The 113,706-nt window shown below is 65.7% G+C and carries 105 protein-coding genes (2 of these 105 cut by a window edge); 65 read left to right on the top strand and 40 right to left on the bottom strand.

The window, feature by feature from the left end:
- Positions 1-270: the end of a hypothetical protein gene (locus CFE50_RS09285; protein WP_286732918.1), read on the top strand. 849 nt of this gene lie to the left of the window's left edge; 270 of the gene's 1,119 nt are visible here — the last part of the coding sequence; the start codon falls outside the window, past its left edge; the stop codon is at positions 268-270.
- 244 nt (positions 271-514) lie between these two features.
- On the opposite strand, the gene CFE50_RS09280 is transcribed toward CFE50_RS09285, so the two are convergent.
- The 10 genes from CFE50_RS09280 to CFE50_RS09235 all read right to left on the bottom strand — a co-directional run bounded on the left by CFE50_RS09280 (position 515) and on the right by CFE50_RS09235 (position 12,929).
- Positions 515-934: a GNAT family acetyltransferase gene (locus tag CFE50_RS09280; protein ID WP_286732917.1), complete on the bottom strand. Its 420-nt coding sequence runs from the start codon at positions 932-934 to the stop codon at positions 515-517.
- 229 nt (positions 935-1,163) lie between these two features.
- Entirely contained in the window at positions 1,164-2,189 is a 1,026-nt protein-coding gene (locus CFE50_RS09275) for a peptide ABC transporter ATP-binding protein (protein ID WP_037007201.1), read from the bottom strand.
- A complete protein-coding gene (locus tag CFE50_RS09270; RefSeq protein ID WP_007159551.1) occupies positions 2,176-3,207 on the bottom strand; it encodes an ABC transporter ATP-binding protein in 1,032 nt (343 codons plus the stop codon). The genes CFE50_RS09275 and CFE50_RS09270 overlap by 14 nt, the downstream gene beginning before the upstream one ends.
- Positions 3,204-4,115: an ABC transporter permease subunit gene (locus tag CFE50_RS09265; RefSeq protein WP_027602553.1), complete on the bottom strand. Its 912-nt coding sequence runs from the start codon at positions 4,113-4,115 to the stop codon at positions 3,204-3,206. Before CFE50_RS09265 ends, CFE50_RS09270 begins: the two co-directional genes overlap by 4 nt.
- Positions 4,116-4,137: 22 nt before the next feature.
- Positions 4,138-5,148: an ABC transporter permease subunit gene (locus tag CFE50_RS09260; RefSeq protein WP_007159549.1), complete on the bottom strand. Its 1,011-nt coding sequence runs from the start codon at positions 5,146-5,148 to the stop codon at positions 4,138-4,140.
- A 360-nt stretch (positions 5,149-5,508) separates the two neighbouring features.
- Positions 5,509-6,927 carry an OprD family outer membrane porin gene (locus CFE50_RS09255; protein ID WP_286732913.1) on the bottom strand — a complete coding sequence of 473 codons (1,419 nt, stop codon included), beginning with the start codon at positions 6,925-6,927 and terminating at the stop codon, positions 5,509-5,511.
- A gap of 145 nt (positions 6,928-7,072) precedes the next feature.
- The gene (locus tag CFE50_RS09250; protein WP_286732911.1) at positions 7,073-8,665 is read right to left on the bottom strand and encodes an ABC transporter substrate-binding protein; all 1,593 of its coding nucleotides are present in this window, start codon (positions 8,663-8,665) and stop codon (positions 7,073-7,075) included.
- A gap of 42 nt (positions 8,666-8,707) precedes the next feature.
- Positions 8,708-10,306 (bottom strand): ABC transporter substrate-binding protein, encoded by a 1,599-nt coding sequence (locus CFE50_RS09245; protein ID WP_286732909.1) that lies wholly within the window; start codon positions 10,304-10,306, stop codon positions 8,708-8,710.
- Between the two features lie 70 nt (positions 10,307-10,376).
- Positions 10,377-11,975 carry an ABC transporter substrate-binding protein gene (locus CFE50_RS09240; protein ID WP_007159545.1) on the bottom strand — a complete coding sequence of 533 codons (1,599 nt, stop codon included), beginning with the start codon at positions 11,973-11,975 and terminating at the stop codon, positions 10,377-10,379.
- Between the two features lie 246 nt (positions 11,976-12,221).
- On the bottom strand, positions 12,222-12,929 hold the full coding sequence (locus CFE50_RS09235) for an SIMPL domain-containing protein (RefSeq protein ID WP_115945905.1): 708 nt from the start codon (positions 12,927-12,929) through the stop codon (positions 12,222-12,224).
- Positions 12,930-13,106: 177 nt separating this feature from the next.
- Between CFE50_RS09235 and CFE50_RS09230 the strand changes: the two genes are divergently transcribed.
- From CFE50_RS09230 to CFE50_RS09205, 6 genes are all read left to right on the top strand, one after another.
- Entirely contained in the window at positions 13,107-14,366 is a 1,260-nt protein-coding gene (locus CFE50_RS09230) for an ATP-binding protein (RefSeq protein ID WP_027602557.1), read from the top strand.
- Between the two features lie 16 nt (positions 14,367-14,382).
- Positions 14,383-14,943 (top strand): response regulator transcription factor, encoded by a 561-nt coding sequence (locus CFE50_RS09225; RefSeq protein WP_007159542.1) that lies wholly within the window; start codon positions 14,383-14,385, stop codon positions 14,941-14,943.
- 124 nt (positions 14,944-15,067) lie between these two features.
- Positions 15,068-16,801: an ABC transporter ATP-binding protein/permease gene (locus tag CFE50_RS09220; RefSeq protein WP_286732905.1), complete on the top strand. Its 1,734-nt coding sequence runs from the start codon at positions 15,068-15,070 to the stop codon at positions 16,799-16,801.
- Positions 16,802-16,884: 83 nt separating this feature from the next.
- Positions 16,885-17,637: a FadR/GntR family transcriptional regulator gene (locus tag CFE50_RS09215; RefSeq protein WP_027597104.1), complete on the top strand. Its 753-nt coding sequence runs from the start codon at positions 16,885-16,887 to the stop codon at positions 17,635-17,637.
- Positions 17,638-17,770: 133 nt separating this feature from the next.
- Positions 17,771-18,682 (top strand): 5-dehydro-4-deoxyglucarate dehydratase, encoded by a 912-nt coding sequence (gene kdgD / locus CFE50_RS09210; protein ID WP_241810153.1) that lies wholly within the window; start codon positions 17,771-17,773, stop codon positions 18,680-18,682.
- A gap of 223 nt (positions 18,683-18,905) precedes the next feature.
- Positions 18,906-19,925 carry an alginate lyase family protein gene (locus tag CFE50_RS09205; RefSeq protein WP_241810152.1) on the top strand — a complete coding sequence of 340 codons (1,020 nt, stop codon included), beginning with the start codon at positions 18,906-18,908 and terminating at the stop codon, positions 19,923-19,925.
- 8 nt (positions 19,926-19,933) lie between these two features.
- Here the strand turns inward: CFE50_RS09205 and CFE50_RS09200 are convergent, their stop codons facing one another.
- From CFE50_RS09200 to gatC, 4 genes are all read right to left on the bottom strand, one after another.
- Positions 19,934-20,332, bottom strand: a complete 399-nt coding sequence (locus tag CFE50_RS09200) for a septal ring lytic transglycosylase RlpA family protein (protein ID WP_007159537.1) — start codon at positions 20,330-20,332, stop codon at positions 19,934-19,936.
- A gap of 89 nt (positions 20,333-20,421) precedes the next feature.
- On the bottom strand, positions 20,422-21,870 hold the full coding sequence (gatB, locus tag CFE50_RS09195; RefSeq protein WP_042136092.1) for an Asp-tRNA(Asn)/Glu-tRNA(Gln) amidotransferase subunit GatB: 1,449 nt from the start codon (positions 21,868-21,870) through the stop codon (positions 20,422-20,424).
- Between the two features lie 14 nt (positions 21,871-21,884).
- Entirely contained in the window at positions 21,885-23,336 is a 1,452-nt protein-coding gene (gatA, locus tag CFE50_RS09190; RefSeq protein ID WP_286732900.1) for an Asp-tRNA(Asn)/Glu-tRNA(Gln) amidotransferase subunit GatA, read from the bottom strand.
- Between the two features lie 8 nt (positions 23,337-23,344).
- Positions 23,345-23,632, bottom strand: a complete 288-nt coding sequence (gene gatC, locus CFE50_RS09185; RefSeq protein WP_286732898.1) for an Asp-tRNA(Asn)/Glu-tRNA(Gln) amidotransferase subunit GatC — start codon at positions 23,630-23,632, stop codon at positions 23,345-23,347.
- A gap of 232 nt (positions 23,633-23,864) precedes the next feature.
- Between gatC and mreB the strand changes: the two genes are divergently transcribed.
- From mreB to tldD, 8 genes are all read left to right on the top strand, one after another.
- Entirely contained in the window at positions 23,865-24,902 is a 1,038-nt protein-coding gene (gene mreB / locus CFE50_RS09180; RefSeq protein ID WP_058790891.1) for a rod shape-determining protein MreB, read from the top strand.
- Positions 24,903-24,989: 87 nt separating this feature from the next.
- Entirely contained in the window at positions 24,990-26,198 is a 1,209-nt protein-coding gene (gene mreC / locus CFE50_RS09175; RefSeq protein WP_286733347.1) for a rod shape-determining protein MreC, read from the top strand.
- Entirely contained in the window at positions 26,198-26,686 is a 489-nt protein-coding gene (gene mreD, locus CFE50_RS09170) for a rod shape-determining protein MreD (RefSeq protein ID WP_286732897.1), read from the top strand. The genes mreC and mreD overlap by 1 nt, the downstream gene beginning before the upstream one ends.
- Positions 26,687-26,891: 205 nt before the next feature.
- A complete protein-coding gene (locus CFE50_RS09165) occupies positions 26,892-27,500 on the top strand; it encodes a Maf family protein (protein WP_286732894.1) in 609 nt (202 codons plus the stop codon).
- Positions 27,501-27,555: 55 nt separating this feature from the next.
- Positions 27,556-29,010 (top strand): ribonuclease G, encoded by a 1,455-nt coding sequence (gene rng, locus CFE50_RS09160; RefSeq protein WP_007159529.1) that lies wholly within the window; start codon positions 27,556-27,558, stop codon positions 29,008-29,010.
- A 12-nt stretch (positions 29,011-29,022) separates the two neighbouring features.
- The gene (locus CFE50_RS09155; protein WP_286732892.1) at positions 29,023-32,859 is read left to right on the top strand and encodes a YhdP family protein; all 3,837 of its coding nucleotides are present in this window, start codon (positions 29,023-29,025) and stop codon (positions 32,857-32,859) included.
- Positions 32,860-32,917: 58 nt separating this feature from the next.
- Entirely contained in the window at positions 32,918-33,757 is an 840-nt protein-coding gene (locus tag CFE50_RS09150) for a carbon-nitrogen hydrolase family protein (protein ID WP_145249542.1), read from the top strand.
- A gap of 111 nt (positions 33,758-33,868) precedes the next feature.
- Positions 33,869-35,314, top strand: a complete 1,446-nt coding sequence (gene tldD, locus CFE50_RS09145; protein WP_145249540.1) for a metalloprotease TldD — start codon at positions 33,869-33,871, stop codon at positions 35,312-35,314.
- 35 nt (positions 35,315-35,349) lie between these two features.
- On the opposite strand, the gene yjgA is transcribed toward tldD, so the two are convergent.
- Positions 35,350-35,874 (bottom strand): ribosome biogenesis factor YjgA, encoded by a 525-nt coding sequence (yjgA, locus tag CFE50_RS09140; protein WP_007159525.1) that lies wholly within the window; start codon positions 35,872-35,874, stop codon positions 35,350-35,352.
- A 92-nt stretch (positions 35,875-35,966) separates the two neighbouring features.
- On the opposite strand from yjgA, the gene pmbA reads away from it, so the two are divergent.
- Positions 35,967-37,316, top strand: coding sequence for a metalloprotease PmbA (gene pmbA / locus CFE50_RS09135; RefSeq protein WP_027597095.1), 1,350 nt, complete (start codon positions 35,967-35,969; stop codon positions 37,314-37,316).
- Between the two features lie 223 nt (positions 37,317-37,539).
- Positions 37,540-38,154, top strand: a complete 615-nt coding sequence (locus CFE50_RS09130) for a superoxide dismutase (RefSeq protein WP_007159523.1) — start codon at positions 37,540-37,542, stop codon at positions 38,152-38,154.
- Between the two features lie 72 nt (positions 38,155-38,226).
- On the opposite strand, the gene CFE50_RS09125 is transcribed toward CFE50_RS09130, so the two are convergent.
- The 9 genes from CFE50_RS09125 to CFE50_RS09085 form a co-directional block, all read right to left on the bottom strand.
- Positions 38,227-38,499 carry an HPr family phosphocarrier protein gene (locus CFE50_RS09125; RefSeq protein WP_007159522.1) on the bottom strand — a complete coding sequence of 91 codons (273 nt, stop codon included), beginning with the start codon at positions 38,497-38,499 and terminating at the stop codon, positions 38,227-38,229.
- A 31-nt stretch (positions 38,500-38,530) separates the two neighbouring features.
- Positions 38,531-39,385 (bottom strand): RNase adapter RapZ, encoded by an 855-nt coding sequence (rapZ, locus tag CFE50_RS09120; RefSeq protein ID WP_278439448.1) that lies wholly within the window; start codon positions 39,383-39,385, stop codon positions 38,531-38,533.
- A gap of 1 nt (position 39,386) precedes the next feature.
- Positions 39,387-39,851 (bottom strand): PTS IIA-like nitrogen regulatory protein PtsN, encoded by a 465-nt coding sequence (gene ptsN / locus CFE50_RS09115; protein WP_007159520.1) that lies wholly within the window; start codon positions 39,849-39,851, stop codon positions 39,387-39,389.
- A gap of 18 nt (positions 39,852-39,869) precedes the next feature.
- Complete coding sequence (gene hpf, locus CFE50_RS09110) at positions 39,870-40,178, bottom strand: ribosome hibernation-promoting factor, HPF/YfiA family (RefSeq protein ID WP_007159519.1); 309 nt, start codon at positions 40,176-40,178, stop codon at positions 39,870-39,872.
- Between the two features lie 89 nt (positions 40,179-40,267).
- Positions 40,268-41,767 carry an RNA polymerase factor sigma-54 gene (locus CFE50_RS09105; RefSeq protein WP_286732885.1) on the bottom strand — a complete coding sequence of 500 codons (1,500 nt, stop codon included), beginning with the start codon at positions 41,765-41,767 and terminating at the stop codon, positions 40,268-40,270.
- A 102-nt stretch (positions 41,768-41,869) separates the two neighbouring features.
- Positions 41,870-42,598, bottom strand: coding sequence for an LPS export ABC transporter ATP-binding protein (gene lptB / locus CFE50_RS09100; protein ID WP_027597094.1), 729 nt, complete (start codon positions 42,596-42,598; stop codon positions 41,870-41,872).
- Positions 42,595-43,137 carry a lipopolysaccharide transport periplasmic protein LptA gene (gene lptA / locus CFE50_RS09095; RefSeq protein ID WP_007159516.1) on the bottom strand — a complete coding sequence of 181 codons (543 nt, stop codon included), beginning with the start codon at positions 43,135-43,137 and terminating at the stop codon, positions 42,595-42,597. The genes lptB and lptA overlap by 4 nt, the downstream gene beginning before the upstream one ends.
- The gene (gene lptC / locus CFE50_RS09090) at positions 43,124-43,696 is read right to left on the bottom strand and encodes an LPS export ABC transporter periplasmic protein LptC (protein ID WP_007159515.1); all 573 of its coding nucleotides are present in this window, start codon (positions 43,694-43,696) and stop codon (positions 43,124-43,126) included. The genes lptA and lptC overlap by 14 nt, the downstream gene beginning before the upstream one ends.
- A gap of 84 nt (positions 43,697-43,780) precedes the next feature.
- Positions 43,781-44,755, bottom strand: a complete 975-nt coding sequence (locus tag CFE50_RS09085) for a KpsF/GutQ family sugar-phosphate isomerase (RefSeq protein WP_007159514.1) — start codon at positions 44,753-44,755, stop codon at positions 43,781-43,783.
- A gap of 204 nt (positions 44,756-44,959) precedes the next feature.
- On the opposite strand from CFE50_RS09085, the gene CFE50_RS09080 reads away from it, so the two are divergent.
- The 10 genes from CFE50_RS09080 to hisC all read left to right on the top strand — a co-directional run bounded on the left by CFE50_RS09080 (position 44,960) and on the right by hisC (position 52,777).
- On the top strand, positions 44,960-45,769 hold the full coding sequence (locus tag CFE50_RS09080) for an ATP-binding cassette domain-containing protein (protein WP_027597091.1): 810 nt from the start codon (positions 44,960-44,962) through the stop codon (positions 45,767-45,769).
- On the top strand, positions 45,769-46,563 hold the full coding sequence (gene mlaE, locus CFE50_RS09075; protein WP_278439453.1) for a lipid asymmetry maintenance ABC transporter permease subunit MlaE: 795 nt from the start codon (positions 45,769-45,771) through the stop codon (positions 46,561-46,563). Before CFE50_RS09080 ends, mlaE begins: the two co-directional genes overlap by 1 nt.
- Complete coding sequence (gene mlaD / locus CFE50_RS09070) at positions 46,563-47,039, top strand: outer membrane lipid asymmetry maintenance protein MlaD (RefSeq protein ID WP_007159511.1); 477 nt, start codon at positions 46,563-46,565, stop codon at positions 47,037-47,039. Before mlaE ends, mlaD begins: the two co-directional genes overlap by 1 nt.
- Positions 47,040-47,053: 14 nt before the next feature.
- Complete coding sequence (locus tag CFE50_RS09065) at positions 47,054-47,704, top strand: MlaC/ttg2D family ABC transporter substrate-binding protein (RefSeq protein ID WP_286732878.1); 651 nt, start codon at positions 47,054-47,056, stop codon at positions 47,702-47,704.
- Positions 47,701-48,015, top strand: coding sequence for an STAS domain-containing protein (locus CFE50_RS09060; protein ID WP_007159509.1), 315 nt, complete (start codon positions 47,701-47,703; stop codon positions 48,013-48,015). Before CFE50_RS09065 ends, CFE50_RS09060 begins: the two co-directional genes overlap by 4 nt.
- Before the next feature lie 73 nt (positions 48,016-48,088).
- Positions 48,089-48,328, top strand: coding sequence for a BolA family protein (locus tag CFE50_RS09055; protein ID WP_007159508.1), 240 nt, complete (start codon positions 48,089-48,091; stop codon positions 48,326-48,328).
- A 22-nt stretch (positions 48,329-48,350) separates the two neighbouring features.
- Entirely contained in the window at positions 48,351-49,616 is a 1,266-nt protein-coding gene (murA, locus tag CFE50_RS09050) for a UDP-N-acetylglucosamine 1-carboxyvinyltransferase (protein ID WP_007159507.1), read from the top strand.
- A 9-nt stretch (positions 49,617-49,625) separates the two neighbouring features.
- Positions 49,626-50,258: an ATP phosphoribosyltransferase gene (hisG, locus tag CFE50_RS09045; RefSeq protein ID WP_007159506.1), complete on the top strand. Its 633-nt coding sequence runs from the start codon at positions 49,626-49,628 to the stop codon at positions 50,256-50,258.
- A 147-nt stretch (positions 50,259-50,405) separates the two neighbouring features.
- Positions 50,406-51,725 carry a histidinol dehydrogenase gene (gene hisD / locus CFE50_RS09040; RefSeq protein WP_241809578.1) on the top strand — a complete coding sequence of 440 codons (1,320 nt, stop codon included), beginning with the start codon at positions 50,406-50,408 and terminating at the stop codon, positions 51,723-51,725.
- Positions 51,722-52,777, top strand: coding sequence for a histidinol-phosphate transaminase (gene hisC, locus CFE50_RS09035; RefSeq protein ID WP_278439459.1), 1,056 nt, complete (start codon positions 51,722-51,724; stop codon positions 52,775-52,777). The genes hisD and hisC overlap by 4 nt, the downstream gene beginning before the upstream one ends.
- A gap of 156 nt (positions 52,778-52,933) precedes the next feature.
- Here the strand turns inward: hisC and CFE50_RS09030 are convergent, their stop codons facing one another.
- A complete protein-coding gene (locus CFE50_RS09030) occupies positions 52,934-54,055 on the bottom strand; it encodes a S1C family serine protease (protein ID WP_173150465.1) in 1,122 nt (373 codons plus the stop codon).
- A gap of 115 nt (positions 54,056-54,170) precedes the next feature.
- Here CFE50_RS09030 and CFE50_RS09025 point away from each other — a divergent pair, with 115 nt between their 5' ends.
- The 3 genes from CFE50_RS09025 to cysN all read left to right on the top strand — a co-directional run bounded on the left by CFE50_RS09025 (position 54,171) and on the right by cysN (position 57,909).
- The gene (locus CFE50_RS09025; RefSeq protein WP_286732868.1) at positions 54,171-54,926 is read left to right on the top strand and encodes a Nif3-like dinuclear metal center hexameric protein; all 756 of its coding nucleotides are present in this window, start codon (positions 54,171-54,173) and stop codon (positions 54,924-54,926) included.
- A 165-nt stretch (positions 54,927-55,091) separates the two neighbouring features.
- Positions 55,092-56,009 (top strand): sulfate adenylyltransferase subunit CysD, encoded by a 918-nt coding sequence (cysD, locus tag CFE50_RS09020; protein ID WP_007159501.1) that lies wholly within the window; start codon positions 55,092-55,094, stop codon positions 56,007-56,009.
- A 1-nt stretch (position 56,010) separates the two neighbouring features.
- Positions 56,011-57,909, top strand: coding sequence for a sulfate adenylyltransferase subunit CysN (gene cysN, locus CFE50_RS09015; protein ID WP_241809588.1), 1,899 nt, complete (start codon positions 56,011-56,013; stop codon positions 57,907-57,909).
- 51 nt (positions 57,910-57,960) lie between these two features.
- Here the strand turns inward: cysN and CFE50_RS09010 are convergent, their stop codons facing one another.
- A complete protein-coding gene (locus CFE50_RS09010) occupies positions 57,961-58,275 on the bottom strand; it encodes a hypothetical protein (protein WP_241809589.1) in 315 nt (104 codons plus the stop codon).
- A 211-nt stretch (positions 58,276-58,486) separates the two neighbouring features.
- On the opposite strand from CFE50_RS09010, the gene CFE50_RS09005 reads away from it, so the two are divergent.
- Positions 58,487-60,121 (top strand): Na+/H+ antiporter, encoded by a 1,635-nt coding sequence (locus tag CFE50_RS09005; RefSeq protein WP_286732865.1) that lies wholly within the window; start codon positions 58,487-58,489, stop codon positions 60,119-60,121.
- Here CFE50_RS09005 and dapC read toward each other — a convergent pair.
- Genes dapC through map form a run of 3 tightly spaced genes read right to left on the bottom strand, consistent with a single transcriptional unit; the run spans position 60,118 to position 64,843 of the window.
- Positions 60,118-61,311: a succinyldiaminopimelate transaminase gene (dapC, locus tag CFE50_RS09000; RefSeq protein ID WP_074583790.1), complete on the bottom strand. Its 1,194-nt coding sequence runs from the start codon at positions 61,309-61,311 to the stop codon at positions 60,118-60,120. The genes CFE50_RS09005 and dapC overlap by 4 nt on opposite strands.
- Positions 61,312-61,350: 39 nt before the next feature.
- Positions 61,351-64,050, bottom strand: coding sequence for a [protein-PII] uridylyltransferase (locus tag CFE50_RS08995; protein ID WP_286732862.1), 2,700 nt, complete (start codon positions 64,048-64,050; stop codon positions 61,351-61,353).
- 10 nt (positions 64,051-64,060) lie between these two features.
- Complete coding sequence (gene map, locus CFE50_RS08990; protein WP_007159495.1) at positions 64,061-64,843, bottom strand: type I methionyl aminopeptidase; 783 nt, start codon at positions 64,841-64,843, stop codon at positions 64,061-64,063.
- Between the two features lie 286 nt (positions 64,844-65,129).
- Between map and rpsB the strand changes: the two genes are divergently transcribed.
- The 23 genes from rpsB to ispD all read left to right on the top strand — a co-directional run bounded on the left by rpsB (position 65,130) and on the right by ispD (position 90,931).
- The gene (rpsB, locus tag CFE50_RS08985; RefSeq protein ID WP_007159494.1) at positions 65,130-65,867 is read left to right on the top strand and encodes a 30S ribosomal protein S2; all 738 of its coding nucleotides are present in this window, start codon (positions 65,130-65,132) and stop codon (positions 65,865-65,867) included.
- A 131-nt stretch (positions 65,868-65,998) separates the two neighbouring features.
- Positions 65,999-66,868 carry a translation elongation factor Ts gene (tsf, locus tag CFE50_RS08980; RefSeq protein WP_286732858.1) on the top strand — a complete coding sequence of 290 codons (870 nt, stop codon included), beginning with the start codon at positions 65,999-66,001 and terminating at the stop codon, positions 66,866-66,868.
- Positions 66,869-67,060: 192 nt separating this feature from the next.
- On the top strand, positions 67,061-67,804 hold the full coding sequence (gene pyrH / locus CFE50_RS08975) for a UMP kinase (RefSeq protein ID WP_007159492.1): 744 nt from the start codon (positions 67,061-67,063) through the stop codon (positions 67,802-67,804).
- Complete coding sequence (frr, locus tag CFE50_RS08970) at positions 67,801-68,358, top strand: ribosome recycling factor (RefSeq protein WP_286732855.1); 558 nt, start codon at positions 67,801-67,803, stop codon at positions 68,356-68,358. Before pyrH ends, frr begins: the two co-directional genes overlap by 4 nt.
- A gap of 18 nt (positions 68,359-68,376) precedes the next feature.
- Positions 68,377-69,126: a polyprenyl diphosphate synthase gene (gene uppS, locus CFE50_RS08965; protein ID WP_027602572.1), complete on the top strand. Its 750-nt coding sequence runs from the start codon at positions 68,377-68,379 to the stop codon at positions 69,124-69,126.
- Positions 69,126-69,941, top strand: coding sequence for a phosphatidate cytidylyltransferase (locus CFE50_RS08960; RefSeq protein ID WP_007159489.1), 816 nt, complete (start codon positions 69,126-69,128; stop codon positions 69,939-69,941). The genes uppS and CFE50_RS08960 overlap by 1 nt, the downstream gene beginning before the upstream one ends.
- Positions 69,938-71,119 carry a 1-deoxy-D-xylulose-5-phosphate reductoisomerase gene (gene ispC, locus CFE50_RS08955; RefSeq protein WP_286732850.1) on the top strand — a complete coding sequence of 394 codons (1,182 nt, stop codon included), beginning with the start codon at positions 69,938-69,940 and terminating at the stop codon, positions 71,117-71,119. Before CFE50_RS08960 ends, ispC begins: the two co-directional genes overlap by 4 nt.
- Before the next feature lie 66 nt (positions 71,120-71,185).
- A complete protein-coding gene (gene rseP / locus CFE50_RS08950; protein ID WP_286732848.1) occupies positions 71,186-72,538 on the top strand; it encodes a sigma E protease regulator RseP in 1,353 nt (450 codons plus the stop codon).
- A 73-nt stretch (positions 72,539-72,611) separates the two neighbouring features.
- A complete protein-coding gene (bamA, locus tag CFE50_RS08945; RefSeq protein ID WP_241808707.1) occupies positions 72,612-74,981 on the top strand; it encodes an outer membrane protein assembly factor BamA in 2,370 nt (789 codons plus the stop codon).
- A gap of 38 nt (positions 74,982-75,019) precedes the next feature.
- Positions 75,020-75,523, top strand: a complete 504-nt coding sequence (locus CFE50_RS08940) for an OmpH/Skp family outer membrane protein (RefSeq protein WP_007159485.1) — start codon at positions 75,020-75,022, stop codon at positions 75,521-75,523.
- Positions 75,523-76,596, top strand: a complete 1,074-nt coding sequence (lpxD, locus tag CFE50_RS08935) for a UDP-3-O-(3-hydroxymyristoyl)glucosamine N-acyltransferase (protein ID WP_042136064.1) — start codon at positions 75,523-75,525, stop codon at positions 76,594-76,596. Before CFE50_RS08940 ends, lpxD begins: the two co-directional genes overlap by 1 nt.
- A gap of 45 nt (positions 76,597-76,641) precedes the next feature.
- Positions 76,642-77,082, top strand: a complete 441-nt coding sequence (gene fabZ / locus CFE50_RS08930; RefSeq protein WP_007159483.1) for a 3-hydroxyacyl-ACP dehydratase FabZ — start codon at positions 76,642-76,644, stop codon at positions 77,080-77,082.
- Positions 77,079-77,855, top strand: coding sequence for an acyl-ACP--UDP-N-acetylglucosamine O-acyltransferase (gene lpxA, locus CFE50_RS08925; protein WP_007159482.1), 777 nt, complete (start codon positions 77,079-77,081; stop codon positions 77,853-77,855). Before fabZ ends, lpxA begins: the two co-directional genes overlap by 4 nt.
- A 16-nt stretch (positions 77,856-77,871) precedes the next feature.
- The gene (gene lpxB, locus CFE50_RS08920) at positions 77,872-78,999 is read left to right on the top strand and encodes a lipid-A-disaccharide synthase (RefSeq protein ID WP_286733345.1); all 1,128 of its coding nucleotides are present in this window, start codon (positions 77,872-77,874) and stop codon (positions 78,997-78,999) included.
- Positions 78,999-79,634 carry a ribonuclease HII gene (rnhB, locus tag CFE50_RS08915; RefSeq protein ID WP_286732844.1) on the top strand — a complete coding sequence of 212 codons (636 nt, stop codon included), beginning with the start codon at positions 78,999-79,001 and terminating at the stop codon, positions 79,632-79,634. Before lpxB ends, rnhB begins: the two co-directional genes overlap by 1 nt.
- Positions 79,635-79,710: 76 nt before the next feature.
- Positions 79,711-83,232: a DNA polymerase III subunit alpha gene (gene dnaE / locus CFE50_RS08910; protein WP_286732842.1), complete on the top strand. Its 3,522-nt coding sequence runs from the start codon at positions 79,711-79,713 to the stop codon at positions 83,230-83,232.
- A 140-nt stretch (positions 83,233-83,372) separates the two neighbouring features.
- A complete protein-coding gene (locus CFE50_RS08905; RefSeq protein ID WP_017639042.1) occupies positions 83,373-84,323 on the top strand; it encodes an acetyl-CoA carboxylase carboxyltransferase subunit alpha in 951 nt (316 codons plus the stop codon).
- Between the two features lie 10 nt (positions 84,324-84,333).
- Positions 84,334-85,650 carry a tRNA lysidine(34) synthetase TilS gene (gene tilS, locus CFE50_RS08900; protein WP_286732839.1) on the top strand — a complete coding sequence of 439 codons (1,317 nt, stop codon included), beginning with the start codon at positions 84,334-84,336 and terminating at the stop codon, positions 85,648-85,650.
- A gap of 142 nt (positions 85,651-85,792) precedes the next feature.
- Positions 85,793-87,421: a CTP synthase gene (pyrG, locus tag CFE50_RS08895; protein WP_007159476.1), complete on the top strand. Its 1,629-nt coding sequence runs from the start codon at positions 85,793-85,795 to the stop codon at positions 87,419-87,421.
- A 2-nt stretch (positions 87,422-87,423) separates the two neighbouring features.
- The gene (kdsA, locus tag CFE50_RS08890; RefSeq protein WP_017639039.1) at positions 87,424-88,272 is read left to right on the top strand and encodes a 3-deoxy-8-phosphooctulonate synthase; all 849 of its coding nucleotides are present in this window, start codon (positions 87,424-87,426) and stop codon (positions 88,270-88,272) included.
- A gap of 223 nt (positions 88,273-88,495) precedes the next feature.
- A complete protein-coding gene (gene eno, locus CFE50_RS08885) occupies positions 88,496-89,785 on the top strand; it encodes a phosphopyruvate hydratase (protein ID WP_007159474.1) in 1,290 nt (429 codons plus the stop codon).
- A gap of 166 nt (positions 89,786-89,951) precedes the next feature.
- The gene (locus CFE50_RS08880; RefSeq protein WP_007159473.1) at positions 89,952-90,230 is read left to right on the top strand and encodes a septum formation initiator family protein; all 279 of its coding nucleotides are present in this window, start codon (positions 89,952-89,954) and stop codon (positions 90,228-90,230) included.
- A complete protein-coding gene (gene ispD / locus CFE50_RS08875; RefSeq protein WP_241808712.1) occupies positions 90,230-90,931 on the top strand; it encodes a 2-C-methyl-D-erythritol 4-phosphate cytidylyltransferase in 702 nt (233 codons plus the stop codon). The genes CFE50_RS08880 and ispD overlap by 1 nt, the downstream gene beginning before the upstream one ends.
- Before the next feature lie 48 nt (positions 90,932-90,979).
- On the opposite strand, the gene CFE50_RS08870 is transcribed toward ispD, so the two are convergent.
- A complete protein-coding gene (locus CFE50_RS08870; RefSeq protein WP_502694690.1) occupies positions 90,980-91,882 on the bottom strand; it encodes a LysR substrate-binding domain-containing protein in 903 nt (300 codons plus the stop codon).
- Positions 91,883-91,986: 104 nt separating this feature from the next.
- On the opposite strand from CFE50_RS08870, the gene CFE50_RS08865 reads away from it, so the two are divergent.
- The 8 genes from CFE50_RS08865 (at position 91,987) to rpoS (ending at position 99,276) form a co-directional block, all read left to right on the top strand.
- The gene (locus CFE50_RS08865; protein WP_241808713.1) at positions 91,987-93,099 is read left to right on the top strand and encodes an S-(hydroxymethyl)glutathione dehydrogenase/class III alcohol dehydrogenase; all 1,113 of its coding nucleotides are present in this window, start codon (positions 91,987-91,989) and stop codon (positions 93,097-93,099) included.
- A 182-nt stretch (positions 93,100-93,281) separates the two neighbouring features.
- The gene (gene fghA / locus CFE50_RS08860) at positions 93,282-94,136 is read left to right on the top strand and encodes an S-formylglutathione hydrolase (protein WP_286732825.1); all 855 of its coding nucleotides are present in this window, start codon (positions 93,282-93,284) and stop codon (positions 94,134-94,136) included.
- Positions 94,137-94,202: 66 nt separating this feature from the next.
- On the top strand, positions 94,203-94,676 hold the full coding sequence (gene ispF / locus CFE50_RS08855; RefSeq protein ID WP_286732823.1) for a 2-C-methyl-D-erythritol 2,4-cyclodiphosphate synthase: 474 nt from the start codon (positions 94,203-94,205) through the stop codon (positions 94,674-94,676).
- Complete coding sequence (gene truD / locus CFE50_RS08850) at positions 94,673-95,731, top strand: tRNA pseudouridine(13) synthase TruD (RefSeq protein WP_241808716.1); 1,059 nt, start codon at positions 94,673-94,675, stop codon at positions 95,729-95,731. Before ispF ends, truD begins: the two co-directional genes overlap by 4 nt.
- The gene (gene surE, locus CFE50_RS08845; protein ID WP_150338284.1) at positions 95,719-96,474 is read left to right on the top strand and encodes a 5'/3'-nucleotidase SurE; all 756 of its coding nucleotides are present in this window, start codon (positions 95,719-95,721) and stop codon (positions 96,472-96,474) included. The genes truD and surE overlap by 13 nt, the downstream gene beginning before the upstream one ends.
- A gap of 38 nt (positions 96,475-96,512) precedes the next feature.
- The gene (locus CFE50_RS08840; protein WP_007159462.1) at positions 96,513-97,151 is read left to right on the top strand and encodes a protein-L-isoaspartate(D-aspartate) O-methyltransferase; all 639 of its coding nucleotides are present in this window, start codon (positions 96,513-96,515) and stop codon (positions 97,149-97,151) included.
- Positions 97,152-97,327: 176 nt separating this feature from the next.
- Entirely contained in the window at positions 97,328-98,173 is an 846-nt protein-coding gene (locus CFE50_RS08835) for a peptidoglycan DD-metalloendopeptidase family protein (protein ID WP_007159461.1), read from the top strand.
- A gap of 110 nt (positions 98,174-98,283) precedes the next feature.
- A complete protein-coding gene (rpoS, locus tag CFE50_RS08830) occupies positions 98,284-99,276 on the top strand; it encodes an RNA polymerase sigma factor RpoS (RefSeq protein ID WP_007159460.1) in 993 nt (330 codons plus the stop codon).
- 407 nt (positions 99,277-99,683) lie between these two features.
- Here rpoS and fdxA read toward each other — a convergent pair whose 3' ends face one another.
- From fdxA to CFE50_RS08785, 9 genes are all read right to left on the bottom strand, one after another.
- Entirely contained in the window at positions 99,684-100,007 is a 324-nt protein-coding gene (fdxA, locus tag CFE50_RS08825) for a ferredoxin FdxA (protein ID WP_007159459.1), read from the bottom strand.
- A 68-nt stretch (positions 100,008-100,075) separates the two neighbouring features.
- Complete coding sequence (mutS, locus tag CFE50_RS08820; protein ID WP_286732812.1) at positions 100,076-102,652, bottom strand: DNA mismatch repair protein MutS; 2,577 nt, start codon at positions 102,650-102,652, stop codon at positions 100,076-100,078.
- A 92-nt stretch (positions 102,653-102,744) separates the two neighbouring features.
- Entirely contained in the window at positions 102,745-104,694 is a 1,950-nt protein-coding gene (locus CFE50_RS08815) for an ATP-binding protein (protein ID WP_286732810.1), read from the bottom strand.
- A gap of 64 nt (positions 104,695-104,758) precedes the next feature.
- A complete protein-coding gene (locus CFE50_RS08810; RefSeq protein WP_007159388.1) occupies positions 104,759-104,965 on the bottom strand; it encodes a hypothetical protein in 207 nt (68 codons plus the stop codon).
- A 53-nt stretch (positions 104,966-105,018) separates the two neighbouring features.
- On the bottom strand, positions 105,019-106,002 hold the full coding sequence (locus tag CFE50_RS08805) for an NAD(P)-dependent oxidoreductase (RefSeq protein WP_286732807.1): 984 nt from the start codon (positions 106,000-106,002) through the stop codon (positions 105,019-105,021).
- Positions 106,003-106,016: 14 nt separating this feature from the next.
- Entirely contained in the window at positions 106,017-107,300 is a 1,284-nt protein-coding gene (locus CFE50_RS08800; protein WP_042136037.1) for an MFS transporter, read from the bottom strand.
- Between the two features lie 37 nt (positions 107,301-107,337).
- Positions 107,338-108,267, bottom strand: a complete 930-nt coding sequence (locus CFE50_RS08795) for a sugar kinase (RefSeq protein ID WP_286732804.1) — start codon at positions 108,265-108,267, stop codon at positions 107,338-107,340.
- Positions 108,260-109,042, bottom strand: a complete 783-nt coding sequence (locus CFE50_RS08790) for a sugar phosphate isomerase/epimerase family protein (protein ID WP_286732801.1) — start codon at positions 109,040-109,042, stop codon at positions 108,260-108,262. The genes CFE50_RS08795 and CFE50_RS08790 overlap by 8 nt, the downstream gene beginning before the upstream one ends.
- 57 nt (positions 109,043-109,099) lie before the next feature.
- Entirely contained in the window at positions 109,100-110,137 is a 1,038-nt protein-coding gene (locus tag CFE50_RS08785; protein WP_286732798.1) for a substrate-binding domain-containing protein, read from the bottom strand.
- A gap of 163 nt (positions 110,138-110,300) precedes the next feature.
- On the opposite strand from CFE50_RS08785, the gene CFE50_RS08780 reads away from it, so the two are divergent.
- The 3 genes from CFE50_RS08780 to recX all read left to right on the top strand — a co-directional run bounded on the left by CFE50_RS08780 (position 110,301) and on the right by recX (position 112,449).
- Positions 110,301-110,801 carry a CinA family protein gene (locus CFE50_RS08780; protein ID WP_286732796.1) on the top strand — a complete coding sequence of 167 codons (501 nt, stop codon included), beginning with the start codon at positions 110,301-110,303 and terminating at the stop codon, positions 110,799-110,801.
- An 86-nt stretch (positions 110,802-110,887) separates the two neighbouring features.
- A complete protein-coding gene (recA, locus tag CFE50_RS08775; protein ID WP_007159381.1) occupies positions 110,888-111,931 on the top strand; it encodes a recombinase RecA in 1,044 nt (347 codons plus the stop codon).
- Between the two features lie 65 nt (positions 111,932-111,996).
- Positions 111,997-112,449 (top strand): recombination regulator RecX, encoded by a 453-nt coding sequence (gene recX, locus CFE50_RS08770; RefSeq protein ID WP_007159380.1) that lies wholly within the window; start codon positions 111,997-111,999, stop codon positions 112,447-112,449.
- Positions 112,450-112,945: 496 nt separating this feature from the next.
- On the opposite strand, the gene CFE50_RS08765 is transcribed toward recX, so the two are convergent.
- Positions 112,946-113,706: the 3' portion of an LOG family protein gene (locus CFE50_RS08765; protein WP_241808725.1), read on the bottom strand. The gene runs 319 nt beyond the window's last position; 761 of the gene's 1,080 nt are visible here — the last part of the coding sequence; its start codon lies off the right edge, out of view; the stop codon is at positions 112,946-112,948.

Raw genomic sequence — 113,706 nt, 5'->3', positions numbered from 1 at the left:
CGGGAACAGACCCTGGCACCCTGGGTGATCGGGCTGTTCACCCGCCTGTATCCAGAGCTGATGCAGGCGCCGGCCGATGGCGACGGCTGCGATTATCGCAGCGCCGACGTCTGGCAATTCGCGCCCTGGTACCTGACGCCCAAGGGCCTCTACCTCGGCCCGACCTTCTTCCGCGCCGCCCGCAACTGCGACGAACCCGGCGGCACCCTGGTGCCCTACGCCGAGGTCCGCAAGCATCCGGGGCCCTTGGTGGACCTGCTGCCACGCTAGGTCGCATGTGGGTACCGGGTAATGTTGGGCTTCGACGATAGAGCCGTCTCAACCCAACCTACAAGACCAGTCGTAGCGCGGCGAATTGCATGGCGTTTTCACCGGGAAGGAAGGTCCCGCGTGGGTAAGGCTGCGCCGTTACCCACCCTACTGTCAGCTGTCAGTCCGTAGCGTGGAAAACCGCGAAGCGTTTTCCACTGGGCATTGAGTATCGGCAGCGGACAGGGTTTCGCCTCCTTCGACTCTAGTCGTCGGCGATCAGCCGTTTGCCCAGGGTGACGACCTCGGCCTCCACATAACCCAAGGCCGCATAGAAACCGAGGATCGCCGCGTTGTCCCGGCGCACCATCAGCTGCAGCTTGGGGCAGCCGCGCTCGGTGAGCAGCTGTTCGGCGGTCGCCACTAGCCGCCGGGCATGGCCGCGGCGCTGGTGGGCGGGGGCCACCGCCAGGTAGTAGAGCCAGCCGCGATGGCCATCGGTGCCGACCATGGCACTGGCCATCAACGTACCGTCCACCTCGCCCACCAGGAACAGCTCCGGTTGCTCAGCCAGCTTGCGCTCGATGTCACGGTGGGGATCGTTCCAGGGGCGGGTCAGGCCACAGGTCTGCCAGAGGCTGACCACGGCCTCGGTGTCGGCGGGCTGGAAGGGGCGGATGTGCATGGGAAGTCCGGCAGCGGGATGAAGCCCGAAGATAACAGGTGCATTCGAGGATGCTGCTGGCTTGAACGGCTCCATCGCGGCCATGGCGGTGCGCCGTAGCGACCGCTCCTACGGGCTCTGATCACCATGTAGGAGCGGCCCATGGCCGCGATAAGAGAGTTGCTGCTACGTACCAGCGTCAGTGAGTAGGTTGGATTGATCGCCAGCGAAGCCCAACGGCCCCGGTGGCCTAGAGAAAATTCTCCGCGTAGTGGCAGGCCACCTGGCGGGCTTCCACGTTGCGCAGCGCCGGGACCTCGGTCTTGCACTTTTCCGTCGCATAGGGGCAGCGACGGTGGAAAACGCAACCGGGTGGCGGATCCAGCGGATTGGGCAGTTCGCCCTGGATGCGGATGCGCGGCTTGCTCGGGTCCGGGTGCAGACTCGGGGTGGCCGACAGCAGCATCTGGGTATAGGGATGCAGGGGCCGCTCGAACAGCAGGTCGCGACTGGTCTTTTCGACGATGCAGCCCAGGTACATCACCATCACCTCGTCGGCGATGTGGCGCACCACCGAGAGGTTGTGGGAGATGAACACATAGGCGGTCCGGTACTGCTGCTGCAGATCCATGAACAGGTTGAGCACCTGCGCCTGGATGGACACGTCCAGCGCCGAGGTCGGCTCGTCCGCCACCAGCACCTTGGGCTGCAGCATCATGGCGCGGGCCACGGCGATGCGCTGGCGCTGGCCGCCGGAGAACATGTGCGGATAGCGCTGGTAGTGCTCCGGCCGCAAGCCCACCTGCTGCATCATCGCCTGCACCTTCTCGCGCCTTTCGGTGCGCGACAGGCTGGTGTTGATCTGCAGCGGCTCGGCCAGCTGGTCGCCGATCTTGCGCCGCGGATTGAGCGAGGCGTAGGGATTCTGGAACACCATCTGCACCTCGCGGCGCAGTTCCTTACGGCGGGCGGCGTCGGCCTGGGCCACGTCCTGGCCGCCGATGACCAGGCTGCCGGCGGTGGGCTGCTCGATCAGGGTCAGGGCGCGGGCCAGGGTGGACTTGCCACAGCCCGACTCACCCACCACGGCCAGGGTGCGCCCGGCCTGGAGGTCGAAGGAGACGCCGTTGAGCGCCTTGACCGTGGCGCTGTCCTTGAACAGCCCGCGGGAGATTTGATAGTGCTGGGTCAGGCCCTTGGCTTCGAGCACGAGGTGCTCGGGCGCCTGCTCCGGGGTGGTGGAGCGGGCGAGGACGGTGGCTTCAGACGGCGCCATGGCGATCCTCCGGCAACTGGCTGGGACGTTGATGTTCGGGCAGCACCTCGGGGGCTTCGCCCGGGGCGACGTTGCGCGGGAAGAAGCAGCGCACCGCACCGCGGTCATAGGGCTCCAGCGCCGGGCGCTCCTGGCAGCGCGGCTGCACATAGGGGCAGCGCGGACTGAGCAGGCAGCCGGCTGGCCGGTCATAGCGACCGGGCACGATGCCGGGCAGGGTGTGCAGGCGATCCGTCTGGCTGTGCTCGGGGATGGCCGCCAGCAGGGCTTCGGTATAGGGATGGGCGGGGGCATCGAACAGCGTCGGCACCACGCCTTTCTCCACCGCTTGGCCGGCGTACATCACCACCACGCGCTGGGCGGTCTCGGCCACCACGGCGAGGTCGTGGGTGATGAGGATCAGACCCATGCCCTCGTCCCGCTGCAGATTGACCAAGAGCTCCATGATCTGCGCCTGGATCGTCACGTCCAGGGCGGTGGTGGGTTCGTCGGCAATCAGCAGGCGCGGCTCGGCGGCGATGGCCATGGCGATGGCGACGCGCTGGCTCATGCCCCCGGACAGCTGGTGCGGATAGGCGCCGAGACGACTGGCCGCGGCCGGGATCTCGACCTTTTCCAGCAGCTCCAGGGCGCGCTGGCGAGCGGCGCGACCCTTGAGACCCAGGTGCTGGCGGATCACCTCTTCCAGCTGGAAGCCCACGGTGTAGCTGGGGTTGAGCGCCGTCATTGGGTCCTGGAAAACCATCGACAGCTCCTTGCCGATCAGGTGCCGCCGGCGGCGGCCCTTGAGGCTGAGCAGGTCCTGACCGTCGAAGGCCAGGCGGTCGGCGGTGATGCGCCCGGGGTGATCGATCAGACCCATCACGGCCATCATGGTCACCGACTTGCCGGAGCCGGATTCGCCGACGATGGCGACGATCTCGCCCTGATCCACCGTGAGATCGAGGCCTTCCACCACCGGCGGGGCGTCGGCGCCGCCGAAGCGCACCGAGAGGTTCTGGATTTCGAGGAGGCTCATGACTGCACCTTCAGACGCGGATCGAGGGCATCGCGCAGGCCGTCGCCCATCAGGTTGATGGCCAGCACGGTGAAGAGGATGGCGAGACCCGGCAGGGTCACCACCCACCAGGCGCGCTCGATGTAGTCGCGGGCCGAGGCCAGCATGGTGCCCCACTCGGGAGTGGGCGGCTGCACGCCGAGGCCGAGGAAGCCCAGGGCGGCGGCATCGAGGATCGCCGAGGAAAAGCTCAGGGTCGCCTGGACGATCAGCGGCGCCATGCAGTTGGGCAGCACGCTGACGAACATCAGCCGCAGGGTGCCGGCGCCGGCCAGCCGCGAGGCGGTGACGTAGTCGCGGTGCAGTTCGCCCATCACCGCGGCGCGGGTCAGGCGCACATAGGACGGCAGCGAGACGATGGCGATGGCCACCACGGTGTTGATCAGGCCTGGGCCGAGGATGGCGACGATGGCCACGGCCAGCAGCAGCGAGGGCAGCGCCAGCATGATGTCCATCAGGCGCATGATCACCGGACCGGCGCGATTGGGCGAGAAGCCGGCGACCAGGCCGAGCAGGATGCCGGGGATCAGCGAGAAGACCACCGAGGCCAGGCCGATCAGCAGCGACAGCCGGGCGCCGTGGATCAGTCGGCTGAGCAGGTCACGCCCCAACTCGTCGGTGCCCAGCGGGAACTGGCTGTTGCCACCGTCCAGCCACAGTGGCGGCGTGAGCATGAAGTCGCGGAACTGCTCGCTGGGCGCATGGGGGGCGACCCAGGGCGCGAAGAGCGCGCAGAACACCACGATGACCATGAAGATCAGCCCGCCGAGGGCGCCCTTGTTGCGGGCGAAGGCGTGCCAGAACTCCTTGAAGGGGGAGGGGTAGAGGGCGCTCGGGTCTTGAGCGGCCGGGGTGTTTACCGTTGTCATAGGCTCTGTCCGTATGGGCGCATCAACGCTGGTGGCGGATGCGCGGATTGACCAGGCCGTAGAGGATGTCCACGACGAAATTGACCAGGATGACCAGGGTGGCGATCAGCAGGATGCCGTTCTGCACCACCGGGTAGTCCCGGGCGCCGATGGCCTCGATCAGCCACTTGCCGATGCCGGGCCAGGAAAAGATGGTCTCGGTGAGCACCGCGCCGGAGAGCAGGCTGCCGACCTGTAGGCCGAGTACGGTCAGCACCGGGATCAGGGCGTTGCGCAGGGCGTGGACGAAGACCACCCGCTTGGGCGACAGGCCCTTGGCGCGGGCGGTGCGCACATAGTCCTCGCGCAGCACCTCGAGCATGGCCGAGCGGGTCATGCGCGCGATCACCGCCAGCGGAATGGTGCCCACCACGATGGCCGGCAGGATCAGGTGCTTGAGGGCATCGACGAAGGCGCCGGGCTCGTCGGAGAGCAGGGTGTCGATGAGCATGAAGCCGGTGCGCGGCGGGATGTCGTAGAGCAGGTCCAGACGGCCGGAGACCGGGGTCCAGCCGAGCTGCACCGAGAACAGCATGATCAGCAGCAGGCCCCACCAGAAGATCGGCATGGAGTAGCCGGTCAGGGCCACGCCCATCACCCCGTGGTCCACCGTGGAGCCGCGCCTGAGGGCGGCGATGATGCCGGCCAGCACGCCGAACACCGTGGCGAACAGCATGGCCGCCACCGAGAGTTCCAGGGTGGCCGGGAACAGGGTCAGGAATTCGTCCCAGACCCCGACGCGGCTGCGCAGGGATTCGCCGAGGTTGCCTTGGGCGAGATTGCCGATGTAGTCGAAATACTGCTGGTACAGGGGCTTGTCGAGGCCCAGGCGGTGCATGGCTTCGGCGTGCATCTGCGGATCGACGCGGCGTTCGCCCATCATGACTTCCACCGGATCGCCGGGGATGAGGCGGATCAGGGCGAAGGTCAGCAGGGTGACGCCAAAGAACGTCGGTATCAGCAGCCCGAAGCGACGGGCGATGAAGGCGAGCATCGGAGGGGGTATCTCCTCTTGAGGCTGATCAAGACGGCGCGAGTACGTGCCCGGCCGCGTTTTTAAGTGAAAGCCCGCTCAAAAGCCCGCAGGCTTTTGATCTGACTCTCAGACCTTGTGGGTCCGGATTCATCCCTGCGCGGACCGTCCTGGTCCGCGACGAACGAGGACTGCCAGAGGCAGGCTGGTTCGGTCCTACGAATAGGTTCGAAGAGCGCTCTGGGCCAGCGCTCCAAACCCGGCAGACTACCACGTTGCCACGGCCGTCGATATCCTCGACATGGCCAGGGCTTCGCCGGTGTTCGCGACGCGATCCCGGCGAGATGCCGGGCGCTGCACGAAATCCGCCGGGTTTCGTCATCACAGCAGGTTGAACGGCAGGGTGGAGACCAGCCGCAGCTCCTTGACGTTGCCGTCGACCTGGTTCTGGCTGGCGCGGTGATCGGTCAGCAGCAGGCGGAAGCGACTGTCCTTGAGCGTGCCCTGCTGCACCTTGTAGGTGGTGACCAGGCCGATCTCGTGGTGCTTCTCGCCATCCTGCTGCAGGACCTCGGCATAGTTGGCGTACTTGCCGGCGCCGGCGTCGTAGTGGGTGCCGTCGATGTCCCAACCCTTGGCGTACCAGACGCCGGTGCTCAGGCCAGGCACGCCGAAGTAGCTCCAGTCGGTCTCGTAGCGGATCTGCAGCGACTTCTCGTTGGGACCGTTGTAGTCCGAGACCAGGGAGTTGGCCAGGTAGATGGCCGCGGTCTCGTGGGCGTAGTCGAAGTACTCGTTGCCGTCGATCTGCTGGTAGGCCAGGGTCAGGCTGTGGGCCTGGTGGCTGCCGGTGAACGCCAGACTCCAGGCGGTGTTGTCGATGTCGCCGGCCTTGGCGCTGCCGGCGTCGACGGTGCGATAGGCGTTGGCCACCGCCTTCCAGGCAAAGGTGTCGAGCGAGCCGCCGGCCTGGGTCACGCTCAGGAAGTACTGGTTCCAGACGTCTTCGAAGTTGGCGCCATAGACGCTGACTTCCCAGCCCTGGGGCAGCTTGTAGTTGCCACCGAGAAAGCTCAGGCGGTCGGCGGTGACCTCGCGGGTGCCGTACTCGGTGGTCCACTTCTCGTCGCCGGCACCGGTCCGCGGGCTGACCCGGGTGAAGCTGCCGCCCTGCAGCGAGAGGTTGTCCCATTCGTCGCTGGTCAGGGCGAAGCCGTCGAAACCGGAGGGGAAGGGCCGGTTGTCGTTGTAGCTGATCACCGGGGTGTCGAGCATGAAACGGCCGATCTTGAGTTCGGTGTTGGAGACGCGGAAGCGCGCATCGGCGATGCCCAGCTTGGACCACTCGGCATGGCCCTCGCCCTCGGCGTTGGCCAGGGTGCGGTTGCCGCCGCCACCGATCTGGCCCTTGCCCCGCTCCAGGTTGGTGGCCTGATAGCCGGCCACGTCGATGCCGAAGCCCACCGGGCCCTGGGTGTAGCCGGAGCTGTACTTGAGCGCCGTGGCCTGGACCCAGGTATTGCGCGAGTGGGTGCGCACCCGGGTGCCGTTCTTGGTGTAGCTGAAGATCGGATCGGAGCTGGTCTCGCGGGCAAAGAAGTTACGCGTGGTCAGGGTCAGGCTGTCGTCGGCGAGGAAGCCCTTGGCGCCTTCCTGGCCCTTCACCGGCTTCTGCACGTTGGGCAGGGTCTGGACCTCGTTGGCGTAGCTGGGATCTTCCGGCGCCGGGGACTGGGCGTGGGCGGTCAGGGCCAGGGTGAGTAGCGAGAGGGCGAGGCCTCCACGGTGGACGTTGGTCATCGGCTGTGCTCCAAAGCGGTCGTTTTTCTGTTTTTCTGGGCGTTTCCGGCACGACCGAACCCGTCGCGCCGAAACACGGCGCGAGGCGGGAAAGGTCGAGGGGGCGGGCCGCCCGGGCCCGGTCGCTTACGGCATCAGGTGCCGATCAGTCGAGGGTCACCGTGGAGAAGTCGTAGACCCCCAGCGGACTCTGTACATAGCCCTGCACCTTGGGTTGCAGGACGTCGGTGAACAGCGGATGCGCCAGCGGAATCCAGGGCATCTGCTGGTGGAAGATTTGCTGGGCCTGCTCGTAGAGCGCGGTACGCTGGGCCGGGTCGTTGATGCGCTTGGCCTTTTCGATGGCGTCGTTGAAGGCCTTGTCGCACCAGAAAGCGCGGTTTTCGCCGCTTTCCGCCGCTGAGCAACTCAGGTTGTTGGTGAGGAAGTTGTCCGGGTCCCCGTTGTCGCCGGTCCAGCTCATCATCAGCAGGTCGTGCTCGCCGGCCTTGGTTCGTTTTTGGAACTCGCCCCATTCGAACTGGGTGATCTCGGCCTTGATGCCGATCTTGGCCAGGTCGCCCTGGATCAGCTGGGCCACCAGCGCCGGACTGCCGCCCGGGCCGCTGCCGGTGCTGATGTAGTACTTGAGGGTGAAGCCATCGGGATAGCCGGCTTCCTTGAGCAGCGCCTTGGCCTTTTCCACGTCATGGGGCCAGGGCTTGATGTCCTTGGCGTAGCCCAGCAGCGAAGAGGGATAGGGATTGATCGCCGCCTTGGCGCCGCCTTCGCCGAACACCGTCTTCAGGTAGTTCTGCTGATCGAAGGCCATGGCGATGGCCTGGCGCACCCGCACGTCGCTCAACGCCTTGTGCTTGGAATTCAGCGCCAGGAAGGAAGTGGTCTGGCTTTCCACCTGGGCCAGCTTGAGGCTCTTGTCCTGCTTGAGCATCGGCACGTCCTGCGGCTTGACCGTCAGGCCGATCTGGCACTCGTTGTTGCGTACCCGCTGGATGCGCACATTGGGATCCAGGGTCACTGCCAGCACCAGGCCGTCCATCTGCGGCTTCTTGCCGAAGTAGTCCGGGTTGACCTTGTAGCGGGTGTTGGAATCCTTGGCATAACGCTGGAAGACGAAGGGACCAGTGCCGATGGGCTTCTGGTTGATGTCGTCGGTCTTCTTGCTGGCCAGCAGGCTGTCGGCGTATTCCTTGGACAGGATCGAGCCGAAGGCCATGGCCAGGTCGGCCAGGAAGGGCGCCTCGGGTTGGTTGAGGGTGAAGCGCACGTGGCTGTCGTCCACCTTGTCGATGGACTTGATCAGGGTGCCCATCTCCATGGCGGCGGCATAGGGATAGCCGCTGGGAGAGAGGTTGTACCAGGGATTGTTCTTGTCGAGCATGCGCTCGAAGCTGAACACCACGTCGTCGGCGTTGAAGTCGCGCGTGGGCTTGAAGTAGTCGGTGGTGTGGAATTTCACCCCCTGGCGCAGGGCGAAGGTGTACTGCAGGCCATCCGGGGAGACCTCCCAGCTTTCCGCCAGGCCCGGCTCCAGCTCGGCGGTGCCCTGCTTGAATTCCACCAGGCGGTTGTACAGCGGGGTGGCCGAGGCGTTGAAGGTATAGCCGGAGGTGTAGCGACCCGGATCGAAGCCTTCCGGATTGGCCTCGGTGCAGACCACCAGGGGGCGTGCCAGGGCGGCATTGGCCGTCAGGCAGAGGAGGGCGGCGAGAGACAGCGAGAATAGCGGTTTGGACACGGAAGGCTCCTCGTGAAGGCCCGCGAGGCGGGCCGGACAGGGTCAGCGGTCTAGGCTTACGCCATAGAAACCGGTGACGCCGAAGGGGTTGATCTTGAAGCCCTGCACTTCTTTGCGCATGGGCTGGGACACCACCGAGTGGGCCACGGGGCTCACCGGCATCTGCTGGCGAATGAGCTGTTGCGCCTGCTCGTAGAGACGGGTGCGTTCGGCGCGATCGTTGCTGGTCTTGGCCTGCTGGATGAGGGCGTCGTAGCTCTTGTCGCACCAGCGTGCATAGTTGCTGCCGCCGATGGCGCTGCAGCCATAGAGCACGCCCAGCCAGTTGTCGGGATCGCCGTTGTCGCCGGTCCAGCCATAGGTCAGTACATCGTGTTCGCCGGCCTTGGCGCGCTTGATGTACTCACCCCATTCGTAGCTGACGATCTTGGCCTTGATGCCGACCTTGGCCCAATCCTGCTGGATCATCTGCGCCGACTGGCGGGCGTTGGGGTTGGAGGCGCGCTGCACCGTCATGGCCCAGAGCGCGACCTCGGTGCCGTCCTTGATCCCCGCCTGCTTGAGCAGCGCGCGGGCCTTGGTCGGGTCATAGGGCGCGCCCTTGATATTCTTGTCGTAGGACCACTGATTCGGCGGGATCACGTTCTGCGCGACCTGGCCGGCGCCCTGGAACACGGTGTCGACGATGGCCTGCTTGTTGATGGCCATGTCCAGGGCACGCCGCACCTCGGGCTTGTCCAGCGGCGGATGCTGGACGTTGTAGGCGAGGAAGCCGACATTGAAGCCCGGCTGCTGCAGCACCTTGAGCTGCGGATCCTGTTTCATCTCCACCAGGTCCGCCGGACGCGCATAGCCGCTCACCTGGCATTCGTTGGCCTTGAGCTTCTGCAGGCGGGTGGCGGCGTCGGGGGTGATGGCGAAGATCAGGTTGTCGAGCTTGACGTCCTCGGGCTTCCAGTAGTCCGGATTGCCCTTGAAGCGGATCACCGCATCCTTCTGGTAGCGGCTGAAGACGAAGGGGCCGGTGCCGATGGGCTGCTGGTTGAGCAGCTCGGGCTTGCCCGCCTTGAGCAATTGCGCGGCGTACTCCGCCGACTGGATGGATGCGAAGCTCATGGCCAGGTCGGCGGCAAAGGCGGCGTCGACCTTGTTCAGGGTGAAGACCACGGTGTGGTCGTCGACCTTGGCCACCTTGGCGATGTTCTGGTCCAGCCCCATGTCGGTGAAGTAGGGGAATTCCGTGGGATAGGCCTTACGGAACGGCTGCTCCTTGTCGAGCATGCGCTGGAAGGTGAAGACCACGTCGTCGGCGTTGAAGTCGCGCGTGGGCTTGAAGTAGTCGGTGGTATGGAATTTCACGCCCTGGCGCAGCTGGAAGGTATAGGTCTTGCCATCCGCGCTCACGTCCCATCGGGTCGCCAAGCCCGGCTCGAGGGTAGTGCCGCCACGCTGGAACTGCACCAGGCGGTTGAAGACCGTTTCGGCCGAGGCATCGAATTCGGTGCCCGAGGTGTATTGCGCCGGATCGAAACCAGCCGGGCTGGCTTCCGAGCAATAGACGAGATTGCTCGCCGCCTGGGCGAGCGGAGCACAGGCGAGCAGGCTCGCCGCCAGCAACGAGTAGGCGTAGGGAAGGCGCATGGGTCTCACTCCATCAGTCAAATGAACGGCCAGGGCCGGGAGTCTAGCTCCCGACCCTGGCCAAGAGGCTTCACTTGCTGACGCTGACGCCGTAGAACTCGTTCAACCCGAAGGGGCTGATCTTGTAGTCCTGGACTTCCTTGCGCATCGGCATGTAGACCGTGGAATGCGCGATGGGCGTCATGGGTACCTGCTGCTTGAGCACCTGCTGGGCCTGTTCGTAGAGCTTGGTGCGCTCGCCCTGGTCGGTCACGCGCTTGGCCTTGACCACCAGGTCCTCGAACGGCTGGTAGCACCAGCGGGAGAAGTTGTTGCCACCGATGGCCTTGCAGCCGAAGAGGGTCGCCAGCCAGTTGTCCGGGTCGCCGTTGTCGCCGCTCCAGCCGATCAGCATGATGTCCTGCTCGCCGCTCTTGGAGCGCTTGATGTACTCGCCCCATTCGTAGCTGACGATCTTGGTCTTGACGCCGATCTTGGCCCAGTCCTGCTGCAGCATCTCTGCCATCAGGCGCGCATTGGGGTTGTAGGGACGCTGCACCGGCATGGCCCAGAGGGTGAGCTCGGTGCCTTCCTTGAAGCCGGCTTCCTTGAGCAGGGCCTTGGCCTTTTCCGGATCGTAGGGCGCGTCCTTGATGGACTTGTCATAGGACCACTGGGTCGGCGGCATGCTGTTGACGGCTACCTGGCCAGCGCCCTGGTAGACGGCGTTGATGATGGCTTCCTTGTTGACCGCCATGTCCATCGCCTGGCGTACCTTGAGCTTGGCCAGCTCGCCGTGCTCGACGTTGTAGGAGATGTAGCCCAGGTTGAAGCCCGGCTGCGACGGCAGCTTGAGATTCGGGTCCTTCTTCAGCCCGTCCAGATCCGCCGGACGCGGATAGACGGTGATCTGGCACTCGCCGGCCTTGAGCTTCTGCATCCGCACCGAAGGATCGGTGTTGATGGAGAAGATCAGGTTGTCCACCTTGGGTCCATCGACCTTGTCCCAGTAGTCCGGGTTGGCCTTGTAACGGATCACCGCATCCTTCTGGTAGCGGCTGAAGACGAAGGGGCCGGTGCCGATCGGCTTCTGGTTGATCTCGGCTGCCTTGCCGGCCTTGAGCAGCTTGTCGGCGTACTCGGCCGACTGGATCGACGGGAAGGGCATCGCCAGATTCTGCAGGAAGGCGGCGTCCACTTCGTTGAGGGTCATGCGCACCGTGTAGTCGTCGACCTTTTCCACCTTGGCGATGTTCTGGTCGAGGCCCATGTCGGTGAAATAGGGGAATTCGGTGGGGTAGGCCTTACGGAACGGATTGTTCTTGTCCAGCATGCGCTGGAAGGTGAACAGGACGTCATCGGCATTGAATTCGCGGGTCGGCTTGAAGTAGTCCGTGGTGTGGAATTTCACGCCCTTGCGCAGGTGGAAGGTATAGACCTTGCCGTCTTCGCTGATGTCCCAGCTTTCCGCCAGACCCGGCTTGACCTGGGTACCGCCGCGCTCGAACTGGGTCAGCTTGTTGAAGATGGTTTCCGCCGACGCATCGAAGTCGGTGCCGGTGGTGTATTGCGCCGGATCGAAGCCGGCCGGGCTGCCTTCGGAGCAGAACACCAGGTTGGTCGCCTGGGCCAGAGGTGCGCCGGCCAGCAGACCGGAAGCGAAGAGGGCAGCGAGTACGTTCTTGTGCATGGAGACCTCATGTCGGGGACGGCGCAACACGATGTGGCGTTGCGAAACAGAATGCCGATGTCTTGTGGACAGATGAGCCCACATGCACAGCTTATGCCCATGTCCATAGCTCAGGCGAGCTATTGACCCGAAGAGACTCAAACACAAAACAGATGTCGCAAAGATGTAAGACAAGGTGTCGCGGCAGGAAGTCGGTGCGCACCAAAAGTGCGCACCGAAACAGCGTTGTTACTTTTCTGCACTAGATCAGGGCATCTGTACTTCGATGGTACCGCCCGCGGTCACTTCGACGGTGGTGGTGCCGGGGGCGACATCCGGAGTCACGGCATCGCTGGCGGCCTTCATCGCCGACATGCGCAGCATCGGCAGCGGCTGGGGTACACCGCTGGTGCCCAGGTCCAGGTTGACGATGCGATAGCCCGAGCCACCCAGGGCTTCGGTGGCCAGCTGGGCGCGCGCCTTGAAGGCGGCCACGGCGTCCTTGAACAGGGCATCCTCCTGCTGCTTGCGGGTGCCATCGGCGATGGTGAATTGCAGGTTGCCCATCTTCAGGCTGCCCAGCAGCTCGCCGGTCAGCTTGGACAGGGCGGCGAAGTCGGCGCTTTCCAGGCGCAGTTCACCGCGCTCGCGCCAGGCGTTGATGGCGCGGCCCTGGTCTTCATAGACCGGATAGGTGTTGCGATTGCCCAGGGAAACGTCCACCCCCTTGACCTTGCGCGCCTGCTCCAGCGCGGCGTTGAGGGTCTTGGTGGTGTCGCTGGCCAGGGCTGCCGGATCCTGGCCCTGGCTTTCGGTGTAGAGCATGACCTGCATGCGGTCGCGCGGGACCTCGCGGCTGACCTCGGCCCTCAGGCTGATCTGGTTGTAGCGCGGCTCGTCGGCCTGGACGCCGGTGGCGAGCAGGGTACTGAACAGCGCGGCGCCCAGTACGAGCGGGCGTAGGGGAAAGGTCATGGTGTTCTCCTGATTGGCAGTTCGAAAGCGGTGTGACCGTGGGCCTGGCGGATGGTGCGTCGCTTTGCCGCGTCGGCGGCTGCGGGCGGGTACCCATCGCTATAATGCCAAGTCTGCTCTGACCGGCAGGCCCCGCGGGGCTGCCGTCTCGATCGTTTCTTGCGCCTGGAACCTCGCATGTTCTCCTTGCCTGTTCAATGGTTGTCCGCCAATCGCCAGAATCTTGGGCGCCTGGTCATCATCCGCGTGCTGGTGCTGGCCGCGCAGGCCGGCTCGGTGGGCATCGCCCGGCTGTCGGGCATCGTCCAGCTGCCCTGGACGGCCCTGGCCATCACCCTGGGCGTCTCGGCCGTGCTCTGCCTGTTCGCCGCCCTGCGGCTGACCCGCCCCTGGCCGGTCACCGAGCAGGAATACGCCGCCCACCTGGGCTGCGACCTGGCCATCCACAGTGCCCTGCTGTATTTCGCCGGCGGTCCGACCAACCCCTTCGCCTCCTATTACCTGGTGCCCCTGACCATCGCCGCGGCCACGCTGCCCTGGCTCTATACCCTAGTCCTGGCGGCCCTGACCCTGGCGGTCTTCTCGCTGATGCTGCTGTCCTACGAGCCGCTGCACCTGCTGGTGGCCAACGATGGCGCGGTGCTCAGCTACGGCATGTGGCTGAGCTTTGCCCTCTCCGCCGCGGTCATCACCCTGTTCGTCGCGCGCATGGCCACCGCCCTGCGCGAGCAGGAGAGCCTGCAGGCCCAGCGCCGCGAGCAGGCCATGCGCGATCAGCAACTGCTGGCCGTGGCCACCCAGGCCGCCGGCGCGGCCCACGAGTTGAGCACGCCGCTGTCCACCATGAGCGTGCTGCTCAAGGAGCTGCAGCAGGAGCACGCCGGTCAGCCGACCCTGAGCGAGGACTTGGCGCTGTTGCAGGCCCAGGTCGGCCAGTGCAAGCAGACCCTGCAGCAACTGGTGCGCGCGGCCGAAGCGGACCGTCGCCAGACGGTGCAGGAGCAGACCGCCGTGGAGTGGCTGGAGGCGACCATGGATCGCTGGCACCTGATGCGACCGGAAGCCACCTACAGCTTCGAGGTGGTCAGTCTGGGCACGCCACCGCGCCTGACGCCGCCGGTCGAACTTACCCAGGCACTGCTGAATCTACTCAACAATGCCGCCGATGCCTGCCCGGAGAACCTGGCCATCCGTCTGCACTGGGATGCGCGCGAGCTGTGCCTGTCGATCCGCGATCACGGTGCCGGCGTACCCCTGGCCATCGCCGAACAGCTCGGCAAGCCCTTCTTCACCACCAAGGGCAAGGGCTTCGGGCTGGGCCTGTTTCTCAGCCAGGCCAGCGTCACCCGCGCCGGCGGCACGGTGAAGCTCTACAATCACGAAGAAGGCGGCACCCTGACCGAATTGCGCCTGCCGCGGCACTACGCCCTGGCTTGAATGCCTGGAGAATTCTATGACTGACGACCTCAACAGCGGTTTCGACGACCAGCCCCACATCCTGCTGGTCGACGACGATCCCACCTTTACCCGGGTGATGGCCCGCGCCATGGATCGCCGCGGCCTGCGCGTGTCCATCGCCGACAGCGCCGAGGAAGGCCTGCAACTGGCCAAGGAAGACCTGCCGGACTACGCCGTGCTCGACCTCAAGATGGAAGGGGACTCGGGGCTGGTGCTGCTGCCCCAGTTGCTGGAGCTGCACCCGGAGATGCGCGTGGTGATCCTCACCGGCTATTCCAGCATCGCCACCGCGGTGGAGGCCATCAAGCGCGGCGCCACCAACTACCTGTGCAAGCCGGCGGATGCCGACGACGTGCTGGCCGGCCTGCTCGCCCAGCACGCCGATCTCGACACCCTGGTGCCGGACAATCCCATGTCGGTGGATCGCCTGCAGTGGGAGCACATCCAGCGGGTGCTGTCCGAGCACGAAGGCAACATCTCGGCGACCGCGCGGGCGCTGGGCATGCACCGCCGTACCCTGCAGCGCAAGCTGCAGAAGCGCCCGGTGCGCCGCTGAAGGCTGGCATCGCCCACGATCTCGGTGGGCGACAAACTGTTACATTGTTTCAGTCAGAATTCGTTCAGGCTTTCCGGCATAGGCTGTGCAGGCGTCTCGTTGAGCAGTCCTTTAGAGTCCGAGCATGTCCGAATCCGCCGTACCCGTGCCCTCCGTCTACGGGGCTTCCCGTGGGCATTTCCTGGCCCGCGTCTGGGCCCTGATCACTCCCTACTGGCGCAGTGAAGAGAAAGGCAAGGCCTGGCTCCTGCTGTCCGTGGTCATCGCCCTGTCGCTGGCCGGGGTTGGCCTGTCGGTGGCCCTGAACACCTGGTATCGCTACTTCTACGACGCCCTGCAGAATCGCGATCTGGCCGCCTTCATCCGGCTGATGCTGTACTTCTGCGGGCTGGCCGCCACCGCCATCCTGCTGGCCGTGTACCGGCTGTACCTCACTCAGGCGCTGACCATCAACTGGCGGCGCTGGCTGACCGAAAAGCATTTCGGCCTCTGGCTGTCCGACCGCAACTACTACCAGCTGGAACGCGAAGGCGGCGCCGACAACCCCGACCAGCGCCTCACCGAAGACATCCGCGACTTCGCCGAAACCACCCTGAGCCTCGGGCTGGGCTTCATCCGCACCGTGGTCAGCCTGGTGTCCTTCAGCGTCATCCTGTTCGGCATCTCCGGCGACATCACCCTGTTCGGCATCACCATCCCGGCCTACATGTTCTGGGCCGCCCTGATCTACGCCACCGTCGGCACCTGGCTGACCCACCTGATCGGCCGTCGGCTGATCGGTCTCTACAACCAGCAGCAACGCTATGAAGCCGACCTGCGCTTCGGCCTGATCCGCGTCCGCGAGAAGGCCGAGAGCGTGGCGCTGTTCCGCGGTGAGGCCAACGAGCACCGCCGGCTGCTGGATCGCTTCGGCTATGTCTGGGGCAACTACCACCTGGTGATGAACTACACCAAGCGGCTGACCTTCTTCACCGCCGGCTACAGCCAGATCGCCATCATCGCCGGCTTCGTCCTAGCGGCGCCGCGCTATTTCTCCGGCAAGATCCAGCTGGGCGATCTGATGCAGATCAATTCGGCCTTTGGCAATGTCCAGGAAAGTCTCAGCTGGTTCGTCGACGCCTACGTCAGCCTGGCCGGCTGGCGCGCCGTGTCCGATCGTCTGCTGACCTTTCGCGAGACCATGGCCGAGTTCAGCCAGGAGACCGACATCCTGGTGCCCCATGCCAGTAGCAGCGATCTGGTCCTGGAAGGTCTTTCCCTGGGTGCCGCCGGCCGGTTGCTGCTGCATCCCACCGATCTGCGCATCGCCCGTGGCGAACACCTGCTGATCGAAGGCGCCTCGGGCAGCGGCAAGAGCACCCTGCTGCGGGCCCTGGCCGGACTCTGGCGGCAAGGGCAGGGCGTGATCGGCGTGCCGCCGGGTCGTCAGCTGTTCCTGCCGCAGCAACCCTATCTGCCCATCGGCACCCTGCGCGAAGCCCTGGCCTATCCGCAACCGGCGGATGCCTATTCCAACGAGCGGCTGGCCGAGGTGCTGCAGCAGTGCCGTCTCGATCACCTGCGCGAGCATCTGGATGAAGCCCGTCACTGGGAACGCACCCTGTCGCCCGGCGAGCAGCAGCGGGTAGCCCTGGCGCGGGCGCTGCTCTATGCCCCCGACTGGCTGTTTCTCGACGAAGCCAGCTCGGCGCTCAGCGAAGCGGACGAGCGCGCACTTTATGAGCGTCTGCTGGCGGAAAATCCGGGTCTCACCCTGGTCAGCGTCGGCCATCGTCCGAGCCTGCGCGCCTACCACCGCCGCCACCTGCTGCTGGAGGGTCAAGAGCTGCGTCCTAGAGCGGTTGGAGAGGGTCGCTGATATGGACTAAGCGGTCTAAATCGGGCGTTTTGGAGAAGGGGGGTGCTATGATTCCAGAGTCCTTCCAATCGGTACGAGAATCCATGTCAGCAGCTACCGTATCCCGCCCCCGAAAAAGACCCCGCAGCCTGGCAGAAGAGGTCGTCGGAGTGCTTATTCAGCAGATCGGCGACGGCCAATTCCAGCCCGGCGACAAGCTCCCCACCGAGTCGGCCATCATGCAGGCCCAGGGCGTGAGTCGCACCGTGGTGCGCGAGGCCATTTCCCGGCTGCAGGCCGGGGGTTACGTGGAAACGCGCCACGGCATCGGCACCTTCGTGCTGGAGCGGCGCCCCGAGTCGCCATTGCCGATCGATCCGGCCACCATCACCACCCTCAAGGACGTCCTGGCGATGCTCGAATTGCGCATCAGCCTGGAAGTCGAGGCCGCCGGCCTGGCCGCCCAGCGCCGCTCGGCCGAGCAACTGCAGGCCATGTGGGCGCTGCTGGAAGCCATGCGCACCGGCGTCGAGCAGCCCGATCGCGCGGTGAGCGCGGATCTAGAGTTGCATCTGCTGATCGCCAGTTCCACCGGCAATCGCTACTTCAGCGACATCATGAGCTACCTGGGCACGGTGCTGATTCCGCGCACCCGGCTCAATTCCGCCTATCTCGCCCACGACGACCAGCAGCTCTATCAGAAGCGGCTGGATGCCGAGCACGAAGCCATCGTCCAGGCCATCGAAGACGGCAACCTCGAGGCGGCTCGTTCGGCCATGCGCCTGCACCTGAGCAACAGCCGCGAGCGGCTCAGACGCGCCCATGAAGAAATGGAACGCCAGGCGGAAGAGGTCTGAAGCAGGGCTTTGACGCCGCGATAGGCATTTTTCTGGTTGGGGCTTGCCCCTTCCATAAAGGAGGTTGTACGATGACTTACAACGGGTAGCGGAGCTGCCGCGCCCCAGTCCAACCTATGCCGAGGCACTCAAGATGACTCCACAAGAACTCAAACACGTCCTCTCTTCCGGTCTGCTGTCCTTTCCTCTGACCGACTTCGATGCCAACGGCGACTTCCGCCCCGACACCTACGCCAAGCGCCTGGAGTGGCTGGCCCCCTACGGTGCGACCGCACTGTTCGCCGCTGGCGGCACCGGTGAATTCTTCTCGCTGGAAGCCAGCGAATACAGCGGCATCATCAAGACCGCGGTGGACACCTGCCAGGGCAGCGTGCCGATCCTCGCCGGGGTCGGTGGCTCTACCCGCCAGGCCATCGCCTATGCACAGGAAGCCGAGCGGTTGGGCGCCAAGGGTCTGCTGCTGCTGCCGCACTACCTGACCGAAGCCAGCCAGGACGGCGTGGCCGCCCATGTCGAAGCCGTCTGCAAGTCGGTCAAGATCGGCGTGGTGGTCTACAACCGCAACGTCTGCCGCCTGCAGCCCCATCACCTGGAGCAACTGGCCGAGCGCTGCCCGAACCTGATCGGCTACAAGGACGGCCTGGGTGACATCGAACTCATGGTCGCCATCCGCCGCCGCCTGGGCGATCGCTTCAGCTACCTGGGTGGCCTGCCCACCGCGGAAGTCTATGCCGCCGCCTACAAGGCGCTGGGCGTGCCGGTCTATTCCTCGGCCGTGTTCAATTTCATCCCCAAGACCGCCGTGCAGTTCTACGAAGCCATCGCCCGTGACGATCACCAGGCGGTCGGCAAGCTGATCGACGACTTCTTCCTGCCGTATCTGGAAATCCGCAACCGTTGCGCCGGCTACGCCGTCAGCATCGTCAAGGCGGGCGCCCGCATCGCCGGCTACGACGCCGGTCCCGTACGCACCCCGCTGACCGATCTCAAGCAGGACGAGTACGAACAGCTCGCCGCCCTGATGGACAAGCTCGGTCCCCAGTAAGATCCGCTGTTCGAGAGGGGCTCCGGCGCCTCTCCCGCCGTTGCACAACCCGCGGCCAGTCGCCTGGTCGCGGGCTTTTTTTTGCCGGTTTTCCGGGCGGCTGGCAGGACGCCAGCGCCAGAGGGCTACCCTGGGCGGCTGACTTAAGGCGTTGCTAAGGCGCGGGTGCCAGGCTGGGGGGATACCAGCCCAGTCCTGCCACCGCTAGCCAGGGATTCCCGCCATGAGCGCTGCCTTGCTGTATCTCGCCCTGGCCGCAGCGCCCGGGCATTCGGCCTGCCTGGCCGCGACGCCACCCTCGGCCGCGGCGCTGGCACAGGCGGTCAGCCGGCCTCCGGCGCCAGAGCCCCAGGCGCTGCCGGTGATCCATACCGCAGGGACCTTGCCGCACACCGGCATCCACGATCAATCCGCCGCGGCGGTGCGCGATTTCGGTTACATGCTCGATCTGGCGCTGGCTTGGCGGGACAGTCGCGATGCCGCGGCCCTGGCACGGCTGGCGCGCTATCTCGATGCCTGGCTGCCAGGGTATCGGCCTAGCTTCCAGCCCATCGACGAAACCAACCTGGGCGGTCTCATCCTCGCCTATCGGCTGACCGCCGCGGACCTGCCCCAGGCCACGGCCCAGCGCACCCGCGCGTTCATCGAGACCCTGGCCGAGGGCTATCTGCAGCAGATGGAGGCGCATCGTGGAAATGCCCGTGGCGTCTGGAGCAACAACTGGCAGAGTCACAGGATCAAGCTGGCGACCCTGGCGGCGGGTGCCCTGGACGACCCGGCGCTGTTCGCCCGGGCGCGGGCGGCCTTCGTGGCGCAGCTGTCGGTCAATCTCAAGCCCGATGGCGAGGTGCTGGACTTCGGCGAGCGCGATGCCCTGCACTATGTGGTCTACGACCTCGAACCCCTGGTGCTGGCGGCGGCGGTGGCCCAGGGGCGCGGCGAGGACTGGCTGCACTTGCGGGGCGCTGAAGGCCAGACCCTGGCCAGGGCACTCGACTGGCTGCTGCCCTATGCGCAAGGCCAGCGCAGCCACGAGGAATTCCGCAAGACGACGGTACATTTCGATGTGCAGCGCGCCGCGGCCGGTCTGCCCGGCTATGCGGGGCGCTGGGATCCGCGGAACGCCAGAAACCTGTACTGGTCGGCCAGTCTGCTCGATCCGCGCTATGCCTCCATCGCCCGACAGCTCGCCACGGCGCCGCCACGGCTGCTATGGGCCTTTGCCCCGGCCTGTCAGGGCTAGCGCCCGTATCAGTCGAGGCTGCGGATGCTGACCCGGGAGGTCCCGTCGGCCACCATGTCGAGACGATCGGCCGCACTGCGCGACAGGTCGATCAGCCGGCGGCGGACCGTTGGCCCTCGATCGTTGATGCGCACCACCACGCTGCGACCATTGGCCAGGTTGGTGACCTGGACCCGGGTGCCGAAGGGCAGGGTGCGATGGGCCGCGGTCAGGGCCCCGGGATCGTATTTCTCGCCGCTGGCGGTGCGGCGCCCGGCGTGCCACTTGGAGTAGAAGGACGCCATGCCGGTGTCCTGATAGTCATGGGCAGCACTGGAGGACAGCGTGGGCGGGAAGCTTTCCTGACTGGCGCAACCAGCGAACAGCAGGACCAGCGACAGCAGTCCGGCACGGTGGATCCTATGCATCTCGATGCCTCCTGGCAAAACGACCGGCAGCAGCTTAAGGGGTCGGAGCGGGACTGTCAGCCCCGCTCCGTTACCCCGTGCGACCGCCGTCAGCCTTCCAGTTTCTGCTTGAGCAGCTGGTTGACCTGGCCGGGGTTGGCCTTGCCCTTGGAGGCCTTCATGGCCTGGCCGACGAAGAAGCCGAACATCTTGCCGCGCTTGGCTTCGTCGCTGGCGCGGTATTGCTCGACCTGGGCGGCGTTGGCCGCCAGGACCTCGTCCAGCATGGCCTCGATGGCGCCGCTGTCGGTAACCTGCTTGAGGCCCTTGGCTTCGATGATGGCGTCGGCGCTCGCGCCTTCGCCGGCGGCCAGCGCCTCGAACACCATCTTGGCGATCTTGCCGGAGATGGTGTCGTCCTTGATGCGCAGAATCAGGCCGCCCAGCTGGGCCGCGCTCACCGGCGCCTGGGCGATGTCCAGGTCCTGCTTGTTGAGCAGGCTCGACAATTCGCCCATCACCCAGTTGGCGGCCAGCTTGGCGTCGCCGCTCACCCGCTGGACTTCCTCGAAGTAGTCGGCCAGTTCGCGGCTGGCGGACAGCACGCTGGCGTCGTAGACCGACAGCCCGTACTCGCTCTGGAAGCGATCGCGCTTCTCGGTCGGCAACTCGGGCAGCTGACTGCGCACCTCGGCCAGGAAGGCCGGCTCGATCACCACCGGCAGGAGGTCGGGGCAGGGGAAGTAACGATAGTCGTTGGCTTCTTCCTTGCTCCGCATGGAGCGGGTCTCGTCCTTGTTGGGATCGTACAGGCGGGTTTCCTGCACCACGGTGCCGCCGTCCTCGATCAATTCGATCTGGCGCTGGACCTCGTGGTTGATGGCCTTCTCGATGAAGCGGAAGGAGTTGACGTTCTTGATCTCGGCGCGGGTGCCGAAGGCTTCCTGGCCCTTGGGGCGTACCGAGACGTTGCAGTCGCAACGCAGCGAACCCTCGGCCATGTTGCCGTCGCAGATACCCAGGTAGCGCACCAGGGCATGGATGGCCTTCACATAGGCCACGGCTTCCTTGGCGCTGCGGATGTCCGGCTCGGAGACGATCTCCAGCAGCGGCGTGCCGGCGCGGTTCAGGTCGATGCCGCTCATGCCGTGGAAGTCTTCGTGCAGGCTCTTGCCAGCGTCTTCTTCCAGGTGCGCGCGGGTGATGCCGATGCGCTTGACGGTGCCGTCTTCCAGGGTGATGTCCAGGTGGCCCTTGCCGACGATGGGATGATCCATCTGGCTGGTCTGGTAGCCCTTGGGCAGGTCCGGATAGAAGTAGTTCTTGCGCGCGAAGACGTTGCGTTCGGCGATCTCGGCGTCGATGGCCAGGCCGAACTTGCAGGCCATGCGCACGGCCTCGGCGTTGAGCACCGGCAGGGTGCCGGGCATGCCCAGGTCGACCAGGCTGGCGTGGGCATTGGGCTCGGCGCCAAAGCTGGTGGCGCTGCCGGAGAAAATCTTCGATTGGGTGCTGAGCTGAGCGTGGATCTCAAGCCCGATCACGGTTTCCCATTGCATGTCTCTATCCTTCCTCAGAAGCCGCTCGGCGCCTGGCGATGCCAGTCGCTGACCTGCTGGTACTGGTGGGCGACGTTGAGTAGCCGGCCTTCCTGGAAATAGTTGCCGAGCAGCTGCACGCCCACCGGCAGGCCATCGACGAAGCCGGCCGGCATCGACAGGCCGGGGATGCCGGCGAGGTTGGCGGCGATGGTGTAGAGGTCTTCGAGATAGGCGGAGACCGGGTCGTTGCTCTTCTCGCCGAGTTTCCAGGCCAGGTTCGGCGTGGTCGGGCCGAGAATGACGTCGACCTCGGCGAAGGCCGCGACGAAGTCGTTCTTGATCAGCCGGCGGATGCGCTGGGCCTTGAGGTAGTAGGCGTCGTAGTAGCCGGCCGACAGGGCATAGGTGCCGACCATGATGCGGCGCTTCACTTCCGCACCGAAGCCTTCGCCACGGGATCTCTTGTAGAGATCTTCCAGGTTGACCGGATTCTCGCAGCGATAGCCGAAGCGCACGCCGTCGAAGCGCGACAGGTTGGAGCTGGCTTCGGCCGGGGCGATGACGTAATAGGCCGGAATCGCGTGCTGCAGGGTGGGCAGCGAGATGTCCTTGACGGTGGCACCGAGCTTTTTCAGCTCCTCGACCACGGCCAGCACCTTGTCACCAATGCGGGCATCCAGGCCGGCGCCGAAGTATTCCCGCGGCAGGCCGATGCGCAGGCCGCTCAGCGGCTGCTCCAGGGCGGCGCGATAGTCGTCCACCGGCTGATCGACGCTGGTGGAGTCCTTGGGGTCGAAACCGGCCATGGCCTGCAGCAGCAGGGCGCAATCCTCGGCGGTACGCGCCAGGGGACCGCCCTGGTCGAGGCTGGAGGCGTAGGCGATCATGCCCCAGCGCGAGACGCGGCCGTAGGTGGGCTTGATGCCGGTGAGGTTGGTCAGGGCCGCCGGCTGGCGGATCGAGCCGCCGGTGTCGGTGCCGGTGGCGGCCGGCAGCAGGCGCGCGGCCACGGCCGCGGCGGAACCGCCGGAGGAACCGCCCGGGACCCGGGTGAGGTCCCAGGGATTCTTGACCGGGCCGTAGTGGCTGGACTCGTTGGCCGAACCCATGGCGAATTCGTCCATGTTCAGCTTGCCCAGGGAGACGGTACCGGCCGCCGCCAGGCGCTCCACCACGGTGGCGTCATAGGGCGCCTTGAAGCCGGTGAGGATCTTCGAGCCGCAGCTGGTGAGCACCCCCTGGGTGCAGAACAGATCCTTGTGGGCGAGGGGCGCACCGAGCAGGGGGCCATTCTCGCCAGCGGCGCGTCGGGCGTCGGCGGCCCGCGCCTGGGCCAGGGCCGCGTCGGCGGTCACGGTGATGAAGCTGTTGAGCTGGGGGTCGAGCTGCTCGATCCGCTGCAGCAGGCCGCGGGTCAGTTCCTCGGCGGAAAAATCCTTGGCGGCCAGGGCGGCGGCGATTTCGGTCAGGGTCAGCTGATGCATGTCGTGTCTCACTCGATCACCTTGGGGACCAGGTACAGGCCGGCTTCCACGGCCGGAGCGATGGCCTGGTAGGCCTCGCGCCGGTCGCCTTCGGTGGCCTGGTCGGGGCGCAGACGCTGGGTGGCGTCCAGCGGGTGGGCGAGGGGATCGATACCCGTGGTGTCCACGGCCTGCATCTGGTCGACGAGGCCGAGGATGTCGTTGAGGGTGGCGGTGGTAGCGGCGAGATCCGCTTCATCGAGACCCAGACGGGCCAGGTGAGCGATCTTTTCGACGTCGGTGCGTTCGAGCGCCATCGGCTTCTCCAAGCAGGAAGGCGGCGTGACCCGGTCGGTGGCCGCGTATGCTGGAGACGGGCTGGGCGGGTCGGGCGCCGCGTTGAACAGGGGCTTAACGGCCCGGAAAAGCTCTCAATCTAGCATATCGGCGCCTTGCCCTAAATCCCTGCGATTGATAGAGTCTGCCGCACTTTTTTACCCGCACGTTTGTCCTGTCGCGTGCCTGCTTGTCACCGCCTAGGGTCACCTCATGTTCAAGAAATTGCGTGGCATGTTCTCCAGCGATCTGTCGATCGACCTGGGAACCGCCAACACCCTTATTTATGTCCGCGAGCGTGGCATCGTGCTCAACGAGCCGTCGGTCGTCGCCATCCGTACCCACGGCAACCAGAAGAGCGTCGTCGCCGTCGGTACCGACGCCAAGCGCATGCTCGGCCGGACGCCGGGCAACATCTCCGCCATCCGCCCGATGAAGGACGGCGTCATCGCCGACTTCAGCGTCTGCGAAAAGATGTTGCAATACTTCATCAACAAGGTGCACGAGAACAGCTTCCTGCAGCCCAGTCCGCGGGTGCTGATCTGCGTGCCCTGCAAGTCGACCCAGGTCGAGCGTCGCGCCATTCGCGAATCCGCGCTGGGCGCCGGTGCCCGTGAGGTGTTCCTGATCGAGGAGCCCATGGCCGCGGCCATCGGCGCCGGTCTGCCGGTCGAGGAAGCCCATGGCTCCATGGTCGTCGACATCGGTGGCGGCACCACCGAGATCGCCCTGATCTCGCTGAATGGCGTGGTCTATGCCGAATCCGTCCGCGTCGGCGGCGATCGCTTCGACGAAGCCATCGTCACCTATGTGCGCCGCAACTACGGCAGCCTGATCGGCGAATCCACCGCCGAGCGCATCAAGCAGGAAATCGGCACCGCCTACCCGGGCGGCGAGGTCCGCGAGATCGACGTCCGTGGCCGCAACCTGGCCGAAGGCGTACCGCGCAGCTTCACCCTCAATTCCAACGAGGTGCTCGAAGCCATGCAGGAATCCCTGGCGACCATCGTCCAGGCGGTCAAGAGCTGCCTGGAGCAGTCGCCGCCGGAGCTGGCCTCCGACATCGCCGAGCGCGGCTTGGTGCTGACCGGTGGCGGCGCCCTGCTGCGCGACCTGGACAAGCTGCTGGCGTTGGAAACCGGGCTGCCGGTGATCGTCGCCGAAGACCCGCTGACCTGCGTGGCCCGTGGCGGCGGCAAGGCGCTGGACATGATGGATCGCCACGCCATGGACCTGCTGTCCACCGAATAAGGCAGTTCCAGGCTACAGGCCCCGCTCCGGCTGCCCCTGGCGGCCGGAGCGCCGGGCGCGTTCTGCGAGGAACTCACCATCAAGCCGATTTTCAGCAAAAGCCCGGCGCTGGGCATTCGTCTGCTGATCCTGGCCGCCCTTTCGGTGGGTGTCATGGTCACCGACGCGCGCTTCGACTACCTGAAACCGGTACGCAGCGAACTGGCGCTGGTCCTCTCGCCCCTCTATGAGGTGGCGGGCTTTCCCCTGCGCGCCTGGGAAGGCGTCAGCGATCAGTTTTCCAGCCGCACCGAGCTGATGGCGGAAAACGAGCGACTCAAGGCCGAGCAGCTGCTGCTGCAGCGCCGTCTGCAGAAACTCGCCGCCCTCACCGAACAGAACGTGCGCCTGCGCGAGCTGCTCAACTCCGCCGCCCTGGTGGACGACAAGGTGCTGGTCGGCGAACTGATCGGCGTCGACCCCAATCCCTATACCCATCGCATCATCATCGATAAGGGCGCGAAGGATGGCGTCTTCGTCGGCCAGCCGGTGCTCGACGCCAGCGGCCTGATGGGGCAGGTGGTGGAGGTGATGCCCTATTCGGCGCGGGTGCTGCTGCTCACCGACGTGACCCACAGCATTCCGGTGCAGGTCAACCGCAACGGCCTGCGCGCCATCGCCGTGGGCACCGGCAATCCCGAGCGCCTGGAATTGCGCTATGTGGCCGACACCGCCGACATCAAGGAAGGCGACCTGCTGGTGAGTTCCGGCCTGGGCCAGCGCTTCCCGGCCGGCTACCCGGTGGCCACCGTCTCCAAGGTGATCCACGACTCGGGGCAACCCTTCGCCGTGGTGCGCGCCATTCCCACCGCCAAGCTCAATCGCAGTCGCTACATGCTGCTGGTGTTCAGCGACACCCGCACGCCCGAACAGCGCGCCAATGACGCCGCCGAGGCCCAGGAAGCCGCCGATCGGCACGCGGCCCAGCGCCCGGCTGCCCCGGCGAATCCGCCGCCGGCCGGCGCCTCGGCCGCGCAGCCGGCGGCCGCCAATGCCACCCCGGCGCCCGCGGCCAACAGTGGCAGTCGCAGCGCGACTCCGGCCAAGCCACCGGCGGGGCAGGGCGGTGGTTCGGCTCATCCCGCCACGCCGACCAAGCCGCCCGCCAACGGCAGCGCGGCGCACCCGGCGACGCCGGCCAGGCCGGCGGCCCAGGGCGCGACCGCCACGCCCGCTCAGCCGGCGCCAGGCGCTAGCCAGTCGCAGCGCCGGCTCCAGCAACCCGCGCCGGAACTGCCCGACGAGGGTGATCGTTGATGGCGCTGCGCATCGGCTACAACGGGTGGGTGATCTGGCTCACCCTGTTGGTCGGGTTGCTGCTGTCCGTGGTGCCCATGCCCGAGTTCATGGAGATCGGTCGGCCGCTGTGGCTGGCCATGCTGCTGACCTTCTGGACCCTGACCCTGCCGCACCGCGTCGGCCTGCTCACCGCCTGGGTGATGGGCATCGCCGAAGACGTGCTCTACGGCAGTCTGCTCGGCCAGACCGCCCTGGTGCTGAGCCTGGTGGTCTTTCTTGTGCGTTCCCTGGCGCAGCGGCTGCGGGCCTTTCCCATCTGGCAGCAGAGCTTCGTGCTGCTGGTGGTCTATGGCATTGCCCAGCTGCTGGCGCTGTGGCTCAACGCCCTGGCCGGCAGCCGGCCGCCGACCCTGGTGTTTCTCACGCCCTCGCTGGTCAGCGCGCTGCTCTGGCCCTGGATCTATCTGCTGCTCCGCGGGCTGCGCCTCAGATTCGGCGTCAACTAAGGCTTGTCTGAAAAGTCGCTGAGCGAAGGTCAGGCAAGGCAAAAATCAGCGAGGAAGCGGAGTTTACGAAGGGTAAATGAGCATTCCGAGTTGATTTTTAACGCCGCATGACCGAGCGCAGGCACTTTTCAGACAAAGCCTAAGCTGGTTTCACCTGCAACAGGCTGGCATTCTCCCGTCATCCCCTGTCGTCTGGTTGTTGTCGATGCCTCAGCTCTACCTTGCCTCCGCTTCGCCCCGCCGCGCCGAGCTGCTCGAACAGATCGGCGTGGGCTTCCAGAAGGTCGCCGCAACCGTGGACGAAACCCCGCATCCGGGGGAAGCCGCAGACGCCTATGTCGAACGCCTGGCGCGGGCCAAGGCGGCCATGGGCTGGCAGGTGCTGGCCGGTGCCTCCAGTGGCTGCATGCTGGGCGCCGACACCTGCGTGGTGCTCGATGACCGGCTGCTCGGCAAGCCCCGGGATCGCGCCGACGCCCTGGCCATGCTCGCGGCGCTCAGCGGGCGCCGGCATCGGGTGGTGACCGGCGTCGCCGTTGCCGATGGCGAGCGCTGCCTGAGTCGCGTGGTGTCCGCCGAGGTGGAATTCCGCCCCCTGGCGCCCGGCGAGGCCGAGCGCTACTGGGACACCGGCGAGCCGGCCGACAAGGCCGGCAGCTACGCCATCCAGGGCGCCGGCGCGGTCTTCGTGCGTGGCCTGCACGGCAGCTACAGCGCCGTCGTAGGGCTGCCGCTGTGCGAGACCGCGGAACTGCTGAGCGCTTTCGCCATCCCTTGTTGGCGGTCTGTCGGACGGCCGACCGCCCAGTCCTGAGGCGCCCGGCGCCTCGGCCTCCCTTCCGCCCTTCCACGTCGTCCAAGAGTCCTCCATGAGCGAAGAGATCCTCATCAACATCACTCCCATGGAGTCCCGTGTCGCCGTCGTGGAAAACGGTGTGCTGCAGGAGGTGCACGTCGAGCGTACCCTCAGGCGCGGCATCGTCGGCAACATCTATCGCGGGCGGGTGGTGCGGGTGCTGCCGGGCATGCAGGCGGCCTTCGTCGACATCGGCCTGGCCCGCGCGGCCTTCATCCATGCCGCCGAGATCTCCCAGCGCGAAGGCGCGGCGGTGGAAAGCATCAACGCCCTGGTGCGCGAAGGCCAGACCCTGGTGGTGCAGGTCACCAAGGACCCCATAGGCACCAAGGGCGCCCGCCTCACCACCCATCTGTCGATCCCTTCGCGCTACCTGGTCTATATGCCGCGCACCTCCCACGTCGGCATCTCGCTGAAGATCGAGGACGAAGCCGAGCGTGAACGACTCAAGGCGATCATGGCGCGCTGCGTGGAGAGCGAGGGCATCGAGCACGAGGGCGGCTTCATCCTGCGCACCGCCGCGGAGGCGGCGCGCGAAGAAGACATCCTCGCCGACATCCGCTACCTGCGGCGGCTCTGGCAGCAGATCTCCGGCAACCTCCAGGGACCCACGCCGGTGCCCATCTACGAAGACCTGACCCTGGCCCTGCGCGCCCTGCGCGATCTGGTCGGGCCGCGCACGGAAAAGATCCGCGTCGACAGCCGCGAGAATTTCCAGCGCATCGGCCAGTTCGTCGAAGAGCTGATGCCCGAGGTGGCGGCGCGGCTGGAACACTACCCGGGGGAGCGGCCGATCTTCGACCTCTATGGCGTGGAAGACGAGATCCAGAAGGCCCTGGAACGCAAGGTGCTGCTCAAGTCCGGGGGCTATCTGGTGATCGATCCCACCGAGGCGATGACCACCATCGACGTCAACACCGGCGCCTTCGTCGGCCATCGCAATCTGGAAGAGACCATCTTCAAGACCAATCTGGAGGCGGCCACCGCCATCGCCCGCCAGCTGCGGCTGCGCAATCTCGGCGGCATCATCATCATCGACTTCATCGACATGGAAGACGAAGAGCACCAGCGCCAGGTGATCCGCACCCTGGAAAAGCAGCTCGAACGCGACCATGCCAAGACCAACATCATCGGCATCACCGAACTGGGCCTGCTGCAGATGACTCGCAAGCGCACCCGCGAGAGCCTGTCCCAGGTGCTCTGCGAGCCCTGCGCCAATTGCCAGGGTCGCGGCATCCTGCGCACCGCCGAGACCATCTGCTACGAGATCTTCCGCGAGATCCTGCGCGAGGCGCGGGCCTACCAGGCCAATTCCTATCTGGTGCTGGCCAACCAGAAAGTGGTGGATCGACTGCTGGACGAGGAGTCGGGCAACGTCGCCGACCTCGAAGCCTTCATCGGCCGCACCGTCAAATTCCAGGTGGAGACCATGTATTCCCAGGAGCAGTACGATGTCGTGCTGCTCTAGGTCCGCGTCTTGATGGCCCTGCTCAAACGCGGCGCGCTGGGTCTGGCGCTGCTGGCGCTCGTCCTGGTGACGCTCTACCTGGGCCTGGGTCGGCTGCTCATGCCCTGGGTCGGCGAATACCGTAGCGAGGTCGAGGCACGCGCCGCGGCGGCGCTCGGCGAACCGGTGCGCCTGGGCCGCCTCGAAGGGCGCTGGGCCCGCTGGAATCCAGTGCTGATCCTGCGCGACCTGTCCCTGGGCCGCGGCGAAGGCACGGTGCAGCTGGATCATCTCCAGGTGGTGCCGGATGTCTTCGGCAGCCTCTGGCATCGCCAGCTGCGACTCAAGTCCGTGCAGGTCGATGGCGTCCATCTGGTCCTGCAGGAAGACGCCCAGGGGCACTGGCAACTGCGCGGCCTGCCGCCCCGGGCACCGGAGGCCAAGGCCTTCGATCCGGGTCCGCTGCTCGATGGCCTGGCACGTCTGGGCCATGCCAGTCTGCTGGACAGCCAGCTCAGCCTGATTCCCCAGCAAGGTTCACCCGTGACCCTGAGGTATGCCGAAGCCAGTCTGTCCCGGCAGCTCGGCGGCGCCCTGGAACTGGCGACCCGATTTCGGCTGCCCGATGGCGGCGCGGTCGCGGCGCACTTCACTGCCGTGCCGCGTCCCGAGGACTGGCGCGCCAGCACCCTCGAAGGCTATCTCAGCCTGCCCGCCAGCGACTGGTCCCGCTGGGTGCCGGCGGCCCTGACCCGGCAGTGGCAACTGCGGCGTGCCCAGGCGGAAGGCGAACTCTGGTTCGCCTGGAGCGAAGGGCGGTTGCAGCGTTCCCACCTGCGGCTGAAGGCGGATGACCTGACGCTCGCCTATGCTGACCATCCTCCGGTGCGCCTGCAGGCCCTGACCCTGGACGCCGACCAGCAGGCCGGCGCCGCCAGCCAGTACAACGGGGCTCTGGCGCTCAAGGCCCAGCTCGACGGCAAGCCGCTGGAGGCCCGCTATGGCCTGGGCTATGACAGCGCCGCCCAGCACCTGCAGGTCCGTGGCGACCAGCTGGATCTCCGGCAGGCCGCCCGGCTGGCGCGGGATCTGGCGCCCCTGCCGGCGCCGGTCGCCCAGGCGCTCCAGGCCCTGGCGCCCCATGGCCAGCTGCGCAACCTCAACGCCGACGTCTATCCGCAGAAGCCGCTGCGCGAGCGCCTTTCCTATGCGGCCAACCTGGAGCGGGTGGGCTTCGCCGCCTACCACGGCGCCCCGGCCGCCGAGGGCGTCAGCGGCAGCCTGAGCGGCAGCCTGGGCGGCGGCGAGCTGCGCCTGGACACCACCGATTTCATGCTGCACCTGAGCGATATCTTTCCCGAACCCTGGCGCTATCGCACCGCCAAGGCGCGGCTGACCTGGAGTCTCGACGACCAGCGTTTCACCCTGGGCAGTGCCCTGATGCAGGTCACCGGGCCGGAAGGCGCCGCCAGTGGCGACATGCATATCCAGCTTGGCCTGCATCCGGAGGTGGACAGCTACATGGACCTGCGCGTCGGCCTCAAGGATGGCGACGCCAGCTACACCCGCAAGTACCTGCCAACCAAACTGCCGGCCACGGATTTCAGTCCGGAGCTGGCCCAGTGGCTGACCACCGCCATCGTCGGCGGCCGCATCGACGAGGGGATCTATCAGTACCAGGGCTCGCTGCGCCACGGCTCCCCGGCGCATTCGCGCACCATGAGTCTGTTCTTCCGGGTGCACGACGCCCAACTGGCCTATCAGCCCGGCTGGCCCGCCCTGCGCGAGGCCCGTGGCGATGTCTTCATCGAAAGCGACGGGGTCAAGGTGCAGGTTCCCGAAGGACGCATCCTCGACACCCGGGTCCGGGACGTCGAGGCGCGCATCCCGCTGCTGCACGATGGCAGCGCACCGCACCTGCGGCTCAGCGCGCGACTCGACAGCAGCGTGCGCGATGGCCTGAAGATCCTCCAGGACACGCCGCTGCCGACCGCCAAGGTGTTCGCCGGCTGGAAGGGCGAGGGTGCGCTCGCCAACAGCAGCCTGAATCTGGACATCCCCCTGGCCAAGGGGCAGCCACCGGTGGTGGTGGTCGAGCTGACACCGGACAAAGCGCGTCTGGAACTGGCCGATCCCCAGCTGACCCTCACCGACCTGCGCGGCAGCTTTCGCTACGACACCCGCAGCGGCCTCAGCGCCCCCGACATCCAGGCGCGGGTCTTCGACCAGCCCATCCGCGGTCAGGCCCTGGCCGAAGGCAAGCCCGACGATCCGCGCACCCGGCTGGTGGTGGATGGTCGCGTCGACGTCGACCAGCTGGCACGCTGGCTGGGCAGCGAAGGCCGACCCATCCCAGCGCGTGGCCTGCTCGGCTATCGCCTGGGCCTGACCCTGGCCGAGCACAGCGAATTGGCAGTCACCTCGGATCTGCGCGGCGTCACCGTCGACCTGCCGGCACCCTTCGGCAAGAAGGCCGACGAGTCGCGCGAAGGCTTCTTCAGCCTGGCCCTCAACGACGGTGAACGGCGGGTGGAGGCGACCTACAAGGGCCTCGCCGATGCCGTGCTGATGCTCGACCCCAAGGCCATCGCCAAGGGCCGCGGCGAGATCGTACTGGGCGGCGGCACCGCCAATCTGCCCACGGCCGCCGGCTACGACCTGCGCGGCCAACTGGCGGAATTCGACCTGGCGGCCTGGCAGGACGTCTATCAGCGCTATGGCAAGGCCAGTGGCGGTGGTAGTGGTGGCGCAGGGCAGGGCGGTGGCAATACCCTGGACATCTCCAGCCTCGGGCGGGGCGATCTCAGCTTCGGGCGCTTCCTGGCGTTCGGTCAGCAGATCGACAACCTGCGCCTCACCTATGAACCCCAGGGCAATGCCTGGCAACTCGGCCTGGCCAGTCAGACCATCGCCGGCCAGGTACGCATTCCGCGCCAGACCGGCCAGCCGATCGACATCAACCTGCAGCACCTGCGCATTCCCCAGACGCCGGCGGATCCCTCGGTGGAAAGCGCTGCGCCACGTCCCGATCCCCTGGCCGACGTCGATCCGCGCGCCCTGCCGGCGCTGAATCTGGCCATCGACCGTCTGGAGCTGGGCGGCAGGCTGGTCGGCGCCCAGCGCCTGCAGCTCAGGCCCTCGCCGTCAGGCGCCAATTTCAACGCCCTGGATCTCGACCTGCGCGGCCTCAAGGTGCAGGGCGCCCTGCGCTGGGAAGGGGCGCCGGGGGCGACCCACAGCTACTACCAGGGGCGTCTCGCGGGCGGCAACATCGCCGATATCCTGCTGGGCTGGAATTTCGCCTCCAGCGTCACCAGTCGCGATTTCCGCCTGGATGCCCGGGTCGACTGGCCCGGCTCGCCGGCCTATGTCGCCCTGGCCCGCCTCAATGGCAGCCTCGATGCCCGCTTCAACGACGGCCAGCTGCGCCAGGTGGAGGGCACGGCCTCGGCGCTGCGCATCTTCGGCCTGCTCAACTTCGAATCCATCCGCCGCCGCCTGCGACTGGATTTCTCCGATCTGTTCGGCAAGGGCCTGAGCTACGACAGCATCACCGGCGTGCTCGATGCCCAGCAGGGCGCCTTCCGCACCCGCAAGCCCATCAGCCTCAGCGGGCCGGGTGCCGAGATGAGTCTGCAGGGCCTGCTGGACATGGCCAGCAACCGCGTCGACGCCAATCTCAAGGTCGGCTTGCCGGTCAGCAACTCCCTGCCGCTGGCCGCGCTGATCGCGGGGGCCCCGGCCATCGGTGGCGCGCTGTTTATCGTCGATCGGCTGATCGGTGATCGCATCACCCGCATGGCCAGCATCAACTATCACATCGAAGGCCCCTGGCAGAATCCGACCATGACCACGGGCAAGCGCGATTGAGCATTGCCCTGCGACCGCCCCGCTGCTTAGGATGGACGCTCCCTTCTGGAGTGCCTGCATGTCCATAGCCATCCTGCAGATGGTCAGCGGCCCCGCGGTGACGGCCAATCTGCGCGCCGCCGAGCGCCTGCTCGAACGCGCTGCCGGGGCGGGCGCGCGCCTGGCGGTGCTGCCGGAAAACTTCGTCGCCATCGGCCATCCGGCGCCCGCCGAGCTGGCGCGGGCCGAGGCGCTCGGTCAGGGCGAGATCCTGCCCTGGCTGTCCAGCCGGGCGCGCGAGCTGGGGCTCTGGGTGCTCGCCGGGACCCTGCCGCTGCTGCCCGACGGCGCCACCGAGGGCAAGCCCTGCGCCTGTTCGCTGCTGTATGACGACCAGGGCCGCCGCGTCGCCCGCTACGACAAGCTGCACCTCTTCGATGCCGACGTCAGCGACAGCCAGGGCAGCTATCGCGAATCCGACCACTATGCCGCCGGCGAGACCCTCACGGTGGTGGACACCCCGGTCGGCCGCCTGGGCCTGAGCGTCTGCTACGACCTGCGCTTTCCCGAACTCTACGGCGCCCTGCGCGCCGCCGGGGCGGAGCTGATCAGCGCGCCCTCGGCCTTTACCGTGCCCACCGGCCAGGCCCACTGGGAGCTGCTGCTGCGCGCCCGGGCGGTGGAGACTCAGAGTTATCTGCTGGGCGCCGCCCAGGGCGGGGTCCATGCCAATGGCCGCAGCACCTGGGGGCACGCCATGGCAGTGGATCCCTGGGGCGAGGTGCTCGCCGTCCAGGCCAGCGGCGAGGCGGTGCTGCTCATCGAGCGCGATGCCGAGCGCCAGGCGGCGTTGCGTCAGCGGATGCCGGTGACCCGGCACCGCCGCTTCCTGCCGGCGCGCCTGGCCGAACGGCAATGACCACCATTGGTCTTTTGCATCAGGGCACCGAGACTTCCGCGAGTAGGCTAGAGGCCAGGTCGCGACCCTTTCATCGTTCCGACGCCCACTGTGGCGTCGTCTGGAGTTTCCATGAGTGATTACTTGAATAGCGTCGGCTCGGCCCTGCTGGGTCCCGGCGGACTCGCGGTGGACGATCTGCAACCCGTGCTGCAGCGTCTGGCCGGTCCCGGCATCGACGCCGCCGACCTGTATTTCCAGAGCATCGTCTCCGAATCCTGGCTGCTGGAAGACGGCATCGTCAAGGAAGGCGGCTTCCACCTCGACCAGGGCGTTGGCGTGCGCGCACTGTCCGGCGAGAAGACCGGCTTCGCCTATAGCAACGCCATCACCGGCGAGGCCCTGGATCTGGCAGCCCAGGCCGCGCGGTCCATTTCCCGCAGCGGCGCCGAGGGTCAGGTCCAGGCGTTTCGCGCGGTGGAGCCGGCGCAGCGTCTCTATGGCCAGGACAATCCGCTGGACGTGCTGGATCGCGCCACCAAGGTCGCCTTCCTGAAGCAGCTGGACGAGGCGACCCGCGCCCTGGATCCGCGCATCCAGCAGGTCACCATCAGCCTGGCCGGGGTTTGGGAGCGCACCCTGGTGGCCGCGGTCGACGGCACCCTGGCCGCCGATGTGCGCCCGCTGGTGCGCCTGGGCGTCAGCGTCATCGTCGAGCAGAACGGCCGCCGCGAGCGCGGCAACAGCGGTGGCGGCGGTCGCTGCGACTACCGCTATTTCCAGCGTAACGACCGTGCCCTGGGCTACGCCCGCGAAGCGGTGCGCCAGGCGCTGGTCAATCTCGAAGCCACCGCGGCGCCGGCGGGCACCCTGCCGGTGGTGCTGGGCGCCGGCTGGTCCGGCGTGCTGCTGCACGAGGCGGTCGGTCATGGCCTGGAAGGCGACTTCAACCGCAAGGGCAGCTCCAACTACAGCGGCCAGCTCGGCCGCCAGGTGGCGTCCTCGCTGTGCACCATCGTCGACGATGGCACCCTGCCGGATCGCCGCGGCTCCCTGTCCATCGACGACGAGGGCACGCCCAGCGGCTACAACGTGCTGATCGAGAACGGCATCCTCAAGGGCTACATGCAGGACAAGCTCAACGCCCGGCTGATGGGCGTGGCGCCCACCGGCAATGGCCGGCGCGAATCCTATGCCCATCTGCCGATGCCGCGCATGACCAACACCTACATGCTGGCCGGCCAGAGCGATCCGGCCGAGATCATCGCCTCGGTGGAGAAGGGCATCTATTGCGCCAGCCTGGGTGGCGGTCAGGTGGACATCACCAGCGGCAAGTTCGTCTTCACCACCAACGAGGCCTACCTCATCGAGAACGGCAAGCTCGGTCGCCCGGTGAAGGGCGCCACCCTGATCGGCAACGGTCCCGAGGTCATGAACCGGGTGTCCATGGTTGGCAACGACCTGGCCCTGGATGCGGGGGTAGGGACCTGTGGCAAGGACGGCCAGTCACTGCCGGTGGGCGTAGGTCAGCCGACGCTGAAGATCGATGCCATCACCGTGGGCGGCACCGGCGCCTGATGCGGGCGCCGGCCGTGGCCATCGCGGACGGAAACCTAGCGCAGACCGCGCTGGGTTTCGTCGAGGGTGCGGATGTACTTGAAGACCTTGCGCGCCGCCGCCGGCGGCTTGTTGTGCGCCGCTTCGTGCTGGGCATGCCGCACCAGGCCGCGCAGGTGCTGGCGGTCGGTTTCCGGATAGAGCGCCACGAAGGCTTCCAGCGCCTGGTCGCCCTCGGCGATCAGGCGGTCGCGCCAGCGCTCCAGGGCGTGAAAGCGCTCGTTGTACTGCCGCGTCGAGGTGTCCATCTGGTCGACCAGCACCAGGATGGCTTCCAGGTCCTGGTCGCGCATCAGCTTGCCGAGGTACTGGACATGCCTTTTGCGCGCGATGTGCGTCTTGTGCTTGGGCGCCTCGGCCAGGGCCTTGCGCAGCGGATCGGTCAGCGGCAGGCGGTCCAGCTGCTCGGCCGGCAGCCCGGCCAGGCGTTCGCCCAGATCCTGCAGCGCATGCAGCTCGCGCTTGACCTGTGTCTTGCTCTTTTCGCCCAGCGGCGCGTCGTCGTCGTAAGAATCAACCATGAACTATGGGGTCCAGCTAAGAATGGGCGCCATCATAACGAGTTGCCGCACGGTTGTCCGGCCTGGCCGGCGCCGTCCGTAAGGAGAACGTCATGAATCGCAACGCCGCCGTGGGTCCCGCTGCGCTCCCCGAATTGCGCGAACAGGTCGAGGCCATCCTGGCCGAGGCCCGGCGCCAGGGCGCCAGTGCCGGTGAAGTGGCCGTCTCGGTCGACCAGGGCCTGTCCACCTCGGTCCGCAAGGGCGAGGTGGAAACTGTCGAATTCAATCGCGACCAGGGCTTCGGCATCACCCTCTATGCCGGTCAGCGCAAGGGCTCGGCCAGTACCTCCGCTACCGGTCCCGAGGCGATCCGCGAAACCGTGGCCGCGGCCCTGGCCATCGCCAAGCACACCTCCGAGGATCCCTGCGCGGGCCTGGCCGACGCCGAACTGATGGCGCGCGGCGAACTGCCCGACCTCGACCTCTATCATCCCTGGGACATCACCCCCGAGCAGGCCATCGAGCAGGCGCTGGCCTGCGAAGCCGCGGCCTACGCCGCCGACAGCCGCATCGGCAATGCCGACGGCACCACCCTCAACACCCACCAGAGCTGCCGGGTATACGGCAACAGCCACGGCTTCGTCGGCGGCTATGCCAGCACCCGGCACAGCCTGAGCTGCGTGATGATCGCCGGCAGCGGCGAGGCCATGCAGCGCGACTACTACTACGACGTCAATCGGATCGGCCACGAGCTGATGAGCGCCGAGGAGATCGGTCGCCGCGCCGCCGAACGCGCCGTGAGTCGCCTGGGAGCCAGGCCGGTGCCCACCGCCAAGGTCCCGGTGCTGTTTTCGCCGGAAATGGCCGCCGGCCTGTTCGGCACCTTTCTCGCCGCCATTTCCGGCGGCAACCTCTATCGCAAGTCGTCCTTCCTCGAAGGCGCCCTGGGCCAGCAGGTGTTTCCCGACTGGCTGACCCTGGACGAGCGGCCGCACCTGCCGCGCGCCCTGGGCAGTGCCGCCTTCGACGGCGAAGGCCTGGCCACCTACGCCAAGCCCTTCGTCGAGAACGGCCAGCTGGTGTCCTATGTGCTCGGCAGCTATTCCGCGCGCAAGCTGGGCCTGCAGAGCACCGCCAATGCCGGCGGCGTGCACAACCTGCACGTCAGCCATGGCACGGCCGATCAGGCCGAGCTAATCCGGCAGATGGGCACAGGCTTCCTGGTCACGGAAATGATGGGGCAGGGCACCAACCTGGTCACCGGCGACTATTCCCGGGGTGCCGGCGGCTTCTGGATCGAGAATGGCGAGATCCAGTTTCCGGTCCAGGAGGTCACCATCGCCGGGCGATTGGGCGACATGTTCCGCCAGATCCTGGCGGTGGGCAGCGACGTGGAACGCCGCGGCAGTCTGCGCACCGGTTCGGTCCTGATCGATGGCATGACCCTGGCGGGCAGCTAGAAGGGCGGTAGGAGCCGTCGCGATGAGGAAAATCCTGTCGAACGGGAGACAGCCCACCCCGTTACTCGTTAGTATCCTAGCAATGCACTAGGACATAGCCGTGCGGTCGAATCCGCTGACCGGACGGCCAAGGCTTCAGACGGTGCGCCGTGGCGCACCAGCCGTACACCCCATCGCCCAAGGGCGGTGGGTCCATACCAAAGCCACCATGGAGACAATCCGCATGCCGCATACTCTGCCTCAGCTGCCCTACGCCTACGACGCGCTGGAACCGCACGTCGATGCCCAGACCATGGAAATCCACCATACCAAGCACCACCAGACCTACATCAACAACCTGAACGCGGCGCTGGAAGGCACCGAGTTCGCCAACCTGTCGGCCGAAGACGTGGTTCGCCAGCTGGACAAGCTGCCCCAGGACAAGCGCGGCGCCGTGCAGAACAACGGTGGCGGCCATGCCAACCACAGCCTGTTCTGGACCGTGATGGCTCCCAACGCCGGCGGCAAGCCCGAAGGCGCCCTGGCCGAAGCCATCGAGTCCCAGCTGGGCGGCTTCGACGCCTTCAAGGAAGCCTTCACCAAGGCTGCCCTGACCCGCTTCGGCAGCGGCTGGGCCTGGCTGAGCGTCACCCCCGAGAAGAAGCTGGTGGTCGAGAGCACCGGCAACCAGGACAGCCCGCTGATGACCGGCAACACCCCGATCCTCGGCCTGGACGTCTGGGAGCACGCCTACTATTTGCGCTACCAGAACCGTCGTCCCGAGTACATCGGCGCCTTCTTCAACGTCATCAACTGGCCGGAAGTGTCCCGTCGCTACGAAGCGGCGCTGAACGCCTGAGTCGACGCCCAATGAAAAAGCCGCCCTCGGGCGGCTTTTTTTATCGGGGCTGCGACTGGCGCAGAGGGCCTGTCACTCACCCTCGTCGAAGTAGTTATTGATCAGCTCGACCAGGGCGCGCATGGCCTCGTCGCTCTGCTCACCCTCGGTTTCCAGCTGCAGGACCGTGCCCTTGCCGGCGGCCAGCATCATGACCGCCATGATGCTCTTGCCATCGACCGGCGATTCGCCACTACGGCCGACGCGGACGCTGGCGGGATAGCGGCCGGCCACGCCGACGAATTTGGCCGCCGCACGGGCGTGCAGGCCCAGCTTGTTGATGATGGTGATCTGTTGGGCAGGCATTGAGTCTGTCCTTGTCGAAACAAAACGGGCGTCAGAGATCGCGGTGACGGATCTGGACGTTCTTGAGCAGGTTCTTGAGTTCGCGACCCAGGCGATCGGCCAGATAGACCGAGCGGTGATGACCACCGGTACAGCCAATGGCCACGGTCACATAGGACCTGTTGTTGGCGGCAAAACGCGGCAACCACTTCACTAGGTAATCGCGGATGTCATTGTACAGGGTCTCTACCTCGGGCTGTTGCTCGAGATATTCCCGCACCGGGGCATCCAGTCCGGAAAAGTCGCGCAGGTCCGGTTTCCAGTAGGGATTGGGCAGAAAGCGCACGTCGAACACCATGTCGGCGTCCACCGGCAGGCCCCGCTTGAAGCCGAAGGACTCCACCAGATAGGCGGTGCCGGGCTCGGGGGCGTTCAGCAGGCGCAACTTGAGGATGTCGCGCAGCTGGTAGAGATTCAGGTGGGTGGTGTCGATCTTCAGATCGGAGAGGTCGGCGATGGGCGACAGCAGCACCTGCTCGTCGTGAATGGCCTCGGCCAGGGATCTTTCCTGGTTGGACAGCGGATGCCGGCGACGCGTCTCGGAAAAGCGCTTGAGCAGCGTCTGGTCATCGGCGTCCAGGTAGAGGATGTCGCAGCGGATGTTGCGGCTGCGCACCTGTTCGAGCAATTCGGGAAAGCGTTGCAACTGGCTGGGCAGGTTGCGTGCATCGATGGACAGGGCGACCTTGGGCTGCGGGCGCTCCATGTCGGTCAGGGCATGCTGGGCCAGATCGGGCAGCAGACTGGCCGGCAGGTTGTCGATGCAATAGAAGCCATTGTCCTCAAGCACGTTGAGCGCCGTACTCTTGCCCGACCCGGAACGTCCGCTCACGATGATGAGGTGCATGTCAGTGTCCGCTCTGGGCCTCGACGACGATCTGATAGAGCGCCTGGCTGTCCTTGGCCTTGCGCAACCGCTCGCGGATGTCGGCGCGATCCAGGATGCCGGCGATCTGGCGCAACAGGGTGAGGTGCTGTTCGGTGGCGGCTTCCGGGACCAGCAGGACGAACACCAGGTCTACCGGCGCGCCGTCGAGGGAGTCGAAGTCCACTGGTTGCTGCAGGTGGAAGAGCACGCACAGCGGTTGCTGCAGACCCGCCAGGCGGCAGTGGGGAATGGCGATGCCATTGCCGAAACCGGTGGAGCCCAGACGCTCGCGCGCCATCAGGCATTCGTGGATGTGCGCGGCGTCGTGGCCGGGCAGTTCCTGCGCGGCCAGTTCGGCGATGCGTTCCAGTACAGCGGCTTTGCTGCCGCCCGGCGCACCCGTCTGGGTGCGGCCGGGGGTCAGGATGTTTTCGAGTCTGATCATAAAGCGGCGATCGAAACCTCAGCGGACGCCGACGCCCTGCTGGCGTTCGATCGATTTTTCCTTGTGTTTAATCAGTTGGCGGTCGAGCTTGTCGGCCAGGAGATCGATGGCGGCATACATGTCGTCGTGCTCGGCATTGGCGACCACTGCGGCGCCGGCGACGTGCAGGGTGGCTTCTGCTTTCTGCTTGAGCTTGTCCACTTCCAGAATCACCTGGACGTTGGTAATACGGTCGAAGTGCCGTTCGAGGCGGGCGAGTTTCTCGCCGATGTAGTCACGCAGGGCTTCTGTCACTTCAAGCTGATGGCCACTGATGTTGACTTGCATACCGCTTCTCCTTATTGCCGGGCTACGATCGGCGAAGCTGCTCGCCGACATGACAAGGGTCGATCGAGGCACGGTCACATCAGGACGCGTCAGATGAGACGCTTGCGTTCGCTGGACGGAGCGATACCCAGGGATTCCCGATACTTAGCCACCGTGCGACGAGCGACTTGTATACCTTGCGATTCCAGTAAACCAGCGATCTTGCTGTCACTCAACGGCTTTTTCGCGTTTTCCGCCGCCACCAATTTCTTGATGATCGCGCGGATCGCGGTGGAGGAACATTCGCCCCCCTCGGCGGTGCTGACGTGGCTGGAGAAGAAGTACTTGAGTTCGTAGATGCCACGCGGGGTGTGCATGAACTTCTGGGTGGTCACCCGGGAGATGGTCGATTCGTGCATGCCCACCGCCTCGGCGATGTCGTGCAGGACCAGCGGCTTCATGGCCTCCTCACCGTATTCGAGAAAGCCCCGCTGGTGCTCGACGATCTGGGTCGCCACCTTCATCAGGGTCTCGTTGCGGCTCTGCAGGCTCTTGATGAACCAGCGCGCTTCCTGCAGCTGGTTGCGCATGTAGGTGTTGTCGGCGCTGCTGTCGGCGCGCTTGACGAAGCCGGCGTACTGGGGATTCACCCGCAGGCGCGGTACGGCTTCCTGGTTGAGTTCCACCAGCCAGCGCTCGTTGTGCTTGCGCACGATGACGTCCGGCACCACGTATTCGGCCTCGCCGGACTCGATCTGCGAGCCGGGCCGTGGGTGCAGGGTCTGGATCAGCTCGATGATCGGCTTGAGTTCGTCTTCCTTGATCTTCATGCGGCGCATCAGCTGCGCATAGTCGCGACTGCCGAGCAGATCCAGGTAGTCACCGACCAGGCGCTTGGCCTCGCCGAGCAGGGGGAGGTTAGCCGGCAGCTGGGCCAGCTGGATCAGCAGGCACTCGCGCAGATTGCGCGCGGCGACGCCGGCCGGTTCGAATTGCTGGACGCGGCGGAGCACCACCTCGACTTCGTCGAGATCGACTTCCAGCTCGGGATCGAGAGAGGCGTGGATGTCTTCCAGGCTTTCCTGCAGATAGCCATCGGTGTCGATGCCGTCGATGATCGCCAGGGCGATCAGGCGGTCGAGATCCGACATCGGCGCCAGGTTGAGCTGCCAGAGCAGGTGGGTCTGCAGGCTCTCGCCGGCCGAGGTGCGGGTGGTGAAATCCCACTCGTCGTCGTCGTTGCTGGGCAGGCTGCTGGCGCTGGTCTGGTAGATGTCTTCCCAGGCGGTATCCACCGGCAGCTCGCTGTCGCTGGGGATGCGCTCGCTCCACTCGGATTCGTCGGCCATCTCATTGGTGGCGACCGAGGTTTCCTTGAAATTGATTTCGGTGCCGCCGGGGTTCGCCAGCTCGTCGCCTTCAGCCGAGGCGTCGCTCTGGTCGAAGTCTTCACCTTCTTCCTGGCGTTCCAGCATCGGATTGGATTCCAGGGCTTCCTGGATCTCCTGCTGCAGGTCGAGCGTCGAGAGTTGGAGCAGACGTATGGCTTGTTGCAGCTGCGGCGTCATCGTCAGCTGCTGGCCCATCTTGAGGACTAGCGATGGTTTCATGGCTGCGGAAATACACCTTGTCTACCGACGCGAACAGCGCCACCGAACCTCGCGAACCCTGCGAGCGTTAGCAAATTATATGCCTTGTTTCCCCGGGTTTGCCTAGAGGCGGAATTCGTGGCCCAGATAGACTTCCTTCACCAGCTCATTGGCGAGGACTTCCTCGGCGGTACCCTCGGCGATGAGCTGGCCATCGTTGACGATATAGGCCGTTTCGCAGATGGTCAGGGTTTCCCGGACATTGTGGTCGGTGATGAGGACACCGATGCCCTTGGCCTTGAGGTGACGAATGATCTGCTTGATGTCGCCCACCGAGATGGGGTCCACGCCGGCGAAGGGTTCGTCCAGCAGGATGAACTTGGGCGCGGTGGCCAGGGCGCGGGCGATCTCGACACGGCGCCGCTCGCCACCCGACAGGCTCATGCCGCGGTTGTCGCGGATGTGGGTGATGTGGAATTCCTGCAGCAGGCTCTCCAGCTCACGGAGCCGGCCGGCCTTGTCCAGGTCCTTGCGGGTTTCCAGGATGCCGAGAATGTTGTCGGCCACGGTCAGCTTGCGAAAGATCGAGGCTTCCTGGGGCAGGTAGCCGATCCCGGCACGGGCACGGCCATGCATGGGCAGGGCGGTGACGTCCTGGTCGTCGATCAGCACGCGACCCTGATCGGCCTTGACCAGGCCGACGATCATGTAGAAGCAGGTGGTCTTGCCGGCGCCGTTCGGACCGAGCAGGCCGACGATCTGCCCGCTGTCGATGCTGACGCTGACGTCGCGAACGACCTGACGACCCTTGTAGCTCTTGGCCAGATGCTGGGCTTTGAGCGTAACCGTCATTGTCCCTGCCCCGACTGCTGCTGATCCTTCGGCTGGATGACCATGTCAATCCGCGGCCGCGGCGTGGTGACCTTGCTGCCGTTGGCGCGCCCGGCATTGACGATCTGGCGCTGGGTGTCGTAGACGATCTTCTCGCCTTCGAAGGTGTTGCCCTGTTGGACCACCTTGGCCTGGTCGATCAGGATGATGCGATTTTCCTGGGCGAAATACTGGATCGTCAGACCATAGGCCTTGACGATGTCCTTGTCCGCCGAGGGCTTCTGCTCGTAGTAGGCCGGTTTGCCCACTGCGGTGGCGACCTTGATGTTGCCCTGGTTGTCCTGGGTGAGGGTCACCGTGTTGCCGGTGATCTTCATGCTGCCCTGGGTGATGACCACGTCTCCGCGGTACACGGCCACGCCCTGCTTGTCATCGAGCTCGGCGCTGTCGGCCTGCACGCGGATCGGCTGGGTGCGATCGGTCGGCAGGGCCCAAGCCGCGGCACTGCCAAAGGTGGCGCCGAGGGTGAACAGGAAGGGGAGGGTTTTAACGAACCTCATGCTGGCCTCTTACGTTGGACAGCAGGAGCATTCTGCCGTCTTCTAAATACGCTTTCATGCCATTGGCCGTGGTCACCCCATTGGCGGCCTCGATTCTAACGGCTTGCTCGGTTTGCGCATATTGTTTGTCAGGAAAGACGGTCATGCGGGTGGTGGTCAACACCACCGGGCGGCCTTTCTCATCGGTACGCTCGACGCGCACGTCATCGATCAGCTCCGCCTGACTGCCACCGGGGGCGACCTCGGCGCGGGCACTGCGAATGTGCCAGGGATAGTCGGTACCGCGAAAGGCCAGCATGTCGGGGCGGGTCACCAGGGTGACGTCGGTCGCCTTGACGTGTTCGCTGCGCTCGGCCTTGAGTTCGTACTGGATCTTGCCGTCCAGGCGATACTGAATCGTCCGGGTATTGAGGGCATAGCCGTCGATGGCGCTGTCTTGCGGGGTCGACGAGGCCGGGGCATCGACGAAGCGCTGCGGCAGGATGTTCCAGTAGCCGATCGCGATGAGCGCGGCGGCGATCAGGACCAACAGCACGGGGCGGCGCAAGCTGCGAAACATGAGGGTACCTGTGGTGAGCCGCACCAGGGGGCGGCGGGTTGAACACGAGATGTCGGCGCATTTGGTCGAGCAGTATAACCCGGCCTACAGCACCCCGGCGCGTAGCAGGTCACCCATGTTGAGGGCGCCGATCGGGCGGCGCTCGTCATCGATCACCACCAGGGCGTTGATCTTGTGCTCCTCCATGATCTTCAGCGCCTCGGCGGCGAGCATCTGCGCCCTGGCGGTTCGACCACCGCGGGTCATCACGGTTGCGATCGCCGTGGTGCGCACGTCGATGCCGCGATCCAGGGCGCGACGCAGATCGCCGTCGGTGAAGATGCCGGCGAGACGGCCATCGGCGGCCAGCACGCTGGTCATGCCCAGGCCCTTGCGCGACATCTCCAGCAGGGCGTCGGACACCAGGGTGTCCTCGCCGACCTGCGGCAGATCGGCGCCGGCATGCATGACGTTTTCCACCTTGAGCAGCAGGCGCCGGCCCAGGGCGCCACCCGGGTGGGAAAAGGCGAAATCCTCGGCGGTGAAGCCGCGCGCCTCGAGCAGCGCGATAGCCAGGGCATCCCCCAGCACCAGGGCGACGGTGGTGGAGGAGGTGGGCGCCAGATTGAGCGGGCAGGCCTCGGTGGCGACGCTGGTGTCCAGGTTGACGTCCGCGGCCTTGGCCAGGGGCGAGGCGGGATTGCCGGCAAAGCTGATCAGCGGGACGCCCAGGCGCTTGATCAGCGGCAGCAGGGTCAGGATCTCGCTGGAGGTGCCCGATTGGGAGATGGCGATGATGACGTCATCGCGGGTGATCATGCCCATGTCGCCATGGCTGGCTTCCGCCGGGTGCACGAAGAAGGCCGGGCTGCCGGTGCTGGCCAGGGTCGCGGCGATCTTGTTGCCGACATGCCCGGATTTGCCCATGCCCAGGACCACGATGCGCCCGCGGCAGGCCAGCAGTCGGCGACAGGCGGCGGCGAAGCTGTCGTCGATGCGTTCGCCCAGGGCGGCCACTGCCGCTCGCTCTACATCTATGGTGCGCTTGGCGGAGGCGATGAAATCTATTGAGTCGGACATGGGTCAGAAGGCAGGTGACGGGACAATCGGAAATTATATGCGCAAAGCCGCGACACTCAGCAACGCCGCCCGTGGCTCAGGAGTCTCATTGGCAACGAATGCTATAGTGCCGCCCTTTTGCCGGGGCCGCCGAACGCGAGTGTCGCGTGCCCTGAAGCGGCGGAGCGGCGTCTCCCTGCACAGAGTTGAACCTTAGGAGTCTTGATGACCGTCGATAGCCCGTACGCCGTGGAGCTGAAGGGCGTTTCCTTCAAGCGCGGCACGCGTCTGATCTACGACCGGGTCGATATCCGCATCCCGCGGGGCAAGGTCACCGGGATCATGGGACCGTCCGGCAGTGGCAAGACCACCCTGTTGCGCCTCATCGCCGCCCAGTTGCGACCGAGCAGTGGCGAGATCTGGGTCAATGGCGCCAACCTGCCGCAGCTGTCCCGTGGCGAGCTGTTCGAGATGCGCCGGCAGATGGGCGTGCTGTTCCAGAGTGGCGCGCTGTTCACCGATCTCGATGTCTTCGAGAACGTGGCCTTTCCCTTGCGCGTGCACACCAAGCTGCCCGAGGAGATGATCCGCGACATCGTCCTGCTCAAGTTGCAGGCGGTGGGACTGCGCGGCGCCATCGAACTTATGCCGGACGAACTGTCGGGTGGCATGAAGCGCCGGGTCGCCCTGGCGCGGGCCATCGCCCTGGATCCGCAGATCCTCATGTACGACGAGCCCTTCGTCGGCCAGGACCCCATCGCCATGGGCGTGCTGGTGCGCCTCATCCGCCTGCTCAACCAGGCGCTGGGACTGACCAGCATCGTGGTCTCCCACGACCTGGCCGAAACCGCCAGCATCGCCGACTACCTCTATGTGGTGGGCGATACCAAGGTGCTGGGGCAGGGCACGCCGAAGGAATTGCGCGAATCGCCGGATCCGCGGGTTCGCCAGTTCATGCAGGGCATCCCCGATGGCCCGGTACCCTTCCACTTCGCCGCGCCGGATCTGCGCGATGCCTTGCTGGGGAAACACTGATGCGTAAGGTCTCCGCCATAGAGCGGATTCGTCGACTGGGCCGCGCCGGGCTGGACGTCGTGGCGGCCATCGGCCGCTCGGTCATCGTCCTGCTGCTGGCGGTGTTCGGTCGCGGTGGCGTGGGCAGCGGCCTGCAGCTGCTGGGCAAGCAACTCTATTCGGTAGGGGTGATGTCGCTGCCGATCATCGTGGTGTCGGGCTTCTTCATCGGCATGGTGATCGCCCTGCAGGGCTACAACATCCTGGTCAAGTACGGCTCCGAGCAGGCGGTGGGGCAGATGGTCGCCCTGACCCTGCTGCGTGAACTCGGCCCGGTGGTGACGGCCCTGCTGTTCGCCGGCCGGGCAGGCTCCGCCCTGACCGCCGAGATCGGCAACATGAAATCCACCGAGCAGCTGTCCAGTCTGGAAATGATCGGTGTGGACCCGCTCAAGTACATCGTCGCGCCGCGTTTCTGGGCCGGCTTCATTTCCATGCCGCTGCTGGCCGCCATGTTCAACGTGGTGGGCATCTGGGGCGCGGCCATGGTCGCCATCGACTGGCTCGGCGTCTATGACGGTTCCTTCTGGGCCACCATGCAGAACAGCGTGATGCTCAGCGACGTGCTCAACGGTGTGATCAAGAGCCTGGTGTTCGCCTTCGTGGTGACCTGGGTCGCCGTCTTCCAGGGGTATGACTGCGAGCCCACCTCCGAAGGCATCGGCCGCGCCACCACCCGTACCGTCGTCTATGCGTCGCTTGCCGTGCTCGGCCTCGACTTCATTCTTACCGCCCTGATGTTTGGAGATCTCTGATGCAAACCCGCACCCAGGAAATCGGTGTCGGACTCTTCCTGCTGGCCGGCGTGCTCGCACTGCTGCTGCTGGCGCTGCGGGTAAGCGGTCTGACGATGAGCGACCATCACGATACCTACAAGGTCTACGCCTATTTCGACAACATCGCCGGTCTCACCGTGAGATCGCGGGTGACCATGTCGGGCGTGACCATCGGCAAGGTCACCGCCATCGATCTCGACCGCAACAGCTACCGTGGCCGGGTCACCATGCAGATCGACAAGCAGGTGGACAACCTGCCGACCGACTCCATCGCCTCGATCCTGACCGCCGGCCTGCTCGGCGAAAAGTACATCGGCATCAGCGTGGGCGGTGACGAGCAGGTGCTCAAGGAAGGCTCGACCATTCGAGATACACAATCCTCGCTGGTTCTCGAAGACCTGATCGGCAAATTCCTGCTCAATTCGGTCAATAAAGACTCTTCCGCCAATAAATGATGAGAGGCTTTTCCATGCTCAAGCTACTTCGTCACGGAGTGATCGCGATCCTGGCCCTGCTGCCTCTGGTGTCCCAGGCGGCGCCCTCGGCCCACGACGTGATCCAGCAGACCACCACCACCCTGCTCAGCGACCTCGAGACCAATCGCGACCGGTATCGCAGCAGCCCAGAAGCCTTCTACGAATCGCTCAACAACATCCTCGGCCCGGTGGTGGATGCCGAAGGCATCTCGCGCAGCATCATGACCGTGCGCTACAGCCGCAGCGCCTCGCCCGAGCAGATGGCGCGCTTCCAGGAAAACTTCAAGCGCAGCCTGATGCAGTTCTATGGCAATGCGCTGCTGGAGTACAACAACCAGGGGATCCGGGTGCTGCCCGAAGGGCCGTCCGACGGTCCCGATCGCACCAGCGTGGGCATGGAGGTCAAGGGCAACAACGGCGCCGTGTACCCGGTGCAGTACAGCATGGTCAAGCAGGGCAACGAGTGGAAGGTGCGCAACGTCATCATCAATGGCCTGAACCTCGGCAAGCTGTTCCGTGACCAGTTCGCCCAGGCGATGCAGGAAAACGGCAACGACCTGGACAAGACCATCAACAACTGGGCGGGCACCGTGGCCAAGGCCAAGGATTCTCCCGAGGCCCAGAAGGCCAAGGTCGGTTCGTGAGTCGCGCCGCCATCACCGGCGAAGGCGCCCGACTGCAACTGTCGGGCGTGCTCGATCACGCCAACGTGCCCACCCTGCGCGAGCAGGGCAGGGCGCTGATCGGCCAGGGCAGTGGTCCGCTGGTGCTCGATTGCGCCGGTGTCGAACGCTCCAACAGCGCCGGCCTCGCGCTGTTGCTGGCCTGGCTGCGCGATGCCCAGGCCGCGGGGCGCCCGCTGACCATCGCCAGCCTGCCTTCCGAGTTGCGGCAGATCGCCGACGTCTCGGATGCCCTCGCCCTGCTGCCCCTGGCGGAAGACGCGCACGGGTAGCGGTCATCGCAGTCGCCGTACAGCCGGTTTTTTTGTATGATCGCCGGCTGTACTAGATTGCCGAGGTGCCGCCATGCAGGCCCAAGAAGTCAAAAGCCTCCTGGAGGCAAAACTGGCCGATACCCAGGTCGAAGTGGAAGGCGAGGGCTGCAACTTCCAGCTCTACCTGATCAGCGACGAGCTCCAGGCACTCAGCCCGGTCAAGCGTCAGCAGCAGGTCTACTCCCATCTCCAGCCGCAGATCGCCGATGGCAGCATCCATGCTGTCACCATGAAATTCTTCACCCGTGCTGCCTGGGCCGAACGCGCCTGATTCGCAGCGCCGAGAACTCGCTATGGACAAACTGATCATTACCGGCGGCAACAGCCTGAACGGTGAAATTCGCATTTCCGGGGCCAAGAACTCCGCCCTGCCGATCCTGGCCGCGACCCTGCTCGCCGACACCCCGGTGACCATCGCCAACCTGCCGCACCTGCACGACATCACCACCATGATCGAGCTGTTCGGCCGCATGGGCGTCCAGCCGGTGATCGGTGAAAAGCTCAATGTCGAGGTCGATGCCTCCAGCATCAAGACCCTGGTCGCGCCCTATGAGCTGGTCAAGACCATGCGCGCCTCGATCCTGGTGCTGGGTCCAATGGTCGCCCGCTTCGGCGAGGCGGAAGTCGCCCTGCCCGGTGGTTGCGCCATCGGTTCGCGGCCGGTCGATCTGCACCTGCGTGGCCTGGAAGCCATGGGTGCCAAGATCACCGTCGAAGGCGGCTACATCAAGGCCAAGGCGCCGGCCGGCGGCCTGCGCGGCGCCCACTACTATTTCGACACCGTCAGCGTGACCGGTACCGAGAACGTGCTGATGGCCGCCACCCTGGCCAAGGGCCGCAGCGTCATCCAGAACGCCGCTCGCGAGCCCGAGGTCGTCGACCTGGCCAACTGCCTGATCGCCATGGGTGCCAACATCCAGGGCGCCGGTACCGACACCATCACCGTGGAAGGCGTCGAGCGCCTGGGTGGCGCTACCTATTCGGTGTTGCCGGACCGCATCGAGACCGGCAGCTACCTGGTCGCCGCCGCCGCCACCCGCGGTCGCGTCAAGCTCAAGGACACCGATCCGACCATCCTCGAGGCCGTGCTGGCCAAGCTGGAAGAGGCCGGTGCCCACATCGCCACCGGCAGCAACTGGATCGAGCTGGACATGAAGGGCAATCGCCCCCGCGCGGTCAACATCCGCACGGCGCCTTACCCGGCGTTCCCCACCGACATGCAGGCCCAGTTCATCTCCATGAACGCCGTCGCCGAAGGCACCGGTACCGTGGTCGAGACCATCTTCGAGAACCGCTTCATGCACGTTCACGAGATGGTGCGCATGGGCGCCAACATCGCCATCGAAGGCAATGCCGCCATCGTCACCGGCGTGCCCAGCCTCAAGGCCGCCCCGGTCATGGCGACCGACCTGCGCGCCTCGGCGAGCCTGGTCATCGCCGCCCTGGTGGCCGAAGGCGATACCCTGATCGATCGCATCTACCACATCGACCGCGGCTACGAATGCATCGAGGAGAAATTCCAGCTGCTCGGCGCCAAGATCCGTCGCACGCCCAAGTAAGGACCTCCGATGCTGACCATCGCCCTGTCCAAGGGCCGTATCCTCGACGACACCCTGCCGCTGCTGGCGGCGGCGGGGATCGCTCCGACCGAGAATCCGGACAAGAGCCGCAAGCTCATCATCCCGACCACCCAGGACGATGTGCGGCTGCTCATCGTCCGCGCCACCGATGTGCCCACCTATGTGGAGCATGGCGCCGCGGACCTGGGCGTGGCCGGCAAGGACGTGCTGATGGAATACGGCGGCGATGGCCTCTATGAGCCGCTGGACCTGCGCATCGCCCGCTGCAAACTGATGACCGCGGGCGCCGTGGGCGCTCCGGCGCCGCGTGGCCGGCTGCGGGTGGCGACCAAGTTCGTCAATGTCGCCAAGCGCTACTATGCCGAGCAGGGTCGTCAGGTCGACATCATCAAGCTGTACGGCTCCATGGAGCTGGCACCGCTCGTGGGCCTGGCCGACAAGATCATCGACGTGGTCGACACCGGCAATACCCTCAAGGCCAACGGGCTCGAACCCCAGGAGCTGATCGCCCATATCAGCTCGCGCTTGATCGTCAACAAGGCCTCGATGAAGATGCAGCATGGCCGCATTCAGGCCCTCATCGAGACCCTGAGACACGCCGTCGAGGCGCGCGGCGCCTAAGTTCTGGCTGGCATGCCGAATGCCGGCCAGGACTGCTTCCATCCCTCCAGCTTCGCCTATCCGTGCCATAGCCAAATTGTCGGGCGCCCACACGGAGCCGGCTGTTACTCTCGGGCGCCCCTTTCGCTCTCCTGAAGAGGATCCGCCATGACCGCTCCGCTCGCCATCCGCCGACTCGCCGCCGCCGCTCCGGATTTCGCCGAGCATCTGGATCATCTGCTGAGCTGGGAAGGGGTGTCGGATGCCGACATCAACCAGCGGGTCCTGGCGATCATCGCCGACGTGCGCCACCAGGGCGACGCCGCGCTGCTCGAATACACCCGGCGCTTCGATGCCGTCGAGGCGACCGCCATGAGCGATCTCATCCTGCCGCGCGCGCGTCTGGAAGAAGCCCTGACCCGCATCACGCCGGAGCAGCGCACCGCGCTGGAAGCCGCTGCCGAGCGCGTTCGTCGTTATCACGAAAAGCAGCGCCAGGATTCCTGGCAGTACCAGGAGGCCGACGGCACCGTGCTCGGCCAGCAGGTCACTCCGCTGGATCGTGCCGGGCTCTATGTGCCGGGGGGCAAGGCCTCCTATCCCTCCTCGGTGCTGATGAACGCCATTCCGGCCAAGGTCGCCGGCGTAAAGGAAGTGGTCATGGTGGTGCCCACGCCCCGTGGCGAGGTCAACGAACTGGTGCTGGCCGCCGCAGCCCTGGCCGGTGTCGATCGCGTCTTCACCATCGGTGGCGCCCAGGCCGTGGCCGCCCTGGCCTATGGCACCGAAAGCGTACCCCCGGTGGACAAGATCGTCGGCCCTGGCAACATCTATGTCGCCACCGCCAAGCGCCACGTGTTCGGCAAAGTCGGCATCGACATGATCGCCGGCCCGTCGGAGATCCTGGTGGTCTGCGACGGCCAGACCGATCCCGACTGGATCGCCATGGACCTGTTCTCCCAGGCCGAGCACGATGAGGACGCCCAGGCCATCCTGGTCAGTCCGGACGCCGCCTTCCTCGACGCCGTGGCGGCCAGCATCGCCCGTCTGCTGCCGGAGATGGAGCGCGCCGAGATCATCCGCGCCTCCCTGGAAGGCCGTGGCGCCCTGATCCAGGTCGCCGACATGGCCCAGGCCATCGAGGTGGCCAACCGTATCGCCCCCGAACACCTGGAATTGTCGGTCGCCGAACCCGAGCAATGGCTGCCCAGCATCCGCCACGCCGGCGCCATCTTCATGGGTCGCTACACCGCCGAGGCCCTGGGCGACTACTGCGCCGGTCCCAATCATGTGCTGCCGACCTCGGGCACCGCGCGCTTCTCCTCGCCGCTGGGCGTGTACGACTTCCAGAAGCGTTCCTCGATCATCCACTGCTCGGCCACGGGCGCTTCCGCGCTGGGTCGGGTCGCCTCGGTGCTGGCGCGTGGCGAGTCCCTGACCGCCCACGCCCGCAGTGCCGAATACCGTATTCAGGAGGAGCAGGCATGAGCGAACTCTGGAGTCCCTTCGTCAAGAACCTGGTGCCCTATGTGCCGGGTGAGCAACCCAAACTGACCAACCTGGTCAAGCTCAACACCAACGAGAATCCCTACGGTCCGTCGCCGCGGGCGCTGGACGCCATTCGCGCCGCGGCCACCGACGACCTGCGCCTCTACCCCGACCCCAACGGTCAGGCGCTGAAGGATGCCGTCGCCCGCTACTACGGCCTTCAGAGCGACCAGGTGTTTGTCGGCAACGGCTCGGACGAGGTGCTGGCGCACATCTTCCTGGGTCTGTTCGGCCATGGCCGCCCAATCCTGTTTCCGGACATCAGCTACAGCTTCTATCCGGTCTATTGCGGCCTCTACGACATCGCCTTCGAGACGCCGGCGCTGGACGAGGATTTCCAGATCGTCCCCGAGGACTATCTGCGCCCCAATGGCGGGATCATCTTCCCCAACCCCAATGCGCCGACCGGCAGCGCCCTGGCGCTGGACGCCATCGAGCGCATCGTCGCCGGCAATCCGACCTCGGTGGTGGTGGTGGACGAGGCCTATGTCGACTTCGGGGCCGAGTCCGCGGTCGCCCTGATCGAGCGCCATCCCAACCTGGTGGTGACCCAGACGCTGTCCAAGTCCCGTTCCCTGGCCGGTCTGCGGGTAGGGCTGGCCTTGGGACAGGCGCCGCTGATGGAAGCCCTGGAGCGGATCAAGAACAGCTTCAACTCCTATCCGCTGGATCGCCTGGCCCTGGCCGGCGCGACCGCGGCCTTCGAGGATCGCGCCTATTTCGACGAGACCTGCCGGCAGGTGATCGAGAGTCGCGAAGCGCTGGTGGGCCAGTTGCTGGAGCGTGGCTTCGAGGTCCTGCCCTCGGCCGCCAACTTCATCTTCGCCCGGCATGTGCAGAAGGGCGGCGCGGCGCTGGCCGCGGGCTTGCGCGAGCACGGCGTCATCGTGCGCCACTTCAGCCGCCCCGAACGCATCGCCGACTTCCTGCGCATCACCATCGGCACGCCGGCGCAGAATCAGGCGCTGATCACGGCCCTCGACACCCTCTGAACCTCGTTCGCGGCTAGGCTCTGTTCGAAAGGTCGCCGAGCGATGGTCAGGCGAGGCGAAAAGCGCTGAGGAAGCGGAGTTTACGAGTGGTAAATTAGCATTCCGAAGCGCTTTTCAACGAAGCATCACCGAGCGTAGGCACTTTACGTACAGAGCCTAGCGCGCCTTCTCCATCAGGGGGCGCATCCCGACGGTAACCTTGACCTGCACGGTCTTGTCCTGGCGCAGCACCTCGATGGGGATGCTGTCGCCAGGTTGCTTGCGGGCGATCTGGTTCATCGCCAGCCGGCCGTCCCTGATCGGTTGGCCAGCCAGCTTGACCAGCACGTCGCCCGCGCGCAGACCGCCCTTGTGCGCCGGTCCATCGGGATCGATGTCCGTTACCACGATGCCCTGGTCGACCTTGAGGCCATAGGTCTTGACCAGCTCCGGGGTGATCACCTCCACCGCCACGCCCAGCCAGCCACGGATGACCTGGCCGTGCTGGATGATCGAGCGCATGACCTCCATGGCCAGCTTGATCGGGATGGCGAAGCCGATGCCCTGGGAGCCGCCGGAAAGGATGGCGGTGTTGATGCCGATCAGATTGCCGCTGGCATCCACCAGCGCGCCGCCGGAATTGCCCAGGTTGATCGCCGCATCGGTCTGGATGAAGTCCTCGTAGGTATTGAGACCCAGCTGGTTGCGACCGGTGGCGCTGATGATGCCCATGGTCACCGTCTGGCCGACGCCAAAGGGGTTGCCGATGGCCAGCACCACGTCGCCGATGCGGATGGCGCTCGAATCGCCTACCGAGATGGCCGGCAGATTGGGCAGGTCGATCTTGAGCACGGCCAGATCGGTGGCGGGATCGCTGCCGATCAGCTTGGCCAGGGTCTGGCGGCCGTCGGCCAGCGCCACGACGATGGACTCGGCGTCCAGGGTCACGTGATTGTTGGTCAGCAGATAGCCGTCATGGCTCATCAGCACGGCGGAACCCAGGCTGAGTTCTTCCACCGGCTTGGTCGCGCCCTTGCGGTCGCTGGCCGTATCTCCGGCCTTGCCCGGCTTGGCCGCCTTGGTCGAGCGCAGCGACACCACCGCAGGCGCGGCGCGACTGGCCGCGTCGGCGTAGGAAACCGGTCCTTCCTGGCGCGAACTGGCGGGCGCCTGGGCGGCCTCGAACAGCGGTGGCTGGGCGGGCAGGCCGAGCCACTGGGGATAGCGCTGCATGATCAGGGCTGCAACGAGCAGACCGCACAGCACGGGCCAGCCGAGATAACGCAAAGCCTTGTACATCGATCACATCCTTGAATTTGTCCACCCGGGGTGCGCCGGATAAGCTGGCGGCCATTATAAGGAGCGGCGCCAGCCGAAGACACGCTGGCGCCGCCAACGAGGAGGTAAGCCGCACGTGACCCTGTCCCTTGAGCAACTGGTAGAGACCGCCGACCGCTACCTGGAATCGGCCCGGATCCAGGATTATTGCCCCAACGGCCTGCAGGTCCAGGGCCGTGAGCAGGTGCGCCTGCTAGTCAGTGGCGTCACGGCTTCCCAGCAGCTGCTGGACGCCGCCGTCGCCGCCGGTGCCGATGCCATCCTGGTGCACCATGGCTATTTCTGGAAGAACGAGGATGCCCGCCTCATCGGCATGAAGCACCGGCGGATCAAGACGCTGCTGAGTCATGACATCAGCCTGCTGGCCTACCACCTGCCCCTGGATGTCCATCCCGAGGTGGGCAACAACGTCCAGCTGGGGCGCCGCCTGGGGCTGCAGGATATCCGGCCGCTGCCAGGGGATGCCAAGGGACTGATCTGGCAGGGGGAGTTGCCGCAGGCGCAATCCGCCGCGGACTTCGGTCGCCAGGTGGCGGACGTGCTGCAGCGCGAGCCGCTGGTGGTCGACGGCAGGCGGGCGATCCGGCGCCTGGCCTGGTGCACCGGTGGCGCCCAGGGCTATATCGACCAGGCCATCGCCGCCGGGGTGGATGCCTACCTGACCGGCGAGGTGTCCGAGCAGACGGTGCACAGCGCTCGCGAGAACGGCGTGAGTTTCTTCGCCGCCGGCCACCATGCCACCGAGCGCTATGGGGTGCAGGCACTGGGCGACCATCTGGCCGCGCAGTTGGGGATCCAGCACCTCTTCATCGACTGCGGCAATCCCGCCTGAGCGTCATAAGCATAGAACTTCTGGTTCTAAATAGCCTGGCGGGCCATAACTGTTGCCTATGGTAAGGTTGAGGTTCGTCCACGGCCCGCTCTGTCCGGTGTGTCCAGTCGACTGAATGCCGCAACGGACATCTCCTAGGCCACCTTTCTGCAATCGTGAGTAGCCATGCTCGACAAACAGACGCACCTCAAACAGCTTGAGGCGGAAAGCATCCACATCATCCGTGAAGTGGCCGCCGAGTTCGACAATCCGGTCATGCTGTATTCAATCGGCAAGGATTCGGCCGTGATGCTGCACCTGGCCCGCAAGGCCTTCTTTCCCGGCAAGCTGCCGTTCCCGGTACTCCACGTGGACACCGGCTGGAAATTCCAGGCCATGTACGAATTCCGCGATCGCATGGTCGCCGACATGGGCCTCGATCTGCTGGTGCACAAGAATCCGGAAGGGGTCGCCCAGGGCATCAATCCCTTCACCCATGGCAGTGCCAAGCACACCGACATCATGAAGACCCAGGGCCTCAAGCAGGCGCTGGACAAGTACGGTTTCGACGCCGCCTTCGGCGGTGCCCGTCGCGACGAGGAGAAGTCCCGCGCCAAGGAGCGCGTCTACTCCTTCCGTGACAGCAAGCACCGCTGGGATCCCAAGAACCAGCGTCCCGAGTTGTGGAACATCTACAACGGCAAGACCAACAAGGGCGAGTCGATTCGTGTCTTCCCGTTGTCGAACTGGACCGAGCTGGACATCTGGCAGTACATCTATCTCGAAGGCATCCCGATCGTGCCGCTGTACTTCGCCGCCGAGCGCGAGGTGATCGAGAAGAACGGCACCCTGCTCATGATCGACGACGACCGTATCCTCGAGCACCTCTCGCCCGAGGAAAAGGCCCGCATCCACAAGCGCCAGGTGCGCTTCCGTACCCTTGGCTGCTACCCCCTGACCGGTGCGGTGGAGTCCCAGGCGACCACGCTGACGGACATCATCCAGGAGATGCTGCTCACCCGCACCTCCGAACGCCAGGGCCGGGTCATCGACCACGATGGCGCCGGGTCGATGGAAGAGAAGAAACGTCAGGGGTATTTCTAAGATGTCGCACCAATCCGATCTGATCGGCCAGGACATCCTGGCCTACCTCGCACAGCACGAGCGCAAGGAGCTGCTGCGCTTCCTCACCTGCGGCAACGTCGACGACGGCAAGAGCACCCTGATCGGACGCCTGCTGCACGATTCCAAGATGATCTACGAGGATCACCTGGAGGCCATCACCCGCGATTCCAAGAAGGTCGGCACCACCGGCGAAGAGGTCGATCTGGCGCTGCTGGTGGACGGCCTGCAGGCCGAGCGCGAGCAGGGCATCACCATCGACGTGGCCTACCGCTACTTCTCCACCGCCAAGCGCAAGTTCATCATCGCCGATACCCCCGGCCATGAGCAGTACACCCGCAACATGGCCACCGGGGCCTCCACCTGCGACCTGGCGATCATCCTGGTCGACGCCCGTCACGGCATCCAGACCCAGACCCGCCGGCACAGCTACATCGCTTCGCTGCTGGGCATCAAGCACATCGTGGTCGCCATCAACAAGATGGACCTGCTGGGCTTCGACGAGGCGGTGTTCGAGCGCATCAAGGACGACTACCTGGCCTTCGCCCAGCGCATCGACCTCAACGCCAAGGACATCCACTTCGTCCCCATGTCGGCGCTCAAGGGCGACAACGTGGTGAATCGCAGCGAGCAGACGCCCTGGTACAGCGGCAAGCCGCTGATGGAAATCCTCGAGACCGTGGAGATCGCCGCCGATCGCAACCTCGACGATCTGCGCTTCCCGGTGCAGTACGTCAACCGACCCAATCTCAACTTCCGCGGCTTCGCCGGGACCCTGGCTTCGGGCGTGGTCACCAAGGGTGATGCCGTGGTGGTCCTGCCGTCGGGCAAGGGCAGTCGCATCAAGTCCATCGTCACCTACGAAGGCGAGCTGGAGCAGGCCGGACCCGGCCAGGCGGTGACCCTGACCATGGAAGACGAGATCGACATCTCCCGGGGCGACGTCCTGGTGCATGCCGACAACCGTCCCCAGGTCACCGACAGCTTCGAGGCCATGCTGGTGTGGATGGCCGAGGAACCCATGCGGCCCGGCAAGAAGTACGACATCAAGCGCGCCACCAGCTACGTGCCCGGCTCGCTGCCGAGCATCGTGCACACGGTGGACGTCAACACCCTGGAACGTGGCGCCGCCAGCGAGCTCAAGCTCAACGAGATCGCCCGGGTCAAGGTGGCTCTCGATGCGTCCATCGCCCTGGATGGCTATGGCGTCAACCGCACCACCGGCGCCTTCATCGTCATCGATCGCCTGACCAATGGCACCGTCGGGGCCGGCATGATCATCGCCGACCCGGTGGGCCGGGGTGGCCATGGTCAGGGCGCGCACCAGCTGCACGTCGGCAATGGCGAGCGGGCCGCGCGTTTCGGTCAGCAGCCCAGCACCGTGCTCTTCACCGGTATCTCCGGCGCCGGAAAGACCACCCTGGCCTATGCCCTGGAGCGTCGCCTGTTCGATGCCGGTCGTGCGGTCTTCGTGCTGGACGGTCAGAATCTGCGCCACGACCTGAACAAGGGGCTGCCCCAGGATCGCGCCGGGCGTCGCGAGAACTGGTTGCGTGCCGCCCAGGTGGCCCGCCAGTTCAACGAGGCGGGTCTGATCGCCCTGGCGGCCTTTGTCGCGCCGGATGCCGAGGGCCGTGCCCAGGCCCAGGCGCTGATCGGTGCCGAGCGTCTGCTGACCGTACACGTCAAGGCGTCGCCCAAGGCCTGCGCCGAGCGCGATCCCCAGGGGCTCTACGCCGCCGGTGGCGACAACATCCCGGGTATCTCCTTCGCCTACGATGCCCCGGAAGATGCCGATCTGGTGATCGACACCGAGCAGCTGTCGGTGGAGGAGGGGGTCCAGCAGATCCTCGACGTCCTGCGTCGGCGCCAGGTGGTCTAGGGCGTTCAGCCAAGAAAAAACCCGCCTCTCGGCGGGTTTTTTCTTGGGCCCTTACCAGCGCGGGGGCGGGCCGTAGTAGTAGGCGCCGGGCGGCGGGCCGTAGTACACCGGGCGGGGTTCCACCACCCGATATTCGTAGACCGGTGCCGGCTCGTAGTAGACCACGCGCGGCGGCGGAGGCGGTGGGGGGCCTTCGACATAGACCGGCTCGCGGGCGTAGGAATGGGAGACGATGGCTCCGCCGACCACGGCGCCCACTACGGCACCGAGAAGGGCCGGACCGGGACCACGACCGTGGGCGGACGCCTGACCGGCGATGGCGAGGCAACCGGCAAGCACCACGACTTGAGTGATGCGACGTAGCATGATCTTTCTCCTGCGACCCGGGGAAATGAAACCGGGTATGTCTATCAGACCGCAACGGTGGCCAGTCGCCTAGATCGCCTCGGGTAAAGTTTGGGTAAAACCAAATCCGGGGACATCAGTCCCAACAACTCGAGGTCGACGTGTCCCCACTCCCGCGGGATGCATCTCCTGTATCTGGCACCGCGAACGGTGCCCTGACCACGAGACCACCGTGCAGATTCTCTATACCGCTCTGATCCTCTTGCTGATGGTGGGTGCCACCCGACTCAGCGCCCATCTGATTCCCATCCCGCTGCCGCTGATCCAGGTGGTGGTCGGCGCCTTGCTCGCCTGGCCCACCCTGGGACTGCACGTGGCCCTGGACCCGGAACTCTTCCTACTGCTGTTCATCCCGGCGCTGCTGTTCTCCGATGGCTGGCGCATGCCCAAGCGGGAATTCTGGCGGCTGCGCCGACCGATCTTCGTCCTGGCCTTCGGCCTGGTCTTCCTCACGGTGCTGGGTGCCGGCTGGTTCCTGCACTGGATGCTGCACCTGCCCTGGGCGGTGGCCTTCGCCCTGGCGGCGGTGCTGTCGCCCACCGATGCCGTGGCGGTGTCCAGCATCGTCCGTGGCCGACTGCCCAGCGCCCTGCTGCACGTGATCCAGGGCGAGGCCCTGCTCAACGACGCCTCGGGTCTGGTGACCTTCAAGTTCGCCGTGGCGGCGGCCCTGACCGGCGCCTTTTCGCTGAGTCAGGCCAGCCTGGAATTCGTCATCGTCGCGGTGGGCGGCGTGCTGGTCGGCGGGGTGCTGAGCTGGCTGGTCGGGCGGGCGCGCGCCTGGATGGTGGTGAAGCGCGGCTGGAGCGACGCCGCGCCCCATGTGGTCTTCATGCTGTTGCTGCCCTTCGCCGCCTATGTGCTGGCGGAGCGACTGGGGGTTTCCGGCATCCTGTCCGCCGTGGCCGCCGGGATGATGCAGAGCCGGGTCGACATGCTGCCCCGGCAGACCGCCACCCGGTTGCTCAACCACAGCGTCTGGGGACTGGTGGAATTCGCCTTCAACGGCCTGGTGTTCCTGATCCTGGGGCTGCAACTGCCGGACATCCTGGCGGCCGCGCTGCCAGCCTCCCAGGCGCTATGGCCGGCCGCGGGCTGGCTGACGCTCTATGTGCTGGGTGCCTATGGGGTGATCATGGCCATCCGTTTCGGGGTCATCCTCGGCTATTGGCACCTGACCCAGCCTGGCAGCGGACCCATGACCATCGCGGGCGATCCGCGCCTGATCGCCGCCATCGCCTCCCTCAGCGGGGTGCGCGGCGCCGTGACCCTGGCCGGTGTGCTGTCGCTGCCGCTGCTGCTCTCGGATGGCACGCCCTTTCCCCTGCGTGACGTCCTGGTGTTCATCGCCGCCGGGGTGATCCTGCTGTCACTGGTGGTGGCGAGCATCGGTATTCCGCTGCTGCTGGCGCGGCTGCCGGAGCAATCCAACGACCTGCTGGAGCGGGAGCGCTGCGAGGTGCGGATCAACGCCGCCCGCGCCGCCATCACGGCGCTGGAGGACGTGGAATCCAGCGATGGCGACGAGCCGGCGCGGGCGGCGCTGCAGGCTGAGATCAAGGCCGGCATCATCGCCGAATTCCGTGACGAGCTGAGTTCCGCCGATGACAGCGAGGATGCCCGCTCCCTGGCGCGTCTGCGGGATACCCTGGATGGCGAGCTGCGCCTGCTCGCCATCCGTGCCCAGCGCCGTGAACTCTATCGGCTGCGTATCGCCGGCGTGATCGATGACCTGGTGGTCACCGAATTCCTGCGCGAGCTCGATATCCAGGAGACCGCGCTGATGCGCGATCAGGGTAACCGCTAGCCCTGACAGAAGCGGCGGATGCGCTCTGCCGCTTCCACGCATTCGGCCAGAGGGGCGACCAGGGCCATGCGGATCCGTCCGGCACCCGGATTGACGCCCGCGACTTCCCGCGACAGGTAGGAACCCGGCACCACGGTCACGTGTTCGCGGGCGAACAGATCGCGGGCGAAGGCTTCGTCATCGCCCGGCGTCCGGGCCCAGAGATAGAAACCGCCGTCCGGCAGTGACACCTCCAGGCTGCCCTGCAGGATGTCCAGCACGGCGGCGAACTTCTGCCGATAGAGTTCGCGGTTCTCGCGGACATGGGCCTCGTCCCGCCAGGCCACGGCGCTGGCCTTCTGCACCTGCACCGGCATGGCGCAGCCGTGGTAGGTGCGATAGAGCAGGAAGCGCTTGAGGATGGCGGCATCGCCGGCGACGAAGCCGGATCTCATGCCCGGCAGGTTGGAGCGCTTGGACAGGCTGTGGAAGACCACGCAACGGGCGAAGTCGCTGCGACCCAGTTCGGCGCAGGCGGTCAGTAGGCCGGGCGGCGGACTCGCTTCGTCGAAATAGAGTTCGCTGTAGCATTCGTCGGCGGCGATCACGAAGTCGTGGCGATCGGCCAGGGCGATGAGCTTTTTCAGCGTGGCCACTGGCAGCAGGGCGCCGGTGGGATTGCCGGGCGAACAGAGGAACAGCAACTGGCAGCGCTGCCAGACTTCATCCGGCACGCTGTCGAAATCGGGATTGAAACCCTTGTCCGCCAGGCACGGCAGGTAGTGCGGCTCGGCGCCGGCCAGCAGGGCCGCGCCTTCGTAGATCTGGTAGAAGGGGTTGGGGCTCAGCACCAGGCCGGCCTGGCTGCGATCCACCACCGCCTGGGTAAAGGAAAACAGCGCCTCCCGGGTGCCGGTCACCGGCAGCACATGACGCGCCGGATCCAGCCAGCCTGCCGGTACGCCAAAGCGCTGGCCAGCCCAGCTGGCGATGGCCTCGCGGAGCTCGGCGATGCCGAGGGTGGTCGGATAGACCGCCAGCTGATCCAGATTCGCCGTCAGCGCCTCGGCGACGAAGGCGGGGGACGGATGCTTGGGCTCGCCGATCGACAGCGGAATCGGCTTGAGCGCCGCCGGCGGGGTCACGCCAGCGAGGAGGGCGCGCAGCTTCTCGAACGGGTAGGGCTGCAGCAGGTCGAGGGTGGGATTCATCGTCGGGTGGTCCTTCGTTCGAGGCGTTAGATCAGGGAGCTAGATACTGATGCGGCTGAGTGGCGTCTGGCTGTCCGGCTCGCCCAGCTGCTTGATCAGGGCTTGCTGCAAGGCGCTGCACAGACCGGGATCCGCCAGCGGACGGCCAGCGGCGTCGGTGACGTAGAAGACGTCTTCCACGCGCTCACCGAGGGTGGCGATCTTGGCGTTGAGCACGGACAGGTCGAAGTCGAGGAAGATGCGGCCCACCCGTGCCAGCAGACCGGGGCGATCCGGTGCCGTCAGCTCGATCAGGCTCGCCGAGCGCGTGGTGTCGGTATAGATGTTAACCTGGGGCGAGAAGGCGAAATGCTTGAGCTGACGGGTCACGCGCCGGTTGATGATGCTCGGGTATTCCTCGGGATGCTTGAGCGCCTCGATCAGACCGCCGCGGATCTGGGCGATGCGGGCGGGATTGTTGCCGATCGAGCCCCCGTCGGTATCCAGCACGATGTAGGTGTCCAGGGTGAACTGGCTGGTGGAGGTGATGATGCGCGCGTCCTGAATGTTCAGGTTGAGCTGGTCCATCACCGCCACGGTCACCGCGAAGAAGTCGTGCTGGTCGGCGGCATAGATGAAGATCTGGGTGCCGCCTTCGGAGTCACGCTGGGTGGTCTCGCGGATCAGCACCAGGGGCTCGGCGGTATCGCCGTGGCCGAGAATGGCCTCGGTGTGCCAGGCGACATCCAGCGCGGTATGCCGCAGGAAATAGGTGTCACCCAGCTGCGACCACAGCTGCTCGGCGTCATCGGCATCGATGCCGCGACGCATCAGGGTGTCGAGGGCCGATTGCTGGGTGCTGCGGATCTGCTCTTCGCGATTGACCGGATTCTCCAGGCCGCGACGCAGGGCGCGCTTGGTCTCGGTGTACAGCTGCCGCAGCAGGGTGGCGCGCCAGGAATTCCACAGCGACGGATTGGTCGCGGTGATGTCGGCCACGGTGAGGACGTACAGGTAGTCGAGATGGGTGTGGTCGCCCACCGTCAGGGCGAAATCGTGGATCACCTGGGGGTCGGAGAGATCCTTGCGCTGGGCGGTGGTGGACATCGCCAGGTGGTTGCGCACCAGCCAGCTGACCAGGCGCGTGTCCCACTCCGGCAGCTGGTGACGGCGACCGAAGGCTTCCACGTCTTCCGCCCCCAGTTCCGAGTGATCGCCGCCACGGCCCTTGGCAATGTCGTGGTAGAGACCGGCGATGTAGATCAGCTCCGGCTTGGGCAGCTTGTGGATTACCCGCGTCGCCAGCGGATACTTTTCCGCCAGGACGTCATAGCTCATCTTGCGCAGGTGCTTGATGAGATTGAGGGTGTGGGCGTCCACCGTATAGATGTGGAAGAGGTCGTGCTGCATCTGGCCGACGATCTGGCCAAATTCGGGCAGGTAGAGCCCCAGCAGTCCGTAGCGATTCATCCGCCGCAGATTGCGATGGATGCCGGATTCGCTCTTGAGCAGTTCGATGAACAGGCTGGTGTTGCGAATGTCCTGGCGGAAGGCGTCGTCGATCAGGTGGCGGCTGTCGCGCAACAGGCGGATGGTGCCGGCGCTGGGCCCCTTGATCGCCGGATTCTGCGCCAGCAGCACGAACAGCTCCATCAGGGCGAAAGGGGTGCGCAGGAACACCTGCGGATGCACCACCTCCAGATAGCCGTTGCGGATCTGGAATCTGTTGTTGAGTGGTGTCACCGCGGCGGGCACCTGCTCGTCGCGCAGGTTCACTTCCTCGAAGTGCTGCATCACCACGTCGCTGAGCTGGGAGACGTCCATCACCACCCGGTAGTACTTCTGCATGAAGCGCTCGACCGCCAGCTTGGCATCGTTGTCTTCGTAGCCGAGCAGGTTGGCGATGCGCCGCTGGTGGTCGAACAGCAGGCGATCCTCCGGGCGACCGGCCAGCATGTGCAGGGCGTAGCGGACCTTCCACAGGTATTCCTGGGCCGAGGTCAGCAGACTGCACTCGCTCTCGGTAAGAAAGCCCTGGCCCACCAGGGCTTGCAGATTGAGGGTGCCGAATTGCCGCCGGGCGATCCACAGCAGCGTCTGGATGTCGCGCAGGCCGCCGGGGGAACCCTTGACGTTGGGTTCCAGGTTGTACTCGGTGTCGTTGTACTTGGCGTGTCGGGCGCTCTGCTCGGCACGCTTGGCCAGGTAGAAGGCCCGTCCCGGCCAGAGATGCTCGACGCTGGTGGCCGCCAGCATCGCCTGGCGCAGGTGCTCGGGGCCGGCGAGGGTACGGCTTTCCATCAGGTTGGTTATCACCGTCAGGTCGGCCAGTGCCTCGGTGGTGCACTCGCGCAGGGATCTGACGCTCTGCCCCACGGCCAGGCCCACGTCCCACAGCAGGGTCAGGAAGCCTTCGATGGAATCGCGGAAGCGCTCTTGTTCCTCTTCGGCGAGCAGGATGAGCAGGTCGATGTCCGAGTGCGGATGCAGTTCGCCACGGCCATAGCCGCCCACCGCGAGCAGGGCGATGTCGTCGTCCGGCCAGCTGAAGCGACTCCAGGCCGCGATCAGCATCTGGTCGATGAACCAGGCACGGTCCTCGACCAGCCGGCGCACGCTGCGCCCGGCCAGGAAGCGGGCATCGAGGGTGGCGTTCGCAGCCCGGATGAATTTCTTAAAGGCCGCGATGGGGCTGGCTTTCAGCGAAAGCTCAGCCTGGAACTGGCCGGCGTCGAACAACTCCGAATCGACCTGGGGCATGGGCGCTCACTCACGCAGAAACGCGGGGAAAGGTTTCGTCCTTTCTGAGGGTCAGGATCTCGTAACCCTGTTCGGTGACCAGCACCGTGTGCTCCCACTGCGCGGACAGCTTGCGGTCCTTGGTGATGGCGGTCCAGCCATCGCCCAGCAGACGGGTCTCGTAGCGGCCCTGGTTGATCATTGGCTCGATGGTGAAGATCATCCCGGCCTGCAGCTCGAGGCCCGTGCCGGCGCGACCGTAGTGCACCACCTGCGGCTCTTCGTGGAAGCCCTTGCCGATGCCGTGGCCGCAGTATTCGCGAACCACCGAGAAGCCGTTCTTCTCGGCATGCTTCTGGATGACCTCGCCGATATCGCCCAGGCGCGCCCCGGGGCGGACCAGATCGATGCCCTTGTAGAGGCATTCCTGGGTGATCTGGCAGAGGCGCTCGGCCCACTCGGGCACGTCGCCCACCAGGTACATCTTGCTGGTGTCGCCGTGGTAGCCGTCTTTGATCACGGTGATGTCCACGTTCATGATGTCGCCGCTCTTAAGTGGCTTGTCATTGGGGATGCCGTGGCAGACCACGTGGTTCAGCGAGGTGCAGATGGATTTGGGATAGCCCTTGTAGTTCAGCGGGGCGGGGATGGCCTGCTGCACGTTGACGATATAGTCGTGGGCCAGTCGATCCAGTTCTTCGGTGGTGATGCCGGGACGCACGTGCTCGTCCAGCATTTCGAGCACCTCGGCGGCCAGTTGGCCGGCGATGCGCATCTTGGCGATGTCTTCAGGGGTCTTGAGGATGACGGTCATCGGAAATCTCTAGGTATCACGCCGGGTGTCAGCTTTCGATCCGCTATTCTATCAGAGCCGGCGCCCGCACTGTGGCCGCCGGCGCGGCCCCGGATCTCCGGTATCCGGCAATCGCCGCTGGTGGTATCCGACAAGGCGTGATATAAAGTCGCGCGCTTTTTCGGGGCTCCGCCCTTTAGCGCTCCTAACCCCACACACGCATCGACACGATGACCTGGGTGCTTCCCGATGGGAAGTTGGTCATTGGGATGCGTGGAGGCCCAACCCGACTACGAGGAACATCTAAATGTCTCAAGTCTCCATGCGTGACATGCTGAAAGCCGGCGTGCATTTCGGCCACCAAACCCGTTACTGGAACCCGAAGATGGGCAAGTACATCTTCGGCGCGCGCAACAAGATCCACATCATCAACCTCGAAAAGACCCTGCCGATGTTCAACGAGGCCCTGACCTTCGTTGAGCGCCTGGCTTCCGGCAAGAACAAGATCCTGTTCGTCGGCACCAAGCGTTCCGCCGGCAAGATCGTTCGCGAAGAAGCCGCTCGTTGCGGTCAGCCCTTCGTCGACCATCGCTGGTTGGGCGGCATGCTCACCAACTACAAGACCATCCGTGCCTCGATCAAGCGTCTGCGCGATCTGGAAGTCCAGTCCCAGGACGGTACTTTCGACAAGCTGACCAAGAAAGAAGCCCTGATGCGCACCCGCGACCTCGAGAAGCTCGAGCGCAGCCTGGGTGGTATCAAGGACATGGGCGGTCTGCCGGATGCCCTGTTCGTCGTCGACGTCGACCACGAGCGCATCGCCATCACCGAAGCCAACAAGCTGGGTATTCCGGTCATCGGCGTAGTCGATACCAACAGCAGCCCGGAAGGCGTTGACTACGTCATCCCCGGCAACGACGACGCCTTCCGCGCCGTTCAGCTGTACCTGAGCAGCGTTGCCGATGCCGTGATCCGTGGCGGCAACAACGGCGGTGCCAACGAGCAATTCGTCGAAGAAACCGCTGCCGAAGCCGTCGAGGGCTGAGCAGGTCGACCCTAGGGTCGAGCGGTTCGACGTGCGAGAAGGGGGCCTAGCCCCCTTTTTGCCTACTGGCGTTTCATTGGCTCCGTCTCCGTGCGGAGTGACCTCGAAACCGATTCAAGAGGATTTCAAACATGGCAGAAATCACTGCAGCCCTGGTCAAAGAACTGCGCGAGCGCACCGGCCAAGGCATGATGGATTGCAAGAAGGCCCTGGCCGCTGCCGGTGGCGACATCGAGAAAGCCATCGACGACATGCGTGCCGCTGGCGCCATCAAGGCCGCCAAGAAAGCCGGTAACGTGGCCGCAGAAGGCTCCATCGCGGTCAAGGTCGCTGACGACCACAAGGCTGCCGTCATCATCGAAGTCAACTCCCAGACCGATTTCCTGGCTCTGCAGGACGACTTCAAGGGCTTCGTCGCCGCCAGCCTGGACAAGGCCTTCGCCGAGAAGATGAGCGACGCCGCTCCGCTGATCGCCGCCCAGGAAGGTGCCCGTGAAGCGCTGGTCGCCAAGTGCGGCGAAAACGTCAACATCCGTCGTCTGACCCGTGTCGAAGGCGATGTCGTTGGCGCCTACCTCCACGGTCACCGCATCGGTGTGGTCGTTACCCTGCAGGGTGGCACCGCCGAGCTGGCCAAGGAAATCGCCATGCACGTCGCGGCGAGCAACCCCCAGTTCCTGAATCCCTCCCAGGTTTCCGAAGAAGCTGTCGCCAAGGAAAAGGAAATCTTCCTGGCGCTGAACGCCGACAAGATCGCCGGCAAGCCGGAAAACATCGTGGAGAACATGGTCAAGGGTCGTATCAACAAGTTCCTGGCCGAAGCCAGTCTGGTTGAGCAGCCCTTCATCAAGGATCCGGAAGTCAAGGTCGGTGAACTGGCCAAGAAAGCCGGCGCCGAAATCGTCTCCTTCGTGCGTTACGAAGTGGGCGAGGGCATCGAGAAGGCCGAAGTCGACTTCGCTGCCGAAGTGGCTGCCCAGCTGGCTGCCAGCAAGCAGTAAGCCCGGCGTCTGCCGTTGATCAGGAGGCCGCCCGCTTCGAGCGCGCGGCCTCTTTGTCAAATTGGAAGGCAGGTCTGATTTCTGCTCTTCCAAGGAGTTTTTTGCCGATTGGAGTGAACGCAACTGCGGTTGCGCTTTCCTATCGCTGGATCAAAATCCCCCGCACATGTTCATCGCCACAGGAGAGAGTGAATGGCACAGCAGATGAGTGGTCGCCAACCCCGTTACAAGCGTATTCTGCTGAAGCTCAGTGGCGAAGCCCTGATGGGAAGTGAAGACTTCGGGATCGACCCGAAGGTGCTGGATCGCATGTCGCTGGAGATCGGCCAACTGGTGGGTATCGGTGTCCAGGTCGGTCTGGTGATCGGCGGTGGCAACCTGTTCCGCGGCGCGGCCTTGTCCGCTGCCGGTATGGATCGGGTGACCGGTGACCACATGGGCATGCTGGCCACGGTGATGAACGCCCTGGCCATGCGCGACGCCCTGGAGCGTTCCAACATTCCCGCTACGGTGATGTCCGCCATCTCCATGGTCGGTGTGACCGATCAGTACGATCGGCGCAAGGCCCTGCGCCAGCTGAAGGATGGCGAAGTCGTCATCTTCTCCGCCGGTACCGGCAACCCCTTCTTCACCACCGATTCCGCCGCCTGCCTGCGCGCCATCGAGGTCGAAGCCGACCTGGTGCTCAAGGCCACCAAGGTGGATGGTGTATACACGGCCGATCCCTTCAAGGATCCCAATGCCGAAAAATTCGAGCGCCTGACCTACGACGAAGTGCTCGACCGCAAGCTGGGTGTCATGGATCTCACGGCCATCTGTCTCTGCCGTGACCACAGCATGCCCCTGCGGGTTTTCAACATGAACAAGCCCGGCGCCCTGCTCAATATCGTGGTGGGCGGTGGTGAGGGCACCCTGATCGAGGAGGGAGCAGCATGATCAATGAGATCAAGAAGGATGCGCAGGCGCGCATGACCAAGACCCTGGAAGCCCTGGGCCACGCCTTTGCCAAGATCCGTACCGGACGCGCTCATCCGAGCATCCTGGATAGCGTCATGGTGTCCTACTACGGCAGCGACACTCCGCTGCGTCAGGTGGCCAACGTCACCGTCGAGGATTCGCGGACCCTGGCCCTGAGCGTGTTCGACAAGAGCATGATCCAGGCGGTCGAGAAGGCCATCATGACCTCCGACCTGGGCCTTAATCCGGCCACCGCCGGGACCACCATTCGCGTGCCGATGCCGGCGCTGACCGAAGAGACCCGCAAGGGCTTCACCAAGCAGGCGCGTGCCGAGGCCGAGCAGGCGCGGGTTTCCGTGCGCAACATCCGTCGCGATGCCCTGGCTCAGCTCAAGGATCTGCTCAAGGAAAAGGAAATCAGTGAAGACGAGGATCGTCGCGCTCAGGATGAAGTCCAGAAGCTGACTGATAAATTCGTTGCCGAGGTGGACAAGGCTCTGGAGGCCAAGGAAGCCGACTTGATGGCTGTTTGACAACGGTTGGGACGTAACATGGGCATGAGCAAGCCAGGCAAGGTGGTGCCGCGTCACGTGGCGATCATCATGGATGGGAACAATCGCTGGGCGCGCCGTCGGCTGCTGCCGGGCGTCGCCGGTCACAAGGCCGGAGTGGACGCCGTGCGCGCGGTCATCGAGGTGTGCGGCGATGCGGGCGTCGAGGTGCTGACGCTGTTCGCCTTTTCCAGCGAGAACTGGCGGCGTCCGGCCGACGAGGTCGGCGCCCTGATGGAGCTCTTCCTATCCGCCCTGCGGCGGGAGGCGAAGAAGCTGCACCAGAACGGCATCCGGCTGCGCATCATCGGCGATCGCTCGCTGTTCCATCCGGAACTGCAGGCGGCCATGGCGGAAGTCGAGGCCCTCACTGCCCATCACACCCGGTTCGTGCTGCAGATCGCCGCCAACTATGGGGGGCAATGGGATATCACCCAGGCCGCCCAGCAACTGGCGGCGCGGGTCCAGCAGGGTTCGCTGCAGCCGGGTGAGATCACGCCGGAGCTGCTGCAAGGCTGTCTGGCGACCGCCGACCTGCCGCTGCCCGACCTGTGCATCCGCACCGGTGGCGAGCGCCGGGTCAGCAACTTCCTGCTCTGGCAGATCGCCTATGCCGAGCTGTATTTCTCCGACCTGTTCTGGCCGGACTTCAAGCACGAGGCCATGCACGCCGCCCTGGCGGACTTTGCCACCCGCCAGCGGCGGTTTGGCCGGACCTGCGAACAGGTGGAAGCGGAGCTACGCGCCTAATGCTGAAGCAGCGAGTTATCACGGCGATGGTGCTCCTGCCCATCGCCCTGGCCGGATTTTTCTGGCTGGAAGGGGCGGCTTTCGCTCTGTTCATCGGTGCGGTCGTGGTCCTGGGCGCCTGGGAATGGGCGCGGCTGGCGGGGCTGGAAGCCCAGCCGCTGCGTTGTGCCTATGCCGCCGTGGTCGCGCTGGCGCTGCTGCTCTGCTGGTGGCTGCCCGCCGGTGCCCATGGCCTGCTGTTCATCAGTCTGGCCTGGTGGCTCTATGCGACGGTGCTGGTGCTCACCTATCCCGACAGCGCTCGCGCCTGGCAGGCCTCCTGGCGGCGCCTGCTGATCGGGCTGGTGGTGCTGGTTCCGGCCTGGCAGGGGTTGATGCTGCTCAAGGCGGCACCGGGTGGCAATCTGCTGATTCTCGAGGTGATGATGCTGGTGTGGCTGGCCGACATCTTCGCCTATTTTTCCGGACGAGCCTTTGGCAAGCGCAAGCTGGCGCCGGCCGTGAGTCCGGGCAAGAGCTGGGAAGGTCTCTATGGCGGCCTGGCCGCCGCGCTGGTGGCTACCCTGGTACTCGGCCTGGTCCGTGGCTGGGGCCTGGGCGACCTCCTGCAGGCTCTGATCGGCGCCGCCTGCGTGGTGCTGATCTCCGTGGTGGGTGATCTCACCGAAAGCATGTTCAAGCGTCAGGCCGGGCTCAAGGACAGCAGCCAGTTGCTGCCGGGGCACGGTGGCGTGCTAGATCGCATCGACAGCCTCACGGCCGCCGTACCGCTGTTCGCCCTGCTGCTCTGGTGGGCCGGCTGGGGTGTCCAGTGAGTCTCCAGCAGCTTTGTGTCCTGGGTGCGACGGGCTCCATCGGCGCCAGCACCCTGGATGTCGTCGCCCGGCATCCCGATCGCTATCGCATCTTCGCCCTCAGCGGGCATCGTCGACTGAGCGAGCTGGCAGAGCTCTGTCGGCGTTTTCAGCCGGTCTATGCAGCCGTGCCGGATCAGGCATCCGCCGAGCAGCTGGCCGCTTTGCTGCAAGGGGCTGAAGCCCGCCCCGAAATCCTGGTGGGGGAGGGCGGCCTGGAAGCCATCGCGGCCCATCCCCAGGTGGATACCGTCATGGCCGCCATCGTCGGCGCGGCGGGTCTGAAGCCCACCTTGGCGGCGGTCAAGGCCGGCAAGCGCGTACTGCTGGCCAACAAGGAAGCCCTGGTCATGAGCGGCGCGCTCTTCATCGAGGCCGTGCAGGCCAGTGGCGCGACCCTGCTGCCCATCGACAGCGAGCACAATGCCATCTTCCAGTGCCTGGCCGATCCGGCGACGCCCGGCCTGGCCCGCAAGGGCGTAAGACGCATCCTGCTCACCGCCTCGGGCGGCCCATTCCGCGAGACGCCGGCCGAGCAACTGACCGGGGTGACGCCGGATCAGGCCTGCGCCCATCCCAAGTGGTCCATGGGACGCAAGATTTCGGTGGACTCCGCGACCCTGATGAACAAGGGATTGGAGCTGATCGAAGCCTGCTGGCTGTTCGAGGCGACGCCGGAGCAGGTCGAAGTGGTCATCCATCCCCAGAGCGTGATTCATTCGCTGGTGGACTATGTGGATGGCTCGGTGCTGGCCCAGCTGGGCAATCCCGACATGCGCACCCCTATCGCCCATGCCCTGGCTTGGCCCGAGCGCATCGAATCCGGCGTCGCGGCACTGGACCTGTTCGAGATCGGTCGGCTCGACTTCGAGCGGCCCGACGAAGCGCGCTTTCCCTGCCTACGGTTGGCGCGGGAAGCGGCTCAGGCGGGTGGTTGCATGCCGGCCACGCTCAATGCGGCCAACGAGGTCGCTGTCGAGGCCTTTCTAGACGGGCGACTGGGCTTTACCGAGATCCCGCGGCTGATCGAAGCGGTGCTCGAGGCCGTCGAGCCCTGTCCGGCCAGCGATCTCGACGCGGTCTTCGCGGCCGACAGCACCGCTCGGCAGCTGGCTCGGGAGTGGCTGTCGAGACGCTGATCCCGCGCCTCGACACCTGGCCTGCGAGTCCGCAGAATCTGCACATTGAGGTAGCGGAGGCAGCCAATGTCCATCCTTTATACGATTCTGGGAACCCTGATCGCCCTGGGCGTGCTGGTGACCATCCACGAGTATGGCCATTTCTGGACGGCGCGCCGTTGCGGCGTCAAGGTCCTGCGCTTCTCCGTGGGCTTCGGCAAGCCGCTGCTGCGCTGGCACGATCGCCAGGGCACCGAATTCGTGGTGGCCGCGATCCCATTGGGCGGCTATGTGAAGATGCTGGACGAGCGCGAAGCGCCGGTGGCGCCCGAAGAACAGCATGCCGCCTTCAATCGCAAGACGGTACGCCAGCGCATCGCCATCGTCGCCGCCGGTCCGATCGCCAATTTCCTGCTCGCCATCCTGTTCTTCTGGGTGCTGGCCATGCTTGGCTCCCAGCAGCCGCGTCCGGTGGTGGGGGCGGTTGCCCCTGATACCCTGGCTGCCGCAGCGGGCATCCCGGCGGGCGCCGAACTGACCGCGGTCGATGACGCGGCGGTAGACAGCTGGTCGGCGGTCAATCTGCGCCTGGTCGATCGCCTGGGTGAAAGCGGTCCGCTACGCCTGAGCTACCGGGTCCCGGGCACCACTGCCGAGCAGAACACAGTCATCCAGCTCGACGCCTGGCTGCGCGGTGCAGAAGATCCGGATCCGATCCAGGCGCTGGGTCTCAAGCCCTGGCGGCCGCAGATTCCGGCCATCTTCGCCGAGCTGGATCCGGCCGGTCCGGCGAAAGCCGCCGGCCTCCAGGCGGGTGATCGCCTGATCGCCCTGAACGATACGCCCATCGCTGACTGGCAGCAGGCCGTGGACTGGGTGCGGGCGCACCCCGATCAGCAGGTCAAGGTGAGCTATGAGCGCGAGGGTCAGCGACGCGAGCTGTCCCTGCGCCTGGGCGCGCGGCGCGTCGATAGCGCCGAGACCGGTTACCTCGGCGCGGGTGTGGCGCCGGTCAAGTGGCCAGCGGAAATGGTTCGCGAAATCAGCTACGGACCCGTGGCGGCCGTGGGCGAAGGTATCAGCCGAACCTGGCAGATGAGCGTGCTGACACTGGTTTCCCTGAAGAAGATGCTCTTGGGAGAGCTGTCGGTAAAAAACTTGAGCGGGCCGATAACCATTGCTAAAGTGGCGGGCGCTTCAGCTCAGTCAGGCCTGGGGGATTTCCTCAATTTTCTGGCGTACCTGAGCATAAGCCTGGGGGTTCTGAATCTGTTGCCTATCCCTGTGCTCGACGGCGGTCATCTGGTCTTCTACTTCGTCGAGTGGATTCGCGGGCGGCCCTTGTCCGAGCGTGTACAGACATGGGGCATGCAGATCGGTATTAGCCTCGTCGTGGGTGTGATGCTGCTGGCCTTGGTCAATGACCTCGGTCGCCTCTGACACTCTGCTGATTGCCGAATCTGCCGCCCCGTGCGGCAGATTCTTTATTTGCCAGTTGGAATAAAAGGGACTCATGAAACGCCTGCTGCTACCTGCGGTAATAGCCGCGCTGATGATCGGCGAGGTACACGCCGAGTCCTTCACCATCTCCGATATCCGCGTCAACGGACTGCAACGAGTATCGTCCGGCAGCGTCTTCGGTGCCCTGCCGCTCAACGTCGGCGAATCCGTCGACGACAACAAGTTGGCCGAAGCCTCCCGCTCGCTCTTCCGTACCGGATTCTTCCAGGACATCCAGCTGGGCCGTGACGGCAACGTCCTGGTCGTGAACCTGGTCGAGCGTCCCTCCATTTCCAGCATCACCCTGGAAGGCAACAAGGCGATCTCCAGCGACGACCTGATGAAGGGTCTCAAGCAGGCCGGTCTCGCCGAAGGCGAGATCTTCCAGCGTGCGACGCTGGAAGGCGTGCGCAACGAACTGCTGCGTCAGTACGTCGCCCAGGGTCGCTATTCCGCCAGCATCGACGCCGAAGTAGTGCCTCAGCCCCGTAACCGGGTGCAGCTGAAGATCACCATCAACGAGGGCGAGGTGGCGACCATCTCCCACGTCAATGTGGTGGGCAACACGGTCTTCGCCGAGGATGACCTGACCTCGCTGTTCGAGCTCAAGCCGAGCAACTGGCTGTCGTTCTTCCGTAACGATGACAAGTACTCCCGGGAAAAGTTGGCAGGTGACCTCGAGCGCCTGCGCTCCTATTACCTGGATCGCGGCTACATCAACATGGACATCACCTCGACCCAGGTGTCCATCACGCCCGACAAGAAGCACGTCTACATCACGGTCAATGTCAACGAAGGGCAGAAGTACACCGTTCGCGAAGTCAAGCTGTCCGGCGACCTCAAGGTGCCGGAGGAAGAGCTGCGCAAACTGATGCTGGTCCAGCCGGGTCAGGTCTTCTCGCGCAAGGTCATGACCAGCACCTCGGACCTGATTACCCGCCGGCTGGGCAACGAAGGCTATACCTTCGCCAACGTCAACGGCCTGCCCGAGCCCCATGACGACGACCACAGCGTGTCCCTGACCTATGTGGTCGATCCGGGCAAGCGTGCCTACGTCAATCGCATCAACTTCCGCGGCAACACCAAGACCGAGGACGAGGTGCTGCGTCGCGAGATGCGCCAGATGGAGGGCGGTTGGGCTTCCACCTACCTCATCGACCAGTCCAAGACCCGCCTCGAGCGCCTGGGCTACTTCAAGGAAGTCAAGGTCGAGACGCCCCAGGTGCCTGGTACCGACGACATGGTCGACGTCAACTACAACGTCGAAGAGCAGCCGTCGGGCTCCATCACCGCCAGCATCGGCTTCGCCCAGAGCGCAGGTCTGATCCTCGGTGGCTCCATCAGCCAGAACAACTTCCTGGGCACCGGTAACCAAGTCAGTATCGGTCTGACCCGTTCCCAGTACCAGAGCCGCTACAACTTCAGCTTCACCGATCCCTACTTCACGCCGGACGGCGTGAGCCTGGGCTACAACATCTTCTATCGCAGCACCGACTACAGCAAACTGTACGACAGCGACGTCTCCTACTACTCGATCAACAGCCTGGGTACCGGTGTTACCCTGGGCTATCCGATCAGCGAGACCTCGCGCCTGACCTATGGTCTGAGCGTGCAGAAAGACGAGATCAATCCGGGTACCTACAGTGCCGACGAGATCTATGATTTCGTCCAGCGCGAAGGGGACAACTTCACCAACTTCAAGGCCAGCATCGGCTGGTCCAGCTCGACGCTGAACCGCGGCGTGCTGCCGACCCGTGGTGCCTCCCAGAGCCTGACCGGCCAGATCACCATCCCGGGCAGCGACCTGAGCTTCTACAAGCTCGACTACCGCGGCCAGCTGTTCACCCCGCTGACCGACACTACCGCGCTGCGCTTCCATACCGAGCTGGGTTACGGCGACGGCTATGGCAGCACCGATGGCCTGCCGTTCTACGAGAACTACTACGCCGGTGGCTTCAACTCGGTACGGGGTTTCGAGGACAGCAGCCTGGGTCCGCGGACGACGCCGCCAAAGAACCCTGCGACTTATGCTAATCAAGGTCAGGGCTATCGCGATCGGGAGAACGACGAGGCCTTCGGTGGCAACGTCCTGATCACCGGTGGTGTGGAATACCTGTTCCCCTTGCCCTTCGTGAAGGATCAGAAGTCCCTGCGGACCGTATTGTTCTGGGACGTGGGTAATGTGTTCAGCACCAAGTGCTACTTGAGCAGCACGCAGAATTGCGGCGACGTCAGCTTCTCCAATATGGCCAGCTCCGTTGGTGTCGGTGTGACCTGGGTGACTGCCCTCGGTCCACTGAGCTTCAGCCTGGGTATGCCAGTCAAGAAGCCGAACAACTCCGATCCGCAGGTCTTCCAGTTCTCGCTGGGTCAGACGTTCTGACCCAGGCTACACCTTTGCGCTTTACGCAGGAGTCAACTGTGCACAAGTACACCCGTTACGCTTTGTTCGCTGCCGTTCTCGTCGCCGCTCCGGTGTTCGCCGATACCAAGATCGCTGTCCTGAACTACCAGATGGCCCTGCTGGAATCCGACGCCGCCAAGAAGTACGCGGTGGATTCCGAGAAGAAATTCGGTCCCCAGCTGAACAAGCTCAAGGGTCTGGAAAGCTCCGCCAAGGACATCCAGGACAAGCTCAACAAGGGCGGTGACAAGATGGCTCAGGCCGAGCGCACCCGCCTGGAGAACGACTTCCGCCAGAAGGCCCGTGACTTCCAGTTCCAGTCCAAGGAACTCAACGATGCCAAGGCGGCCTCGGATCGCGACATGCTCAAGCTGCTCAAGCCGCGCCTGGACAAGGCCGTGGAAGAGGTGCTGAAGAAGGGTGATTACGATCTGGTGCTCGAGCGTGGCGCCGTGGTGGACGTGAAGCCGCAGTACGACATCACGCGCCAGGTCATCGAGCGCATGAACGCGGGTCGTTGATGAGCCATAGCACCTTTACGCTGGGCGAACTGGCGCAGTGGCTGGAAAGCCGCCAGTTGACCGTGGAGTTACGCGGTTCGTCCGAGCGCCTGGTGACCGGTCTGGCTACCCTGCCCGAGGCCGGTCCTGAGCAGTTGAGTTTTCTCGCCAATCCACAGTACCGCCGCTATCTGGCCGACACCCAGGCCGGGGCCGTGCTGCTGACGGAAAAGGACGCCGACGGCTACGCCGGTGACGCCCTGATCCTGGCGAATCCCTATCTGGCCTATGCGCGCCTTTCCCATCTGTTCGATCGCAAGCCGCGCAGCGCAGCCGGTATCCATCCCACCGCGCTGGTCGCGGCGGATGCCCAGGTCGATCCGACGGCGGCCATCGGTCCCTACGTGGTGATCGAGGCGCAGGCGCGCATCGGCGCCGGTGTCAGTCTGGGTGCTCACTGCGTGGTGGGTGCGCGCAGCGTCATCGGTGCCGACAGCTGGCTGGCGCCGCGGGTCACGCTCTATCACGACGTGACCATTGGCGAGCGTGCCGTGGTGCAGTCGGGTGCCGTGATCGGCGCCGAGGGCTTCGGCTTCGCCAACGAGCGCGGCCAGTGGCAGAAGATCGCCCAGCTGGGTGGCGTACTGATCGGCGACGACGTCGAGATCGGTGCCAACACCACCATCGACCGTGGCGCCCTGGCGAACACGGTCATCAGCAATGGCGTGAAGCTCGACAACCAGATCATGATCGCGCACAACGTCCAAGTCGGTGAGCACACCGCCATGGCCGCCTGCGTCGGCATCTCTGGCAGTACCAAGATCGGCAAACACTGCACCATCGCCGGCGGCGTGGGCATGGTCGGTCATATCGAGGTGTGCGACCACGTGTTCGTCACCGGTATGACCATGGTGACCCGCTCGATTACCGAGCCCGGTGCCTATTCCTCCGGTACGGCCATGCAGCCGGCCGGCGAATGGAAGAAGAGCGCCGCGCGGATTCGTCACCTCGACGACATGGCCCGCCGTCTGCAACATCTGGAAAAAATCGTTGCTACCGTGACCTCGCGGGATGACGCTGCTTCTGATGCTTGATTCTGCATCGGATGTTTCCCCTTTCTGAACAGGCCTTCCCCGACCATGATGGACATCAACGAGATCCGTGAATATCTCCCGCATCGCTATCCTTTTCTGTTAGTAGATCGCGTGCTGGAGCTGGATATCGAAGCCAAGCGCATTCGTGCCTACAAGAACGTCAGCATCAACGAGCCCTTTTTCACTGGCCACTTCCCCCAGCATCCGATCATGCCGGGCGTGCTGATCGTCGAGGCCATGGCCCAGGCTGCCGGCGTGCTCGGTTTCAAGATGATGAATTCCTCGCCGGCCGATGGCACCCTGTACTACTTCGTTGGATCGGATAAGCTGCGGTTTCGCCAGCCGGTGACGCCGGGCGATCAGCTGATGCTCGACGCTCGCTTCATCAGCACCAAGCGCGGCATCTGGAAATTCGAATGCCACGCCAGTGTGGACGACAAGCCGGTCTGCTCGGCTGAAATCATCTGTGCGGAACGTAAGCTATGACGTTGATTGACCCCAGGGCTATCGTCGACCCCAAGGCACGGCTCGCCGCCGATGTCCAGGTCGGCCCCTGGTCGATCATCGGACCGGATGTCGAGATTGGCGAGGGGACCGTCATCGGGCCTCACGTCATCCTCAAGGGTCCGACCGTGATCGGGCGTCACAACCGTATCTTCCAGTTCTCGTCGATCGGCGAGGATACGCCCGACCTCAAGTATCAGGGCGAACCGACCCGGCTGCGGATCGGCGATCACAACACCATCCGCGAAGGGGTCACCATCCATCGCGGTACCGTGCAGGATCGGGAAGAGACGACCCTTGGCGATCACAACCTGCTGATGGCCTATGTGCACATCGGCCATGACAGCGTGATTGGCAATCACTGCATCCTGGTCAACAACACGGCGCTTGCCGGGCACGTGCATGTCGACGACTGGGCGATCCTGTCCGGCTATACCCTGGTGCATCAGTTCTGCCGTATCGGCGCCCACAGTTTTTCCGGCATGGGCACGGCCATTGGCAAGGACGTACCGGCCTATGTCACGGTGTTCGGCAATCCGGCCGAAGCCCGCAGCATGAACTTCGAAGGCATGCGCCGCCGGGGTTTCTCGGCCGAAGCCATCAAGGAATTGCGCCGCGCCTACAAGGTGGTCTACCGCCAGGGCCTGACCGTCGATGACGCCCTGCGCGAGCTGGAGCCGGTGGCTCAGCAGTTTCCCGAAGTGGCGGTGTTCCGCGACTCCATCCTGAGTGCGACGCGTGGCATCACCCGCTGAGTTCGCCCAGCGCCCGCTGCGCGTGGCGCTGGTGGCAGGGGAGGCGTCGGGTGATCTGCTCGGCGCCGGTCTGATGCAGGCGTTGCGTGAGCAGCATCCGCATATCTCCTTCATGGGCGTGGGCGGTCCGCGGATGGAAGCCGAAGGGCTGGTGTCCGAATTTCCCATGGAACGCCTGGCGGTCATGGGGCTGGTCGAGGTGCTCGGCCGCCTGCGGGAACTCCTGGGTCGACGCAAGGCGCTGATCAGTCAATTGCTCGACGCCCGTCCCGATGTCTTCATCGGCATCGACGCCCCAGATTTCGTCCTCGAGATCGAAGCCCAGCTGCATCGCGCGGGCATTCCGGCCGTGCACTACGTCAGCCCTTCGGTCTGGGCCTGGCGGCAGAAGCGGGTGCTGAAGATCCGCGACGGCTGCGACCTGATGCTGACCCTGTTTCCCTTCGAGGCACGCTTCTACGAAGAACAGCAGGTGCCGGTGCGCTTCGTCGGCCATCCGCTGGCCGATACCATCCCTCTGGACAGCGACCGCCTGGCGGCCAGACAGGCCCTGGGCCTGCCGGAAGAGGGGCAGATCGTCGCCCTGTTGCCGGGCAGTCGCGGTGGTGAAGTAGGGCGTCTCGGTGCCCTGTTCCTCGACGCTGCCGCTCAGTTGCTGGCCGTACGTCCTGGTGTGCGCTTCGTGCTGCCCTGTGCCAATGCCGCGCGGCGGGCGCAGGTGGAGCAACTGCTGGAAGGCCGGCCGCCGCTGCCGCTGCTGCTGACCGATGGGCGTTCCCATGAGGTGCTGGCCGCCTGTGATGGTGTGCTGATCGCCTCGGGCACCGCGACCCTGGAGACGCTGCTGTTCAAGCGACCCATGGTGGTGGCCTATCGGGTGGCCCCCCTGACCTATCTGATCCTCAAGCAGCTGGTGAAGAGTCCCTACATCTCGCTGCCCAACCTCCTGGCCGGGCGCAAGCTGGTGCCCGAGCTGATCCAGCACGAGGCGACGCCGGAGCGGCTGGTGGCCGAACTCCTGCCGCTGCTGGAGCAGCCGCAGCAACAGACCGACAGCTTCGCCGCCATCCATCACAGCCTGAGGCGCGATGCCTCGGTCCAGGCGGCCGCTGCCGTGCTGGATCTCCTGCGGCAGCGTGGCTGATGCAACTGGGCCTGGATTTCAACCTGGTCGAGGCGCTGGTCGCCGGCGTCGACGAAGTCGGTCGTGGTCCGCTGTGCGGCGCCGTGGTCACGGCCGCGGTGATCCTCGATCCGGGCAAGCCCATCCTCGGCCTGAACGATTCGAAGAAGCTGTCGCTGGCGCGCCGCGAAGCCCTGTTCGACGAGATCCAGGAAAAGGCCCTGGCCTGGTGCGTGGCCCGCGCCGAGGTCGCCGAGATCGACCGGCTGAACATCCTGCACGCCACCATGCTGGCCATGCAGCGCGCGGTCGAGGGTCTCCACGTGCAGCCGCGCCTGGCCCTGATCGATGGCAATCGCTGTCCCAAGCTGGCGGTGCCCAGTGCGCCGGTGGTGAAGGGCGACAGCCAGGTCCCGGCGATCGCCGCGGCGTCCATCCTGGCCAAGGTGACCCGCGACCGCGAGATGCAGGTGCTGGATGCCCTCTATCCGGGCTATGGCCTGGCCGGGCACAAGGGCTATCCCACCGCCGAACATCTCGATGCGCTCCGGCGCCTGGGGCCCACGCCCATCCACCGGCGCTCCTTCGCGCCGGTGCGCGATGCCTGGCATGCCCTCGAGACCCAGGCCTCCACCCAGATCATCGCCACCTACTGACGGCCGTCGCGGCGTTCTGACCCCGGGTCGACAATCCAGTACAATCTCGCGCCTCATGCATCAAGGGGTCTCTGCCATGTCCGCATCCTTCGTCCACCTGCGTCTCCACACGGAATACTCCCTGGTCGACGGGATCGTGCGGGTGAAGGGGCTGGTCAAGGCTGCCGAGGCCGCCGGGATGCCGGCCGTAGCGGTGACCGACCAGGGCAACCTCTGTTCGCTGGTCAAGTTCTACAAGGCGGCCATGGGTGCCGGGATCAAGCCCATCGCCGGCGCCGACATCTGGCTGGCCGGTCGCGAAGGCGACGCGCCCCTGAGCCGCATGACCCTGCTGGTCATGAACGCCAAGGGCTATCGCAACCTCACCGAACTGCTGTCCCGTGGCTTCCAGGAAGGCCAGCAGGACTGTCAGATCGTCATCCAGCGCGACTGGGTGAAGGACGCCAGCGAAGGCCTGATCGCCCTGTCCGGTTCCAAGGAGGGCGAGATCGGCCTGGCGCTGCTCGAAGGCGATCTGGCGCTGGCCGATCAGCTGTTCGAAGAATGGCAGCAGGTCTTCCAGGATCGCTTCTATCTGGAGGTGCAGCGCACCGAGCGAGTCGGTGACGAAGAGCACCTGCATGCCGCCGTGGCCCTGGCCGATCGCTGCGGGGGCGCCCTGGTGGCGACCAACGACGTGCGCTTTCTCAAGGCCGAGGACTTCGAGGCCCACGAGACCCGCGTCTGCATCGGCGAGGGCCGGCCGCTGGACGATCCCCGACGCGAGCGCAAGTACAGCGACCAGCAGTACCTGAAGTCGGCGGCCGAGATGGCCGAGCTGTTCAGCGACCTGCCCGAGGCGCTGGAAAACACCGTCGAGATCGCCAAGCGCTGCAACATCGAGATCCAGCTGGGCAAGTACTTCCTGCCCAACTTCCCGATCCCCAACGGGATGACCATCAACGACTACCTGCGCCATGTGTCCTTCGAGGGCCTGGAAGAGCGCCTGGCCGTGCTCTGGCCGCGCGAGACCACGCCGAACTACGAGGAAAAGCGCCAGGAGTACGTCGATCGACTCAACTTCGAGCTCGACATCATCATCCAGATGGGCTTCCCCGGTTACTTCCTCATCGTGATGGACTTCATCAAGTGGGCGAAGAACAACGGCGTGCCGGTCGGTCCCGGCCGGGGCTCGGGTGCCGGCTCCCTGGTCGCCTACGTACTCAAGATCACCGACCTCGATCCGCTGGCCTACGACCTGCTGTTCGAGCGCTTCCTCAATCCCGAACGGATCTCCATGCCCGACTTCGACGTCGACTTCTGCATGGACGGTCGCGACCGGGTGATCGAATACGTGGCCGACCTTTATGGTCGCGAGGCGGTGAGCCAGATCATCACCTTCGGCACCATGGCCGCCAAGGCGGTGGTGCGCGACGTGGCGCGGGTGCAGGGCAAGTCCTATGGCCTGGCCGACCGCCTGTCGAAGATGATCCCCTTCGAAGTGGGCATGACCCTGCAGAAGGCCTTCGAGCAGGAGGAGCCGCTGCGCGACTTCCTGGCGACCGACGAGGACGCCAAGGAAATCTGGGACATGGCGCTGAAGCTGGAAGGCATCACCCGCGGCACCGGCAAGCATGCCGGGGGCGTGGTGATCGCACCGACCAAGCTGACCGACTTCTCGCCCATCGCCTGCGACGAAGACGGCAACGGCCTTGTGACCCAGTTCGACAAGGACGACGTCGAGCAGGCCGGTCTGGTCAAGTTCGACTTCCTCGGCCTGCGCACCCTGACCATCATCAAGTGGGCGCTGGAGACCATCAACCGCACGGAAGTGGAGGAGGGGCGCGAGCCGCTCAACATCGACTTCATCCCACTGGACGACAAGCCGACCTACGCCCTGCTGCAGAAGGCCGAGACCACCGCCGTCTTCCAGCTGGAATCCCGCGGCATGAAGGAGCTGATCAAGAAGCTCAAACCGGACTGCCTGGAAGACCTCATCGCCCTGGTGGCGCTGTTCCGCCCGGGTCCGCTGCAGTCGGGCATGGTGGACGACTTCATCAACCGCAAGCACGGTCGCGCCGAGCTGGCCTATCCGCACCCGGACTACCAGTACGAAGGCCTGCAGCCGGTGCTGGCGCCCACCTACGGCATCATCCTCTACCAGGAACAGGTGATGCAGATCGCCCAGGTCATGGGCGGCTACACCCTGGGCCAGGCGGACATGCTGCGCCGCGCCATGGGCAAGAAGAAGCCCGAGGAGATGGCCAAGCAGCGCGGCGGCTTCATCGAGGGTTGCGCCAACAACGGCATCGATGCCGAGCTGGCCGGCAACATCTTCGACCTGGTGGAAAAATTCGCCGGCTACGGCTTCAACAAGTCGCACTCGGCGGCCTACGGCCTGGTGTCCTACCAGACCGCCTGGCTGAAGACCCACTATCCGGCGCCCTTCATGGCGGCGGTGCTGTCGGCGGACATGCACAACACCGACAAGGTGGTGATCCTCATCGAGGAATGCCGCCACATGAAGCTGCGCATCGACACGCCGGACGTGAACATCTCCGAGTTCAAGTTCACCGTGAACGACGGTGGGCGCATCGTCTACGGCCTGGGCGCCATCAAGGGCGTGGGCGAGGGGCCGGTGGAGGCCATCGTCGAGGCGCGGGCCGAAGGCCCCTTCAAGGACCTCTTCGACTTCTGCGCGCGGGTGGACCTCAAGCGCATCAACAAGCGTACCCTGGAAGCCCTGATCCGCTCCGGTGCCCTGGACCGCCTGGGGCCGCACTACCACGACGAGCTCAAGGCCTATCAGGCGACCATCGACCAGAATCGCGCCGTGCTGCTGGCGGCCATGGAAGAGGCCATCGCCTCGGCCGAACAGACCGCCCGCAGCCACAACAGCGGCCATGTCGATCTCTTCGGCGGCGTCTTCGCCGAACCCGAAGCCGACGTCTATGCCAACCACCGTCGCGCCCGCGAGCTCAATCTCAAGGAGCGTCTGCGCGGGGAAAAGGAAACCCTGGGGCTGTACCTGACCGGTCACCCCATCGAGGAATACGAAGGCGAGGTGCGCCGGCTGGCGCGCCAGCGCATCGTCGACCTCAAGCCGTCGCGCGAGACCCAGACCGTGGCCGGGCTGATCGTCAACCTGCGGGTGATGAAGAACAAGCGCGGCGACAAGATGGGCTTCGTCACCCTGGACGACAGGTCCGGGCGCATCGAGGCCTCGCTGTTCGCCGAAGCCTTCAATGCCGCCCAGGCACTCTTGCAGACCGATGCCCTGGTGATCGTCGAGGGCGAGGTCAGCCAGGACGATTTCTCCGGTGGCCTGCGCCTGCGCGCCAAGCGCGTGCTGGGGCTAGAAGAGGCCCGGACCGCCCTGGCGGAAAGCCTCAGGATCGCGGTGCGCAGCGAGGCGCTGGCCGGCGACCGGCTGCGCTGGCTGGGTGAGTTGTGCGGTCGTCATCGCGGCGCCTGTCCGGTCACCATCGACTACCAGGGCCCCACCGCGCGGGCGCTGCTGCAATTCGGCGAGAACTACCGGATCGATCCGGCCGATGGCCTGATTCAAACCCTGCGTGACCAGTTCGGCAGGGAGAACGTCTTTCTGAACTATCGTTAAGTCCGAGCGCCTCGTGCGCTTCGTCCCAACCCTCGCCAGCGGCGGGTGCCGGTGACATGGCAGGAGTCTCGACCTGTCCCGTCCGATCCCTTAAGGTAGGCGCCCCGGCCCTTGGCTCTAGATTGCACTAACGGATGCCCATGAACCCGAACTATCTCGATTTCGAACAGCCCATCGCCGATCTCCAGGCCAAGATCGAAGAACTTCGACTGGTCGGTAACGACAATGCGCTGAACATCAGTGACGAGATCGCCCGGTTGCAGGAGAAGAGCCAGGCGCTCACCAAGAGCATCTTCAGCGACCTGTCCAGCTGGCAGGTGGCTCGTCTGGCGCGTCATCCGCTGCGTCCCTACACCCTCGACTACATCAACTACCTGTTCAGCGATTTCGAAGAGCTGCACGGCGACCGCCACTTCGCCGACGATCCGGCCATTGTCGGTGGCATCGCCCGCCTGGAAGGCCGTCCGGTGATGATCATCGGTCACCAGAAGGGTCGTGAAGTCCGCGAGAAGGTCCGCCGTAACTTCGGCATGCCGCGTCCGGAAGGCTATCGCAAGGCCTGCCGCCTGATGGAGATGGCCGAGCGCTTCAAGATGCCGATCCTGACCTTCATCGATACCCCCGGCGCCTACCCGGGCATCGATGCCGAAGAGCGTGGCCAGAGCGAGGCCATCGCCTGGAACCTGCGCGTCATGGCGCGCCTGAAGACCCCCATCATCGCCACCGTGATCGGCGAGGGTGGTTCCGGTGGCGCCCTGGCCATCGGCGTCTGCGACCAGCTCAACATGCTGCAGCACTCCACCTACTCGGTGATCTCGCCGGAAGGTTGCGCCTCCATTCTCTGGAAGACCGCCGAGAAGGCGCCCGATGCCGCCGAGGCCATGGGCATCACCGCCGAGCGACTGAAGAGCCTGAACATCGTCGACCAGGTGATCGACGAGCCCCTGGGTGGCGCGCACCGCGATCCCCAGGCCATGGCCAACAGCCTGCGCACCGCGCTGCTGGAGCAGCTGGACGAACTCAAGGGCTACGACATGCCGGCGCTGCTGGAGCGTCGCTACGAGCGCCTGATGAGCTACGGCATCGCCTGATCCCGCCCCCATGAGTCTGCTGGATCGGCTGCGCGCCCGCCTGGAGCGGCAGCCGCCCACCCGTCACTGGCGGGTGGGCTTCTCCGGCGGACTCGATTCCACCGTTCTCCTGCATCTCCTCGCGCAGCTGCGCGAACAGAGGCTGCTGGCCGATCTGCAGGCGGTGCATGTGCACCATGGTCTGCAAGCCGCGGCGGATGCCTGGGTCTCGCACTGCACTCGGGTCTGCCAGGGTCTGGCAATCCCGCTCGCTACCCTGCACGTCCACACCGATGGCGCCGCCAGTCTCGAGCGGGCTGCCCGCGAGGCGCGCTATGCCGCCTTCGCCCGGGTGCTGCCCAGGGAGGGCTGTCTGGTGCTGGGGCAGCATCGCGACGATCAGCTGGAGACCCTGCTGCAGCGGCTGGTGCGCGGCGCGGGGGTCAAGGGCCTGGCCGGCATGCCCGAGACTCGCTCCTTGGCCGCCGGTCGGCTCTGGCGGCCCCTGCTGGACGAGCCGCGGCGCGCGCTGCTGGCCTATGCCGAAGCCGAGGGGCTGGACTGGATCGAGGATCCCAGCAACGCCGATACCCGGCTGGATCGCAATTACCTGAGGCACCAGGTGCTGCCGCGGCTACGCGACCGCTGGCCGGGCGTCGATCAGGTCATGGCGCGCAGTGCCCGACATCTGGCCGAAGCCGACGAATTGCTCGGTGAACTGGCCAGCCAGGATCTGCAGCAGGCCCGGCGCGCCGAACAGCCTTTTCCCTGGATCCCCTTGCCCAGTCTGGCCCTGGCGCCCTTGCAGTCCCTGAGCGAGGCGCGCCAGCGCAATGCCCTGCGGGTCTGGCTGGACAGCTTCACCCGCCAGCCCGACAGCGCCCACTGGGCTGGTTGGCAGGCATTGCGCGAGGCGGGCGAGGCCGGTGATCCGGTCTGGCGTCTCGAAGGTGGCAGTCTGCGCCGGGGGGCAGGGCGGATCTGGTGGGTGCCCGCGGGCTGGCAGGTCGCGCCTTTACCCCAGGTCGTCAACGAGCAGGAAACCATCCTGGAACTTCAGGGTAATGGTCGCCTGCGATTCAGCGTGCCGGCCGTCGCATCCGGCTGGCGAATCGGCTATCGCCAGGGCGGCGAGCGACTGGTCGTACCGGGTCGCGGCAGTCGCGATCTCAAGCGTCTGCTCAACGAGCAGGGGGTGCCGCCGTTCCTGCGCGGCCGATTGCCGCTGCTCTGGCGCGGCGACGAACTGCTGGCGGTGGCCAACCTGACCGGTCTGGATGGCCTGCCGGGGGGAGGGCGGCTTGAGTGGCAGCCCGCAGACGGCATGGGCGGGTTTGAGCTGGGATGACCTTTAGGCTAGACTACGCTCCCGTCTTATATCGCATTTTCCGCTCGCCCCGAGTGGACGGTGTGCATTGGTCCGGCGCCAGGCCGACCGCTCTCGCTTTCATCGGCGGCTCTCCGCCTCAACGCAGATTCTAGGAATTTTCATGACGCGCTTTATTTTCGTCACGGGCGGTGTTGTTTCTTCTTTGGGGAAAGGCATCGCCTCGGCTTCCCTGGGCGCCATTCTGGAAGCGAGAGGGCTGAAGGTCACCATGCTCAAGCTGGATCCCTACATCAACGTGGATCCTGGCACCATGAGCCCCTTCCAGCACGGCGAGGTGTTCGTCACCCATGACGGAGCCGAGACCGATCTGGACCTGGGTCACTACGAGCGCTTCATCCGCACCACGGTGACCCAGAACAACAACTTCACCACCGGTCGCATCTACATGGACGTCCTGCGCAAGGAGCGTCGTGGCGACTACCTGGGCGCTACCGTGCAGGTGATCCCGCACATCACCGACGAGATCAAGCGACGCATCATCAAGGGCGCCGGCGATGCCGACGTGGCCCTGGTGGAGATCGGCGGCACCGTCGGTGACATCGAGTCGCAGCCCTTCCTCGAAGCCATCCGCCAGCTGCGGGTGGAGATCGGGGCGCGCCGCGCCATGCTGATGCACCTGACCCTGGTCCCCTACATCGCCACCGCCGGCGAGACCAAGACCAAGCCGACCCAGCATTCGGTCAAGGAACTGCGCTCCATCGGCCTGCAGCCCGATGTGCTGATCTGCCGTTCCGACCACACCGTCGACAGCTCTTCCCGCCGCAAGATCGCGCTCTTCACCAACGTCGAAGAGCGCGCGGTCATCTCCCTGGAAGACGTCGACACCATCTACCGCATTCCCTCCGTGCTGCACGCCCAGGGCCTGGACGAATTCGTCGTCGAGCGCTTCGGCCTGGAGTGCAAGCCGGCCGATCTGTCCGAGTGGGATCGCGTGGTGGACGCCAAGCTCAACCCCGAGCAGGAAGTCACCATCGCCATGGTCGGCAAGTACATGGAGCTGCTCGACGCCTACAAGTCGCTGATCGAGGCCATGACCCACGCCGGCATCCAGAGCCGCACCAAGGTCAACCTGCGCTATATCGACTCCGAGCACATCGAGCAGCAGGGCACCCATCTGCTCAAGGGCGTGGACGCCATCCTGGTGCCCGGCGGCTTCGGCCTGCGTGGCGTGGAAGGCAAGATCGCCACCGTGCAGTACGCCCGCGAGAACAAGATTCCCTACCTGGGCATCTGCCTGGGCATGCAGGTGGCTGTCATCGAATTCGCCCGTAACGTGCTGGGCTGGAAAGACGCCAACTCCACCGAATTCGACAAGGCCAGCGGCCACCCGGTGGTCGGCTTGATCACCGAATGGCAGGATTCCACCGGCGCCACCGAGATCCGTACCGAAGGCTCCGACCTGGGCGGCACCATGCGCCTGGGTGCCCAGGAATGCCAGCTGATCGGCGGTACCCAGGTGCACGACTGCTACGGCCAGGACGTCATCGTCGAGCGCCATCGTCACCGCTACGAGGTCAACAACAACCTCCTGCCGCAGATCGAGGCCGCCGGCCTGAAGATCTCCGGTCGCTCGGGCGACGGCGCCCTGGTCGAGGTGGTGGAAGCCCCGGATCATCCCTGGTTCGTCGCCTGCCAGTTCCACCCGGAGTTCACCTCCACCCCGCGTGACGGCCATCCGCTGTTCAGCGGCTTCGTCAACGCCGCCCTGCGTTACGCCAAGAAGGATTGAGCATGACCGCACAGAAGATCGTCCGCGTCGGCAACATCGAGATCGCCAACGACAAGCCCTTCGTGCTGTTCGGCGGCATGAACGTGCTGGAATCCCGCGACCTGGCCATGCAGGTGTGCGAGCAATACGTCAAGGTGACCGAGAAGCTGGGCATTCCCTATGTCTTCAAGGCCAGCTTCGACAAGGCCAATCGCTCCTCCGTGACCAGCTATCGCGGTCCGGGCATGGAAGCCGGCCTGCGCATCTTCGAAGAGCTCAAGGCCACCTTCGGCATGCCGGTGATCACCGACGTCCACGAGCCCTACCAGGCCGCCCCGGTAGCGGCGGTGTGCGACATCATCCAGCTGCCGGCCTTTCTCTCGCGGCAGACCGATCTGGTGGTGGCCATGGCCAAGACCGATGCCGTGATCAACATCAAGAAGGCGCAGTTCCTCGCACCCCAGGAGATGAAGCACATCCTCGCCAAGTGCGAAGAAGCCGGCAACGACCAGCTGATCCTCTGCGAGCGGGGCTCCTCCTTCGGCTACAACAACCTGGTGGTCGACATGCTCGGCTTCGGCATCATGAAGAGCTTCGGCTACCCGGTGTTCTTCGACGTCACCCATGCCCTGCAGATGCCGGGCGGGCGTGCCGACTCCGCCGGCGGTCGCCGCGCCCAGGTCACCGACCTGGCCAAGGCCGGCATGAGCCAGGGCCTGGCCGGTCTGTTCCTCGAAGCCCATCCGGATCCCGAACATGCCAAGTGCGACGGCCCCTGTGCCCTGCGCCTGGACAAGCTGGAGCCCTTCCTGGCCCAGCTCAAGGCGCTGGACGAGCTGGTGAAGTCGTTCACGCCGATCGAAACTGCCTGAGAGCCTGTTCAAAATTTTGCGAGCTAGAGCCAAACAAGGCGAAAAGGCTTGAGGAAGCGGAGTTTACGATTGGTAAATGAGCGTTCCGAAGGCCTTTTCAGCGCAGTGTGGCCAACGCGTAGCAAATTTTGGACAGGCTCGTAGTGGCGGCTTGAACCAAAAGCCCTTGGCGCAGCCGAAGGCTGATCCGTCAATGACCGGTAACATGGAGATCGATACAAAAATGGCTAACATCGTCGACATCAAGGGACGTGAGGTCCTGGATTCCCGCGGCAACCCCACCGTTGAAGCGGACGTGATCCTGGACAATGGTATTGTCGGTCGCGCCACCGCGCCGTCCGGCGCGTCCACCGGTTCGCGCGAGGCACTGGAGCTGCGCGACGGCGACAAGAGCCGTTACCTGGGCAAGGGCGTCCTGAAGGCCGTGGGCAACATCAACGGCCCGATCCGTGACCTGCTGCTGGGCAAGGATCCGAGCGACCAGAAGGCCCTGGACCGCGCCATGATCGAGCTGGACGGTACCGACAACAAGGCCAAGCTGGGCGCCAACGCCATCCTGGCCGTGTCCCTGGCGGCCGCCAAGGCCGCTGCCGAAGACCAGGACCTGCCGCTCTACGCCCACATCGCCAACCTGAACGGCACCCCCGGTCAGTACTCCATGCCGGTGCCGATGATGAACATCATCAACGGCGGCGAGCATGCCGACAACAACGTCGACATCCAGGAATTCATGGTCCAGCCGGTCGGCGCCAAGAGCTTTGCCGACGCCCTGCGCGTGGGTGCCGAGATCTTCCATCACCTCAAAGCCGTGCTCAAGGCCCGTGGCCTGAGCACCTCCGTGGGTGACGAAGGCGGTTTCGCGCCCAACCTGGCCTCCAACGCCGACGCCCTGGCCGCCATCGCCGAAGCGGTGAAGAATGCCGGTTACGAGCTGGGCACCGACGTGACCCTGGCCCTGGACTGCGCCTCTAGCGAGTTCTACAAGGACGGCCAGTACGACCTGTCCGGCGAGGGCAAGGCCTTCGACGCCAACGGTTTCGCCGACTACCTGGCCGGGCTGACCGAGCAGTTCCCGATCATCTCCATCGAAGACGGCATGGACGAGTCCGACTGGGCTGGCTGGAAGGCCCTGACCGACAAGATCGGCAGCAAGGTGCAGCTGGTGGGCGACGACCTGTTCGTCACCAACACCAAGATCCTCAAGGAAGGCATCGAGAAGGGTATCGGTAACTCGATCCTGATCAAGTTCAACCAGATCGGCTCCCTGACCGAGACCCTGGAAGCCATCCAGATGGCCAAGGCCGCCGGCTACACCGCGGTGATCTCCCACCGCAGCGGCGAGACCGAAGACTCCACCATCGCCGACCTGGCCGTGGGCACCGCCGCCGGTCAGATCAAGACCGGTTCGCTGTGCCGTTCCGATCGCGTCTCCAAGTACAACCAGCTGCTGCGCATCGAAGAGCAGCTGGGTGCCAAGGCGCCTTACCGCGGTCGTGCCGAGTTCCGCAGCTAAGGGCTGCGCGATCGGGGAGGCGATTACAGAGGTCGTCGCCTCCCGCCACGTCCGACGGACCACAGGATAGATGCCCAGTTTACAAGCGTAGAGCCGGGCTTCTATCCTGTTTTCGTCTCTGCCGCCGCCTTTGCGGCATCCGCCGTCCGCGAATCCGTTATCTCCCATGCGAAGTCCCTACTGGCTGTTCCCCTTCCTGCTCCTGCTGCTTGGCGGTCTCCAGTATCGCCTGTGGGTCGGTGATGGCAGCTTCGCCCAGGTGCGCGAACTCAAGCAGCAGATCGCCGACCAGAATGGTGAGAACAAGCGCCTGCTGGAGCGCAACGAGATCCTCGAAGCCGAGGTCGTCGAGCTCAAGAAAGGCATGGAGACCGTCGAGGAGCGTGCCCGCCACGAACTCGGCATGGTCAAACAAGGCGAAACCCTTTTCCTGCAATCCAAATAATGTCCCTTCTGCCTTCCTTCTGGGCGGTCATCCCCGCCGCGGGCGTGGGTGCGCGGATGCGTGCCGACCGACCCAAGCAATACCTCGACCTGTGCGGCCGCAGCCTGCTGGAGCGCACCCTCGACTGTTTTCTCGACCACCCGCGCCTGCGCGGCCTGGCGGTGAGCCTGGCGCCGGAAGACCCTTGGTGGCCGACGCTGGCCTGCGCCCGCGATGCCCGCATCCTGCGCGCCCCCGGTGGTCGCGAACGGGCCGACTCCGTGCTGGGTGGCCTGTTGCTGCTGAGCGAGCAGGGCGCCACCGACGGTGACTGGGTGCTGGTGCACGATGCCGCGCGGCCCAATCTCCGCCGTGAGGATCTCGACCGGTTGCTGGCCGATCTGGCCCAGGATCCGGTGGGTGGTCTCCTGGGCGTGCCGGCGCGGGATACCCTCAAGCGCGTCGGCCGCGATGGCCGGGTGAGCGAGACCGTGGATCGCAGCCAGGTCTGGCTGGCCTACACGCCGCAGATGTTTCGCCTCGGCGCCCTGCGTGACGCCCTGAGCGCCGGCCTGGCCGCGGGCGCCGCCATCACCGACGAGGCCTCGGCCATGGAGTGGGCCGGGCATGCGCCGCGCCTGGTCGAAGGCCGCGCGGACAACATCAAGGTCACCACTCCCGAAGACCTGCAGCGACTGCAACAGGTCTTCGCCGAGGGCTAGCGCACGCGCCTTGCCTGTCTGTTCACCGACCAGCCTTGCGTGCGTGACTCAGCCATCGGATGGGTGGCGAGCGCCGGGGCGCGGGGTGCTCAGGCCCTGTTTGAGGTGTTCCACCAGCAGGCGGATCTTCGGCGAGAGAAAGCGCCGCTGCGGGTAGAGGGCCCAGACCGCGCTGTTGGGCGGCTGACGATTGTCCAGCAGGGCGCGCAGCTCGCCGCGGGCCAGGTGCGGCAGGACATAGTAGTCCGGCAACTGGCACAGGCCGAAGCCGCGCAGGGCGGCGTCCAGTACCGCCTGGCCGCTGTTGCAGCGCCAGGTGCCCTGGACGCGGTGCAGCACCTCGCGATCGTTTTCGCGAAAGCTCCAGATGTCGCTGGTGCCCACTAGGCAGCGATGGCGACTCAGCTCGGACAAGGTGTGGGGGGCGCCGAAGCGTTCCAGATAGCTCGGCGCGGCGCACAGATAGAGCTCCCGCGGCGCCAGGCGCGTCGCCACCAGGCGGGAATCGGCCAGGCGGCCGAGGCGGATGGCCAGGTCGTAGCCTTCGTGCAAGAGATCGACGGTGCGGTTGGTCAGGTCCAGTTCCAGACTCACCTCGGGATGGCGGGCGAGGAAGTCGTTGACCAGGGGCACGACGAAGCGCTCGCCGTAGGTCACGGCGCAGGTCATGCGGATCAGCCCCTTGGGCTGGCTGGATAGATCGCTGACCTCGCGCAGGGCTTCGTCGCGCGCCTCCTGCAGCCGGCGGCAGTGCTGCAGAAAGGTGTGGCCGGCTTCGGTGAGGGCGACGCTGCGGGTGCTGCGATAGAGCAGGCGCGCCTGCAGCCGTTCTTCCAGTCGGGCCACCTGCCGGCTCACGTGAGAGGTCGAGGTGCCGAGGCGATCGGCGGCCTGTCCGAAGTGCAGGGTACTCGCCACGGCGACGAATTCGTCGATGCCCTCCCAGCCCATGATTGTTTCCCTGTAGCAAAAATGAATTCCAGTATGCCCGATTGTTCCAGGAATTCTGGCGTCTAAACTGGTCCTCTCGTTTTTTCGCCCCTTTGGAGTCGACCATGATCAAGTCCCGCGCCGCCGTAGCCTTTGCGCCCAACGAGCCCCTGAAGATCGTCGAAGTGGACGTCGAGCCGCCCAAGGCCGGCGAGGTGCTCATCCGCATCGTCGCTACCGGCGTCTGCCACACCGATGCCTACACCCTCTCGGGCCAGGATTCCGAAGGCGTCTTTCCCTGCATTCTCGGTCACGAGGGCGGTGGCATCGTCGAGGCGGTGGGCGAGGGCGTGACCTCGGTCGCCGTGGGCGACCACGTCATCCCGCTGTACACCGCCGAATGCGGTCAGTGCAAATTCTGCAAATCCGGCAAGACCAACCTGTGCAGCTCGGTGCGCGCCACCCAGGGCAAGGGCCTGATGCCCGACGGCACCACCCGTTTCTCCTACAACGGCGAGCCGATCTACCACTACATGGGTTGCTCCACCTTTTCCGAGTACACGGTGCTGCCGGAGGTCTCGGTGGCGAAGATTCCCGAGGAAGCGCCCCTGGAAAAGGTCTGCCTGCTGGGGTGCGGCGTGACCACCGGCATCGGCGCCGTGCTCAACACCGCCAAGGTGGAAGAGGGCGCCACCGTGGCCGTCTTCGGCCTGGGCGGCATCGGCCTGGCCGCCATCATCGGGGCCAAGATGGCCAAGGCCAGCCGCATCATCGCCATCGACATCAATCCGTCCAAATTCGACATCGCCCGTGAGCTGGGTGCCACCGACTTCATCAATCCCAAGGATCACCAGAAGCCGATCCAGGAGGTCGTCGTCGAGCTGACCGATGGCGGCGTCGACTACAGCTTCGAGTGCGTCGGCAACGTCAACCTGATGCGCGCGGCGCTGGAATGCTGCCACAAGGGCTGGGGCGAGTCGGTGATCATCGGCGTGGCCGGTGCCGGTCAGGAAATCAGCACCCGCCCGTTCCAGCTGGTGACCGGTCGCGTGTGGCGCGGCAGCGCCTTCGGCGGCGTCAAGGGCCGTAGCGAGCTGCCCGGCTATGTACGCAAGGCGCAGAGCGGCGAGATCCCACTGGAGACCTTCATCACCCACACCATGGCCCTGGAGCAGATCAACGAGGCCTTCGAGCTGATGCACGAAGGCAAGAGCATCCGCACCGTCGTCCATTACTGATCGCCAGGCGGGCACCTTAGAAGCTGTTCACGATCTGCTGCGCGTCGGCCAAACGGCGTTGAAAATGCCTTCGGAATGCTCATTTACCACTCGTAAACTCCGCTTCCTCAGGCATTTTCGCCTTGTTTGTCTCTAGCTCGCGAGATCGTGAACAGCTTCTTAGGGCGCCCTCTGCACGGGAGATGACCATGAGTCTCGAACTGCTCTCCAGCAACAAGAGTTTCGGCGGCTGGCACAAGCGCTATCGCCATCGCGCCCGCAGTCTCGACTGCGACATGACCTTTGCCGTCTATCTGCCGCCCCAGGCGGAGGCGCGCAGCGACCTGCCAGTGCTCTACTGGCTGTCAGGCCTGACCTGCACCGACGAGAATTTCATGCAGAAGGCCGGCGCCCAGCGCCTGGCCGCCGAGCTGGGCTTGGTGCTGGTGGCGCCGGACACCAGCCCGCGCGGCGAAGGCGTACCGGACGATCCCGAGAAGGCCTGGGACTTCGGTCTGGGGGCGGGCTTCTACGTCAACGCCACCCAGCAGCCCTGGGCCCGGCACTACCGCATGCACGACTATGTGGTGGAAGAATTGCCGGCGCTGATCGAGGCCAACTTCCCGGTCTCGGACCGCCGCGGCGTCAGCGGTCATTCCATGGGCGGCCATGGCGCCCTGATCTGCGCCCTGCGCCATCCGGGGCGCTATCGTTCGGTGTCGGCCTTCTCGCCCATCGTCAATCCGCTGGATTGCCCCTGGGGGCACAAGGCGTTCTCCAACTACCTGGGTGACGACCGCAGCAGCTGGGCCGAGTGGGACGCCTGTGCGCTGCTGGAGAAGGCCGAGGAGCGCCTGCCGCTGCTGATCGACCAGGGCGAGCAGGACAGCTTCCTCGCCGAACAGCTCAAGCCCCAGGCGCTGCAGCGCGCGGCGGAAGCCGTGGGCCATCCGCTGGAACTGCGTCTGCAACCAGGGTATGACCACAGCTACTTCTTCGTCGCCAGCTTCATCGACGACCATCTGCGGCATCATGCGGCGGCGCTCACGACCCCCTGAGGGCGACGGGAGCTGTTGCCAGCCGGTAGAATCGACGCCCTGTCAGTCTCAAGGGCGTCTCTCTTCATGCGCATAGGTCACGGTTTCGACGTTCACGCCTTCGGCGAGGGCGACTTCATCACCCTCGGCGGCATTCGTATTCCCCACCGCCATGGCCTGGTCGCCCACTCCGACGGCGACGTGCTGCTGCATGCCCTGGCCGATGCCCTGCTGGGCGCGGCCGCTCTGGGCGACATCGGCAAGCATTTCCCCGATACCGATCCTCGCTTCAAGGGCGCCGACAGTCGGGTGCTGCTGCGTCATGTGGTCGGCCTGGTCCGCGAGCAGGGCTGGCAGGTCGGTAACGTCGACGGCACCATCGCCGCCCAGGCGCCCAAGATGGCGCCGCACATCGAAGCCATGCGCCAGGCCATCGCCGAGGATCTACAGGTCGAGCTGGGTCAGGTCAACGTCAAGGCCACCACCACCGAACGCCTGGGTTTCGTCGGGCGCGAAGAGGGCATCGCCGTGCACGCCGTGGCCCTGCTGCTGCCGCTATGACCGAAGACCAGCTGCTCGGGCCGCGCGCCCATGGCGAGCCCTGCGGCCAGGCGATCCTCAAGGCCAGCGCCGAGGACTTTCAGGTGGACGAGGTGCTGGACATCCCGCTCAGCGGGGATGGCGAGCACCTCTGGCTGTGGGTCGAGAAGCGCGGCCTCAACACCGAGGAAGCGGTGCGCCGCCTGGCGCGCGCCGCCGGGGTGCCGCAGCGGGCGATCAGCTATGCCGGTCTCAAGGATCGCCAGGCGCTGACCCGCCAGTGGTTCAGCCTGCACCTGCCCGGCAAGGCCGATCCGGATCTGGCGGCCGCCTGCGACGAGACGCTGGTGATCCTCCAGCAGGGTCGCCACCGCCGCAAGCTGCAGCGCGGCGCCCATGCCGCCAATGGCTTCCGCCTGCGGTTGACCGGGCTCCAGGCCGATCCGGCAGCACTGGAGGCGCGGCTGCAGGCCATCGCCGCCGGCGGCGTGCCCAACTATTTCGGTCCGCAGCGCTTCGGCTATCAGGGCGGCAACCTGGCCGACGCCCAGCAGTGCGCCCGCGAGCAGCGCCTGCCCGAGCAACGCAATCGGCGTTCGCGCACCCTGTCCGCGGCGCGCAGCTGGCTGTTCAATCAGGTGCTGGCCGGTCGTATCGCCGACGGCTCCTGGAAGCGGGCGCAGGAGGGCGATCTGCTGGCCTTCACCGACAGCCGCAGCCACTTTCCGGCCACCGCCGCCGATCTGACCGATCCGCGCCTGGCGGCGCTCGATCTGCACCCCACCGGTCCCCTGTGGGGCGCCGGCGAGTCGCCAGTGCAGGGGCCGGCCGCAGACCTGGAAAAGCAGGTCGCAGAGGGCGCCGGAGAGCTGCCCGCCTGGCTGGCCGGTGCCGGCCTCTCGCATGAACGGCGTATCCTGCGCCTCCCCATCGGCGGCCTGACGTGGCATTATCCCGCTCCTGACATTCTGCAACTCGAATTCGTCCTGCCGGCCGGCTGTTTCGCCACCGCAGTGGTTCGCGAGCTGGTAACGCTTGGCGAGGCAGGGCAGACGGAACATCCATGCGACTTCTGATCGCCAACGACGATGGGGTGCTGGCCCCCGGTATCGCCGCGCTGCATGCCGCGCTCTCCGCCCGTGCGGACTACGAGTGCCAGGTAGTCGCGCCGCTCTATGACATGAGCGGTGTGAGCAGTGCCCTGACGCTGGACCGCCCCCTGCATCCGCAGCGCCTGCCCAATGGCTACCTGGGCATCAACGGCACGCCTACCGATTGCGTTCACCTCGGCCTCAATGGCCTGCTGGAAGAAACGCCGGACATGGTGGTGGCCGGCATTAACCTAGGCGCCAACCTGGGCGACGACGTCCTCTATTCCGGCACCGTGGCCGCGGCCATGGAAGGACGATTCCTCGATCGTCCGGCGCTGGCCTTCTCGCTGGTATCGCGCAGTGCCGACAACATGGCGGTGGCGGCCGAGATCGCCGCCCGCATCGTGGCCCTGCACGAACGCTTCGATCTGCCGCCGCGCACCGTGCTCAACGTCAACATCCCGGATCTGCCGCTCGAGCAGATCAAGGGCCTGCAGCTGACCCGCCTGGGGCACCGGGCCCAGGCCAAGCCGCCGGTGCGCGAGATCAATCCGCGCGGCAAGGCCGGTTACTGGATCTCGGTTTCCGGCGATGCGGTGGATGGCGGACCGGGTACCGACTTCCACGCCGTGCTGGAAGGCTATGTCTCGGTGACGCCGCTGCAGTTCGATCGCACCTTCCGCGAGGGCTTCGCCGGCCTGTCGGCGCTGACGGAGCTGCTGGCATGACTCAGGGGCAAGAGCATATGCAAAGACACGGCATCGGCATGACCTCCCAGCGCACCCGGGAGCGGCTCATCCAGCGCCTCTACGAAGAGGGGCTGTCCAACGCCCAGGTGCTGGAGGTGATCCGCCGTACGCCGCGTCACCTGTTCGTCGACGAGGCCCTGGCCCATCGCGCCTACGAAGACACGGCGTTGCCCATCGGCCACAACCAGACCATCTCCCAGCCGTTCATGGTGGCGCGCATGACCGAGCTGCTGCTGGCCGGCGGGCCGCTGGACAAGGTCATGGAGATCGGCACCGGCTCCGGCTACCAGACCGCCATCCTGGCGCAGACCGTGGAGAGGGTGTTTTCCGTCGAGCGCATCCAGTCGTTGCAGGATCGCGCCAAGGAGCGTCTGCTCGAACTCAACCTGCGCAACGTGGTGTTCCGCTGGGGCGATGGCTGGGAAGGCTGGCCGGCACTGGCACCCTACAACGGCATCATCGTCACCGCCGCGGCCCGGGAAGTGCCCCAGGCGCTGCTCGACCAACTGGCCCCTGGCGGTCGCCTGGTGATCCCGGTAGGCGTCGACGAGGAGCAGAAGCTCCTGCTGATCGTGCGCGAGGCCGAAGGCTTCGTCCGCCACGAACTCAACGCCGTCCGTTTCGTGCCCCTGCTCAACGGACCTCTGGCCCAGTGAGAGACAGGGAACGTTACCCCGGTACCGCGCTCCAAGGCTGCCTGACGGCAGCGGCCGCTTGAGGCCGGCAGGATGGCCGGACGGTAGATGATCAGACTCTGCGGGAGGAACGGGTGAAGGCCCGAGCGCAAGGATTTCCAGGACGAGGGCGTTCAGGCTGGCTGGCGACGTTGCTCGTGGCCCTGCTGCTGACGGGTTGTTCGAGCAACGGCTCGCGAGCGCCGGTGGTCGACCGCGGCGATGGCCGCAGCAGCGTGCCCCAGGTCACCTCCGGGCAGTATCGCGTCAAGCGCGGAGACACCCTGTTTTCCATCGCCTCGCGCAACGGCTGGGAATGGCGCGCCCTGGCGGCCCAGAACGGCCTCGCCGCGCCCTATGTCATCCATGTCGGCCAGGTGATCCGCTTCGGCAATGGCGGCAGCGCCACGGGGTCCAGTCGCATCATTCGCCGGCCGGCCACGGGCTCGGCCACCCCTGTCGCTTCCGCGCCGGCACCCGGCAATCCGGTGGCGACCCCGGTACCCATTCCGCCGCCCGTGACCTCCAATCCCACCGCCGCCACCCCGGTGGTGACCCCGAATCTGCCCGCCGCACCGCCGCCGACGCCGGTGACACCGGCCCAGACGCCGACCCGTGACGTCCCCCAATCCGCCGCCGGTTGGGCCTGGCCGACGAAAGGTACGTTGATCAGTCGCTTCTCGGCCAGCAGCAGCCTAAACAAGGGAATAGACATCGCCGGCCAGGAAGGTCAGCCCGTGATGGCCGCCGCCGATGGCACCGTGGTCTATGCGGGAAATGGTCTACGGGGTTATGGTGAACTGGTTATCGTCAAACACAGCGAAACCTACGTCAGTGCCTACGGTCACAATCGTAGGTTGCTGGTTCGGGAAGGTGAGCGTGTCAAGATAGGGCAGACGATTGCCGAGATGGGTTCGACCGGGACCGACCGCGTCAAGCTCCATTTCGAGATTCGCCGTCAGGGCAAGCCGGTGGATCCCTTGCAGTTTTTGCCCAATCGCTGATTCGCTAGGCGCCGACTCGATCCCGCAGCTCTTTGGGGGCGAGTCATGGCGCATCGGCAACGTATCGATACGCCCTGGCTCGAAGCACAGACGAGCAAGGGTTACTCAAGATGATCCAGAACAAACAAGAAACCGAGTACGATCTCGGCGACGATGTCCTGCTTCTCGATTCCAATCCCTTCGGTGAGGAATCCGCTGATACCGCCATGACCAAGGCCCTGTCCGGGCGCGGCAACCAGGTCCTGCGCGGTGCCAAGCTGGCCGACTATGGCCGTGCACTCGACGCCACTCAGCTCTATCTCAACGAAATCGGCTTCTCGCCACTGCTGTCACCGGCAGAAGAGGTGCATTTCGCCCGTCTCGCGCAGCGCGGCGATCCCGCCGGTCGCAAGCGCATGATCGAAAGCAACCTGCGTCTGGTGGTCAAGATCGCCCGGCGCTACATCAACCGTGGCCTGTCGCTGCTCGATCTGATCGAAGAGGGCAACCTGGGCCTGATCCGCGCGGTGGAGAAATTCGATCCCGAGCGGGGCTTCAGATTCTCCACCTATGCCACCTGGTGGATTCGGCAGACCATCGAGCGGGCGATCATGAATCAGACCCGCACCATTCGCCTGCCGATCCATGTGGTCAAGGAGCTCAATTTGCACCTGCGCGCCGCGCGGGAGCTGACCCAGAAGCTCGATCACGAACCTTCTCCCGAGGAAATCGCCGCCCTGCTGGAAAAGCCGGTGGCGGACGTGAAGCGGGTGATGGGCCTCAACGAGCGGATCAGCTCGGTGGACATGGTCCTCGGCCCCGATTCCGACAAGACCCTGCTCGATACCCTGACCGATGACCGTCCCACCGATCCCTGCGAACTGCTGCAGGATTCGGATCTCAACCAGAGCATCGACCAGTGGCTGCTGGAGTTGCCGGAAAAGCAGCGCGAAGTGGTGATCCGGCGCTTCGGGCTGCGCGGTCATGAAGCCTGCACCCTGGAAGAGGTAGGGCAGGAGATAGGCCTTACCCGTGAGCGGGTCCGGCAGATCCAGGTCGAGGCGCTCAAGCGGTTGCGGGAAATCTTCGAACGCAACGGCCTGTCCAGTGATTCGCTGTTCTGATCGCGCCTAGCTGAATATCAGCCAAACGGAGCCCGGATTTTCCCGGGCTTTTTTCTGCGTGTTCTTGTAAGCCAGGGCTTACAGCCTGCGTAAGCCTGTATCGCTTGGAGCTGCCAGAAAGCATCGCTTGATCAGCGCGAGAAGACGCCAAGTACCTGCTACATAACGTTTTTCTGTTTCCGGTCGAAGCGCGAGGCGAGATCGAAAGGCGCGCTATGGCAGATTGCCAGCCTTCAGGAGAAGCGTACTATCGGCGCTGTGTCTGGGACGACACGGATCGGCAGGACGCGGATCAGGAACACCTCAGGACGAGGTTCACCAGGACGGTGGCAGGATTACAGGGACAGGGACGAAGGGGGCGGAGCGATCCGCCCCCTTTTTTATTGCCTGGAGATTCCAGGCAAGGCCTAGCGTTCGAGCTGGGGGAGCTTGTTGGGCTTGCCATCCCACTCGGCGGCGTCAGGCAGGGCGTCCTTCTTCTCGGTGATGTTCGGCCAGATGTTGGCCAGTTCACTGTTGAGTTCGATGAAGGCTTCCTGGCCGGCCGGCACCTCGTCTTCCGAGAAGATCGCCTGGGCTGGGCATTCGGGTTCGCACAGGGCGCAGTCGATGCACTCGTCCGGGTGGATCACCAGGAAGTTGGGGCCTTCGTAGAAGCAGTCCACCGGGCAGACTTCCACGCAGTCGGTATATTTGCATTTGATGCAGTTGTCAGTGACGACGAAGGTCATCTGCTCGTTCTCCTCAGGCTAAGGCGGCGGATTCTAGCAGCATTGCCGGAACCCTCGTATCCGTTAACTCAGATACGCTTTTTCCATTCGTAGATAAGCTCCAGGGCCCGTCTGGGTGTGATGTCGTCCGGCTGCAGGCGTTCCAGTTCCTCGATGAGAGGATGGACGGCGCTGGCGAACAGATCGGCCTGTAGCGGACGATCCTTGGCTGGCGCGCTCACCGGCAGCGGCGTACCCACCTCACCGTTGAAACTGGCCGCTTCCAGGCGGGCGAGATGCTCGCGCGCGCGCAGGATGACGTCTTCCGGCACTCCGGCCAGCTGCGCCACGGCCAGGCCGTAGCTCTGGCTGGCCGGGCCGGGCAGCACATGGTGCAAGAAGACGATGCGGTCGTTGTGCTCGGTGGCGTTGAGGTGGACGTTGGCCACGCTCGGCTGGCCGTCCGGCAGCACGGTCAGCTCGAAGTAGTGGGTGGCGAACAGCGTCCAGGCGCGCAGTCGCGCCAGTTGCTCGGCGGCGGCCCAGGCCAGCGACAGGCCGTCGAAGGTGCTGGTGCCGCGACCGACCTCGTCCATCAGCACCAGGCTGTGTTCGCTGGCGTTGTGCAGGATGTTGGCGGTCTCGCTCATCTCCACCATGAAGGTGGAACGGCCGCCGGCCAGGTCGTCGCTGGAACCGATGCGGGTAAAGATGCGATCCACCAGCGACAGCTCGCAACTGGCCGCCGGGACGAAGCTGCCGACATGGGCCAGGAGCACGATCAGCGCGGTCTGGCGCATGTAGGTGGACTTGCCGCCCATGTTCGGACCGGTGATCACCAGCATGCGGGTGTCGTTGTCCAGGGTGACGTCGTTGGCGACGAAGGGCGTTTCCAGCACCTGTTCCACCACCGGGTGGCGCCCCTGGCCGATCTTCAGGCAGGGCTCCTCGACGAAGCGCGGCTTGTTCAGGTCCAGGTTGAGAGCGCGCTCGGCGAAGTTGGCCAGGACGTCCAGTTCGGCCAGGGCGGCGGCGCTGTCCTGCAACGGCGCCAGGTGGCCGATGAGCTCGTCGAGCAGGGCTTCGTAGAGCGCCTTTTCCCGCGCCAGGGCGCGACTCTGGGCCGACAGCGCCTTGTCTTCGAAGGCCTTAAGCTCCGGGGTGATGAAGCGCTCGGCGCCCTTGAGGGTCTGGCGGCGGATGTAGTCGGCCGGGGCCGATTCGGCCTGGCGGCTGGGGATCTCGATGAAGTAGCCGTGGACGCGGTTGTAGCCGACCTTGAGGCCCTGCAGGCCGGTGCGGGCCTTTTCCCGGGCCTCCAGGTCCATGAGGAACTGGCCGGCGTTTTCGCTCAGGGTCTGCAACTCGTCCAGCTCGCTGTCGTAGCCGCGCTTGATGACGCCGCCGTCGCGGATCACCGCCGGCGGATTGTCGATGATGGCGCGGGCCAGGGTGGCGGCCAGCTCCGGATAGGTCTGGATGCTCCGGGCCAGGTCGAGCAGGTGCGGGGCGATCATCTGCGTCAGCCCGTCCTGCAGCGCCGGCAGCGCGGCCAGGGCATCGCGCAGGCGCGCGAGATCGCGCGGGCGGGCGTTGCGCAGGCCGATGCGGGCGAGGATGCGCTCCAGGTCGCCGATATCCTTGAGCTGCGGTTGCAGCGACTCGAAGCGATAGCCTTCCAGCAGGCAGGTGATGGCGTCCTGGCGGGCTTCGATGACGGCGCGATTGCGCAGCGGGCGATTCAGCCAGCGGGTCAGCAGGCGACTGCCCATGGCGGTCTGGCAGCGGTCCACCACCGATTGTAGGGTGTTGTCGCGACCGCCGGCCAGATTGACGTCCAGTTCCAGGTTGCGGCGGCTGGCGCCGTCGAGGATGACGGTGTCGTCCAGGCGCTCGTGGCGGAGGCTGCGCAGGTGCGGCAGGGCGGTGCGCTGGGTTTCCTTGGCATAGGCCAGCAGGCAGCCGGCGGCGCCGAGGGCCAGGCCCAGCTTGTCGCAGCCGAAGCCCTTGAGGTCACCGGTGCCGAATTGCTGGCAGAGGCTCTTGAGTGCGGAATCGCAGTCGAAATCCCAAGGCGCCCGACGACGCACGCCGCGGCGCTTCTCGGCGGGCAGGCCGGCGGGCCAGTCGTCGGGGATCAGCAGCTCGGCGGGGTTGAGACGGTCCAGCTCCGCCAGCAGGGTTTCCCAGCCGGCCAGTTCCTGGACGGTGAAGCGACCGCTGGCGATGTCCAGCACGGCCAGGCCGAACAGGCGTTCGTCGCCCAGCACGGCGGTCAGCAGGTTGTCGCGGCGCTCGTCGAGCAGCGCCTCGTCGCTGACGGTGCCGGGGGTGATGATGCGCACCACCTGGCGTTCCACCGGGCCCTTGCTGGTGGCCGGGTCGCCGATCTGCTCGCAGATCACCACGGATTCGCCGAGCTTGACCAGCTTGGCCAGGTAGCCTTCGGCGGAATGGAAGGGGATGCCGGCCATGGGGATGGACTTGCCGGCCGAGGCGCCACGGGCGGTCAGGGTGATGTCGAGCAATTTGGCGGCACGCCGGGCGTCGTCATAGAACAGCTCGTAGAAATCGCCCATGCGATAGAACAGCAGCTGTTCGGGATGCTGATGCTTGATCTTGAGGTACTGCTGCATCATGGGCGTGTGCGCGGAGAGATCGCTCATGCGGGTGTTTCGATCCGGTTGCCTGTGGATAGCCGCGTATTGTCCATCAACTGGCGGCGTTTGTCGGCCCCGCTCGGCTCAGGGTAGCGGCATCAGGCCTGCGGCCGTTGTTCGCGGGTGGCCAGCAGCAGATCGATCTGGGTCATGAGCCTTTCCAGGGTGAAGGGCTTGGCCAGCACCTCGACGCCGGGGACCGGCAGGGGCTGACCGGGCAGGTCCGCCTCGGCGTAGCCGGTGATCAGCAGGGTCATCAGACCGGGGCGACGCTCGCGGGCCAGGGCGGCGAGCTGGCAGCCGCTCAGCCCGCCCGGCAGGCCTACGTCGGCGATCAGCAGGTCCAACGGCGTGTCCGATTCCAGCACCTGCAGGGCGGTGGCGGCATCGGTCGCCTCCAGGGTGCGGATGCGGTGTTCGCGCAGGGCTTCGTCCACCAGCGTCCGCACCAGGGGTTCGTCGTCCACCACCAGCACCGTCATGCCGGCGGGATAGCGCAACGGCGCGGTGCGCAGCGTCTCGACCGACGGCGGTGGAGCGTCCACCAGGCGCGGCAGATAGAGGGTGACGGTGGTGCCCCGCTCGGGTGCCGAGACGATATGGGCGACGCCGCCGGACTGCTTGGCGAAGCCATAGATCATCGACAGACCGAGGCCGGTGCCCATGCCCACCGGCTTGGTGGTGAAGAAGGGATCGAAGGCGCGCGCCAGGACCTCGGGCGGCATGCCGGTACCGGTGTCGAGCACCGCCAGGGTCACATAGTCGCCAGGCGGCAATTCCAGGGCGGCAGCCTGGGCGTCGTTGAGCCGGCGATTGGCGGTGACGATGCGCAGCGTCCCGCCTTCGGGCATGGCATCCCGGGCGTTGATGCACAGGTTGAGCAGAGCGTTCTCCAGCTGATGGGGATCGCACAGGGTGGGATTCAACCCCTCGGCCAGTTCGATGTGGATCTCGACCTGGGGACCGACCGAGCGGCGGATGAGTTCTTCCATGCCCAGCACCAGGACGTTGGTCTGGGTGGCGGTGGGGTCCAGCGCCTGGCGGCGGGAAAAGGCGAGCAGGCGGTGGGTCAGGGCCGCGGCGCGTTCGGCGGCGCCCTTGGCGCCCGTGGCATAGCGTTCGAGATCGGTGTAGCGACCTTGGGCGAGTCTCAGGCTGAGCATGTCGAGACTGCCGATCACGCCGGTCAGCAGGTTGTTGAAGTCATGGGCGATGCCGCCGGTCAGCTGGCCCACGGCTTCCATCTTCTGGCTCTGGCGCAGTTGCTCCTCGGTCTGGCGCAGGGCTTCCTGCTGCTCGCGGATAGCCGTGACCTCGCGCACTGCGGAATAGATGAGGCCATCCTGCAGGACCGAATTCCACGACAGCCAGCGATAGCCGCCGTCGCGATGCCGATAGCGATTCTCGAAGCCGAACACCGGTTCGCCAAGAGTCAGGCGCTCCAGCGCCGCCTCGGTACGGGCGCGATCCTCGACGTGGACGAAGGCCATGAAGGGTTCTTGGCGCAGCTGCTCTGCACTCCAGCCCAGGGTGCTGGTCCAGGCCGGATTGAGGTCCAGCAACTGGCCTTCGAGGGTGGCCGTGCAGAGCAGGTCGGGGCTGGCCTGCCAGATCAGGTCGCGCTGGCGGGTGCGCAGGGTGACCTGTTCGCCGAGATTGCCGGCGAAGCGATAGAGGGACTCCAGGCTGCGGCGCTGGGCCGCGCAGACCATGGCCATGATGACGTTGACCAGCACGAACAGCGCATGGGACACCCAGCGCTCGGAGAACAGCGCGAAATAGGCCGGAGCCTTGACGAAGAGGGTCTCGGCCAGCAGCACCGATAGCAGGGTGGCGAAGATCCCGGGGCCGAGGCCGAACCAGAAAGACCCGGCCATGATGAAGGGAATGAACAGCAGATAGGGCAGGCTGTCGATGCCCAGGCTCAGCCGGATGCCGGCCGCGACGGCGATCAGCAGGGTCGCGCCCAGATAGCGCAAGGGGGCCGGGGCGTCCCGCGGGGCCAGCTTGAGCAGCCGGCCGAGCAGGATATGGGTGGCGATGGGCACTGGCGCTAGACCTCGGGACGCGGGTCCGTCACGGTAGCGAAAGGCGGCACGAGCGGCAGGCCGATCAGGTGCCCTCGTGCCGCTCGAATTCCTCGACGGCGCGCGCCACCTCGGCATTGTCCGCCGCCGTGCTGCGGGCCTGGCGCTCGAAGGCGGTGGCCAGTTCGTTGACCAGTTGCAGCAGGCGCGGGATGTCGCCGCTGCGCTCGGCATCGGCGGCCTGCTCGCGCACGCGGTTGACGAAGGCTTGGGGATCGTCGAAGGCGGTCATGGGGCGTTCTCCGTGGGGATGATACTTGTCTGACCACAAATGACGACCAAGGCTCACTCGCGCCGCGTCCAGACCTCTGGATTGACCAGATTCGCCGGTCGTTGATCGCCCAAGGCGGCCAGCAGATTGTCCACCGCGCAGCGGGCCATGGCCTCGCGCGTCTCCCGGGTCGCCGAGCCCAGGTGTGGCGTAGGCACCACGTTGGTCAGTTGCAGCAGGGGCGAGTCCGCTGCCACGGGTTCCTGATCGAAGACATCCAGGCCGGCGCCGCGCAGGCGGCCTTCCTGCAAGGCCGTGATCAACGCGGCCTCGTCGATCACCGGTCCGCGCGAGACGTTGATCAGGATGGCTTGGGCCGGTAGCCGCGCGAGCTCGGCGGCGCCCAGCAGGTGATGGGTCTCCTCGCTCAGGGGCACGGTGACGCAGAGGAAGTCGCAGCTCGCCAGCAACTCGGGCAGCGGCAGGAAGCGCGCGCCGAAGCGCTCGTCCACCTCGGGCTTGGCGGCGTGGGCGGTGTAGTTGACCTGCATGCCGAAACCCAGGTGGGCGCGGCGGGCGATGGCCTGGCCGATGCGGCCCATGCCCACCAGCCCCAGGGTCTTGCCATGGACGTCGCAACCGAAGTGCGCCTCGCCCAGACTGGCTTGCCACTGGCCGGCGCGCACCCAGTCGGCCAGCTCGACGATGCGCCGCGCGGTGGCGAGCAGCAGGGCGAAGGCGGCGTCGGCCACGCTCTCGGTCAGGACATCCGGGGTGTTGCAGAGCAGGATGCCGCGCCGCTGCAGGTAGGGCAGGTCATAGCTGTCGAATCCGACCGAGACGCTGGCGATGGCTTCCAGCCGGGGCGCCAGTTCCAGCAACTCGGGCGTCAGCTTGAAGCTGGAGCCGAGCAGGCCCTGGGCCTCGGGCAGACGCTCGCGCAGCCGGGCTTCGCCGCCCGGCGCCTTGACGTCGACGTATTCCAGGTCGAAGGCCTCTTCCAGGCGCGCGGTGAGCGCCGGGGACAGGGCCTTGTAGTGGATCACCTTCTTTTTCATGGACAGCGTTTCCTCTAGTGACTGGCGGCGGGCTTGAGCGCCGCGGCGCGGGCGACCGGCTCCTGGCGCAGCAGGAGGGTCAGGACCACGGCCACCAGCAGGGCGCCGCCCATGAAGCCGAAGGACGCTCCGGGACCGCCGGTCACACCATTGAGATAGCCCACCAGGTAGGAGCCGGCAAAGGAGCCCAGGGCACCCATGCTGTTGATCAGCGCCATGGCGCCACCGGCGACGTTGCCGGGCAGGATTTCCGGGACGATGGCGAAGAAGGGGCCATAGGGGGCGTACATGCAGGCACCGGCCACCACCAGCAGGGCATAGGACCACCAGAAGTGCTGGGTGCCGAGGGCGAAGGAGCCGAGGAAGGCCAGGGCGGCGATCAGTAGCGGCGGCCAGACGAACAGCTTGCGATTCTGCAGGCGATCCGACGCCCAGGACACGCCGACCATGGCCAGCACGGCGGCGAGGTAGGGCAGCGAAGACAGCCAGCCGGCCTGGACGATGTCCAGTTGGGCACCCTTGCGCAGGATCGAGGGCAGCCAGATGACGAAGCCATAGACGCCGATGCTCCAGCAGAAATACTGCAGGGACAGCAGGATGACCTTGGGCGAGCGGAAGGCTTCGGCGTAGTTCTTGACCGGCTTCATGCCCTGCTGCTCGGCCTTCAGGGCTTCTTCCAGGCGGGCCTTCTCGGCCTGATCGAGCCACTTGGCATCCTTGGGGCGCTCGTCGGCGATCCGCCACCAGATAAAGGCCCAGATCACCGCCGGCAGGCCTTCGATGATGAACATCCAGCGCCAGTCCAGGGCATGGATCAGATAACCCGAGACCACCGACATCCAGAGGATGGTCACCGGATTGCCGAGGATCAGAAAGGTGTTGGCCCGGGAGCGCTCGCGCTTGGTGAACCAGTGGCAGAGATAGACCAGCATCGCCGGCATCACTGCCGCCTCCACCACACCGAGCAGGAAGCGGATGGCGATCAGCAGGGTGACGTTGGGCACCATGCCGGTCAGGGTCGCCAGGCCGCCCCAGCCGATCAGGCTCCAGAAGATCAGCCGCTTGACGCTGCGCTTCTCGGCGTAGATGGCGCCGGGCACCTGGAAGAAGAAATAGCCGAGAAAGAACAGGGCGCCGAGCAGCGACGACATCGCCGGGGTGATGCCCAGGTCGTCGGCCATGCCCGAGGCGGCGGCGAAGCCGTAGTTGGCCCGATCGAGATAGGCCAGGCTGTAGGTGATGAAGACCACCGGCATCAGATACCACCAGCGGCGTGGAGCGAGAGAAGAGGCGTTCATGGGGTCACCTGCTTGATTGTTCTTGTAGGGGTGTAGATCAGGGTAGTTCGTGACGGTAGGGCAGTCCTTCCATGTCGCCGACCACCTGCACGGCGCGGGCGCCGATCCAGTTGCCACGGGCGACGGCGGCAGCGACGTCGAGACCGTCGAGCAGGGCGCTGACGAAGCCGGTGGCGAAGCCATCGCCGGCGCCCACGGTGTCGACCACCTCGGCCACGGGCACACCGGGGACCTCGCCCTCGGCGTCGGGCGTGCGCCAGTAGCCGCCCTCGGGGCCGAGCTTGATGGCCACGGCCTTGGCGCCACGGTCGAGGTAGAAGGCGGCGATGTCCGCCGGGGTGTCGTAGCCGGTCAGCAGGCGGCCCTCGGCCAGGCCGGGCAGCACCCAGTCGGCCAGGGCGGCGAGGTCGTTGAGTTCACGGCGCATCTGCTCTTCGCTGTCCCACAGCGACGGCCGCAGATTGGGGTCGAAGGAGATGCTGCGGCCGGCGTCGCGCATGGCCTGCAGCAGGTGGCGGCTGAAGGCGCGGGTGCTGGGCGACAGCGCTGGCGGGATACCGGTGGCATGCAGGTGACGCGCCTGGAGCAGGCTGGGGTCGAAGTCTTCCTCGATGTTGAGGTAGCTGGCCGCCGAGCCGCGGCGGAAGTACTCGACCACCGGATCGCTGCCATCGGTGGCGCGAGACTTGAGCTGGAAGCCGGTGGGGTGCCGGGGATCGACGGTGAGGCGGCGGCAGTCCAGCCCCTCGGCTTCGAGACTGGCGCGCACGAAGCGGCCAAAGGAGTCATCGCCGACCCGCGACAGCCAGGCGACCTTGAAGCCCAGGCGGCTCAGGCCGATGGCCACGTTGTTGTCGGCACCGGCGATGCGCTTGCCGAACTGGCCGACCGTGGCCAGCTCGCCCGGTGTCTCGGCGACGAACATGGTCATGGTTTCGCCAAAGGCGAGGATGTCGATGTCAGCCATGCCGGCGCGCCTCCTGGACCTGGGCATCCAGGGTGCGCAGCGCCGCCACCTGGCGACGGGTCTCGGCCAGCAGATCCGCACCCATCAGGGGAAATTCGATGGCCCGCCGCAGGCCGCTGGGAAAGTGCGTCATCAGCCCCTGCCAGGCCAGCAGGTCCGCGGCTTCCGGCGGCACGGCATGCAGGCCACCGGCACGCCGGCGTACCGCCTTGCAATGCAGGTAACGGACGTCCGGGCCGAGCAGGCGGGCGGCCTGCAGCGGGTCTTCGTCCTGCCAGCGCCAGTTGCCGACATCGAAGGTCAGTGCCACCGGCAGCTGCGCTGCCCGCGCCGCCTGGATGAAGGCGCGCAGCGGTTCGATCCGGCCACCCTGGGCAGTCTGGTCGTTTTCCACCAGTAGCTGAGGGCCGGCGTCGGTCAGCAGGGGGGCGAGCGCCGCCAGCTCGGCTGCGGCGCGATAGTGCCCGAGGGACACCTTGAGCGTGTCGGCGCCCAGCAGGCGGGCCTCGGCGAGGGCGTCGGGCAGGCGCGGCGAGAGCGCGGCGTCGGTTTCGGGCCAGAGCTCCAGGGGGACGGAATAGACGCAGCCCAGGCCGGCGGCCCGGATGGCGGCGCCCAGGGCCGCGAAGTCGGGAGCCTCGGTAAAGAGTTCGGCGCGGATCTCCACATGGGAGGCTCCCGCGGCGGCGATCAGATCGAGCCAGGCGGCCTGACCCTGGGCACGGACCCCGTCGGCGCCAAAGGCCGAGGTGGTGATGGCGATCTCCGGTGGCATTGTTGTTCTCCTGAAACCGGTTTCAAAGAAAGACGGGCAAAAAGACGAAAGGTGCCGCTAGCGCCTGGCGCGCGTTGACTGGCGGATACGCAGCTCCGCGCCAAAGGTCTGCTGCACCGGGGCGCTGCGATCGCCGTCGATACGCCGCTGCAGGCGCTCGAAGGCAGCCACGCCCAGGGCATGGGTCGGTTGGGCCAGGGCACTGATACCGCCGCCCACCAGGGGAAACCAATCCAGATCATCCAGGGCCAGCAGGCCGAGACGCTCGAACAGGGGCTCGCCCAGGGCCTGCAGCGCCAGGGTGGTGGCCAGGGTCGCCACGCCGTTGGCGGTGAGCAGCGCCTTGGGACCGGGACCGGGAGCGGCCAGGAAGGCGGCGAGGGCGGCTTGCAGCGCCAGGGCATCGTCAGCCTGGGCGCAATGGGTACCACGGCAGTCGGGGTGTTCGGCCAGTGCGGTGTCGAAGGCCGTCAGGCGCTGGCGGCGGGAGCTGGTGCCGTCCAGGGGTTCGCTGACCAGCAGCAGGTCGCGATAGCCCTGGCGTTGCAGGTGGGCGACCCCGGTGGCGATGGCCTGGTGATTGTCGAGGCCGACCAGATCGGCCTCGACGCCGGGCAGTTCGCGATCCAGCAGCACCAGCGGCAGGCGGCTGCCCAGCTGGCGCAGGTCGGCGGCGTGCTGGCCGAAGGTGTTCACGATCAGGCCTTCGATGCTGTAGGACTGCAGCGCGGCCAGTTGCTGGCGCTCCTGGCGGGCATCTTGGTCGGTGTTGCAGATCAGCAGCGAATAGCCCTGCTGGCGGCAGGCGGTTTCGACGCCATGCATGACCGCGGTGGAGTAGGGGTTGAGCAGGTCGGCCACCAGCATGCCGATCAGGCGACTGCGACCGCGCTTGAGGCCACGAGCCATCTGGTTGGGCTGGAAATCGAGGGCGACCACGGCCTGCTCGATGCGCGCGGCGAGAGAGTCGGACAAGAGACGGCGATCACCGCTGATGTAGCGGGACACGCTGGCCTTGGACACGCCGGCGGCGGCGGCCACTTCGGCGATGGTCGCACGGGTGGCGCGCGGACCGGGAAGGTAGACATCGTTCATGGCATACCGCTGTTAGGATTTTGTAGGTGCCTGAAACCGGTTTCAGTAAATCTTTTCTCACGCGCGGCGGCAAGCCGGTCTAAGGTGCAGGCCGACCAGTGGTCGCCGCAGCCGCTCGCTTGCCGCGGTCACCTTCTAAGTCTCTTTGCACAGGAAGCTCTCGATGGACCTCCTCGACAGCCTGGCCCAACGCCTGGGTGAAGCCCTGCAGGCGGCCGGCGCCCAGGTCACCACCGCCGAATCCTGCACCGGTGGCGGTATCGCCGAAGCCATTACCCGCATCGCCGGCAGCTCCGCCTGGTTCGAGGCCGGCTTCGTCACCTATTCCAATCGCCAGAAGACCCTGCAGCTGGACGTGCCCGAGGCGCTGTTCGAACAGGTCGGGGCGGTCAGCGAAGAGGTGGTGGCGGCCATGGCGCTGGGTGCGCAACAGCGCGCCAGGGCGCGCTTCGCCGTGGCGGTGAGCGGGATCGCCGGGCCGGGTGGCGCGGTGCCGGGCAAGCCGGTCGGCACCGTCTGGCTGGCCTGGCGCGACGGCGAGAAATTGCGCACTGAACGGCAGGTCTTTGCCGGCGATCGCGCCGCCGTTCGCCAGCAGACCCAGGTCCGCGCGCTGGAGGTTTTATTGGCGTTTCTGACCGAGGAAAAAGCCCCTCAGGTGTAGCAACCAGGGGGCGACTATGGTTTAATACTGTTCACTTATACAGGTATCCACGGCCGTCTGGCCCTTCTTTCTCCGAGAGGAATCTAATGGACGACAACAAAAAGCGTGCCCTGGCCGCGGCCTTGGGACAGATCGAAAAGCAATTCGGCAAGGGCACCGTGATGCGCATGGGCGATCACGATCGCCAGGCCATTCCGGCGATTTCCACCGGCTCCCTGGGTCTCGACATCGCCCTCGGCATCGGCGGTCTGCCCAAGGGCCGGATCGTCGAAATCTACGGTCCCGAGTCCTCGGGCAAGACCACCCTGACCCTGTCGGTCATCGCCCAGGCCCAGAAGCAGGGTGCCACCTGCGCCTTCGTCGACGCCGAACACGCGCTGGACCCGGACTACGCCGGCAAGCTGGGCGTCAACGTCGACGACCTGCTGGTGTCCCAGCCGGATACCGGCGAACAGGCGCTGGAAATCACCGACATGCTGGTGCGCTCCAACGCGGTCGACGTCATCATCGTCGACTCTGTGGCCGCCCTGGTGCCCAAGGCCGAGATCGAAGGCGAGATGGGTGACATGCACGTGGGTCTGCAGGCGCGTCTGATGTCCCAGGCGCTGCGCAAGATCACCGGCAACATCAAGAACGCCAACTGCCTGGTCATCTTCATCAACCAGATCCGCATGAAGATCGGTGTGATGTTCGGCAACCCCGAGACCACCACCGGCGGTAACGCCCTGAAGTTCTACTCCTCGGTCCGTCTCGACATCCGCCGCATCGGCGCGGTGAAGGAAGGCGACGAGGTGATCGGTAGCGAAACCCGCGTCAAGGTGGTCAAGAACAAGGTGGCACCGCCGTTCCGCCAGGCCGAGTTCCAGATCCTCTACGGCAAGGGTATCTACCTGAACGGCGAGATCATCGATCTGGGCGTGCAGCTGGGTCTGATCGAGAAGTCGGGCGCCTGGTACAGCTACCAGGGCAGCAAGATCGGCCAGGGCAAGGGCAATGCCGCCAAGTTCCTGGAAGACAATCCCGAGATCAAGGGTGCTGTGGACAAGGCGATCCGCGAGAAGCTGCTGAGCCAGCCGACCAATCAGAAGGCCGAAGTGGCCGCTGAAGAAGACGCTGACGTCGATTTCTGATCGCCGGCCCGTGCTCTAGACGACCCCCGCCCCGTGCGGGGGTTTTCGCATAAGGAGGATCACCCTTGGGCAATCCACTGGATACCACCGCTGCCATCCGTTTCGCCGCCATGGACCTCCTGGCCCGTCGCGAGCATGGCCGTGAAGAGCTGTCGCGCAAGCTGCGGCGACGCGGGGCCGAGGAAAGCCTGCTCGGCCCGGTGCTGGATCGCCTGGCCGAGGATGGCCTGCTCGATGAAAGCCGTTATCTGGAGAGCTATATCGCCAGCCGTGCCCGTTCCGGTTACGGGCCCATGCGGATCCGCGAAGAACTGGGCCAGCGTGGCCTGAAAAGAGAGCAGGTGGAAACGGCCCTGCGCGAAGCGGACGTGGACTGGCAGGCGCAGTTGGAAGAGGTGTGGCGCCGGAAGTTCGGTACACCGCCGGCCGACGCCAAGGAGCGCGCCAAGCAGGGTCGCTTCCTGGCCTACCGGGGTTATGCCATGGACGGGATCAACCGGGTGCTGAGCCGGCGATAGTGCCTGGGGTGCCGGGCTTCGCTGCGCCCAGCGCCGGCCTGCAGGTCCATCCCGCCCGCGGTGAGCGACTGATTGCGGAAAACGGCTAGCCCCCTCTCCCTGAGGGAGAGGGTTGGGGTGAGGGCGCGCGTCGCGTTGATGCCGAATGGAAAAGAAGGCGCTATTTCCCGTGCGTTCGCCAGGAGAGGAATCGAGCTCAGCGCTATCGCGGCCATGGGCCGCTCCTACCTTCAACTCAGCGTCTGTAGGAGCGGCCGCATCGGCGGACCGCCATGGCCGCGAGGGTAGCAATCAACCTCGGTCGCGCAGGTTCGTGGTGAGCACAGTGCAGCCCAACATCGGCCCTGGTGTTGGAGATCGTTGGGCTTCGCTTTGCTCAGCCCAACCTACGGTACCCATGGCAGGCTCGTAGGTTGGGTTGAGACGGCTCCATCGTCGAAGCCCAACATCAGGTCAGGCGCCGCGGATCATTGGGCTTCGCTGCGCTCAACCCAAGCTACTTGGCTGCCCAATGCTCCGGTCGATTGAGTTCGTCCACCAGTTCGCGCAGACGGCCATAGTGACGGCCGTGGAAGTCGAAGGTGAGGCGCGTCAGGTGGGCGAATTCCGCTTCGTCGGCCTCGCCTTCGCCCGGGGCCAGCTGAGTGAAGCCCGGGGTGCGGCAGAGGTCGGCGAAATCCGCGGCCAGCTGCTCCAGGCAGGCAGGGGTCACGGCGTGCTTGAGACGGATATGCAGCAGGCCGTCACGCCGGCGGGTGGAGTGGTAGTTGCCGTAGAAGTGCTCGATCTCGGCCGCGGCGGCTTCCGGCGAACGCACCAGGCGCACCAGCTTGAGATCGGCGGGAAGGATGTAGCCTTCTTCCAGCAGATTGCGCTGCAGATAGGCCAGGGTGTCGTCCCAGAAATGGCCGTCGGGGGTGTCCAGCAGGACCAGCGGCACCAGGGGGCTCTTGCCGGTCTGGATCAGGGTGAGCACCTCGAAGGTCTCGTCCAGGGTGCCGAAGCCGCCGGGGCAGAGCACCAGGGCATCCGCCTCCTTCAAAAAGAACAGCTTGCGCACATAGAAGAAGTGAAAGGACAGCAGGTGATCCGTGCCTTCGATGGTCGGATTGGCGCGCTGTTCGAAGGGCAGGGTGATGTTGAAGCCGAGACTGGCTTCGGGCCCCGCGCCCTCGTGCGCGGCGCCCATGATGCCGGCGCCACCGCCGGTGATGACCATCATGTCGCGGCGGGCCAGGGCGCTGCCTAGTTCGCGGG

Origin of the sequence: Pseudomonas sp. PGPPP4 (assembly GCF_002256045.1) — a bacterium.
Taxonomy (GTDB): Bacteria; Pseudomonadota; Gammaproteobacteria; order Pseudomonadales; family Pseudomonadaceae; genus Chryseomonas; species Chryseomonas oryzihabitans.
This window is presented reverse-complemented; position numbering and strand designations above follow the sequence as displayed.

Bases quoted from the DNA above. Each gene is read 5' to 3' on its own strand.
- frr (WP_286732855.1), top strand. From the start codon at position 67,801: ATGATCAATGAGATCAAGAAGGATGCGCAGGCGCGCATGACCAAGACC.
- mlaE (WP_278439453.1), top strand. From the start codon at position 45,769: ATGCGTAAGGTCTCCGCCATAGAGCGGATTCGTCGACTGGGCCGCGCC.
- CFE50_RS08905 (WP_017639042.1), top strand. From the start codon at position 83,373: ATGAACCCGAACTATCTCGATTTCGAACAGCCCATCGCCGATCTCCAG.
- CFE50_RS08800 (WP_042136037.1), bottom strand. From the start codon at position 107,300: ATGAACGCCTCTTCTCTCGCTCCACGCCGCTGGTGGTATCTGATGCCG.
- CFE50_RS09240 (WP_007159545.1), bottom strand. From the start codon at position 11,975: ATGCACAAGAACGTACTCGCTGCCCTCTTCGCTTCCGGTCTGCTGGCC.
- CFE50_RS09230 (WP_027602557.1), top strand. From the start codon at position 13,107: ATGTTCTCCTTGCCTGTTCAATGGTTGTCCGCCAATCGCCAGAATCTT.
- CFE50_RS08785 (WP_286732798.1), bottom strand. From the start codon at position 110,137: ATGAACGATGTCTACCTTCCCGGTCCGCGCGCCACCCGTGCGACCATC.
- eno (WP_007159474.1), top strand. From the start codon at position 88,496: ATGGCTAACATCGTCGACATCAAGGGACGTGAGGTCCTGGATTCCCGC.
- CFE50_RS09085 (WP_007159514.1), bottom strand. From the start codon at position 44,755: ATGTCCGACTCAATAGATTTCATCGCCTCCGCCAAGCGCACCATAGAT.
- mutS (WP_286732812.1), bottom strand. From the start codon at position 102,652: ATGAGCGATCTCTCCGCGCACACGCCCATGATGCAGCAGTACCTCAAG.
- surE (WP_150338284.1), top strand. From the start codon at position 95,719: ATGCGACTTCTGATCGCCAACGACGATGGGGTGCTGGCCCCCGGTATC.
- rng (WP_007159529.1), top strand. From the start codon at position 27,556: ATGAGCGAAGAGATCCTCATCAACATCACTCCCATGGAGTCCCGTGTC.
- tilS (WP_286732839.1), top strand. From the start codon at position 84,334: ATGAGTCTGCTGGATCGGCTGCGCGCCCGCCTGGAGCGGCAGCCGCCC.
- CFE50_RS09225 (WP_007159542.1), top strand. From the start codon at position 14,383: ATGACTGACGACCTCAACAGCGGTTTCGACGACCAGCCCCACATCCTG.
- hisD (WP_241809578.1), top strand. From the start codon at position 50,406: ATGACCGCTCCGCTCGCCATCCGCCGACTCGCCGCCGCCGCTCCGGAT.
- recA (WP_007159381.1), top strand. From the start codon at position 110,888: ATGGACGACAACAAAAAGCGTGCCCTGGCCGCGGCCTTGGGACAGATC.
- CFE50_RS09275 (WP_037007201.1), bottom strand. From the start codon at position 2,189: ATGGCGCCGTCTGAAGCCACCGTCCTCGCCCGCTCCACCACCCCGGAG.
- CFE50_RS08960 (WP_007159489.1), top strand. From the start codon at position 69,126: ATGCTGAAGCAGCGAGTTATCACGGCGATGGTGCTCCTGCCCATCGCC.
- CFE50_RS09065 (WP_286732878.1), top strand. From the start codon at position 47,054: ATGCTCAAGCTACTTCGTCACGGAGTGATCGCGATCCTGGCCCTGCTG.
- rnhB (WP_286732844.1), top strand. From the start codon at position 78,999: ATGCAACTGGGCCTGGATTTCAACCTGGTCGAGGCGCTGGTCGCCGGC.
- map (WP_007159495.1), bottom strand. From the start codon at position 64,843: ATGACCGTCATCCTCAAGACCCCTGAAGACATCGCCAAGATGCGCATC.
- pyrG (WP_007159476.1), top strand. From the start codon at position 85,793: ATGACGCGCTTTATTTTCGTCACGGGCGGTGTTGTTTCTTCTTTGGGG.
- mreD (WP_286732897.1), top strand. From the start codon at position 26,198: ATGGCGCTGCGCATCGGCTACAACGGGTGGGTGATCTGGCTCACCCTG.
- lpxA (WP_007159482.1), top strand. From the start codon at position 77,079: ATGACGTTGATTGACCCCAGGGCTATCGTCGACCCCAAGGCACGGCTC.
- CFE50_RS09130 (WP_007159523.1), top strand. From the start codon at position 37,540: ATGCCGCATACTCTGCCTCAGCTGCCCTACGCCTACGACGCGCTGGAA.
- CFE50_RS09270 (WP_007159551.1), bottom strand. From the start codon at position 3,207: ATGAGCCTCCTCGAAATCCAGAACCTCTCGGTGCGCTTCGGCGGCGCC.
- rseP (WP_286732848.1), top strand. From the start codon at position 71,186: ATGTCCATCCTTTATACGATTCTGGGAACCCTGATCGCCCTGGGCGTG.
- CFE50_RS08805 (WP_286732807.1), bottom strand. From the start codon at position 106,002: ATGAAAAAGAAGGTGATCCACTACAAGGCCCTGTCCCCGGCGCTCACC.
- mreB (WP_058790891.1), top strand. From the start codon at position 23,865: ATGTTCAAGAAATTGCGTGGCATGTTCTCCAGCGATCTGTCGATCGAC.
- ispF (WP_286732823.1), top strand. From the start codon at position 94,203: ATGCGCATAGGTCACGGTTTCGACGTTCACGCCTTCGGCGAGGGCGAC.
- bamA (WP_241808707.1), top strand. From the start codon at position 72,612: ATGAAACGCCTGCTGCTACCTGCGGTAATAGCCGCGCTGATGATCGGC.
- ptsN (WP_007159520.1), bottom strand. From the start codon at position 39,851: ATGATCAGACTCGAAAACATCCTGACCCCCGGCCGCACCCAGACGGGT.
- mlaD (WP_007159511.1), top strand. From the start codon at position 46,563: ATGCAAACCCGCACCCAGGAAATCGGTGTCGGACTCTTCCTGCTGGCC.
- lptC (WP_007159515.1), bottom strand. From the start codon at position 43,696: ATGTTTCGCAGCTTGCGCCGCCCCGTGCTGTTGGTCCTGATCGCCGCC.
- CFE50_RS09155 (WP_286732892.1), top strand. From the start codon at position 29,023: ATGGCCCTGCTCAAACGCGGCGCGCTGGGTCTGGCGCTGCTGGCGCTC.
- gatB (WP_042136092.1), bottom strand. From the start codon at position 21,870: ATGCAATGGGAAACCGTGATCGGGCTTGAGATCCACGCTCAGCTCAGC.
- CFE50_RS09265 (WP_027602553.1), bottom strand. From the start codon at position 4,115: ATGACAACGGTAAACACCCCGGCCGCTCAAGACCCGAGCGCCCTCTAC.
- dapC (WP_074583790.1), bottom strand. From the start codon at position 61,311: ATGAATCCCACCCTCGACCTGCTGCAGCCCTACCCGTTCGAGAAGCTG.
- CFE50_RS08810 (WP_007159388.1), bottom strand. From the start codon at position 104,965: ATGACCGCCTTCGACGATCCCCAAGCCTTCGTCAACCGCGTGCGCGAG.
- lpxD (WP_042136064.1), top strand. From the start codon at position 75,523: ATGAGCCATAGCACCTTTACGCTGGGCGAACTGGCGCAGTGGCTGGAA.
- CFE50_RS09260 (WP_007159549.1), bottom strand. From the start codon at position 5,148: ATGCTCGCCTTCATCGCCCGTCGCTTCGGGCTGCTGATACCGACGTTC.
- murA (WP_007159507.1), top strand. From the start codon at position 48,351: ATGGACAAACTGATCATTACCGGCGGCAACAGCCTGAACGGTGAAATT.
- dnaE (WP_286732842.1), top strand. From the start codon at position 79,711: ATGTCCGCATCCTTCGTCCACCTGCGTCTCCACACGGAATACTCCCTG.
- CFE50_RS09150 (WP_145249542.1), top strand. From the start codon at position 32,918: ATGTCCATAGCCATCCTGCAGATGGTCAGCGGCCCCGCGGTGACGGCC.
- CFE50_RS09165 (WP_286732894.1), top strand. From the start codon at position 26,892: ATGCCTCAGCTCTACCTTGCCTCCGCTTCGCCCCGCCGCGCCGAGCTG.
- fabZ (WP_007159483.1), top strand. From the start codon at position 76,642: ATGATGGACATCAACGAGATCCGTGAATATCTCCCGCATCGCTATCCT.
- fdxA (WP_007159459.1), bottom strand. From the start codon at position 100,007: ATGACCTTCGTCGTCACTGACAACTGCATCAAATGCAAATATACCGAC.
- CFE50_RS09245 (WP_286732909.1), bottom strand. From the start codon at position 10,306: ATGCGCCTTCCCTACGCCTACTCGTTGCTGGCGGCGAGCCTGCTCGCC.
- rpsB (WP_007159494.1), top strand. From the start codon at position 65,130: ATGTCTCAAGTCTCCATGCGTGACATGCTGAAAGCCGGCGTGCATTTC.
- rpoS (WP_007159460.1), top strand. From the start codon at position 98,284: ATGATCCAGAACAAACAAGAAACCGAGTACGATCTCGGCGACGATGTC.
- hpf (WP_007159519.1), bottom strand. From the start codon at position 40,178: ATGCAAGTCAACATCAGTGGCCATCAGCTTGAAGTGACAGAAGCCCTG.
- CFE50_RS09200 (WP_007159537.1), bottom strand. From the start codon at position 20,332: ATGCATAGGATCCACCGTGCCGGACTGCTGTCGCTGGTCCTGCTGTTC.
- CFE50_RS09105 (WP_286732885.1), bottom strand. From the start codon at position 41,767: ATGAAACCATCGCTAGTCCTCAAGATGGGCCAGCAGCTGACGATGACG.
- cysD (WP_007159501.1), top strand. From the start codon at position 55,092: ATGCTCGACAAACAGACGCACCTCAAACAGCTTGAGGCGGAAAGCATC.
- CFE50_RS09030 (WP_173150465.1), bottom strand. From the start codon at position 54,055: ATGTACAAGGCTTTGCGTTATCTCGGCTGGCCCGTGCTGTGCGGTCTG.
- kdsA (WP_017639039.1), top strand. From the start codon at position 87,424: ATGACCGCACAGAAGATCGTCCGCGTCGGCAACATCGAGATCGCCAAC.
- gatA (WP_286732900.1), bottom strand. From the start codon at position 23,336: ATGCATCAGCTGACCCTGACCGAAATCGCCGCCGCCCTGGCCGCCAAG.
- lptA (WP_007159516.1), bottom strand. From the start codon at position 43,137: ATGAGGTTCGTTAAAACCCTCCCCTTCCTGTTCACCCTCGGCGCCACC.
- rapZ (WP_278439448.1), bottom strand. From the start codon at position 39,385: ATGCACCTCATCATCGTGAGCGGACGTTCCGGGTCGGGCAAGAGTACG.
- hisG (WP_007159506.1), top strand. From the start codon at position 49,626: ATGCTGACCATCGCCCTGTCCAAGGGCCGTATCCTCGACGACACCCTG.
- CFE50_RS09080 (WP_027597091.1), top strand. From the start codon at position 44,960: ATGACCGTCGATAGCCCGTACGCCGTGGAGCTGAAGGGCGTTTCCTTC.
- hisC (WP_278439459.1), top strand. From the start codon at position 51,722: ATGAGCGAACTCTGGAGTCCCTTCGTCAAGAACCTGGTGCCCTATGTG.
- cysN (WP_241809588.1), top strand. From the start codon at position 56,011: ATGTCGCACCAATCCGATCTGATCGGCCAGGACATCCTGGCCTACCTC.
- kdgD (WP_241810153.1), top strand. From the start codon at position 17,771: ATGACTCCACAAGAACTCAAACACGTCCTCTCTTCCGGTCTGCTGTCC.
- pmbA (WP_027597095.1), top strand. From the start codon at position 35,967: ATGAATCGCAACGCCGCCGTGGGTCCCGCTGCGCTCCCCGAATTGCGC.
- CFE50_RS09010 (WP_241809589.1), bottom strand. From the start codon at position 58,275: ATGCTACGTCGCATCACTCAAGTCGTGGTGCTTGCCGGTTGCCTCGCC.
- uppS (WP_027602572.1), top strand. From the start codon at position 68,377: ATGGGCATGAGCAAGCCAGGCAAGGTGGTGCCGCGTCACGTGGCGATC.
- tldD (WP_145249540.1), top strand. From the start codon at position 33,869: ATGAGTGATTACTTGAATAGCGTCGGCTCGGCCCTGCTGGGTCCCGGC.
- CFE50_RS09055 (WP_007159508.1), top strand. From the start codon at position 48,089: ATGCAGGCCCAAGAAGTCAAAAGCCTCCTGGAGGCAAAACTGGCCGAT.
- CFE50_RS08795 (WP_286732804.1), bottom strand. From the start codon at position 108,267: ATGGCTGACATCGACATCCTCGCCTTTGGCGAAACCATGACCATGTTC.
- CFE50_RS09255 (WP_286732913.1), bottom strand. From the start codon at position 6,927: ATGACCAACGTCCACCGTGGAGGCCTCGCCCTCTCGCTACTCACCCTG.
- CFE50_RS08865 (WP_241808713.1), top strand. From the start codon at position 91,987: ATGATCAAGTCCCGCGCCGCCGTAGCCTTTGCGCCCAACGAGCCCCTG.
- ispD (WP_241808712.1), top strand. From the start codon at position 90,230: ATGTCCCTTCTGCCTTCCTTCTGGGCGGTCATCCCCGCCGCGGGCGTG.
- CFE50_RS09280 (WP_286732917.1), bottom strand. From the start codon at position 934: ATGCACATCCGCCCCTTCCAGCCCGCCGACACCGAGGCCGTGGTCAGC.
- lptB (WP_027597094.1), bottom strand. From the start codon at position 42,598: ATGACGGTTACGCTCAAAGCCCAGCATCTGGCCAAGAGCTACAAGGGT.
- CFE50_RS08870 (WP_502694690.1), bottom strand. From the start codon at position 91,882: ATGGGCTGGGAGGGCATCGACGAATTCGTCGCCGTGGCGAGTACCCTG.
- pyrH (WP_007159492.1), top strand. From the start codon at position 67,061: ATGGCACAGCAGATGAGTGGTCGCCAACCCCGTTACAAGCGTATTCTG.
- yjgA (WP_007159525.1), bottom strand. From the start codon at position 35,874: ATGGTTGATTCTTACGACGACGACGCGCCGCTGGGCGAAAAGAGCAAG.
- CFE50_RS09125 (WP_007159522.1), bottom strand. From the start codon at position 38,499: ATGCCTGCCCAACAGATCACCATCATCAACAAGCTGGGCCTGCACGCC.
- tsf (WP_286732858.1), top strand. From the start codon at position 65,999: ATGGCAGAAATCACTGCAGCCCTGGTCAAAGAACTGCGCGAGCGCACC.
- gatC (WP_286732898.1), bottom strand. From the start codon at position 23,632: ATGGCGCTCGAACGCACCGACGTCGAAAAGATCGCTCACCTGGCCCGT.
- fghA (WP_286732825.1), top strand. From the start codon at position 93,282: ATGACCATGAGTCTCGAACTGCTCTCCAGCAACAAGAGTTTCGGCGGC.
- CFE50_RS09205 (WP_241810152.1), top strand. From the start codon at position 18,906: ATGAGCGCTGCCTTGCTGTATCTCGCCCTGGCCGCAGCGCCCGGGCAT.
- CFE50_RS08790 (WP_286732801.1), bottom strand. From the start codon at position 109,042: ATGCCACCGGAGATCGCCATCACCACCTCGGCCTTTGGCGCCGACGGG.
- CFE50_RS08995 (WP_286732862.1), bottom strand. From the start codon at position 64,050: ATGCCCCAGGTCGATTCGGAGTTGTTCGACGCCGGCCAGTTCCAGGCT.
- CFE50_RS09235 (WP_115945905.1), bottom strand. From the start codon at position 12,929: ATGACCTTTCCCCTACGCCCGCTCGTACTGGGCGCCGCGCTGTTCAGT.
- CFE50_RS08780 (WP_286732796.1), top strand. From the start codon at position 110,301: ATGGACCTCCTCGACAGCCTGGCCCAACGCCTGGGTGAAGCCCTGCAG.
- CFE50_RS09215 (WP_027597104.1), top strand. From the start codon at position 16,885: ATGTCAGCAGCTACCGTATCCCGCCCCCGAAAAAGACCCCGCAGCCTG.
- CFE50_RS08880 (WP_007159473.1), top strand. From the start codon at position 89,952: ATGCGAAGTCCCTACTGGCTGTTCCCCTTCCTGCTCCTGCTGCTTGGC.
- CFE50_RS08840 (WP_007159462.1), top strand. From the start codon at position 96,513: ATGACCTCCCAGCGCACCCGGGAGCGGCTCATCCAGCGCCTCTACGAA.
- CFE50_RS09220 (WP_286732905.1), top strand. From the start codon at position 15,068: ATGTCCGAATCCGCCGTACCCGTGCCCTCCGTCTACGGGGCTTCCCGT.
- truD (WP_241808716.1), top strand. From the start codon at position 94,673: ATGACCGAAGACCAGCTGCTCGGGCCGCGCGCCCATGGCGAGCCCTGC.